Origin of the sequence: Enterobacter cloacae complex sp. SHL022 (genome assembly GCF_049237785.1) — a bacterium.
Lineage (GTDB): Bacteria > Pseudomonadota > Gammaproteobacteria > Enterobacterales > Enterobacteriaceae > Enterobacter > Enterobacter hormaechei_C.
In genome coordinates this window covers 1-104,047 of record NZ_JBMKJH010000013.1, presented here as the reverse complement: position 1 = coordinate 104,047, position 104,047 = coordinate 1, and the positions used below count along the sequence as shown (strand labels likewise).

92 protein-coding genes, 1 rRNA gene and 2 pseudogenes are annotated in these 104,047 nt (G+C 56.4%); 46 read left to right on the top strand and 49 right to left on the bottom strand.

The genetic code is table 11. The annotated features are described in order from the left end of the window. Nucleotides 1–248: 248 nt before the first annotated feature. Entirely contained in the window at nt 249–1,202 is a 954-nt protein-coding gene (locus ACOTZD_RS21185; RefSeq protein ID WP_023315242.1) for a nickel/cobalt transporter, read from the top strand. A gap of 33 nt (nt 1,203–1,235) precedes the next feature. On the opposite strand, the gene proP is transcribed toward ACOTZD_RS21185, so the two are convergent. Next, nucleotides 1,236–2,738, bottom strand: coding sequence for a glycine betaine/L-proline transporter ProP (gene proP / locus ACOTZD_RS21180; RefSeq protein ID WP_003860199.1), 1,503 nt, complete (start codon nt 2,736–2,738; stop codon nt 1,236–1,238). Nucleotides 2,739–3,384: 646 nt separating this feature from the next. Between proP and kdgT the strand changes: the two genes are divergently transcribed. Continuing rightward, nucleotides 3,385–4,377, top strand: coding sequence for a 2-keto-3-deoxygluconate transporter (gene kdgT, locus ACOTZD_RS21175; protein ID WP_003860201.1), 993 nt, complete (start codon nt 3,385–3,387; stop codon nt 4,375–4,377). Between the two features lie 35 nt (nt 4,378–4,412). On the opposite strand, the gene ACOTZD_RS21170 is transcribed toward kdgT, so the two are convergent. Together ACOTZD_RS21170 and crfC are read right to left on the bottom strand one after the other, a co-directional pair. Continuing rightward, nucleotides 4,413–5,291 (bottom strand): diguanylate cyclase regulator RdcB family protein, encoded by an 879-nt coding sequence (locus ACOTZD_RS21170; RefSeq protein ID WP_003860203.1) that lies wholly within the window; start codon nt 5,289–5,291, stop codon nt 4,413–4,415. Then, the gene (gene crfC / locus ACOTZD_RS21165; RefSeq protein WP_045337009.1) at nt 5,288–7,642 is read right to left on the bottom strand and encodes a clamp-binding protein CrfC; all 2,355 of its coding nucleotides are present in this window, start codon (nt 7,640–7,642) and stop codon (nt 5,288–5,290) included. The genes ACOTZD_RS21170 and crfC overlap by 4 nt, the downstream gene beginning before the upstream one ends. Nucleotides 7,643–8,233: 591 nt before the next feature. On the opposite strand from crfC, the gene ACOTZD_RS21160 reads away from it, so the two are divergent. The 16 genes and pseudogenes from ACOTZD_RS21160 (at nt 8,234) to phnP (ending at nt 19,914) form a co-directional block, all read left to right on the top strand. Continuing rightward, nucleotides 8,234–8,569, top strand: a complete 336-nt coding sequence (locus tag ACOTZD_RS21160; protein WP_003860206.1) for a zinc ribbon domain-containing protein YjdM — start codon at nt 8,234–8,236, stop codon at nt 8,567–8,569. An 80-nt stretch (nt 8,570–8,649) separates the two neighbouring features. Next, nucleotides 8,650–9,080 (top strand): annotated as a pseudogene (gene yjdN / locus ACOTZD_RS21155) (VOC family metalloprotein YjdN). A 173-nt stretch (nt 9,081–9,253) separates the two neighbouring features. Continuing rightward, nucleotides 9,254–10,042: pseudogene (gene phnC / locus ACOTZD_RS21150) on the top strand (phosphonate ABC transporter ATP-binding protein). Nucleotides 10,043–10,064: 22 nt separating this feature from the next. After that, nucleotides 10,065–11,081, top strand: coding sequence for a phosphonate ABC transporter substrate-binding protein (phnD, locus tag ACOTZD_RS21145; RefSeq protein ID WP_023324026.1), 1,017 nt, complete (start codon nt 10,065–10,067; stop codon nt 11,079–11,081). Nucleotides 11,082–11,134: 53 nt separating this feature from the next. Continuing rightward, on the top strand, nt 11,135–11,914 hold the full coding sequence (gene phnE / locus ACOTZD_RS21140) for a phosphonate ABC transporter, permease protein PhnE (RefSeq protein WP_023302942.1): 780 nt from the start codon (nt 11,135–11,137) through the stop codon (nt 11,912–11,914). 20 nt (nt 11,915–11,934) lie between these two features. Next, complete coding sequence (gene phnF, locus ACOTZD_RS21135; RefSeq protein WP_003860215.1) at nt 11,935–12,660, top strand: phosphonate metabolism transcriptional regulator PhnF; 726 nt, start codon at nt 11,935–11,937, stop codon at nt 12,658–12,660. After that, nucleotides 12,661–13,113, top strand: a complete 453-nt coding sequence (gene phnG / locus ACOTZD_RS21130) for a phosphonate C-P lyase system protein PhnG (RefSeq protein WP_003860217.1) — start codon at nt 12,661–12,663, stop codon at nt 13,111–13,113. It abuts the gene before it with no gap. Beyond that, a complete protein-coding gene (phnH, locus tag ACOTZD_RS21125; protein WP_421636365.1) occupies nt 13,110–13,694 on the top strand; it encodes a phosphonate C-P lyase system protein PhnH in 585 nt (194 codons plus the stop codon). The genes phnG and phnH overlap by 4 nt, the downstream gene beginning before the upstream one ends. Continuing rightward, the gene (locus ACOTZD_RS21120; protein ID WP_045894777.1) at nt 13,694–14,758 is read left to right on the top strand and encodes a carbon-phosphorus lyase complex subunit PhnI; all 1,065 of its coding nucleotides are present in this window, start codon (nt 13,694–13,696) and stop codon (nt 14,756–14,758) included. Before phnH ends, ACOTZD_RS21120 begins: the two co-directional genes overlap by 1 nt. After that, entirely contained in the window at nt 14,751–15,596 is an 846-nt protein-coding gene (gene phnJ / locus ACOTZD_RS21115) for an alpha-D-ribose 1-methylphosphonate 5-phosphate C-P-lyase PhnJ (protein WP_006810438.1), read from the top strand. The genes ACOTZD_RS21120 and phnJ overlap by 8 nt, the downstream gene beginning before the upstream one ends. Further along, the gene (gene phnK, locus ACOTZD_RS21110) at nt 15,593–16,348 is read left to right on the top strand and encodes a phosphonate C-P lyase system protein PhnK (protein ID WP_003860225.1); all 756 of its coding nucleotides are present in this window, start codon (nt 15,593–15,595) and stop codon (nt 16,346–16,348) included. Before phnJ ends, phnK begins: the two co-directional genes overlap by 4 nt. A 9-nt stretch (nt 16,349–16,357) precedes the next feature. Then, a complete protein-coding gene (phnL, locus tag ACOTZD_RS21105) occupies nt 16,358–17,038 on the top strand; it encodes a phosphonate C-P lyase system protein PhnL (protein WP_003860227.1) in 681 nt (226 codons plus the stop codon). Next, nucleotides 17,035–18,171, top strand: a complete 1,137-nt coding sequence (gene phnM, locus ACOTZD_RS21100; RefSeq protein ID WP_003860229.1) for an alpha-D-ribose 1-methylphosphonate 5-triphosphate diphosphatase — start codon at nt 17,035–17,037, stop codon at nt 18,169–18,171. Before phnL ends, phnM begins: the two co-directional genes overlap by 4 nt. Continuing rightward, the gene (gene phnN / locus ACOTZD_RS21095) at nt 18,168–18,719 is read left to right on the top strand and encodes a ribose 1,5-bisphosphokinase (RefSeq protein ID WP_086527943.1); all 552 of its coding nucleotides are present in this window, start codon (nt 18,168–18,170) and stop codon (nt 18,717–18,719) included. The genes phnM and phnN overlap by 4 nt, the downstream gene beginning before the upstream one ends. Continuing rightward, complete coding sequence (phnO, locus tag ACOTZD_RS21090; RefSeq protein ID WP_015570217.1) at nt 18,712–19,146, top strand: aminoalkylphosphonate N-acetyltransferase; 435 nt, start codon at nt 18,712–18,714, stop codon at nt 19,144–19,146. The genes phnN and phnO overlap by 8 nt, the downstream gene beginning before the upstream one ends. 9 nt (nt 19,147–19,155) lie before the next feature. Further along, the gene (phnP, locus tag ACOTZD_RS21085; protein WP_023324021.1) at nt 19,156–19,914 is read left to right on the top strand and encodes a phosphonate metabolism protein PhnP; all 759 of its coding nucleotides are present in this window, start codon (nt 19,156–19,158) and stop codon (nt 19,912–19,914) included. A gap of 52 nt (nt 19,915–19,966) precedes the next feature. Here the strand turns inward: phnP and yjdP are convergent, their stop codons facing one another. After that, entirely contained in the window at nt 19,967–20,290 is a 324-nt protein-coding gene (gene yjdP, locus ACOTZD_RS21080) for a DDRRRQL repeat protein YjdP (RefSeq protein WP_023315236.1), read from the bottom strand. A 69-nt stretch (nt 20,291–20,359) separates the two neighbouring features. Then, entirely contained in the window at nt 20,360–22,639 is a 2,280-nt protein-coding gene (locus tag ACOTZD_RS21075; RefSeq protein WP_003860237.1) for a hybrid sensor histidine kinase/response regulator, read from the bottom strand. A gap of 182 nt (nt 22,640–22,821) precedes the next feature. On the opposite strand from ACOTZD_RS21075, the gene ACOTZD_RS21070 reads away from it, so the two are divergent. Genes ACOTZD_RS21070 through ACOTZD_RS21045 form a run of 6 tightly spaced genes read left to right on the top strand, consistent with a single transcriptional unit; the run spans nt 22,822 to nt 28,930 of the window. Continuing rightward, the gene (locus ACOTZD_RS21070; protein WP_003860238.1) at nt 22,822–24,336 is read left to right on the top strand and encodes a sugar ABC transporter ATP-binding protein; all 1,515 of its coding nucleotides are present in this window, start codon (nt 22,822–22,824) and stop codon (nt 24,334–24,336) included. Nucleotides 24,337–24,338: 2 nt separating this feature from the next. Then, nucleotides 24,339–25,334, top strand: coding sequence for an ABC transporter permease subunit (locus ACOTZD_RS21065; protein ID WP_003860239.1), 996 nt, complete (start codon nt 24,339–24,341; stop codon nt 25,332–25,334). A 28-nt stretch (nt 25,335–25,362) separates the two neighbouring features. After that, entirely contained in the window at nt 25,363–26,304 is a 942-nt protein-coding gene (locus ACOTZD_RS21060) for an ABC transporter substrate-binding protein (RefSeq protein WP_003860240.1), read from the top strand. A 49-nt stretch (nt 26,305–26,353) separates the two neighbouring features. Continuing rightward, entirely contained in the window at nt 26,354–27,040 is a 687-nt protein-coding gene (locus ACOTZD_RS21055) for a D-lyxose/D-mannose family sugar isomerase (protein ID WP_023315234.1), read from the top strand. Nucleotides 27,041–27,050: 10 nt separating this feature from the next. Continuing rightward, entirely contained in the window at nt 27,051–27,911 is an 861-nt protein-coding gene (locus ACOTZD_RS21050; protein ID WP_045343503.1) for a ketose 1,6-bisphosphate aldolase, read from the top strand. Then, nucleotides 27,911–28,930, top strand: coding sequence for a carbohydrate kinase family protein (locus tag ACOTZD_RS21045; RefSeq protein ID WP_174402300.1), 1,020 nt, complete (start codon nt 27,911–27,913; stop codon nt 28,928–28,930). Before ACOTZD_RS21050 ends, ACOTZD_RS21045 begins: the two co-directional genes overlap by 1 nt. Here ACOTZD_RS21045 and ACOTZD_RS21040 read toward each other — a convergent pair. Continuing rightward, on the bottom strand, nt 28,912–29,643 hold the full coding sequence (locus ACOTZD_RS21040; protein WP_003860246.1) for a response regulator: 732 nt from the start codon (nt 29,641–29,643) through the stop codon (nt 28,912–28,914). The two genes, ACOTZD_RS21045 and ACOTZD_RS21040, sit on opposite strands and share 19 nt — an antisense overlap. A 256-nt stretch (nt 29,644–29,899) precedes the next feature. On the opposite strand from ACOTZD_RS21040, the gene fdhF reads away from it, so the two are divergent. From fdhF to ACOTZD_RS21025, 3 genes are all read left to right on the top strand, one after another. Next, nucleotides 29,900–32,047 (top strand): formate dehydrogenase subunit alpha, encoded by a 2,148-nt coding sequence (gene fdhF / locus ACOTZD_RS21035; protein WP_080336071.1) that lies wholly within the window; start codon nt 29,900–29,902, stop codon nt 32,045–32,047. A 321-nt stretch (nt 32,048–32,368) separates the two neighbouring features. Continuing rightward, nucleotides 32,369–32,521 carry a Hok/Gef family protein gene (locus ACOTZD_RS21030; RefSeq protein WP_045337020.1) on the top strand — a complete coding sequence of 51 codons (153 nt, stop codon included), beginning with the start codon at nt 32,369–32,371 and terminating at the stop codon, nt 32,519–32,521. Nucleotides 32,522–32,642: 121 nt separating this feature from the next. Continuing rightward, a complete protein-coding gene (locus tag ACOTZD_RS21025) occupies nt 32,643–33,317 on the top strand; it encodes a tetratricopeptide repeat protein (RefSeq protein WP_045337022.1) in 675 nt (224 codons plus the stop codon). Between the two features lie 83 nt (nt 33,318–33,400). On the opposite strand, the gene gltP is transcribed toward ACOTZD_RS21025, so the two are convergent. Further along, complete coding sequence (gene gltP, locus ACOTZD_RS21020; protein ID WP_003860256.1) at nt 33,401–34,714, bottom strand: glutamate/aspartate:proton symporter GltP; 1,314 nt, start codon at nt 34,712–34,714, stop codon at nt 33,401–33,403. Between the two features lie 423 nt (nt 34,715–35,137). On the opposite strand from gltP, the gene acs reads away from it, so the two are divergent. The 3 genes from acs (at nt 35,138) to actP (ending at nt 39,146) form a co-directional block, all read left to right on the top strand. Next, nucleotides 35,138–37,096 (top strand): acetate--CoA ligase, encoded by a 1,959-nt coding sequence (acs, locus tag ACOTZD_RS21015; RefSeq protein ID WP_022650235.1) that lies wholly within the window; start codon nt 35,138–35,140, stop codon nt 37,094–37,096. A gap of 89 nt (nt 37,097–37,185) precedes the next feature. After that, nucleotides 37,186–37,500, top strand: coding sequence for a DUF485 domain-containing protein (locus ACOTZD_RS21010; RefSeq protein WP_032608251.1), 315 nt, complete (start codon nt 37,186–37,188; stop codon nt 37,498–37,500). Further along, nucleotides 37,497–39,146, top strand: coding sequence for a cation/acetate symporter ActP (actP, locus tag ACOTZD_RS21005; RefSeq protein ID WP_023324016.1), 1,650 nt, complete (start codon nt 37,497–37,499; stop codon nt 39,144–39,146). Before ACOTZD_RS21010 ends, actP begins: the two co-directional genes overlap by 4 nt. A gap of 32 nt (nt 39,147–39,178) precedes the next feature. Here the strand turns inward: actP and ACOTZD_RS21000 are convergent, their stop codons facing one another. Together ACOTZD_RS21000 and ACOTZD_RS20995 are read right to left on the bottom strand one after the other, a co-directional pair. Beyond that, the gene (locus ACOTZD_RS21000) at nt 39,179–39,868 is read right to left on the bottom strand and encodes an LrgB family protein (protein WP_063979026.1); all 690 of its coding nucleotides are present in this window, start codon (nt 39,866–39,868) and stop codon (nt 39,179–39,181) included. Beyond that, nucleotides 39,861–40,271, bottom strand: a complete 411-nt coding sequence (locus ACOTZD_RS20995) for a CidA/LrgA family protein (RefSeq protein ID WP_174402299.1) — start codon at nt 40,269–40,271, stop codon at nt 39,861–39,863. The genes ACOTZD_RS21000 and ACOTZD_RS20995 overlap by 8 nt, the downstream gene beginning before the upstream one ends. A gap of 102 nt (nt 40,272–40,373) precedes the next feature. Between ACOTZD_RS20995 and ACOTZD_RS20990 the strand changes: the two genes are divergently transcribed. Then, nucleotides 40,374–41,255, top strand: a complete 882-nt coding sequence (locus tag ACOTZD_RS20990; protein WP_174402298.1) for a LysR family transcriptional regulator — start codon at nt 40,374–40,376, stop codon at nt 41,253–41,255. Nucleotides 41,256–41,302: 47 nt separating this feature from the next. On the opposite strand, the gene ACOTZD_RS20985 is transcribed toward ACOTZD_RS20990, so the two are convergent. The 4 genes from ACOTZD_RS20985 to soxR form a co-directional block, all read right to left on the bottom strand. Continuing rightward, nucleotides 41,303–42,949 (bottom strand): Na+/H+ antiporter, encoded by a 1,647-nt coding sequence (locus ACOTZD_RS20985; protein WP_003860270.1) that lies wholly within the window; start codon nt 42,947–42,949, stop codon nt 41,303–41,305. A gap of 152 nt (nt 42,950–43,101) precedes the next feature. Next, entirely contained in the window at nt 43,102–44,451 is a 1,350-nt protein-coding gene (gene ghxP, locus ACOTZD_RS20980; protein ID WP_023315228.1) for a guanine/hypoxanthine transporter GhxP, read from the bottom strand. A 294-nt stretch (nt 44,452–44,745) separates the two neighbouring features. Continuing rightward, a complete protein-coding gene (locus tag ACOTZD_RS20975) occupies nt 44,746–45,417 on the bottom strand; it encodes a glutathione S-transferase family protein (RefSeq protein WP_003860274.1) in 672 nt (223 codons plus the stop codon). Nucleotides 45,418–45,770: 353 nt separating this feature from the next. Next, complete coding sequence (soxR, locus tag ACOTZD_RS20970; protein ID WP_003860275.1) at nt 45,771–46,229, bottom strand: redox-sensitive transcriptional activator SoxR; 459 nt, start codon at nt 46,227–46,229, stop codon at nt 45,771–45,773. Nucleotides 46,230–46,327: 98 nt separating this feature from the next. Between soxR and soxS the strand changes: the two genes are divergently transcribed. Further along, on the top strand, nt 46,328–46,654 hold the full coding sequence (gene soxS, locus ACOTZD_RS20965) for a superoxide response transcriptional regulator SoxS (protein WP_003860277.1): 327 nt from the start codon (nt 46,328–46,330) through the stop codon (nt 46,652–46,654). A 6-nt stretch (nt 46,655–46,660) separates the two neighbouring features. Here the strand turns inward: soxS and ACOTZD_RS20960 are convergent, their stop codons facing one another. Further along, on the bottom strand, nt 46,661–48,226 hold the full coding sequence (locus ACOTZD_RS20960) for an EAL domain-containing protein (RefSeq protein WP_003860279.1): 1,566 nt from the start codon (nt 48,224–48,226) through the stop codon (nt 46,661–46,663). 265 nt (nt 48,227–48,491) lie between these two features. Then, nucleotides 48,492–49,892, bottom strand: a complete 1,401-nt coding sequence (locus ACOTZD_RS20955) for a sensor domain-containing diguanylate cyclase (RefSeq protein WP_003860281.1) — start codon at nt 49,890–49,892, stop codon at nt 48,492–48,494. Between the two features lie 443 nt (nt 49,893–50,335). Here ACOTZD_RS20955 and ACOTZD_RS20950 point away from each other — a divergent pair, with 443 nt between their 5' ends. Then, nucleotides 50,336–50,617, top strand: a complete 282-nt coding sequence (locus ACOTZD_RS20950; protein ID WP_003860282.1) for a YjcB family protein — start codon at nt 50,336–50,338, stop codon at nt 50,615–50,617. 61 nt (nt 50,618–50,678) lie between these two features. Here ACOTZD_RS20950 and ssb1 read toward each other — a convergent pair whose 3' ends face one another. Beyond that, nucleotides 50,679–51,203, bottom strand: a complete 525-nt coding sequence (gene ssb1 / locus ACOTZD_RS20945) for a single-stranded DNA-binding protein SSB1 (protein WP_003860284.1) — start codon at nt 51,201–51,203, stop codon at nt 50,679–50,681. Nucleotides 51,204–51,454: 251 nt separating this feature from the next. Between ssb1 and uvrA the strand changes: the two genes are divergently transcribed. Beyond that, on the top strand, nt 51,455–54,277 hold the full coding sequence (uvrA, locus tag ACOTZD_RS20940) for an excinuclease ABC subunit UvrA (protein WP_003860287.1): 2,823 nt from the start codon (nt 51,455–51,457) through the stop codon (nt 54,275–54,277). Between the two features lie 3 nt (nt 54,278–54,280). Here the strand turns inward: uvrA and ACOTZD_RS20935 are convergent, their stop codons facing one another. From ACOTZD_RS20935 to dnaB, 6 genes are all read right to left on the bottom strand, one after another. Further along, complete coding sequence (locus tag ACOTZD_RS20935; RefSeq protein WP_017382628.1) at nt 54,281–54,634, bottom strand: MmcQ/YjbR family DNA-binding protein; 354 nt, start codon at nt 54,632–54,634, stop codon at nt 54,281–54,283. A gap of 2 nt (nt 54,635–54,636) precedes the next feature. After that, entirely contained in the window at nt 54,637–55,053 is a 417-nt protein-coding gene (locus ACOTZD_RS20930; protein WP_017382627.1) for a secondary thiamine-phosphate synthase enzyme YjbQ, read from the bottom strand. 112 nt (nt 55,054–55,165) lie between these two features. Continuing rightward, nucleotides 55,166–55,879, bottom strand: coding sequence for an acid phosphatase AphA (aphA, locus tag ACOTZD_RS20925; RefSeq protein ID WP_003860292.1), 714 nt, complete (start codon nt 55,877–55,879; stop codon nt 55,166–55,168). A gap of 259 nt (nt 55,880–56,138) precedes the next feature. Then, complete coding sequence (tyrB, locus tag ACOTZD_RS20920; protein WP_022650225.1) at nt 56,139–57,332, bottom strand: aromatic amino acid transaminase; 1,194 nt, start codon at nt 57,330–57,332, stop codon at nt 56,139–56,141. Nucleotides 57,333–57,441: 109 nt separating this feature from the next. Further along, entirely contained in the window at nt 57,442–58,521 is a 1,080-nt protein-coding gene (alr, locus tag ACOTZD_RS20915) for an alanine racemase (protein ID WP_023324011.1), read from the bottom strand. Between the two features lie 16 nt (nt 58,522–58,537). Next, the gene (gene dnaB, locus ACOTZD_RS20910; protein WP_003860298.1) at nt 58,538–59,950 is read right to left on the bottom strand and encodes a replicative DNA helicase; all 1,413 of its coding nucleotides are present in this window, start codon (nt 59,948–59,950) and stop codon (nt 58,538–58,540) included. Between the two features lie 60 nt (nt 59,951–60,010). On the opposite strand from dnaB, the gene ACOTZD_RS20905 reads away from it, so the two are divergent. Then, complete coding sequence (locus ACOTZD_RS20905; protein ID WP_003860300.1) at nt 60,011–60,994, top strand: quinone oxidoreductase; 984 nt, start codon at nt 60,011–60,013, stop codon at nt 60,992–60,994. Between the two features lie 184 nt (nt 60,995–61,178). Here the strand turns inward: ACOTZD_RS20905 and pspG are convergent, their stop codons facing one another. From pspG to ACOTZD_RS20885, 4 genes are all read right to left on the bottom strand, one after another. Further along, complete coding sequence (gene pspG / locus ACOTZD_RS20900; protein WP_003860302.1) at nt 61,179–61,421, bottom strand: envelope stress response protein PspG; 243 nt, start codon at nt 61,419–61,421, stop codon at nt 61,179–61,181. A 136-nt stretch (nt 61,422–61,557) separates the two neighbouring features. Then, nucleotides 61,558–62,553 (bottom strand): tRNA dihydrouridine(20/20a) synthase DusA, encoded by a 996-nt coding sequence (gene dusA / locus ACOTZD_RS20895; RefSeq protein WP_003860304.1) that lies wholly within the window; start codon nt 62,551–62,553, stop codon nt 61,558–61,560. A gap of 82 nt (nt 62,554–62,635) precedes the next feature. Continuing rightward, nucleotides 62,636–63,922, bottom strand: coding sequence for a conjugal transfer protein TraF (gene traF, locus ACOTZD_RS20890; RefSeq protein ID WP_226861353.1), 1,287 nt, complete (start codon nt 63,920–63,922; stop codon nt 62,636–62,638). Nucleotides 63,923–64,114: 192 nt separating this feature from the next. Further along, the gene (locus ACOTZD_RS20885; RefSeq protein ID WP_003860307.1) at nt 64,115–64,603 is read right to left on the bottom strand and encodes a cupin domain-containing protein; all 489 of its coding nucleotides are present in this window, start codon (nt 64,601–64,603) and stop codon (nt 64,115–64,117) included. Nucleotides 64,604–64,720: 117 nt separating this feature from the next. On the opposite strand from ACOTZD_RS20885, the gene zur reads away from it, so the two are divergent. Further along, entirely contained in the window at nt 64,721–65,233 is a 513-nt protein-coding gene (gene zur / locus ACOTZD_RS20880; protein WP_003860309.1) for a zinc uptake transcriptional repressor Zur, read from the top strand. 47 nt (nt 65,234–65,280) lie between these two features. On the opposite strand, the gene ACOTZD_RS20875 is transcribed toward zur, so the two are convergent. From ACOTZD_RS20875 to ACOTZD_RS20860, 4 genes are all read right to left on the bottom strand, one after another. Further along, nucleotides 65,281–65,490, bottom strand: a complete 210-nt coding sequence (locus ACOTZD_RS20875; RefSeq protein WP_003860314.1) for a CsbD family protein — start codon at nt 65,488–65,490, stop codon at nt 65,281–65,283. 119 nt (nt 65,491–65,609) lie between these two features. Next, nucleotides 65,610–66,947 carry an MATE family efflux transporter DinF gene (gene dinF / locus ACOTZD_RS20870; protein WP_032661154.1) on the bottom strand — a complete coding sequence of 446 codons (1,338 nt, stop codon included), beginning with the start codon at nt 66,945–66,947 and terminating at the stop codon, nt 65,610–65,612. A 63-nt stretch (nt 66,948–67,010) separates the two neighbouring features. Then, nucleotides 67,011–67,619, bottom strand: a complete 609-nt coding sequence (gene lexA / locus ACOTZD_RS20865; protein ID WP_003860318.1) for a transcriptional repressor LexA — start codon at nt 67,617–67,619, stop codon at nt 67,011–67,013. Between the two features lie 108 nt (nt 67,620–67,727). Further along, a complete protein-coding gene (locus tag ACOTZD_RS20860) occupies nt 67,728–68,096 on the bottom strand; it encodes a diacylglycerol kinase (protein ID WP_003860321.1) in 369 nt (122 codons plus the stop codon). 154 nt (nt 68,097–68,250) lie between these two features. On the opposite strand from ACOTZD_RS20860, the gene plsB reads away from it, so the two are divergent. Next, nucleotides 68,251–70,671, top strand: coding sequence for a glycerol-3-phosphate 1-O-acyltransferase PlsB (gene plsB / locus ACOTZD_RS20855; protein WP_003860322.1), 2,421 nt, complete (start codon nt 68,251–68,253; stop codon nt 70,669–70,671). A gap of 89 nt (nt 70,672–70,760) precedes the next feature. Here plsB and ubiA read toward each other — a convergent pair whose 3' ends face one another. The 5 genes from ubiA to malK form a co-directional block, all read right to left on the bottom strand. After that, nucleotides 70,761–71,630, bottom strand: a complete 870-nt coding sequence (ubiA, locus tag ACOTZD_RS20850) for a 4-hydroxybenzoate octaprenyltransferase (RefSeq protein ID WP_421636364.1) — start codon at nt 71,628–71,630, stop codon at nt 70,761–70,763. Nucleotides 71,631–71,642: 12 nt separating this feature from the next. Then, a complete protein-coding gene (gene ubiC, locus ACOTZD_RS20845) occupies nt 71,643–72,140 on the bottom strand; it encodes a chorismate lyase (protein ID WP_022646736.1) in 498 nt (165 codons plus the stop codon). Between the two features lie 172 nt (nt 72,141–72,312). Next, entirely contained in the window at nt 72,313–73,251 is a 939-nt protein-coding gene (malM, locus tag ACOTZD_RS20840; RefSeq protein WP_045894761.1) for a maltose operon protein MalM, read from the bottom strand. A 111-nt stretch (nt 73,252–73,362) separates the two neighbouring features. Continuing rightward, entirely contained in the window at nt 73,363–74,688 is a 1,326-nt protein-coding gene (locus ACOTZD_RS20835) for a maltoporin (protein WP_045894836.1), read from the bottom strand. Nucleotides 74,689–74,730: 42 nt separating this feature from the next. Beyond that, nucleotides 74,731–75,840, bottom strand: a complete 1,110-nt coding sequence (gene malK / locus ACOTZD_RS20830; protein ID WP_003860329.1) for a maltose/maltodextrin ABC transporter ATP-binding protein MalK — start codon at nt 75,838–75,840, stop codon at nt 74,731–74,733. 371 nt (nt 75,841–76,211) lie between these two features. Here malK and malE point away from each other — a divergent pair, with 371 nt between their 5' ends. The 3 genes from malE (at nt 76,212) to malG (ending at nt 79,973) form a co-directional block, all read left to right on the top strand. Then, nucleotides 76,212–77,402 (top strand): maltose/maltodextrin ABC transporter substrate-binding protein MalE, encoded by a 1,191-nt coding sequence (gene malE / locus ACOTZD_RS20825; protein WP_003860330.1) that lies wholly within the window; start codon nt 76,212–76,214, stop codon nt 77,400–77,402. Between the two features lie 121 nt (nt 77,403–77,523). Then, complete coding sequence (gene malF, locus ACOTZD_RS20820) at nt 77,524–79,068, top strand: maltose ABC transporter permease MalF (protein WP_003860331.1); 1,545 nt, start codon at nt 77,524–77,526, stop codon at nt 79,066–79,068. A 14-nt stretch (nt 79,069–79,082) separates the two neighbouring features. Continuing rightward, nucleotides 79,083–79,973: a maltose ABC transporter permease MalG gene (malG, locus tag ACOTZD_RS20815; RefSeq protein WP_003860332.1), complete on the top strand. Its 891-nt coding sequence runs from the start codon at nt 79,083–79,085 to the stop codon at nt 79,971–79,973. Between the two features lie 96 nt (nt 79,974–80,069). On the opposite strand, the gene psiE is transcribed toward malG, so the two are convergent. From psiE to pgi, 6 genes are all read right to left on the bottom strand, one after another. Then, a complete protein-coding gene (gene psiE / locus ACOTZD_RS20810; protein WP_000202963.1) occupies nt 80,070–80,480 on the bottom strand; it encodes a phosphate-starvation-inducible protein PsiE in 411 nt (136 codons plus the stop codon). Between the two features lie 162 nt (nt 80,481–80,642). After that, on the bottom strand, nt 80,643–82,739 hold the full coding sequence (locus tag ACOTZD_RS20805; protein ID WP_032608242.1) for a YjbH domain-containing protein: 2,097 nt from the start codon (nt 82,737–82,739) through the stop codon (nt 80,643–80,645). Continuing rightward, nucleotides 82,739–83,476, bottom strand: coding sequence for a capsule biosynthesis GfcC D2 domain-containing protein (locus ACOTZD_RS20800; RefSeq protein ID WP_023315215.1), 738 nt, complete (start codon nt 83,474–83,476; stop codon nt 82,739–82,741). Before ACOTZD_RS20800 ends, ACOTZD_RS20805 begins: the two co-directional genes overlap by 1 nt. Beyond that, nucleotides 83,473–84,111, bottom strand: a complete 639-nt coding sequence (locus ACOTZD_RS20795; RefSeq protein ID WP_003860339.1) for a YjbF family lipoprotein — start codon at nt 84,109–84,111, stop codon at nt 83,473–83,475. Before ACOTZD_RS20795 ends, ACOTZD_RS20800 begins: the two co-directional genes overlap by 4 nt. Nucleotides 84,112–84,174: 63 nt before the next feature. Beyond that, the gene (yjbE, locus tag ACOTZD_RS20790) at nt 84,175–84,417 is read right to left on the bottom strand and encodes an exopolysaccharide production protein YjbE (protein ID WP_003860341.1); all 243 of its coding nucleotides are present in this window, start codon (nt 84,415–84,417) and stop codon (nt 84,175–84,177) included. A gap of 366 nt (nt 84,418–84,783) precedes the next feature. After that, complete coding sequence (pgi, locus tag ACOTZD_RS20785; RefSeq protein WP_003860343.1) at nt 84,784–86,433, bottom strand: glucose-6-phosphate isomerase; 1,650 nt, start codon at nt 86,431–86,433, stop codon at nt 84,784–84,786. A gap of 374 nt (nt 86,434–86,807) precedes the next feature. Here pgi and lysC point away from each other — a divergent pair, with 374 nt between their 5' ends. From lysC to ACOTZD_RS20770, 3 genes are all read left to right on the top strand, one after another. Beyond that, nucleotides 86,808–88,157: a lysine-sensitive aspartokinase 3 gene (gene lysC / locus ACOTZD_RS20780; RefSeq protein ID WP_008503421.1), complete on the top strand. Its 1,350-nt coding sequence runs from the start codon at nt 86,808–86,810 to the stop codon at nt 88,155–88,157. 93 nt (nt 88,158–88,250) lie between these two features. After that, a complete protein-coding gene (gene panS, locus ACOTZD_RS20775) occupies nt 88,251–89,195 on the top strand; it encodes a ketopantoate/pantoate/pantothenate transporter PanS (RefSeq protein ID WP_022650218.1) in 945 nt (314 codons plus the stop codon). Between the two features lie 50 nt (nt 89,196–89,245). Next, a complete protein-coding gene (locus ACOTZD_RS20770; protein WP_003860346.1) occupies nt 89,246–89,518 on the top strand; it encodes a DUF3811 domain-containing protein in 273 nt (90 codons plus the stop codon). Here ACOTZD_RS20770 and rluF read toward each other — a convergent pair whose 3' ends face one another. Further along, complete coding sequence (rluF, locus tag ACOTZD_RS20765) at nt 89,519–90,391, bottom strand: 23S rRNA pseudouridine(2604) synthase RluF (protein WP_003860347.1); 873 nt, start codon at nt 90,389–90,391, stop codon at nt 89,519–89,521. It lies immediately after the preceding gene. Nucleotides 90,392–90,588: 197 nt separating this feature from the next. Between rluF and ACOTZD_RS20760 the strand changes: the two genes are divergently transcribed. Together ACOTZD_RS20760 and ACOTZD_RS20755 are read left to right on the top strand one after the other, a co-directional pair. Continuing rightward, nucleotides 90,589–90,891: a type II toxin-antitoxin system RelE/ParE family toxin gene (locus ACOTZD_RS20760; protein WP_023315213.1), complete on the top strand. Its 303-nt coding sequence runs from the start codon at nt 90,589–90,591 to the stop codon at nt 90,889–90,891. 6 nt (nt 90,892–90,897) lie between these two features. Then, a complete protein-coding gene (locus ACOTZD_RS20755) occupies nt 90,898–91,185 on the top strand; it encodes an addiction module antidote protein (protein WP_023315212.1) in 288 nt (95 codons plus the stop codon). Here the strand turns inward: ACOTZD_RS20755 and ACOTZD_RS20750 are convergent. Continuing rightward, nucleotides 91,182–92,813: a Na/Pi cotransporter family protein gene (locus tag ACOTZD_RS20750; RefSeq protein WP_003860350.1), complete on the bottom strand. Its 1,632-nt coding sequence runs from the start codon at nt 92,811–92,813 to the stop codon at nt 91,182–91,184. The two genes, ACOTZD_RS20755 and ACOTZD_RS20750, sit on opposite strands and share 4 nt — an antisense overlap. Nucleotides 92,814–92,929: 116 nt before the next feature. Further along, on the bottom strand, nt 92,930–96,613 hold the full coding sequence (gene metH, locus ACOTZD_RS20745; protein ID WP_058658259.1) for a methionine synthase: 3,684 nt from the start codon (nt 96,611–96,613) through the stop codon (nt 92,930–92,932). Between the two features lie 193 nt (nt 96,614–96,806). Between metH and iclR the strand changes: the two genes are divergently transcribed. Beyond that, nucleotides 96,807–97,637: a glyoxylate bypass operon transcriptional repressor IclR gene (iclR, locus tag ACOTZD_RS20740; RefSeq protein WP_174402295.1), complete on the top strand. Its 831-nt coding sequence runs from the start codon at nt 96,807–96,809 to the stop codon at nt 97,635–97,637. Between the two features lie 23 nt (nt 97,638–97,660). On the opposite strand, the gene aceK is transcribed toward iclR, so the two are convergent. The 5 genes from aceK to rrf all read right to left on the bottom strand — a co-directional run bounded on the left by aceK (nt 97,661) and on the right by rrf (nt 103,940). Then, on the bottom strand, nt 97,661–99,412 hold the full coding sequence (aceK, locus tag ACOTZD_RS20735; RefSeq protein ID WP_045350769.1) for a bifunctional isocitrate dehydrogenase kinase/phosphatase: 1,752 nt from the start codon (nt 99,410–99,412) through the stop codon (nt 97,661–97,663). Nucleotides 99,413–99,463: 51 nt separating this feature from the next. Next, a complete protein-coding gene (gene aceA, locus ACOTZD_RS20730; protein ID WP_003860356.1) occupies nt 99,464–100,768 on the bottom strand; it encodes an isocitrate lyase in 1,305 nt (434 codons plus the stop codon). A gap of 31 nt (nt 100,769–100,799) precedes the next feature. Then, on the bottom strand, nt 100,800–102,401 hold the full coding sequence (gene aceB, locus ACOTZD_RS20725) for a malate synthase A (RefSeq protein WP_174402294.1): 1,602 nt from the start codon (nt 102,399–102,401) through the stop codon (nt 100,800–100,802). 269 nt (nt 102,402–102,670) lie between these two features. Continuing rightward, complete coding sequence (gene metA / locus ACOTZD_RS20720) at nt 102,671–103,600, bottom strand: homoserine O-acetyltransferase MetA (RefSeq protein WP_003860360.1); 930 nt, start codon at nt 103,598–103,600, stop codon at nt 102,671–102,673. 224 nt (nt 103,601–103,824) lie between these two features. Beyond that, nucleotides 103,825–103,940: ribosomal RNA gene (gene rrf / locus ACOTZD_RS20715) — 5S ribosomal RNA — on the bottom strand. Nucleotides 103,941–104,047: the final 107 nt, after the last annotated feature.

Here is a 104,047-nt window from a genome sequence, read left to right as displayed (position 1 = left end):
TTCAACCGACCGGGTTGTTTGTGAAGTGATTCACATCCGCCGTGTCGATGGAGGCGCATTATAGGGAGTTCCCGAGCGACCGCAACAGAAAAGTTGCAAAAAAATGACTGATTGCTGTATTCCCCAGCAAAACCCCGCCTTATACCTTTTTACGCACAGACTTATCCACAATCCATTGACGATCCCGGTGTGATCCAGCGATTTGAACACTATACTAGCGGCAAATATTTCTCTCGCGGGTCAACCTCATGACGACACAACGACTTCAACGTGACTGGCGTCTCCCAACCGCCGGGCTCGCCGTGCTGGTGTTACTTATGGCAGGTTTTGCACTGCATGGGCACTGGAATGCTTTTATTCAGTGGTGCCTCGCCACCCAGATCACCCTGCACCGTTATCTGGTGATGTATTTGCTGCAACTTAATAATCATCAGTACAGCGGTGGGCTGTGGTTGTTAACCGGTGCGTTTCTTTATGGTGTACTCCATGCCGTTGGACCGGGACACGGCAAATTCATCGTCACCACGTATCTCACCACCAATAAAGAGAGCCAGCTCGCGGCGCGCGTCGTACCGTTTATCGGTAGCCTGATGCAGGGCGTCAGCGCAATCGCCTTTGTCTTTATCCTGGCGGTTGGATTGAACTTCGCGTCAGGGGATATCAGCACCAGCCGTTGGTACGTCGAGAAAATCAGCGCCCTAGTGATTGCCGCCTTCGGTGCATTTATCATTTATCAGGCGCTCAGCAGCCTGCGTCCGCGCAAAATGGCGATTAGCGCCATCAAGCCGCTTCACCAGCATAATGAACATTGTGGCTGCGGCCATCACGGCGTAGGGGTGGATCTGGCTAAAAGCGACTGGAAAACCCGTCTGGGCGTGGTGCTGGCCATAGGCGCACGCCCGTGCAGCGGGGCAATTATGATCCTGATGTTCTCGAATGCGCTCGGCATTATTAGCTGGGGGATTGCTGCTGTGATGACAATGTCGCTGGGCACGGCGCTGTCGATTATGGGGCTGTCGCTGGCAGTACGTTACGCACGTGAACGCACAGTAGCCTGGTTTGGTGGCGGCACGTCCCTGAACTGGATAATGCCGATGGTCAAAATTGCCGGAGGGGTTGTTCTGATACTGTTCGCGACGGTCCTGTTTCTGACGGTGATCCCCGTCAGCGCTGGCGGCGACTACATCGCCGCAGGATGCTAATAAAAGAAAACCCGCCAGCGGCGGGTTTTTTTATCACTCGTTAATTCTTGGATGCTGGTCAACCAGGCGAGAACGTTTTTTCTGGAGCGCCTCGATCTCTGCGTCAATATCTTCAATCTTCTGCTCTACATTATCGTAGTGCTCACGCAGGATCTCTTTCGCTTCCTGAATATCAGACGCCGCAGGCGTTGCCCCTTTCAGGGGACGATTCGCCGTCTCCTTCATGGTAATACCGGTAATCAGGCCGACCACCGCAATGACCATCAGATAGTAAGCAGGCATCATCAGGTTCTGCGTGCTCTCCACCAGTGAAGCAGCAAGTGTCGGCGTCAGGCCCGCAATCAGAACGGAGATATTAAAGGCTGCCGCCAGCGCACTGTAGCGAATATGCGTCGGGAACATTGCCGGCAGCGTAGAAGCCATCACCCCGATGAAGCAGTTAAGGATCACTGCCAGCATCAGCAGACCGGCGAAAATCAGCCCCAGCACATTGCTGTTAATCAGAATAAAGGCCGGAATTGCCAGTGCGAACAAGGCGACGCTGCCGAGAATAATGAATGGCTTACGGCCAAAGCGGTCGCTCAACAGACCCATAATCGGCTGCACAAACAGCATACCTACCATGATGGCGATAATAATCAGCACACCGTGGTCTTCCGAGTAGTGCAGGTTATGCGACAGGTAGCTCGGCATGTAGGTCAGCAGCATGTAATAGGTGACGTTGGTGGAAATCACCAGACCAATACAGGTCAGCAGGCTGCGCCAGTGTTTGGTCGCAATCTCCTTGAACGACACTTTCGGGCCATCCTGTAACCCTTCACGGTCACCCTGCTCCAGCTTTTCAACGTGCTGCTGGAACGCAGGCGTCTCTTCCAGGGCGTGACGCAGGTAAAGCCCAATGATGCCCAGCGGCAGCGCCAGGAAGAACGGAATACGCCAGCCCCAGTCAAGGAAGTTCTCTTCACCCACTACGGTTGAGATCAGAACGACAACCCCCGCGCCCATGACGAATCCGGCAATCGAACCAAAGTCCAGCCAGCTGCCCATAAAGCCGCGTTTACGGTCCGGAGAATATTCGGCGACAAAAATCGATGCACCGGTATATTCGCCGCCAACGGAGAAGCCCTGCGCCATCTTACAGATCAACAGCAGAATCGGCGCCCATATACCAATAGTCGCATACGACGGAATAAGGCCGATACAGAATGTACTTATCGACATGATGACAATGGTAATAGCCAGGATTTTCTGGCGACCATATTTATCACCCAGCATGCCGAAGAAAAGACCACCAAGAGGGCGAATCAGGAAGGGAACGGAGAACGTACCCAGCGCGGCAATCATCTGCAAGCTGGGATCGGCACCGGGGAAGAACACTTTACCAAGTGCATAGGCCACAAAGCCGTAAACACCAAAATCGAACCACTCCATCGCATTACCGAGCGAGGCCGCTGTAATCGCTTTGCGCAGTTTCGCGTCATCAATAATGGTGACATCGCGCAGCGTGATGGGTTTTACTTTTTTCCTTCTAAGCATAGCTTTCCTCGTAGACTCAGCCCCGTCCGTTTCACAGCGCATTTTGCAAGCTGTGAACCAGAGATCCGCTCCATGCGAATCTCCTTATTCAAGCGTAGCAGGTTTACTTACATTGACGTTTTACCTCAATACAACCGAACCTGTTGACGCCTGTCTGGGCAGTTAAAGACCTTTTTACCCTACCAGCGTTTATATATGTGATCAACTTCACATATATTTTTCCTGTTCGTAAGATGCCTTCAGCTTTTGTCAATTCACGATAAGTAAGGTCATTCTCAACCCCCTTATCAAACAGATCTTAACGCCCGTTATTATTCATTCCCAAACAAAATACAGACACATTTCTTCACAGCGAATTTACACAAAATTTAATTATTAACCATGGGCAATCCTGTTTCCATTCAATATGTGACAGAGATAACTAAAACAACGTTTCGTTTTGATTGAATCGCAATTCCAAAGATCGCATGATAAATCCGAACACGATATCTCAGCGGCTTTCAAATGAAGGAATACTGAACGCCTTAATTTCACTTTACAGCATAAGTAACGAATCGATTGGCCTCCAAAAAGGCAATCATTTGAATTTGTTGATCTATTTTTTGAGATTTCCGCCAGCCACGCGGGCGAGATGTGAGGGTTAATGATGAAGATTAAAGCAACTATAGAACGCATCCCGGGCGGGATGATGCTGGTCCCGCTGGTACTTGGCGCGATATTAAATACGCTGGCCCCGAATACCGGTGCTTATTTTGGCGGTTTTACAAAAGGTATGATCACCGGAACGGTACCGATTCTGGCAGTCTGGTTCTTTTGCATCGGCGCATCTATTAACTTGCGTGCAACAGGTACGGTATTACGTAAATCAGGGACGTTGGTCATTACTAAAATTGCGGTCGCCTGGGTTGTTGCCATGATCTGTGCGATGTTCATTCCGGAGAATGGAATTCAGACTGGCTTCTTCGCCGGATTATCCGTTCTGGCCATTGTCTCAGCAATGGATATGACCAACGGCGGTCTCTATGCCAGCCTGATGAATCAATATGGCACCAAAGAAGAATCGGGCGCGTTCGTGCTGATGTCCCTGGAGTCGGGTCCACTGATGACGATGTTGATTCTGGGTTCTGCTGGCCTTGCCTCCTTTGAACTACACCATTTTGTCGGGGCGATCCTGCCGTTCCTGATTGGTTTTGCGCTGGGTAACCTCGATCACGATCTGCGCGATTTCTTCAGCAAAGCCACCCCGGTACTGATCCCGTTCTTCGGCTTCGCGTTGGGCAATACCATCAACCTGAACGTAATTCTGGAAACCGGCCTGCTGGGTATTGTGCTGGGTGTTGCCGTCATCGTCATCACGGGTATTCCGCTGATTATTGCAGACCGCGTCATCGGGGGCGGCAACGGAACCGCGGGTGTGGCCGCCTCTTCGGCCGCAGGCGCTGCGGTAGCCAACCCGGTGATTATCGCCCAGATTAACCCGGCCTTTGAACCCGTAGCCGCTTCCGCCACGGCTCTGGTTGCCGCCAGCGTGATTGTGACGGCAATTCTGGTCCCTATCATCACGGCACTGTACGCCAGACGCTTTGGGCATGTGCCTGAGTCCCGGACAGAACATGAAGCGGTAGAAATGCACCACTAACCCTTTCGCCCCCCTCTTTAAAAAGAGGGGGGCAATCACGTACCAAATATCTCTTCCACCATGCCATCCACAAGCCGTTTTGCCGAACAGAGTCTTGGCATCCCCAGCGCGACCGTTTGCCAGCTCTGCGTCACTGACCAGCTCACCGGATGTTTTTCCGCCTGACACCAGTCCCCCAGCCAGCCCAGCATATCTTTATAATCAATCAGACCGGGAGAAGCGGGCGTCGTCAGCCACTGATGGTAAAAATGCCGGGTGGTGGGAGAAGCATTAATCTCCTGTGCCAGATAATTTGCGGCCATGCTGCGCAGGTTATCTTTCAGCATGGCCGCCACATCACTATTCGCCAGACGACAGGCATCGCCAAACGCCCCCCAGCGCAACTCTTCCAGCACGATAAAGCAGCGGCCAGCCAGCGACCAGCCGTCATACTGCCCGGCTCGCCAGCGGGTAAAAATTTGCTCGCTGTGCTCACCCGCCTGAACCGTAAGGCCTCGCTGCGCGAGCGCTTTCTCTTTATAGGCGGCACGCTGGTTGAAATGTGCGGAGAGCTCCTCGTACTGTTGCAACAATCCGGGAGGTTGAGGGAGGCGTGGATTCACCTGCTGGCGCAGGGCTACCAGCCTGTCGGACATACGGGTCAGCGCAAGGTGTCCGGGGTCGAGCATACCGGCAAGTTTCTCCGCCAGACCCAGCCGCAGTGCTGCATTTTCGTTGAGCATTCCCGCCATTGCCCACGGCCGCAGCCGGGTCTGCGTAATGATCTCCTGCGTCAAACGCTCACGAAATTGTAGTTGCTGTGGCCCCAGGAGGGCGTGACGTGCAGCATCCGCCCCCTGGACCAAATCGACCATAAATTTTGGATGAATACACTCCAGCGTCCGCCCGGGACCGTCCAGTAGCTGTGTTGTCATGGTTGCTCTGCCGCGAATAAGGTTTGAATATCATCGCGTAACAGTCGGGTATCTTCCTGAATCCACGCCGCAGTGGTCATACTTTGCTTCAACAACTGGCTAAGCGCCCGGGTTGAATGCTCATTCTGCTGCCGAACGGCAAGGCTATCACGCAAGCTTTCCTGTAACCCGGTCAGGCACAACGAAAACTCTGCAAAGAACGTTGCCATACCTGCCGTAACAGAGACATCGACCTGCGCGGCCAAAGCTTTACGAATTTGATCGCAAAACTGATCGGTATGTTGCGTAAATTTGCCATGAAGCTGAGCGATGTCGATGACATAGCGTGTGCGCGTCACGACATACTCCTCCCAGCCCCAGCCGGGATTATTGAGCCAGCGCGAGACGGTATTACGTACGCTGCCTGCCCCTGCTGGCTGACTGGCGGGAGGGGTGTCCTGCACAATGGCATCATTAAATAACCCGCGCGTATTGAAATTAAGCTGGTTTGCCTGAAACGCCGGGAAGCTAATCCGCGCCCGAAATCCGGCATGACTGAGCTGTTCCTTAATTCGCGTCTCGATGGGTCGCATCGCCTCATTCAACGATCGGGCGAGCGTAGACTCCAGCTGATCGAAGCGTAACGCCAGCTCCCGGCCAATTCTGCTCTGCGCATTCAGCATAATCTGCTCGCATGACGATCGGATCTTGCTCAGGACAATCTGCGCATGCCCTTCATCGTCAAGCACCAGCTGCTGGATCGCATCCGCGTCGTCTTCACGCAAACTGGATGGCTCGCGGCCTGCTAAGTCAAGAATAGACGGGCGGCTAAAAATGTCGCCCAGCGCCTGGTGAAGTTCATCTTTCTGGCGAAGCAGAAAAGCATCCGTTGCGTTGAGCGCCTCTTCAACTTCATGCTGGACCTCATCGCTCACCACGCTCTGCCGCTGACGCAGCATCGTCATATCCTCTTCCAGGCGCGCAATATTCAGCTCCAGCTCATCAAAAGCGACCGTCAGTCCCTGATGGCGAAAGTCCAGGTATTCTCTGGCATTTTGCGCATAGTTCAGCAGCTTATGCGATGCCGACCGTAAAGCGAACAGTGAGGCGTTGGCGTAAGCCGCGTAAATCAGTTTGCGGATGGGCTGTTCGAACAGCGAATCCTCCCACAGCAGATCCGCCGCATGGCGAATATGGTCAATATCGTCCAGGTCGGCCGTTCGCCAGCGGCGGCCCAGCGCGGCCTCGGCAAAATCCTGTACCCAACGCTGATCCTGATGATCGGGAAGGCGCCCATGGACGTTCATCTCATAGCGGGCGCGGTTTGCCAGATAGGCCCACATGGAAGAGACCGGATAAATTTGCCCCGGAGAAATATTCCCTTTCATCAGCGTGCCGGAAATCATCGCCCGCACCTGCTCTTCATCGTCGCTATTACGATCTTTCTGATCGAATTTGTTGACCAGGGCGTAAAGCGGCACGGATTTCCCGGCAGCCGAAATTGCCTGACGAACCTCAGCATCAGAAATGGATTTAAGCTGGGTGTAGTCCATCACCGCCAGAACGGCGGAGGCGCGCGCCAACTGCTCATTGAGCATTTTTTGCAGGTGCGGCTGACCGGCCTCGTTCGGCCCCGGCGTGTCGAGCAGCGTCAGTTGCCCCAGGTGCGCATCCAGACCGGCGAGATGCACAAACTCCACCTCAATCACCGGAATATGTTCAATCGCGGCATACTCAGAGAACGGAAACTCCACGCCTAGCGCCTGAGAAAGCCGCACCAGATCGTTCAGGCTTTTCAGACAATGAAAGATGGGCTCCGCGCCCAGGTGATGTTTTTCAAACGCCTCACCTCTTTCTATGCGCTCCAGCAGCGTATTCATGTCCTTGTCGATTTCCAGACGCCGCGCCAGCTTGCCGCGATCTTTATCGCACAGTTTTTTCTGCAACTGGGTAATCAGGGTATCGATGGGCGAAACGTGCAAAAAATGCAGCACCGGCTCCTTCTGGCCCGGCGTATGGCGGATCAGCGTGGGAAGCGCCGTCATCGGACGATTGCGGTTCGGCAGCACTTCCGTGCCCACAATCGCATTAATGGTGGTCGATTTTCCCGCTTTCATGGTACCCACAATCGCCAGTACCATTTCGAGGCGGGTTATTTTGCGTAATTCATTATTCAGCATCGCCTGCTGAGCGTCGACACCTCGTGCGCTAAAATGCAATGGCAAAACGTTGTTATTAACGCCGCTCATGGCAGCGGTTGTGCTATCCAGTTTTGCAATCGGCATAGATTTTAATGAATCAAGATTGTTCAGAGCGAGCTGTAACAAACGTTCAGCTTCCTGGCTTAATTCAAATATGGTCTGTGTGTGCATGATAAAAGCCTTCCCTTAACGCAAATTTATTACTTTTATTAAGCCACGATGTTTTAATTATACTTTTCAGGCTTATATGATCACGTATGGAAAACATGTTCATTTAATACAACTAACTGAAGATAATGAGAATTTAAAACCCACCCTCGTAATACGTGTAAAACATCCCCTGGCCAGAAAGCCAAAAGTGAATAGACAAAACGCATTTTCAGGAAACATCAGGATATATCATCGTTATTTACCCACCAAAAAAGAGAGGTATTCCCTGACGCCAAAAGATGTATGTCGTCAGAGGAGGGTAGATAAATAACGGCTTGTTCCTTCACCTTATCCGAAATGGCACAGCGTAGCAATTTGCTGTAATAAAATATTCGATACATTTAGCATGATTACGATCTCTGCCGTTCAGGGCATACGCTTCTCTTAATTCACTGACAGTTCGTGTCATCGCTTGCGCATTTATGCGCTATTTTTATAAAACAATATCACCGACAAAAGTGGGGATTTGCGTTATACTCGCTGCCTTTTTCGGCACACTGCCGTCATTTAGCTGGCGTTTTCCAGCGTGTTAACACTTTTGAGGATACCCACATGCAACTTCCACACTGCCCGAAATGCAATTCTGAATACACCTATGAAGACAATGGCATGTTCGTTTGCCCGGAATGCGCCCATGAATGGAACGATGCGGAGCCTGCGCAGGACAGCGATGCGCTGATCGTGAAAGACGCGAATGGCAACCTGCTGGCAGACGGCGACAGCGTTACCGTTGTGAAAGATCTTAAGGTAAAAGGCAGCTCCTCCATGCTGAAGATCGGCACTAAAGTTAAAAATATCCGTCTGGTTGAAGGCGATCATAATATTGACTGCAAAATTGACGGCTTCGGTCCGATGAAACTGAAATCTGAGTTCGTGAAAAAGAACTGATTGTCCCGCCCGGTGACGCTTCGCTTACCGGGCGTTCGGGAACTACACTTAACGGGCTTTTCTTACGTGAGGTAAAGATTATGCCGTTAAGTCCCTACATCTCTTTCGCCGGCAACTGTGCGGAGGCGACGGCCTTCTATCAGCAGGCCGTCGGCGCAGAACTCCTCTACAAAATCACCTTCGGCGAAATGCCCAAAGACGAAACAGCGAAGAAGGCTGTCCGTCAGGCATGAACTTCCCGGATACCGCCATCGCCCACTCTAATGTCCGCATTGCCGGCAGCGATATCATGATGAGCGATGGTCTGCCACCCGGTAGCAGCACGCAGTACGCCGGATTTACGCTGGTGCTCGACACGCAGGACGTGGATGAAGGCAAACGCTGGTTCGACAACCTCTCTGATGGCGGCAATGTCGAAATGGCCTGGCAGGAGACTTTCTGGGCGCACGGATTCGGGAAAGTCACCGATAAATACGGCGTGCCGTGGATGATTAATGTCGTTAAATCATAGGCCGCATAAGCGCAGCGCATCCGGCAACAGCGCCCGGTCGCGCTGCGCTGGCCGGGCCTAGGGTGATTGTCATCAAACTCCCCTCAACTCTTCAAACTCCCGCAACCAACACTTAACCTGAATGTCATATTGATGCGCCAGCATGAGGCCACATTTATCGTGAGGCCGGGCACATGCAAACTGTCATTCGCGTCGAGAAACTGAGCAAAACCTTCCATCACAACAAGGCGCTGCATGCCGTTGATCTGACCGTCCAGCAGGGCGAAATGGTGGCGCTGTTGGGGCCGTCTGGTTCAGGTAAATCCACCCTTCTTCGTCACTTGAGCGGCCTGATTACCTGTGACAAAACGCCGGAAAGCCGCGTCGAACTGCTGGGGAACACCGTGCAACATGCGGGGCGTCTGGCGAGCGATATTCGCAAAAGCCGCGCTCAGACGGGCTATATCTTTCAGCAGTTCAACCTGGTGAACCGCCTGACCGTGCTCGAGAACGTGCTGATTGGCGCGCTCGGCAGCACCCCGTTCTGGCGCACCTGCCTGCGCTGGTTCTCCCCATCCCAGAAGCAAGAAGCCTTACAGGCGCTGACCCGCGTCGGCATGGCGCATTTCGCCCACTAGCGCGTCTCCACGCTCTCCGGCGGACAGCAGCAGCGCGTCGCCATTGCCCGCGCCCTGATGCAGAAAGCCAAAATTATCCTGGCCGATGAACCTATCGCCTCGCTGGATCCGGAATCGGCCCGCATCGTGATGGAAACCCTGCGCGACATCAATCAGAACGACGGCATCACCGTGGTGGTGACGCTGCATCAGGTGGATTACGCCCTGCGCTACTGCGAGCGCATCGTCGCCCTGCGTCAGGGACATGTGTTCTTTGATGGCGCAAGCCACCAGTTTGATAACGAACGTTTTGACCATCTCTACCGCAGCGTAAACCGCGTCGAAGAGCGCGCGCAGGCTGCATAACGACCCATAACGAGGAATGGAAATGAGCTATAAAACGGTTGCCGCGCTGGCCTTCACCAGCATGTTCAGCATCAGCACCCTGTTAAGCCCGGCCCACGCCGAGGAGCAGGAAAAAGCACTGAACTTTGGCATCATTTCGACAGAATCACAGCAGAACCTGAAACCCCAGTGGGAACCGTTCCTGAAAGATATGGAAACCAAACTGGGGATCAAAGTGAACGCGTTCTTCGCCCCGGATTACGCGGGCATCATTCAGGGAATGCGCTTCAACAAAGTCGACATCGCCTGGTATGGCAACCTCTCTGCTATGGAAGCGGTAGATCGCGCGAACGGCCAGGTGTTCGCCCAGACCGTTGCGGCAGACGGCTCTCCGGGCTACTGGAGCGTGCTGATCGTTAACAAAGACAGCCCGATCAACAACCTCAACGACATGCTCGCCAAACGCAAAGAGCTGACCTTTGGTAACGGCGACCCGAACTCTACCTCCGGCTTCCTCGTCCCTGGCTACTACGTCTTCGCGAAAAACAACGTCTCCGCCAGCGACTTTAAGCGCACGGTTAACGCCAGCCACGAAACCAATGCCCTGGCCGTGGCGAATAAGCAGGTTGACGTTGCTACCAACAACACTGAAAACCTCGACAAGCTGAAGACCTCCGCGCCGGAAAAGCTGAAGGAAATCAAGGTTATCTGGAAATCACCGCTGATCCCGGGCGACCCGATCGTGTGGCGCAAAAACCTCTCCGAGAACACCAAGGACAAGGTCTACGACTTCTTTATGAACTACGGCAAAACGCCGGAAGAGAAAGCGGTTCTGGCACGTCTGGGCTGGGCACCGTTCCGCGCGTCCAGCGATTTGCAACTGGTGCCGATTCGCCAGCTGGCGCTGTTCAAGCAGATGCAGGGCGTGAAGGACAACAAAGGCCTGAAGGACGAAGAGAAGAACAGCAAAGTGTCGGAAATTCAGGCGCAGCTGGACGATCTTGACCGCCTGACCGCCGCGCTCGGCGCCATGACCAGCGTGAATAAAGCGGTGCAGTAACGCCTTTCTCCCTCTCCCTCAAGGGAGAGGGGACTAAACCCAAAGGAGCCAACATGCAAACCATCACCCTCCCGCCGCCAAAACGCAGCTGGTTCTCGCTCATAAGCTGGGCTGTTCTGCTGGCGGTGCTCGTTATCTCCTGGAAGGGCGCGGAGATGGATCCGCTGCTGCTCTTCAGGGACTCAGGCAACATGGCGACCTTCGCCGCCGACTTCTTCCCACCGGACTTCAGCCAGTGGCAGGACTACCTCGGTGAAATGGCGATCACCCTGCAAATTGCCGTCTGGGGCACCGCCCTCGCCGTGATCCTCTCCATTCCGTTTGGCCTGATGAGCGCCGAAAACATCGTGCCATGGTGGGTTTACCAGCCGATGCGCCGCCTGATGGACGCCTGTCGCGCCATCAACGAAATGGTCTTTGCGATGCTATTCGTGGTCGCCGTCGGCCTGGGTCCGTTCGCGGGCGTGATGGCGCTGTTCATCCACACCACCGGCGTGCTCTCCAAGCTGCTCTCCGAAGCGGTTGAAGCCATCGAGCCCGGCCCGGTGGAAGGCATCCGGGCAACCGGAGCGAACAAAATCGAAGAGATCCTGTACGGCGTCCTGCCGCAGGTGATGCCGTTGCTCATCTCCTATTCCCTGTACCGCTTCGAGTCCAACGTTCGCTCCGCCACCGTGGTCGGCATGGTGGGCGCAGGCGGCATTGGCGTCACCCTGTGGGAAGCGATTCGTGGTTTCCAGTTCCAGCAAACCTGCGCCCTGATGGTGCTCATCATCGTCACCGTCAGCCTGCTGGATTTCCTCTCTCAACGTTTGCGTAAGCACTTCATCTGAGAAGCGAGGCTTTGATTGGTATGCACTTATCCAGACATCCGACCAGTTACCCCACCCGCTGGCAAGAGATTGCGGCAAAGCTCGAAGTGGAGCTGCGCACGCACTATCGCTGCGGAGACTACCTGCCTGCCGAGCAGCAGCTTGCCGACCGCTACGAAGTGAATCGTCACACCCTGCGTCGTGCCATCGATCAACTGGTGGAGCGCGGCTGGGTCCAGCGTCGTCAGGGCGTCGGCGTGCTGGTGCTGATGCGTCCGTTTGACTACCCGCTTAATGCCCAGGCGCGTTTTAGCCAGAACCTTCTCGATCAGGGCAGCCACCCCACCAGCGAAAAGCTGCTGTCTGTCCTGCGCCCGGCCTCCCGCCACGTGGCGGACGCGCTGGGGATTCAGGAGGGCGACAACGTCGTTCACCTGCGCACGTTGCGCCGGGTGAACGGCGTGGCGGTCTGTCAGATCGACCACTACTTCGCGGACCTCACCCTCTGGCCCGTTCTGCAACATTTCGCCAGCGGTTCCCTGCATGATTTTCTTCAGGACGCGACGGGTATCGTGCTCAAACGCACCCAGACGCGCATCAGCGCCCGCCGCGCGCAGGCGAAAGAGAGCAAGGTGCTGGAGATCCCCAACATGGCCCCGCTGCTCTGCGTGCGCACCCTCAACCACCGTGACGGCGACGTCAACGCAACGGAATACTCCGTCAGCCTGACCCGCGCCGACATGATTGAATTTACCATGGAGCACTGAATGCACTTCGACACCTCCACTCGTCAGCGCTGGATGCGCGTGCTGGCCCACAGCCAGCCTGCTGCGCTGGCTGCCCGCATGAACGCGCTCGGCCTGACGCCGGATTACGACACGATCCGCGCGCCGGAGATCGGCCTGGTGCAGATCCAGGCACGCATGGGCGGCACCGGCGAGCGCTTCTTCGCCGGCGATGCCACCCTCACCCGCGCGGTGATCCGCCTGAAAAGCGGCACGCTGGGCTACGGCTACGTACTTGGCCGCGACAAAACGCACGCCGAGCGCTGCGCAGCGATCGACGCGCTTTTACAGGAACAGCCGCATTTTCAGACGTTAATGGAAACCCTTATTGCCCCGCTGGAAGCTGACCGCGCCGCACGCCTTGCCGCGCGTCAGGCCGAAGTAAATACCAGCCGGGTCGACTTCTTTACGCTCGTTCGCGGAGACAACGCATGACGCTTCAACCTGCTTTTACCCTGGCCGTCCAGGATGCCCAACAGAGTTTCCGTCGACTGCTGAAAGCCATGAGCGAGCCGGGCGTCATTGTCTCGCTGCACCAGCTCTCCCAGGGCTGGCTGCCGCTGAACCTCGCCTCTACCAGCGTGCTGCTGACGCTGGCGGACAACGACACCCCGGTATGGCTATCAGGGGCATTGCTGAACGATATCGCCAGCCAGAACCTGCGCTTTCACACCAACGCGCCGCTGGTCGAGCAGCCCCAGCAGGCGGTCTTCACCGTGGCCGACGAGCAAATCAGCCATGAACAACTTAATGCCCTGAGCGAAGGCAGCGCCGTCGCACCGGAAACCAGCGCTACGCTGATTTTGCAGGTCTCCAGCCTGAGCGGTGGCCGCATGCTACGCCTGACGGGGGCAGGGATCGCCGACGAGCGGATGGTCGCCCCCCAGCTGCCGGAGTGCATCATTCATGAGCTGACCGAGCGCCCGCATCCGTTCCCGCTCGGTATCGACCTGATCCTGACCTGCGGCGAGCGCCTGCTGGCGATCCCGAGAACCACTCACGTGGAGGTGTGCTGATGTACGTTGCCGTCAAAGGGGGCGAGAAGGCGATTGCCGCCGCCCATGCCTTGCAGGAGCACAGACGCCGGGGGGATGACGCCTTACCCGAGCTGAGCGTCGCCCAGATTGAACAGCAGTTAAACCTGGCCGTCGACCGCGTGATGACCGAAGGCGGCATCGCAGACCGCGAGCTGGCGGCGCTGGCGCTGAAACAGGCCAGCGGCGATAACGTGGAAGCCATTTTCCTGCTGCGCGCTTACCGCACTACGCTTGCGAAGCTGGTGGTAAGCGAGCCGGTGAAAACGGCGGAAATGCGTTTAGAGCGCCGTATTTCTGCGGTGTACAAAGATATTCCTGGCGGCCAGCTGCTTGGTCCGACCTACGACTACACCCATCGCCTGCTGGACTTCACTCTACTGGCGAACGGTGAAACACCGCAGCTCAGCGTCTCTGACGCTGAACAAGACGCCTCCCCGCACGTCTTTAGCCTGCTGGCAAACCAGGGGCTGGCGAAGGCGGAAGAAGACACCGGCAGCACACCGGATGACATCACTCGCACGCCGCCGGTCTATCCCTGTTCGCGCTCGTCCCGCCTGCAACAGCTGATGCGCGGCGATGAAGGGTATCTGCTGGCGCTGGCCTACTCCACGCAGCGCGGCTACGGGCGCAACCACCCGTTCGCGGCAGAGATCCGCAGCGGTTATCTCGATGTCGAAATTGTGCCGGAAGAGCTGGGTTTTGCGGTGAACATCGGCGAACTGCTGATGACCGAGTGCGAAATGGTCAACGGTTTTGTCGCGCCAGAGAATGAAGATCCGCATTTTACCCGCGGCTACGGGCTGGTGTATGGCCTGAGCGAGCGCAAGGCGATGGCGATGGCGCTGGTTGACCGTGCGCTCCAGGCGCCGGACTACGGCGAGCATATTGCAGGCCCGGCACAGGACGAAGAGTTCGTGCTGGCCCACGCGGATAACGTTGAGGCCGCCGGCTTTGTCTCGCACCTCAAGCTGCCGCACTACGTCGATTTCCAGGCCGAACTGGAACTGCTGAAACGCCTGCAACGGGAGCGCGCCAATGGCTAACTTAAGCGGCTACAACTTTGCCTATCTGGACGAGCAAACTAAACGCATGATCCGCCGCGCCATCCTTAAGGCTGTGGCGATCCCCGGCTACCAGGTGCCGTTCGGCGGCCGCGAAATGCCGATGCCCTACGGCTGGGGCACCGGCGGTATTCAGATCACCGCCAGCGTGATCGGCGAAGCGGACGTGCTGAAGGTCATCGACCAGGGGGCAGACGACACCACCAACGCCGTGTCGATCCGCAACTTCTTTAAGCGCGTAACGGGCGTCAACACCACTGAAAAAACCGAAGACGCGACGCTGATCCAGACCCGTCACCGCATTCCGGAGACCCCGCTGACTGAAGATCAGATTTTGATTTTCCAGGTGCCGATCCCGGAGCCACTGCGTTTTATCGAGCCGCGGGAAACCGAAACCCGAACCATGCACGCCCTGGAAGAGTACGGGATCATGCAGGTCAAACTGTATGAGGACATCGCCCGCTTCGGCCATATCGCCACCACCTACGCCTATCCGGTGAAGGTGAACGGCCGCTACGTGATGGACCCGTCGCCGATCCCGAAATTCGATAACCCGAAGATGGACATGATGCCCGCCCTGCAACTTTTTGGTGCCGGACGGGAAAAACGCATCTACGCCGTACCGCCGTACACCCGTGTGGAGAGCCTGGATTTTGACGATCACCCGTTTACGGTGCAGGAGTGGGACGAGCCGTGCGCCATCTGCGGCTCGAAGCATAGCTATCTGGATGAAGTGGTGCTGGACGACACGGGCAAACGGATGTTTGTCTGCTCCGACACCGATTACTGCCGCCAACAGAGCGAGGCGAACAGCCAATGAAACCGCTGCTTTCGGTTAATAACCTGACTCACCTTTATGCACCGGGCAAAGGCTTTAGCGACGTGTCGTTTGAGCTGTGGCCGGGCGAAGTGCTGGGCATTGTCGGCGAGTCCGGCTCCGGTAAAACCACCCTGCTGAAGTCCATCTCCGCGCGCCTGACGCCGCAGAATGGCGACATTTTGTATGAGGGCGTGTCGCTGTATGGCATGAGCGAAGCCGAGCGCCGCCGCCTGCTGCGCACCGAGTGGGGCGTGGTGCACCAGCACCCGATGGATGGCCTGCGCCGCCAGGTCTCGGCGGGGGGCAACATCGGCGAACGGCTGATGGCCACCGGCGCGCGCCACTACGGCAACATCCGCGCCACGGCGCAGCACTGGCTGGAAGAGGTTGAAATTCCCGCCTCGCGCATCGACGACCTGCCGACCACCTTCTCCGGCGGCATGCAGCAGCGTTTACAGATTGCCCGCAATCTCGTCACCCATCCGAAGCTGGTGTTTATGGATGAACCGACCGGTGGGCTGGACGTCTCCGTGCAGGCGCGCCTGCTGGATCTGCTGCGCGGCCTGGTGGTGGAGCTGAACCTGGCGGTAGTGATTGTCACCCACGATTTAGGCGTTGCGCGCCTGCTGGCGGACCGCCTGCTGGTGATGAAGCAGGGTCAGGTGGTGGAAAGTGGGCTGACCGATCGGGTGCTCGACGATCCCCATCATCCGTACACCCAACTGCTGGTGTCCTCGGTATTACAGAATTAAGAGGCCAACATGATCCACGTTGAAAATGTCAGTAAAACCTTTGTGCTCCACCAGCAAAACGGTGTCCGCCTGCCGGTACTGCAAAATGCCTCATTAGAGGTCAGCAACGGCGAATGCGTGGTGCTGCATGGCCATTCCGGCAGCGGAAAATCCACCCTGCTGCGCTCCCTGTACGCCAATTATCTGCCGGACGAAGGCCATATCCATATCCGCCATAACAATGAATGGGTTGATCTGGTCCAGGCTCCCGCGCGCAAAGTGCTGGAAGTACGCCGCTCGACGATCGGCTGGGTCAGCCAGTTCCTGCGGGTGATCCCGCGGATCTCCGCCCTGGACGTGGTCATGCAGCCTCTGCTGGATCTCGGCGTGCCGCGCGAAACCTGCGCCGCTAAAGCCGCCAGCCTGCTGACGCGTCTCAACGTACCGGAGCGTCTGTGGCACCTCGCCCCGTCGACCTTTTCCGGCGGCGAGCAGCAGCGCGTCAACATCGCCCGCGGCTTTATCGTCGATTACCCGATTTTACTCCTGGATGAACCCACCGCCTCGCTCGACAGTAAAAACAGCGCAGCGGTGATAGAACTGATCGAACAGGCCAAAGCGCGCGGCGCGGCGATCGTCGGGATCTTCCACGACGACGCCGTACGCCATCGCGTGGCGGACAGACTGCACCCGATGGGGACAAACGTATGATTATCAATAATGTCAGGCTGGTGCTGGAAAATGAGGTCGTGAACGGCTCGGTTGAGGTGCGGGACGGTGTCATCCGCGCCTTTGCCGAAACCCAGAGCCGCTCACCGGACGCGATGGACGGCGAAGGCGGCTGGCTGCTACCGGGGCTGATTGAGCTGCATACCGATAATCTCGATAAATTCTTCACCCCGCGCCCGAAGGTGGACTGGCCTGCGCATTCAGCGATGAGCAGCCACGACGCGCTGATGGTCGCCAGCGGCATCACCACGGTGCTGGACGCGGTGGCGATCGGCGACGTGCGCGACGGCGGCGATCGCCTGGAGAACCTGGAGAAGATGATCAACGCCGTGGAGGAGACGCAAAAGCGCGGCCTCAACCGCGCCGAGCACCGCCTGCACCTGCGCTGCGAGCTGCCGCACCACACCACCCTGCCGCTGTTTGAGAAGCTGGTGGGCCGCGAGCCGGTCTCGCTGGTTTCCCTGATGGATCACTCGCCGGGACAGCGCCAGTTCGCCAACATTGAAAAGTATCGCGAATACTATCAGGGCAAATATTCTCTCAGCGACGCGGAGATGGCCCGTTACGAAGAAGAGCAGCTGGCGCTGGCGGCCCAGTGGTCGCAGCCGAATCGCCTCTCCATTGCCGCTATGTGCCGGGACCGTAATATTGCCCTGGCCAGCCATGATGACGCCACGCACGATCACGTGCGCGAATCCCACCAGCTTGGGAGCGTGATCGCCGAATTTCCCACCACGTTCGAGGCGGCAGAAGCATCACGTAAGCATGGCATGAACGTCCTGATGGGCGCGCCGAACATCGTACGCGGCGGGTCGCACTCCGGCAACGTGGCGGCAAGCAAGCTCGCCTCGCTCGGCCTGCTGGATATCCTCTCCTCTGACTATTACCCCGCCAGCCTGCTGGACGCGGCGTTCCGGGTGGCGGACGATGAGGGCAACAGCTTCACGCTGCCACAGGCGATTCGCCTGGTGACAAAAAACCCGGCCAGCGCGCTCAACCTTCACGATCGCGGTGAGATTGCCGAAGGCAAACGGGCAGACCTGGTGCTGGCGCACCGCAAGGGCGAGCACGTTCATATCGACCACGTCTGGCGTCAGGGAAAAAGGGTGTTCTGATGGGAAGACTCATCTGGTTAATGGGCCCGTCCGGCTCCGGGAAGGACAGCCTGCTGTCGGCGTTACGGCAGCGGGAACATTCACAGCTGCTGGTAGCGCACCGCTACATTACCCGCGCGGCAAACGCCGGGAGTGAAAACCATATCGCCCTGAGCGAGCAGGAGTTTTTTACCCGCGCCGGGCAAAACCTGCTGGCGCTGAGCTGGCATGCCAACGGTTACTACTATGGCGTCGGCATCGAGATCGACCTCTGGCTGCACGCGGGCTTTGACGTGCTGGTCAACGGCTCGCGGGCGCATCTCCCGCAGGCTCGCGCCCGGTACGAAGCGGCGTTGCTCCCGGTCTGTTTGCAGGTTTCCCCGGACGTTCTGCGTAGCCGGCTGCAAAAGCGGGGGCGCGAAAACGCGCGCGAGATCGACCAGCGGCTGGAACGGGCGGCGCGTTACACCCCGTCGGGTTGCCATCTCCTCAATAACGACGGAAGTTTGCTACAGTCAGTCGAGACCTTTCTATCGCTCATTCGCCAGAAGGTGAAACAACATGCCTGACTGCCAGCTTCGCCCCGCCACCGCCGACGATGCGCCGATCGTTTACGCGCTGATCTGCGAACTTAAGCAGGCCGAGTTCGATCATCAGGCGTTTCACGCCGGGTATCTGGCCAACTTGCAGGATCACAATATGCGCTACCAGCTGGCCGAGCTGGACGGGCAGATCATCGGGATGATCGGCCTGCATATGCAGTTTCACCTGCATCACGCCCGCTGGATCGGCGAGATCCAGGAACTGGTGGTGATGCCGCAGGCGCGTGGATTAAAAGTGGGCAGCCAGCTGCTGGCCTGGGCAGAGGACGTCGCACGGCAGGCAGGCGCCGAGCTGACCGAGCTTTCCACCAGCGTGAAGCGCGTGGACGCGCACCGTTTTTATGTTCGTGAAGGGTATACGCAAAGCCATTTCCGCTTCACCAAACCGCTGTAGAGGGGCGTTATGAGTCTGACGATCACGCTGACAGGAACCGGAGGGGCGCAGCTGGTGCCGGTGTTTGGCTGCGACTGCGCGGCGTGCCGACGGGCGCGTTTACAGGAAAATTATCGCCGTCGCCCCTGTAGCGCGGCGGTGAAATTCAACGATGCGGTCACCTTGCTGGACGCGGGTATTCCACACCTGATGGACGACTGGCCTGCGGGCAGCTTCCAGCAGTTTTTGCTTACCCATTATCATATGGATCACGTTCAGGGGCTTTTCCCTCTGCGCTGGGGCGTAGGCGCCACCATTCCCGTCTACGGTCCGCCAGACGAGGCAGGCTGTGACGATCTGTTCAAACATCCGGGCATCCTGGATTTCAGCCACACGGTGGAGCCATTTGTGACGTTTGAACTTCAGGGCTTGCGGGTCACGCCGCTGCCGCTCAACCATTCAAAACTCACGTTTGGCTATCTGCTGGAGTCCGCCCACAGCCGCGTGGCGTGGCTTTCTGATACCGCCGGACTGCCGGATAAAACGGTGACGTTTCTGCTAAACAATCAGCCGCAGGCGATGATTATCGACTGTAGCCATCAACCGCGCCCGGAGACGCCGCGCAACCATTGTGATTTGAATACGGTGATTGCGCTGAACGAGGTGATTGGCTGTCCGCAGGTGATCCTGACGCATATCAGCCATCAGTTTGACGTGTGGATGATGGATAACCCGCTGCCGTCCGGCATTGAAGCGGGGTATGACGGGATGGTGCTGGTGCTGGATTAGGTTTTCTCCCTCTCCCGTGGGAGAGGGTTGGGGTGAGGGCAACAGGCCGCACTTAGCCGCGATCGTAATCGTCTTCCAACCTGCGCTCGTCCTCTTCTAACCGACGCCTGTCGTCGTCCAACTGACGCTGACGCTCGTCTAAACGGCGGCGTCGATCTTCTAACTGTCGACGACGATCGTCGTACTGTCGGCTGTCGATTTGACGGCTGCGGTCGTAACGATCGTCGTCATCGTCATTACGGCTGCTGCCGGGGTTATAGGCGTCGTTGATCGCCTGCTGAATATTGCCAATAGCATCATCAATCACATCGGCATGCGCCAGTTGGCTGGTTAAAGTCAGCAGACCCAATAACAGAGCGGTAGAGTAACGTTTCATAAGGCCAGACTCGCAGGTGAACTGGCCTTAAAGTAATGACTGGCTGTTAACGGGAGTAGCGGAGGAATCTCAAATTACCATCACCTTCCGCAGTGCCTGCGCCAGCTGCTGGCGGGTAAACGGCTTACGCAGTAACGGAACGTCCGGCAGCTGCGGGTTATGCGCCGGGCGCAAATCCTGCCCGCTGATCAGCAGCACCGGCAACTGCGGATAGTGGCTGCGTACATGGCCGATCACCTCCGCACCGCTCAGGCCGCCCGGCAGCATCAGGTCGCTGATAAACATGCCGATATCCGGTGATGCGTCCAGCATGTTCAGCGCCTGCTCGCCGTTTTCGGCTTCGAGCGTCAGGTAGCCAAGCTGGTGCAGTTGCTCACACAGGGTCTGCCGCACGCCCGCCTCATCTTCCAGGACCAGCACAAGCAGCTCACTTTCTGTCGGGGCCGTGGTCGCCAGCGCGGCATCATTGGAGAACGCGGGCAGCGTCGAGCGCGGCAGCTGGAGCCGCACGGTGGTTCCCTGCCCCGGCGCGCTTTCGATCTCAACGCGCCCCCCGGACTGACGCACAAAGCCGTACACCATCGACAGCCCTAATCCGCTGCCGCTGCCGGTCTGTTTGGTGGTAAAGAACGGTTCAAAGACCTGAGATTTCACCTCCTGCGACATCCCACAGCCGTGGTCAATCACCTCCAGCGCGACCATATCCTGCCTGCGCCCGTCGCTGCGGGTCACACGCTGGTTCCAGGTGCGGATTTTAATCACACCGTTTTGCCCCTCCATTGCATCACGGGCGTTCATCACCAGGTTGATAATGGCGTTTTCCAGCTGGCTGACGTCAATCCATGCGGGCCAGGCCGGGGTTTGCGCTTCAATATCCAGCGTCAGCGTGGCGGGAAGGGAGTGCCGCATCAGCTCGCTCAGGTTCTCCAGCAGCGGCTTCATCTCTACCGCATGGGGTTGCAGGGATTGCTTGCGCGAGAAGGCCAGCAGACGCTGGGTGAGCATGGCCCCGCGTTCCGCGGCTTTGAGCGCACGAGTGATGCGCGGCGCGTCCGGTGACGCTGAATCGGTCAGCTCCAGACTGCCGATAATCACCGCCAGCAGGTTATTAAAATCATGCGCCAGACCGCCCGTCAGTTGCCCGACCGCCTTCATTTTCTGGCTGTGCAGCAGCGCCTCCTCCAGCCCCTGACGTTCGATGCGGTCGACCTCCATCTGCGAGGTCTTCTCCTTAAGCAGCCGCGTGGTGTGCTCCAGCGAAGCGGTATTGCGTGCAAAAACGTTAAACGCGCGCGCCAGTTCCCCCAGCTCATCACGCCGCTGTAGTGCGGGCACCGACACATTCTGCTCTCCGTGAGCGAGACGCGACATTGCCCTTGAGATAGCCGTCAGGTTGGAGCCCAGATTGCGATAAATATACCAGCAGGCGCAGCCGGTGATGATCAGCGCCAGCACCGCGAAAACGCTGATAAACACGCTGATGGAGCGCAGCTCCTGGTGACTTTGGGCGGTACGCAGCCGGGAGGCCTGTGCCACCTGTTCAACGTACTGATTGATGTCGCGGTTTAATATCGCTACCAGCGCCTTGATGTGGAACATGTACCAGCTGATGGACAGATCGCTCTCTTCCAGCTGCTTCGACAGTGGCGCGAGCTTGCGCAGCTCATCATTAAAATCCGGGAGCACCAGGTTGACCACCGGTTGCAGGGCGCTCGCGGGTAACATCGCGGTTACTGCATCCAGCTGCTGCACCGTGGCGCGCGGTGAAGGGGTATCAATGGCGGCAACGATCAGCCTGTCCATCTCTGCAAGCTGCCGGGCGTCTGGCACATTGCTCGCGTAACGACGGTTGATATCCTGCAAATGACGCAGGTAGCTTTGGCTTTGATACAGCGCGCTGAGCAGCGCGTTACGCTCCAGATGCCGTTTTTGCCCGCGCTCCAGCATTCCCGTCACGCTCTGCTGTAACTCATTGCTCCTGCGAATAATACGCGTCACCAGCGCCGGCTCCTGCTGCGCCAGCGGCGCATCGGCAAGCTGCTCCAGCGAGTGGCGCAGCGCCATCTGCGTCTGTTTAAGCCGCTCAGCTTCGCCTTTGTACTCCAGCGCACCGACCACCTGCGACAGCCGCACCGCCGCCGTTGCCACATTGGCCGTGTCGCGCGCGAGGTTCATGCTGCCGGTCATGTCATCCAGCGTTTGCTGCTGCACCTGCTCCTGGATCTGGCTGGCATGACGAAAGCCGAGCACCGCCACGCCGCTGACCATCAGCGTTACCGCCACCACCAGCAGGTTAAATATCAGCAGGCGACCGCGGGCGCTGGTGAAGAACGGGGGGCGTGATGGCATGGGTTTGGGCTCCTCTGCGGTTTGGTGCCCTCACCCTGGCCCTCTTCCCACAGGGAGAGGGAAAAGGAAAATGTGATGGCGATTAGCTATTCATAACTATGACAAATATGAACAGCTTCTGACATTTTGCATTTACGCGCCTGTGATGAAGTGCAGATATCGACATTCACAGGAGATCCGCCATGAGCAGAACCCCGGTTTTAGAGATGCGCCACATTGCCAAAACCTTTGGCAATTTCCACGCGCTCAAGGGCGTGGATTTGACGGTTTTCCCCGGTGAGATCCACGCGCTGATGGGGGAAAACGGCGCCGGAAAGAGCACGCTGATGAAGATCCTCGCAGGCGCCTATACCGCCAGCAGCGGCGACATCCTCATCGACGGTCAGCCGTTTCACATCAAAGGGCCGAAGGATGCGCTGGCCGCAGGAATTACCCTGATTTATCAGGAGATGCAGCTTGCTCCTAACCTGACCGTGGCGGAAAACATTTTTCTCGGTAGCGAGCTGTCGCGCGGCGGGCTGGTCCAGCGCAAAGAGATGGCTGCCCAGGCCCAGGCGGTCATTGACCGTCTGGGCGCGCAGTTCAGCGCCACCGACCTGGTCATGAAACTGACCATCGCCGAGCAACAGCAGGTGGAGATCGCCCGCGCGCTGCACCGCAACAGCCGCATTCTGGTGATGGACGAACCTACCGCCGCCCTCTCCTCACGCGAAACCCACCGTCTGTTCGAACTGATTTTGCGCCTGCGCGATGAAGGGATGGCGATTATCTACATCAGCCACCGCATGGCGGAAGTGTATGAACTCTCTGACCGCGTCAGCGTGCTACGCGACGGGCAATACGTCGGCAGCCTGACGCGCGACAAGCTCAACGCCTCCGAGCTGGTGCGCATGATGGTGGGTCGTCCGTTAAGCGACCTGTTCAACAAAGAGCGCGATATTCCGCTCGGCAGCCCGCGTCTGAACGTGCATCACCTCACGGATGGCAAAAAAGTGCAGCCGTGCAGTTTGCAGGTTCGCTCCGGTGAAATCGTCGGGCTGGCAGGGCTGGTCGGCGCCGGGCGTTCTGAGCTGGCGCAGCTGATCTTCGGCGTGCGCAAAGCCACCGGCGGCATGATTGAGGTGGACGGCGAACCGGTGGTGATCCACTCCCCGCGCGCGGCCATTGAGAACGGCATCGGTTTTCTCACCGAGAACCGCAAGGAGCAGGGGCTATTTCTGGAGCTGGCGGCGCAGGAGAACATCACCATGGCGACGCTGGAGCGCGACGCCACCTTCGGCTGGCTGAACCGCAAAAAAGCGCAGTCGATTTCCGATGACGCCATCGCCCTGCTCAATATCCGCGTGCCGCATTCTCAGGTGCGCGCAGGCGGGCTCTCCGGCGGCAACCAGCAAAAACTGCTGATCTCCCGCTGGGTGGCGATAGGCCCGCGCATTCTGATTCTGGACGAACCCACGCGCGGCGTGGACGTCGGGGCAAAAAGCGAGATCTACCGCATCATGAACCAGATGGCGCGCAAAGGGGTGGCGATCCTGATGATCTCCAGCGAGCTGCCGGAAGTAGTAGGAATGAGCGACCGGGTGTACGTGATGCGGGAAGGCAGCATTGCGGGTGAACTGCACGGGCGCGACATCTCTCAGGAAAACATCATGACGCTGGCAACCGGCGTGAACGACACACATCATCAGGCGGTGTAATTATGACAACTCCAACCCATCCGCAGCAGGTGGCGAAATCCGCCTCTGCCAAAAAAATGCTGATGAGCGATCTGATGCAAACGATCGGCATTTTGCCGATTTTAATCCTGATTGTGGCTGTATTTGGCTTTATCGCTCCGAACTTTTTCACAGAAAGTAACCTGCTCAATATTACCCGGCAGGCGTCGATCAACATTGTTCTGGCGGCCGGGATGACCTTCATCATCCTGACCGGCGGTATTGACCTCTCCGTGGGCTCGATTCTGGGCACCACGGCGGTGGCGGCGATGGTGGTCTCGCTTATCCCTGAATTTGCGATGCTCTCCATTCCGGCGGCGCTAATGCTCGGTATGGTACTGGGGCTGTTCAACGGCGCGCTGGTGGCCTTCGCCGGACTTCCGCCATTTATCGTCACGCTCGGCACCTACACGGCGCTGCGCGGCGCGGCCTACCTGCTGGCGGACGGCACGACGGTCATTAACTCCAACATCAACTTCGAGTGGATCGGCAATAACTACCTCGGCCCGATCCCCTGGCTGGTTGTGATCGCCCTGGCGGTGATTGTGGTGTGCTGGTTTATTCTGCGTCGCACAACCCTCGGCGTTCACATCTATGCGGTCGGCGGCAATATGCAGGCGGCGCGCTTAACGGGCATTAAGGTCTGGCTGGTGCTGCTGTTTGTCTACGGCATGAGCGGCCTGCTCTCCGGTCTCGGCGGCGTCATGAGCGCTTCACGTCTCTACAGCGCCAATGGCAACCTCGGCACGGGGTATGAGCTGGATGCAATTGCGGCGGTGATCCTCGGCGGCACCAGCTTCGTCGGCGGGATCGGCACGATCACCGGCACGCTGGTCGGTGCCTTGATCATCGCCACCCTCAACAACGGCATGACGCTGATGGGCGTCTCCTACTTCTGGCAGCTGGTGATCAAAGGGGCGGTGATCATCATTGCGGTGCTGATCGACAAATACCGTACCCGACACCATCAAAGTGCATAACAACAATACCCTACGTGAGGAATACAGCATGAGATTGAAGCCCTTAGTGACCGCGCTCTGTGCTGGCGCGCTGCTGGCCGCAACCCCGTTTGCGCAGGCAAAAGATCTGAAATCCATCGGCGTGACGGTGGGCGACCTGGCTAACCCGTTCTTCGTGCAGATCACCAAAGGTGCCGAGCTGGAAGCGCGCAAGCTGGCGGGGGACAACGTCAAGGTGACGCTGGTCTCCAGCGGGTACGATCTGGGCCAGCAGGTGTCGCAGATTGATAACTTCATTGCGGCGAAAGTGGACATGATCATCCTCAACGCCGCGGATTCCAAAGGGATCGGCCCGGCGGTAAAACGCGCCAAAGAGGCGGGGATCGTGGTCGTGGCGGTTGACGTGGCGGCGGAAGGGGCCGATGCGACCATCACCTCCGATAACACCCAGGCGGGTGAGATGGCCTGTAAGTACATTACCGACCGCCTGAAAGGTAAAGGCAACGTGGTGATCATCAACGGGCCGCCGGTTTCTGCGGTACAAAACCGCGTGGAGGGCTGCCAGACCGAGTTCAGGCGCCACCCGGATATCAAAGTGCTCTCGGATAACCAGAACGCCAAAGGCAGCCGTGAAGGCGGGCTGGAGGTCATGACCTCCCTGCTGGCGGCTAATCCGAAGATCGACGGCGTATTCGCGATTAACGATCCTACCGCGATCGGCGCCGATCTGGCCGCGAAGCAGGCGCAGCGCAACGAGTTCTTTATCGTTGGTGTGGATGGCAGCCCGGACGGTGAAGAAGCCCTGAAGCGCGAAAACTCCCTGTTTGTGGCGACGCCAGCGCAGGATCCGCAGGTGATGGCGGCGAAGGCGGTGGAGATCGGCTATGACATTCTTCAGGGCAAACCTGCGCCGAAAGAGCCTGTGCTGATCCCGGTGACGATGATCGATAAAAAGAACGTCGGCACGTATAAGGGGTGGACGGTTAAATGATCCTTTTCCCTCTCCCACCGGGAGAGGGAACTGTTTTCAAGGAGTCCCCATGAAACGCTCCGACATCAATGAAATCCTCGGCCATACGCGGCAGTTCTTCTCCATGCACGACGTGCATCTCCCGCCTTTTGCCAGCTTTCCGCCGACAAAATGGCAGCAGCTTGACCAGGCCGCATGGCAGGAGGTGTTTGACCTCAGGCTCGGCTGGGACGTGACGGCATTTGGTGGCAACAACTTCGCTGCACAGGGGTTAACGCTGTTCACCCTGCGCAACGGCTCCCCCAACGGCGTGCCCTATGAAAAGTGCTATGCCGAAAAAATCATGCACGTCCGCGACGGCCAGGTGACGCCGATGCATTTTCACTGGCGCAAGCGGGAGGACATCATTAACCGCGGCGGCGGGAATCTGATTATTGAGTTATGGAATGCGGGCGCGCATGAAGAGACCGAAAACACCGACGTGACCGTTACCGTCGACGGCTGTCGGCAGACGCACACGCCCGGCAGCCAGCTGCGCCTCACACCAGGGGAGAGCATCTGCCTGACGCCCGGCCTGTACCACAGTTTCTGGGGTGAACGCGGCTTTGGCGACGTGCTGGTGGGCGAAGTGTCGTCGGTCAATGACGATGAACACGACAACCACTTTTTACAGCCCATTGACCGCTACAACACCATTGAAGAAGACGAACCGGCGGTGCTGGTGCTGTGCAACGAGTACAACCTGTTTCGGATATAAGGAGTGAATGATGCCATTGATTTCTCTTGCCGATGGTCTGGCCCACGCCAGGGAACACCGCTACGCCCTGGGCGCGTTCAACGTGCTCGACTCCCACTTCCTGCGTGCGCTGTTTGCCGCCGCGAAACAGGAACGCTCGCCGTTCATCATCAACATCGCCGAAGTGCATTTTAAGTACGTGTCTCTGGAGTCGCTTGTCGAAGCAGTGAAGTTCGAAGCCGCCCGTCACGATATTCCCGTGGTGCTTAACCTCGACCACGGGCTGCATTTTGAGGCCGTCGTGCGCTCCCTGCGCTTAGGGTTCAGCTCGGTGATGTTCGACGGCTCGACGCTGAGCTATGAGGAAAATATCCGCCAGACGCGGGAAGTGGTGAAGATGTGCCATGCGGTGGGCGTCTCGGTAGAGGCGGAGCTGGGCGCGGTCGGGGGTGATGAAGGGGGTGCGCTTTACGGGCATGCGGATGAAGCCTTCTTCACCGATCCGCAGCTGGCGCGCGAGTTTGTCGATTTAACCGGTATCGACGCGCTGGCGGTCGCCATTGGCAACGCGCACGGCAAATACAAGGGCGAGCCGAAGCTTGATTTCCCGCGTCTGGACGCCATTCGACAGCAGACGGGCCTGCCGCTGGTTTTACACGGCGGCTCTGGCATAAGCGATACTGATTTCCGCCGCGCCATCGAGCTGGGCATTCATAAAATCAACTTTTATACCGGCATGTCGCAGGCCGCGCTCGCCGCCGTTGAGCAGCGCATGGCAAACCGCCAGCCGCTGTACGATGAATTTGCAGAGCTGCTGCTGGGCATTGAAGAGGCCATTACCGATACGGTTGCGGAACAGATGCGCATCTTCGGCAGCGCGGGGCAGGCATAATGGAACGCAAAGGGATTATCGCCGCAGGCAACATGCTGGTGGATCACGTCCACCAGATCGTACAGTGGCCGGAGCGCGGCTGGCTGGCGGAAATCACCCACAGTGAGCGCTCAACCGGCGGTGCGCCGCTCAACGTTCTGCTGACGCTGGCGAAAATGCACGTCGGCCTGCCGTTACAGGCGGTGGGGCTGATTGGGGAAGACAGCGACGGAGACTATATTCTGGCGATGCTCGACCAGTATCACGTCAATCGCCAGCGCGTGGAGCGTACAACGTTCGCCCCAACGTCGATGTCGCAGGTGATGACCGACCCCAGCGGACAGCGCACTTTTTTCCACTCGCCGGGCGCCAACCGCCTGCTGGATCTTCCCGCCTTCGATCGTTTAGACGGATCGCTGAAGATCTTCCATCTCGGCTACCTGCTGCTGCTCGACAGCCTGGACATGCCGGACGAGGAATTTGGCACCCGCAGCGCGCGGTTACTGGCACAGATGCGCGATCAGGGGTATGAAACCTCGCTCGATCTGGTGTCCCGCAAGGGCGATCCGCGCTATCAGCCGCTGGTGCTCCCTGCCCTGCGCCATCTTGATTATCTGGTGATTAACGAGCTGGAAGCCGGTGAGTTTAGCGGGCTTGAGATCCGTGACGGCCATGATGCGCTGAACATGGCCCATATCGCCGACGCTGCCACACAACTGCTGGCGGCAGGCGTGCGACAGCGGGTGGTGATCCACTGTCCGGAAGGGGCATGGGGTGAAGCGCCGGGTGAAAAAGGGCAATGGGTTCCGTCGTGGAAGCTGACGCAGGACGAGATTATCGGCAGCGTCGGCGCGGGCGACGCGTTTTGCGCGGGCTTTTTATACGGCTGCCATGAATCCCTGCCGCTGACGGAGAGTATTTATCTGGCGCACGCCTGCGCGCGGGCCAGCCTGCTGGCGGCTAATGCGATTGACGGCGCGAAAACGCTGGCCGAGCTTCAGGCGTTTATTCAGGAGAACGGTCAGGCGGCTTTCTCATGATGGGAAACGTCCGTGGCAAAAACATAGCCCAGACCGCGAATGGTTTTGATCAGCAGAGGCTGGTGCGGATTGACCTCAATTTTTCGCCGTAGCCGCATGATCAACACGTCGATAGTGCGGTCAAAGACCTCGGCGCTTTCGCTGTGGGTCAGCTTCAGCAGCTGTTCACGACTCAGTACCCGGCGGGCGTTTTGCGTTAATGCCAGCAGCAGGCCATATTCGCCCTGGGTTAACGGCACGGTATTACGCTGCGGATCGCTCAGCTCGCAGCGGGTGGTGTCCAGCGTCCAGCCGTTAAAGGCAATACCTTCAACGCGCGGCGCGGCAGGCTCCGCGTCCAGCGCGCCGGTACGACGCAGCACCGCCTTAACGCGGGCGACCACCACGCGCGGATTGAACGGTTTTCCGATGTAATCATCAGCGCCCATTTCCAGCCCGACGACCACATCTGATTCACTTCCCAGCCCCGTCAGCATTACCACCGGTAGCGATGGTCGCTGCTTTTGCAGTTGCAGTAAAACCTGTAATCCGTTGATATCCGGCAGCATCATGTCCAGCAGAACCAGCGCAATGCCGGAGTCCTGCTGGACACGGTTCACCGCGTCCTGCCCAGAGTGACACGTCAGTACGGTAAAGACGTGCTCGCTGAGCACATCCTGTAGCAGTTCGCAGACTGCGACATCATCGTCAACCACCAGAATCGCCGGTTTCATCGCATGCTTCCGTCAGGGAATTATGTTAAGTCTGAACCATTCTGCCGCCGGCTCCAGCCGAATTGTTTTTTACGTGACGGAAATTCAATCCATGTCACATCCCCTGCCCTTTCGACACGTCAATTTTGACGATTGGCTGTTTTTCGTCAGGGTTTTGCCACGCAAAGGGTCGTAAAGTCAGGAAATACCCATAATAAAAACATGGCATAGAAGCTGCATATTGGGCAGGTAAGAACTGTTTAACTGGAGCAAAGTGATGAAAAAAGTCGTCACGGTTTGCCCTTATTGTGCCTCAGGTTGCAAGATCCACCTGGTGGTCAATAACGGCAAAATCGTCCGGGCGGAAGCGGCGCAGGGTAAAACCAATCAGGGCACGCTGTGCCTGAAAGGATATTACGGCTGGGATTTTATTAACGATACCCAAATCCTCACCCCGCGCCTGAAAACCCCTATGATCCGCCGCGAGCGCGGCGGCAAGCTGGAAGCCGTCTCCTGGAATGAAGCGCTGGATTACGTCGCCACGCGCCTCAGCGCCATCAAGGCCAAGTATGGCCCGGATGCGATTCAGACCACCGGCTCCTCACGCGGAACCGGGAATGAAACCAACTATGTGATGCAAAAATTCGCGCGCGCCGTTATTGGTACCAATAACGTCGACTGCTGCGCTCGCGTCTGACACGGCCCATCGGTTGCAGGTCTGCACCAGTCGGTCGGTAACGGCGCAATGAGTAATGCCATCAACGAGATAGATAATACCGATCTCGTCTTCATCTTTGGTTATAACCCGGCGGATTCTCACCCTATCGTCGCGAACCACGTTATTCGCGCTAAACAGAATGGGGCGAAAATCATCGTCTGCGATCCGCGCAAAATTGAAACCGCGCGCATTGCGGATATGCACATTGCATTGAAAAACGGTTCAAACATCGCGCTGTTGAACGCAATGGGGCACGTCATTATTGAGGAGAACCTGTACGACCAGGCGTTTGTCGCGACCCGTACAGAAGGCTTTGAAGAGTATAAGAAAATAGTCGAGGGCTATACGCCTGAATCCGTCGAAGCGATAACCGGCGTCAGCGCGCAGGAGATTCGTCAGGCGGCCAGAATGTATGCCGGGGCAAAAACCGCCGCCATTCTCTGGGGCATGGGCGTGACCCAGTTCTACCAGGGCGTGGAAACCGTGCGCTCGCTCACCAGCCTCGCCATGCTGACCGGCAATCTGGGTAAAGCGCATGTGGGCGTGAACCCGGTGCGTGGTCAGAATAACGTGCAGGGTGCGTGTGATATGGGCGCGCTGCCGGACACCTATCCGGGCTACCAGTACGTCAAATTCCCGGAAAACCGCGAGAAGTTTGCGAAGGCCTGGGGCGTGGAGAGCCTGCCGGCACACACCGGGTATCGCATCAGCGAGCTGCCGCACCGCGCGGCGCACGGTGAAGTGCGTGCGGCCTACATCATGGGTGAAGATCCGCTCCAGACCGACGCCGAACTGTCCGCAGTGCGCAAAGGCTTTGAGGATCTGGAGCTGGTGATTGTTCAGGATATCTTTATGACCAAAACCGCGGCAGCGGCGGATGTGATTTTGCCGTCGACCTCCTGGGGCGAGCATGAAGGTGTCTATACGGCGGCAGACCGCGGCTTCCAGCGCTTCTTCAAGGCCGTCGAGCCGAAATGGGATCTGAAAACGGACTGGCAGATCATCAGCGAAATCGCCACCCGCATGGGCTACCCGATGCACTACAACAACACCCAGGAGATCTGGGACGAGTTGCGGCATCTGTGCCCGGACTTTTATGGGGCAACCTATGAAAAAATGGGTGAGCTGGGCTACATCCAGTGGCCGTGCCGGGATGAGTCAGAATCCGATCAGGGGACGTCATTCCTCTTTAAAGAGAAGTTCGACACCCCGAACGGGCTGGCGCAGTTCTTCACCTGCGACTGGGTCGCGCCGATCGATAAGCTCACCGACGAGTATCCGATGGTGCTCTCCACCGTGCGTGAAGTGGGCCACTACTCCTGCCGTTCCATGACCGGCAACTGCGCCGCGCTGGCGGCGCTGGCGGATGAACCGGGTTACGCGCAGATCAACACCGCCGATGCCGAACGGCTCGGTATTGAAGATGAAGCGCTGGTGTGGGTGAATTCGCGTAAAGGCCGCATCATTACCCGCGCGCAGGTCAGCGACCGTCCGAACAAAGGGGCAGTCTATATGACCTACCAGTGGTGGATTGGCGCCTGCAACGAGCTGGTGACCGAGAACTTAAGCCCGATAACCAAAACGCCGGAGTATAAATACTGCGCCGTAAACGTGGAGCCCATTGCGGATCAACACGCTGCGGAACAGTATGTGATCGACGAATATAACAAGCTGAAAGCCCGACTGCGCGAAAGCGCAATGGGTTGAAGCCGTTAATTTATCGTTGAATAAAGGGAGTGATATATTCACTCCCTTTTTATTTCCGATTAATTCATAAGAAATAGAAATTATTATTCTGGAAAGCGGCTCGCAGAAATAATGTAATTTACGCAGAATAGAATTACATCTTTGCATTTTAATTCAGAGGGATAAGATGTGCGGCGGGTGCTTAAGACTTTCTGTCTTGAGCATTGTTGAGGGACAGAAAGTAGAAAGCCCCGGGAAATTTTCATTTACCCGAGGCTACTCCCTCAACTCCAACAAGTTGAGAGTAGCCTCTTATTCTTTTTTTGACAAGGAGTAAAAGGCATGACGCCATTAAAAACTGCGTTAGGCATCGTCTTTATTGTTTGCCTGACGATAGTGATCTTTACCTTTATTACTCGCGGCAGGCTCTGCGAGTTTTCAATAAAGAGTGAACATCAGGAGGTGGCGGCGAAATTAGCCTGTAACGCAGCCTAACCTCTTCGGGCGGAACGCGTGTTCTGCCCGGCTTGTGGGATGCTGAGGTCTTAACGCACCCGTTTTTTTCTTCTGTCGCCGCGATTATACTGCGCGGCGTGTACACAGATGATAAGAATCCATGAAAATCCTTTTTCTGATGTTGTTATTTTTCACCGCGTTTGCCCATGCCGATGAGATAGGCAGCCAGTATAAAAAGCAGGCTGAAGCGGGCGATGCGCGCGCGCAGTATTATCTCGCCGATACCTGGTTCAGTTCCGGCGACAGCGCGCAGGCGGCGCTGTGGGCGGAAAAAGCGGCAAAAGGCGGTGATGTCGACGCCATGGCGCTGCTGTCGCAAATCCACTTTTCGCAGGGTGACTATGCGCAGGCTAAAGCCCTGGCCCAACAGGCAAACATTGCGGGCAGCAAACGCGGCGCGATCATGCTGGCGCGTGTGCTGGTGAACACGCAGGCGGGCAAAACCGACTACCCGCAGGCCATCGCACTGCTGCAATCGGCGACCGAAGACATCGATAGCGACTCGGCGGTAGACGCGCAACAGCTGCTGGGGCTGATCTATGCCAACGGCGTTGAAGTTCCTCAGGATGACGTGCAGGCCGCATCGTGGTTCAAGCGGAGTTCGGCTCTGTCCCGGACGGGCTATGCGGAGTACTGGGCAGGAATGCTGTTCAGGCAGGGTGAGAAAGGCTTTATCACACCGAATAAGCAGAAAGCGCTTTACTGGTTAAACCTGAGCTGTACCGAAGGGTTTGATACCGGGTGTGAAGAGTTTGATGCATTGAGCGGGGAGTAAATTGTTGCCCGGTGGCGCTGCGCTTACCGGGCCTACGGCTTATGCAGGCCGGGTAAGGCGAAGCCGCCACCCGGCTTTTTACATCACTGGTCAGCCGTTTTATCAAAACGACCCAGTACCTCGCGTTCATACGCCAGCGCTTTTTTACGGTCGAACTTGTGTTCCCACTTAGCGATTACCAGTACCGCCAGGGCATTACCCACCACGTTCAGCGCGGTACGCGCCATGTCGAGGATACGGTCCACACCGGCAATAAACGCCAGGCCTTCCAGCGGAATACCGACGCTGCCCAGCGTCGCCAGCAGCACCACGAAGGAGACGCCCGGCACGCCTGCGATCCCTTTTGAAGTCACCATCAGCGTCAGAACCAGCACGATTTCCTGCCACAGCGACAGGTCAATGCCGTACAGCTGCGCGATAAAGATCGCTGCAATACTCTGATACAGCGTTGAACCATCCAGATTGAAGGAGTAACCGGTCGGTACAACGAAGCTGGTAATGGACGCCGGCGCACCGTAGGCCTCCATCTTCTCAATGATACGCGGCAGTACGCTCTCGGAGCTTGCCGTGGAGTACGCCAGAATCAGCTCATCCTTCAGGATGCGGATCAGGATCCAGATGCTGAGCCCGCACAGGCGCGCCACAATGCCCAGCACCACCAGCGCGAAGAACAGAATCGCGAAGTGCACCAGAATCACCAGCTTCGCCAGCGGCCACAGGGAGGCAAAGCCGAAGTTCGCTACGGTCACCGCAATCAGCGCGAACACCCCGACCGGCGCATAACGCATCACCATGTGGGTGACTTTGAACATGGTTTCGGAGATAGAGCGGAACACGGTCACCAGCGGTTCACGGTGCGTCGCGGGCAGGGAAGAAAGCCCCAGGCCAAAGAGTACCGAGAAGAAGATGATCGGCAGCATCTCGCCCTTCGCCATGGACGCGATAATGTTGGTCGGTACCAGCGAGAGAATAGTCCCCATCAACCCATGCGAATGGCTCTGCACATCGGCGGTTGTGCTTTGGTATTTCGAAATATCCACCGTCGCCAGCTGCGACATATCGATCCCGGCACCAGGCTGGAACACGTTCGCCAGGGTGATGCCAAGTACGATGGCAACCGTGGTGATCACTTCGAAATAGAGAATGGTTTTAACGCCGATGCGGCCTAACTGTTTCGCATCACCAACACCCGCGATACCGACCACCAGCGTCGAGATCACAATCGGCACAACAATCATCTTGATCAGATGAATAAAGATATCGCCCGCAGGGGAGAGAAGGTTCGCAATCAGCCACTCGCGACTGTCGCTATGATAATGGAGGTAACTGCCCAGCAAGATGCCCAGCACAAGGGCCAGCAGGATCTGCCAGGCCAGGCTGACTTTCAAATTTTTCATAGAAAATGACTTCCTCAATGAAATCTCCGCACCATCAAAACTGCATGAATATGGAGACATACTGAAAGGGTATGAATTGTGTTGCGTTGGTTTATGGGATTTTTTAACGCGCCGTATGAGTATCATTTGCACGGCATGCTGCGCAAGCCTTAAAGAACAAGGCATTTCACTGCAAAAAGTGTCATTGTCGGTAATTTATAGCAATTCGCATAAATAACCGTTTGTTATACAAAATATTTTCACTTCAAAAAAGTGAATAATTCTTCAGATGAATTATTTCCCTTCAAAGTTTCATTCGCTCAATTTTCATACTCTTCAGACATTGCGTGATCTGTCGCCCAAATACTAAACAAAGCTTGTAAAGCCCCTACTATTAACGTTTTTGCGACATATTATTAACATCTTACAAGGAGAAAAAAAGCCATGAGCCAAATACACAAACACGACATTCCCGCAAACATTGCGGACCGTTGCCTGATAAGTCCGGAGCAGTACCAGGAGAAATACCAGCAGTCCGTTTCCAGCCCTGACGCGTTCTGGGGTGAGCAGGGTCACATCCTCGACTGGATCAAACCTTATCAGAAGGTAAAGAACACCTCTTTCGCGCCGGGCAACGTCTCCATTAAATGGTATGAAGACGGCACGCTGAACCTGGCGGCGAACTGCCTGGACCGCCATCTTGCCGAACGCGGCAACGAAACGGCCATCATCTGGGAAGGCGACGATGCCTCTCAGAGTAAACACATCTCGTATAAAGAACTGCATCGCGACGTGTGCCGCTTTGCCAACGTGCTGCTGGCCCAGGGCATTAAAAAAGGCGATGTAGTGGCGATCTATATGCCAATGGTGCCGGAAGCGGCGGTGGCGATGCTGGCCTGCGCGCGCATCGGCGCGATCCACTCCGTTATCTTCGGCGGCTTCTCGCCGGAGGCGGTTGCCGGGCGTATTGTCGACTCGAATTCGAAGCTGGTGATCACCGCTGACGAGGGCGTGCGCGCCGGGCGCGGTATTCCGCTGAAGAAAAACGTTGATGAAGCGCTGAAAAACCCGAACGTGAAATCCATCAGTAACGTCATTGTCTTCAAACGCACGGGCGGCAAAATCGACTGGCACGAGGGGCGTGACCTGTGGTGGAGCGATCTGATTGAAAAAGCGAGCGACCAGCATCAGCCGGAAGAGATGAACGCGGAAGATCCGCTGTTTATTCTTTATACCTCCGGCTCCACCGGCAAGCCGAAAGGCGTGCTGCATACTACCGGCGGCTATCTGGTTTACGCGGCCACCACCTTTAAATACGTTTTCGACTACCATCCGGGCGACATCTACTGGTGTACCGCCGACGTGGGCTGGGTCACCGGCCACAGCTACCTGCTGTACGGCCCGCTGGCCTGCGGCGCAACGACGCTGATGTTTGAAGGCGTACCGAACTGGCCAACGCCGGCGCGTATGTGCCAGGTGGTTGATAAGCATCAGGTCAACATTCTCTACACCGCGCCAACGGCGATCCGCGCATTAATGGCGGAAGGCGATAAAGCCATCGAAGGCACGGACCGCTCTTCCCTGCGCATCCTCGGCTCCGTGGGCGAGCCGATCAACCCGGAAGCCTGGGAGTGGTACTGGAAGAAGATCGGCAACGAGAAGTGCCCGGTGATGGACACCTGGTGGCAGACCGAAACCGGCGGCTTTATGATCACCCCGATGCCGGGCGCCACGCAGCTGAAAGCCGGTTCGGCCACCCGTCCGTTCTTCGGGGTACAGCCTGCACTAGTGGATAACGAAGGCAATCCGCAGGAAGGCGCCACCGAGGGCAATCTGGTGATCGTCGATTCCTGGCCTGGCCAGGCGCGTACCCTGTTCGGCGACCACGAGCGGTTCGAGCAGACCTACTTCTCGACCTTCAAAAACATGTACTTCAGCGGCGACGGCGCGCGCCGGGATGAAGACGGTTATTACTGGATCACCGGACGCGTGGACGACGTGCTGAACGTCTCTGGCCACCGTCTGGGCACGGCGGAGATTGAGTCTGCGCTGGTGTCGCATCCGAAGATTGCCGAAGCGGCGGTTGTCGGCATTCCGCACAACATCAAAGGCCAGGCGATCTACGCCTACGTCACCCTGAACCACGGCGAAGAGCCGTCGCCAGAGCTGTATACCGAGGTGCGCAACTGGGTGCGTAAAGAGATCGGCCCGCTTGCCACGCCGGACGTGCTGCACTGGACCGACTCGCTGCCGAAAACCCGTTCCGGCAAGATTATGCGCCGTATCCTGCGCAAAATCGCGGCAGGCGACACCAGCAACCTCGGTGATACCTCAACGCTCGCGGATCCTGGCGTGGTGGACAAACTGCTCGAAGAGAAGCAGGCCATCGCAATGCCTTCATAATTTTTTTCTCCCTCTCCCCTCACCCTAACCCTCTCCCCATAGGGGAGAGGGGATAAAACAAACCAACCTTACTTCTGGAGATTTCTGTGATGAATAACGATATTTGTCAGCAGATAGAGAATAGTGCGCACTACAGGGAGCTGGTCGAAAAACGGCAACGGTTTGCCTTCTTGCTTTCCATCATCATGCTAATTATCTACGTCGGCTTTATTCTGCTGATCGCCTTTGCGCCGCACTGGCTGGGCACCCCGCTGCATGAGGGTACCAGCGTCACGCGCGGTATTCCGATTGGGATTGGCGTTATCATCATTTCGTTTGTGCTCACGGGTGTGTACGTCTGGCGTGCGAACGGTGAATTCGATCGTCTTAACAGAGAAGTTCTGCGCGAGGTAAAAGCATCATGAAGAGAATTCTGACGGCGCTCGCCGCCACACTTCCCTTTGCTGCCCATGCAGCAGATGCCATTACCGGCGAGGTCCAGCGCCAGCCAACCAACTGGCAGGCGATTATCATGTTCCTGATTTTCGTGGTGCTGACGCTGTATATCACCTACTGGGCGTCGAAACGCGTGCGCTCCCGTAACGATTACTACACCGCGGGCGGCAACATCACCGGCTTCCAGAACGGTCTGGCGATTGCGGGAGACTTTATGTCTGCCGCCTCGTTCCTTGGGATCTCCGCGCTGGTGTATACCTCAGGGTATGACGGCCTGATCTACTCCCTCGGCTTCCTTGTCGGCTGGCCGATCATTCTGTTCCTGATTGCCGAGCGCCTGCGTAACCTGGGGCGCTATACCTTTGCTGACGTCGCCTCCTATCGCCTGAAGCAGGGGCCGATTCGTACCCTCTCCGCCTGCGGTTCGCTGGTGGTGGTGGCGCTGTACCTGATTGCGCAGATGGTGGGTGCGGGTAAGCTGATCGAGCTGCTGTTCGGCCTGAACTACCACATCGCGGTGGTGCTGGTGGGCGTGCTGATGGTGATGTATGTCCTGTTCGGCGGCATGCTGGCCACCACCTGGGTACAGATCATCAAAGCGGTACTGCTGCTGTTCGGCGCCAGCTTTATGGCCTTTATGGTGATGAAGCACGTTGGGTTCAGCTTCAATAATCTGTTTACCGAAGCCATGTCAGTGCATCCGAAAGGGGAAGCGATCATGAGCCCGGGTGGGCTGGTGAAAGATCCGATATCCGCGCTCTCGCTCGGTCTCGGCCTGATGTTCGGTACCGCAGGTCTGCCGCATATCCTGATGCGCTTCTTCACGGTGTCAGATGCGCGTGAAGCGCGTAAGAGCGTGTTCTACGCCACCGGGTTTATGGGTTACTTCTATATCCTGACCTTTATTATCGGCTTTGGCGCGATCATGCTTGTGGGGGCGAACCCGGCGTTTAAAGACGCGGCGGGCGCGCTTATCGGCGGTAACAACATGGCGGCGGTGCATCTGGCCGACGCGGTGGGCGGCAACCTGTTCCTTGGCTTTATCTCTGCCGTGGCCTTCGCCACCATCCTCGCGGTGGTTGCAGGGCTGACGCTGGCCGGCGCGTCGGCGGTCTCGCATGACCTCTACGCCAACGTTTTCCGTAAAGGCGCGAGCGAGCGCGATGAGCTAAAAGTCTCCAAAATCACCGTGCTGGTGCTGGGCGTCGTCGCCATCCTGCTGGGGATTTTGTTCGAGAAGCAGAACATCGCCTTTATGGTCGGGCTGGCCTTCTCGATTGCGGCAAGCTGTAACTTCCCGATCATTCTGCTCTCAATGTACTGGTCAAAACTGACCACCCGTGGGGCGATGATTGGCGGCTGGCTGGGGCTGCTGACGGCGGTGATCCTGATGATTCTGGGCCCAACGATTTGGGTGCAGATCCTCGGTCACGAAAGCGCTATCTTCCCGTATGAATACCCGGCGCTGTTCTCCATTGCCGTGGCGTTTGTCGGTATCTGGGTCTTCTCGGCTACCGACAATTCGCCGGAAGGTAACCTGGAGCGCGAGAAATTCCGCGCCCAGTTTATTCGTTCACAAACCGGTCTTGGCGTTGAGCAGGGCCGCGCGCACTAAACCTTTCTCCCCGGCCATTCTGGCCGGGGAGCTTAAAACATCACCCACGCCACCAGCGGTGCGATCAGCACCATCGTGACGCCCGAAAGCATCATCACCAGGCTCGCGACAACGCCCTCCCGCTGTCCCAGCTCATAGGAACGTGCCGTGCCCGCGCCGTGCGACGCCGCGCCAAATCCCGCGCCTTTGGCCATTCCTTCCCGAATAGAAAGCCGCAGAAACAGCATATCGCCCACCGCCATCCCAAAGACGCCCGTCACCACCACAAACAGCGCCACCAGATCCGGCTGGCCACCGAGCGGTTTGGCGGCTGCCAGCGCAAACGGCGTGGTCACCGAACGCACCGCCAGGCTGCGCTGGATTTCATCCGACAGGGTAAACAGGCGCGCCAGCCAGACCGAGCTGCACACCGCCACCACCGTCGCGGTGACGACGCCCGCGCTGAGCGACATCCAGTGGCGTCTGATAATAGCGAGGTTGTCATAAACGGGTACGGCGAAGGCGATGGTCGCCGGGCCGAGCAGCCACAGCAGCCAGTGGGATTCGCCAATGTAGTTCTGCCAGGAGATATGGCCGAAGACCAGCATCAGCACCAGCAGGATCGGCGTAAAGACCAACGGCATCAGCGGCAGCGCGCGAAAGCGGCGATACAGGCGCTTGTTGGCAAAGTAGATGACAACTGTCGCAATCAGGCACAGCAGGCTTATCTGAAAGTTAGTCATGCTTCTGCCTGCTGATTTCAAAGCGATACACCTTATCCACCACCCAGGCGGTGGCGCCCAGCACCATCAGCGTGCTCAGGGCGATAACCGCAAAGATGCGCCAGCCGTCGACCATCAGCAGTTGTGCATAATTCACCACCGCCACCACGGCCGGCACAAAGAACAATAGCATCTCCGCCAGCAGCCAGCGCGCCCCGGCGCGCACCCAGTTAAGGGGCAACGCGCGACAAAGGATCAGCGTCAGCATCAGCACCATCCCCACCAGGTTGGCGGGTAAAGGCAGATGCAGCCAGTCGACAAGATATTCCGCGAAAACAAACAGTCCCGCGTAGAGCAGTACCTGAACCGGTAACTGAAGTCGTTGCACAACGGCAGGCGTAACACGGCTTAACGCCACGGCCATGGGGGTTTTCCTCAGAAATGAGACGAGGCGCCAGTATAGTGAGCGTACGGTATCGACTGAAATGAATTAAAATCATCGAAGGTATAGTTTCGAGGAATAATCATGGACATAAGAACGCTGCGCTATTTTGTCGAGGTGGTTCGCCAGCAAAGTTTTACTCGCGCAGCGGAGAAGTTATTCGTAACCCAGCCGACCATCAGCAAGATGCTGAAAAACCTCGAAGATGAGCTGAACTGTACGCTGCTGATCCGCGACGGGCGCAAGCTACTGCTGACCGATACCGGTCGCGTAGTGTTCGAGCGCGGGCTGGCCATTCTGGCAGAGTTCCGCCAGCTGGAGGCCGAGCTTGGGGACATCAACCACCTGACAAAAGGGCTGCTGCGGCTCGGTATTCCGCCGATGGTCGGCATGATGATGGCCGGGCCGATAAGCTTGTTTCGCCAGCGCTACCCCGTCGTTGAGCTAAAAATTTCTGAATTTGGCGGCCTGACCGTGCAGCAGGCGGTGATGAACGGTGAACTGGACGTGGCCATGACGGCCCTTCCCGTAGAGGAGGAAAGCGGCCTGGCGACGCTGCCGCTGTTCAGCCACCCGCTGTGCGTGCTGGTGCCGCGCTCCGGCGACTGGCTGAAGATAGACTCAGTAAAACCCGAGCTGCTCGGCGAACACCCGCTGCTGATTTACAACGAAGATTTTGCCTTAAGCCGCCAGCTGATGGCGCTGTTTAACCAGCACAACGTAAAGCCGCGCATTGCGGTGCGCAGCGGCCAGTGGGATTTTCTGGCGGCGATGGTACAGGCGGGCGTGGGGATTGCCATTCTGCCGCAGCCGATCTGCGAGCGGCTGGATAAAAACACGCTGCGCTGGATCCCGCTGGAGAGCGACCTGCACTGGCAGCTGGGGATGATCTGGCGTGAAGGGGTCTATCTGTCGCACAGCGCGCAGGCGTGGTTGCAATGCTGTGAGGGGTTTTGGGTGCCCTGACCCCTCACCCCAACCCCTCTCCCCATAGGGTGAGGGGGCAAAGCGCGCTACTGATTCTCTATCAACAACGCTTCCAGCAGGTCCAGATCGTGCAGCAGCTTTTGCAACGTCTCGTTGCTGATCTGCCGCGTGGCGCGCAGGTGATACAGCTCGGCACGCTCGGAGCGCAGCGCCGCCAGGCGGAAACGGCGTTCGAGGTTCTCTTCCTGCAACGAACTTTCCACGTCGTTACGTCCGTCAGCACGGCGACGCAAATTACCGATCACGCGTGAACTGACTTCCTTCAGCAGCTGGTTATCAATGTTCTCTTCGGCATCGGCGGCCAGACGCTCCTCCATCTTCTCGATGGCGACAATCGCCACTTCCGCCGTCGCCGCACGGGCAATCCGCTCTTCTTTGTGCTGTTGCGAGGAGTCACCCGCGTCAATATGTTGCAGCAGAATCGGCAGCATAATCACGCCGACAAACAGGGAGAAGAGGATCACGCCCGCCGCCAGGAACACCAGCTCGTAGCGCGCCGGGAAGACGTCACCCGTCGGCAGCAGCAGAGGAATGGAGAGGACACCAGCAAGGGTGATCGCCCCGCGAACGCCCGCGAATGAGGCAATCAGCAGCTCGCGCGTAGTCCACGAGCCAAACTCCATCGGCTTTTTGGTCAGGAAGCGAACGCTGAATTTCTTCATCGTCCACAGCCAGCCGAAACGCACCAGCATCAGTGCAAGGTAGATGAGCACGATATCGGTAAACAGCATCCAGACTTCAACGTTTGGATCCGCTTCGGCCGCAATCAGCGAGGATTCCATAATGCCCGGCAGTTGCAGGCCCAACAGCAGGAACACCATGCCGTTAAAGACAAACTCGAGCATCGCCCAGGTACTGTTTGCACGCAGGCGCATCGCCAGCGGTGCGCGGCGCATCACGCCGGAGCGGGTGATGGTCATCCCCGCAGCTACCGCCGCCAGAATGCCCGACACGCCGATATGTTCGGCAATCAGGTAAGAGGCGAACGGCAGCAGGAACAGCAGGACGATCTGCGTCGCCGGTTCATCACCACCCCAGCGGCTAAGGAAGCGCAGCGAGCGTCCGTACAGCCAGCTCACTACGAAGCCCGCGAGGATACCGCCAATCGCCACCTTGAAGAATTCCAGGGTCGCGCCGCCTACGGTAAAGACCATGGTGCCCATGGCAACCGCCACGGCAAACTTCAGGGCGACCAGGCCAGAGGCGTCGTTCATCAGCGCCTCGCCCTGCAAAATGCCCATGATTTTCTTTGGAATGCGCCCTTCACCCACAATGCCGGACAGCGCCACGGCGTCGGTAGGCGACAGCACGGCAGCCAGCGCAAAGGCGGGGATGAGCGGGATCCCTGGTACGGCCCAGTAGATCAGGAAACCAATCCCGACCACGGTGACGACCACCAGCGCCAGCGCCAGGCCGAAGATCTCTCGCCCGTGCTCCAGAAATTCGCGCGTCGGCGTTTTCCAGCCATCGGCAAACAGCAGCGGCGGGATAAACAGCACGAGAAACAGTTCCGGATCGAACTCCACGTGCAGACCGAACGTCGGCCACGCCAGCAGCGCGCCGATAGCTATTTGCATTAAGGGCAGGGGGACCTGGAAGGGCAGTACGCGTGTAACCACCCCGGATAATGAGACCACAAGGGTCATGATGAGTATTGTGAAGAAAATTTCCATGCGTTCCCTGTTTGCTGTGTTTCTTATAAGCCAAACCTGAGGCGTCGTGCCTCTTATTCTATCCTCTCCAGAGTAACGTAAAAGGCAACAGGATGAGTCCTGAAAATAAAAACGGGCGGCCTTAGCCACCCGTTTTCGCATAAAAAGTCAATTCAGATGGCCCAGCCGCCCGCGTAGAACGCCACCAGCGCAACGGCGATGACCACGGTCCCAATGTTCAGCTTGCGCCACTCACCGGAGACCAGACGCCCAATCACCAGCGAGGCGAAGCCGATCATAATGCCGGTCACGATGTTACAGGTCAGCACGATGAATACCGCAGTGATCAGGCCGGACATGGCATCAACAAAATCCGCGAAGTCGATTTTCGCCACGTTGCTCAGCATCAGCAGGCCAACGTACATCAGCGCAGGTGCGGTCGCGTAAGCTGGCACCAGATAAGAGAGCGGAGAGAGGAACAGGATCAGCAGAAACAGTACGCCAACGGTGATGGCCGTCAGGCCGGTTTTACCGCCCGCCGCCGTACCCGCTGCGGACTCAATGTACACCGCCGCAGGCGCCGCACCCACCAGACCTGAGAAAACGCTGCTCAGGGAGTCGGTGGTCAGCGCTTTGCCGCCGTCAATAATCTGTCCGTCTTTATCCAGCAGGTTCGCCTGACCGGCCACCGCGCGGATGGTGCCGGTGGCGTCAAACACCGCGGTCATTACCAGCGCCAGCACGCTTGGCAGGATCACCGGGTTCAGCGCGCCCACAATATCCAGGCTGCCAATCAGGGAGTTGCCTTTGTCATCGCTCAGCGACGGCATGGCGAAAATCCCGGAGAAATGAACGGTCGGGTCGAAGATCAGGCCGACGATGGACACGCCGATAATGGTCAGCAGAATGCCGCCCGGCACTTTCAGTTTTTCCAGGCCAATGATCACCGCCAGACCCACCAGCGACATGATCACCGGGAAGCTCGCGAAGTTACCCAGCGCAACCGGCAGGCCGTCCAGCGGGTTCTTGATGACCAGGCCGACGCCGTTGGCAGCGATCAGCAGCAGGAACAGACCAATACCGATGCCGGTGCCGTGCGCCACGCCCTGCGGCAGGTTGCGCAAAATCCAGCTACGAATGCCGGTTGCTGAAATTACGGTGAACAGCACGCCCATCAGGAACACGGCGCCGAGCGCTACCGGGACGCTGATCTGCTGGCCCAGCACCAGGCTGAAGGCGGTAAACGCGGTCAGGGAGATGGCGCACCCGATCGCCAGAGGCAGGTTCGCCCACAGGCCCATCACAATCGAACCCACACCCGCAACCAGGCAGGTGGCAACGAAGACCGCCGCTGGCGGGAAGCCCGCTTTGCCGAGCATGCCCGGCACCACGATGACGGAGTACACCATCGCCAGAAACGTGGTCAGACCGGCAACAACTTCCTGGCGCACGGTGCTGCCGCGAGCAGAAATTTTAAACATGGCGTCAAGTGAACCGCCGGTACGCGCAGATGGCGTAGACATAGAAAACATCCCCTGAGAGTTTTTTAGGAAGTCCGTAAGCGAGGTGGAGACGCCACTGCCAGCTAAACGTCAAATCCTTGTGTTGCGTTTGCGACGAAAGGGCGTCACAGAAAAAGCAAACGTTTAGCTCCGCGCTTACAAACGGGTGGTCAAATTAAGGCAAACGATTATCTAGCCTAATACCCGCCCTTTTCAACTGAACTTTCTCGTTTTTCGCTAAAATTGCCTCATGACGATGAAGAATTAAGCAGAGGATGCGCAAACGTTATCGTCCATGCGCAATTTCGTTAAATTTCATCCCTCGCCGGGGATCGTCAGCGGGCCGCCTTTCGCAAGCGTTGTCTGCCAGCCCGGACGTGCCTCCACTCTCTGTTTCCACGCCGCTATGTGGTCGAGATTGTCGATGCCGCCTCTCGCCAGCAGGGCGAAGAGGGGAAAACTCATCTGGATATCAGCCATGGTCAGCGTGTCGCCGGCAAACCAACTGTTTTCGGCAAGATGATCGTTAATAAAGCGCGCATGCGTTTCCAGCTGGCGGTTGAGATACGCTTTTTGCACCCCCTGCCCCAGCGCCTTACCCAGCGTGCGCAGGCCAAACGGGACGGGTGGTTTGCCGAGGCTGTTAAACACCAGCTTCATTAACAGTAGCGGCATCAAAGACCCTTCGGCGTAATGCAGCCAGAAGCGATACTGCACTTTATGGGCGGGATCTAACGGTTTGAATCGTGACGCCGAATCGTACGTTTCCTGAAGATATTCCAGAATCGCACCTGATTCGGCCAGAACCAGTCCGTTATCTTCGAGTACCGGGGATTTTCCCAGCGGATGCACTTTTTTGAGCGAGTCTGGCGCGAGCATGGTTTTTTCGCGCTGGTAGCGCACGATGTCGTACGTCAGACCCAGCTCTTCCAGCGCCCAGAGGACACGATGTGAACGAGACTGATTAAGGTGGTGGACCGTTAGCATGATGTTCTCCGATGATTCATACTTTTTAACTATAGAAAACTGAACAACTTCACGAAAAAAATTCGGCTAAAATCTCACCGTCTCCGGTGGCAAAAACGGCGGCCGGGCATAAAATTAAAGTGTCAGTACAAACCGGAACCTCCTTCACAAGCTCGACACGAGGGGTACTGATGTCGGGGGAAACCCTCCCGTGAGCCAGCGGGATAGAGAGAAAGACAAAGACCGGAAAAAACTAAAGCGCCCTTAGTGGCGCTTTAGTTCTTTATGTTTGTTGCCGGGTGGCGGCTGCGCCTTACCCGGCCTACAAAACCGAGAGCGTAGGCCGGGTAAGCGAAGCACCCGGCAAACACCTCTCAATCCTCCTCCAGCAACCGTGCCCCTGTTCCCTGCTCGCCCAGCCTGTCACCCGGGTTACGCAGCGGGCAATCGCTACGTGATAAACACCCGCAACCAATGCAGCCATCCAGTTCATCGCGCAGGGCCACCAGCGTGTGAATACGACGATCCAGTTCTTCTCGCCACTGGGACGACAGCTGCTTCCACTCTTTCGCGCTCAGTGAGTGCCCTTCCGGCAATACGCCGAACGCGTCACCAATGGTGGCCAGAGGAATGCCGATACGTTGCGCAATTTTGATAATCGCCACGTAGCGGAGCACATCGCGCGTGTAGCGCCGCTGGTTTCCGGCGTTACGGATACTTTTTATTAACCCTTTGCTTTCATAGAAGTGGAGCGCCGACACCGCCACACCGCTTCGCTTAGCCACTTCACCGGGGGTTAACAGTGCTTTGATGCGCGGTAATCTCTTTTCCATAAAACCTCTTTACCTCAAGTTAACTTGAGGAATTATACTCCCCCGCAGAGAAAATGACGAATCAACCAGGACAGATGTCTCCACAGAGGGGTAACCTTATGTCGCATCAGCAAATTATTCAGACGCTTATTGAATGGATTGATGAACATATCGACCAGCCGTTGAACATTGATGTGGTCGCTAAAAAGTCGGGCTATTCGAAATGGTATTTACAGAGAATGTTCCGCACCGTAATGCATCAAACGCTGGGTGATTACATTCGCCAGCGCAGGCTCCTGCTGGCGGCGCAGGCGTTACGCTCAACGCAGCGGCCCATTTTTGATATCGCAATGGATCTGGGCTATGTGTCGCAGCAGACCTTTTCCCGCGTCTTCCGCCGCGAGTTTGACCGTACGCCGAGCGACTACCGCCATCAGCTCAATTAATGCGTGTTAACGCAAGGGTTGCTGCTGCCAGGCCATAAATGCCTGGGGCGGCATCGCTTTCGCGAAGTGCCATCCCTGGCAATACTGTACGCCACGCTTCAGCAGCCAGCTCACCTGCTCCCCCGTCTCGACCCCTTCCGCAATGGTTTTCAGCCGCAGGCTTTGCGCCATCTCAATGATGTGCTCGGCAATCAGGTGGCTGGTGCTGTTGGTGGTTAAGGTATCGATAAAGGATTTGTCGATTTTCAGGATATCGACGTTCAGCGAATAGAGGTTATGCAGGTTAGAGTAGCCGGTTCCGAAATCATCAATCGCCACTTCATACCCCGCCTGACGAAACGCCTGAATGACCGGCGTGGTTTTCGGCACGTCAATAAACCCCCGCTCCGTCACCTCAATTTTGATCTGCTGCGCGCGAACCGAGTAAAAGCGGGCTTTGTCGGAGATCAGGGCGATAAGACGTGAAGAGTGGAAATCTGACGCCGACAGGTTAATCGAGACATACAGATCGGGATGAGCGGCAAGAAAATGGCCCAGATCGCTGAACACCTCCTCCACGACGTAATCCGTAATGCGCTCAATCATCCCCTCTTTTTCTGCCAGGGGAATAAATTCCGCCGGGCTCATAACCTGACCGTTGAATCCAGGCCAGCGCAACAACGCCTCTGCCCCCACGCACTGGTTATTTTTAATATCAATAATGGGCTGATAATGGACGCACAGCTGGCGTTTATTCAGCGCCCGGTGCAGAAGTCGGCCAGGCGAATTGAATTCACGGTGTGTACGCGACCACACCAGCAGAATAATAATGCTGCAAATTATCCCTAGCGGTAGCGTCAGGGTAGCCTGATGATAAAGCGTTTTATAAAAACGGGCACTGGAGGTTGAAACGATGGCCGCAATGGGCCGCTGCTCTGATTTTACGATCGTATAAAAACGGTCATCTTTCTGAAAAGTCGTTTCCTGATGTCGAAGCATCGAATGCAATAAAGAAATATTGGCTTTCTGGCTCACAGAAAAGAATGCATTGCTGACGGTGTCATACACTCCCCACGACAGGGAACGATCGTCTGACATCACCTCACTATATGAAAGCGGGTTGACCACTGCGACATAATTTCCGCGCTGCATATATATCATTTTATAACCATTAAAAAATGGTGTGTCGCGAAAATAATAGATAGCAACGTCGGGTTTACGTGTGTAATTGGCAGCGGGGATGATGTAAGGATGCTCCGGCGTAAAAAGGGTCGAGCAGAGAAAGTCCTGGCCATCAGCATAAATTAAATCGGCAACAAAAAGGCGACCGCGGGAAACGTTCAACATATATTGACGATGCTCCGGCGTACACACTTTGCCCTGATATTTTTCCGCGTCTTTCCGGGCCAGGTCAACCTGTTGAATAACCCGTTCAGTTTTATTTAAAGCAAGTTCAGCAAACGTGCGCAGCTGGGCGCTGATTTCCGACACTGCACTAAGCTGGGCAAACCATAGCGCAAGCATCACCGGCAGCATAACTACCATGATAATCCCGACCACTTTGAGCATTTTGCGCCGCGCGCTACGATTCATTTCCCGCTCTGTATCCCTGCATGTTGTACGCCTGTAGCAATGAAGACCGGCTGCTTTGATAAACAGGTGATTACGTTGCATGAATCATAGGAAGTTAGCAACTGACTTTTGGTATTAAAAATCCTAAAATTCGTGATGCCGATAATATTTTCCCGTAAGCCAAACTAAAAGTATTCATTTCGTTTCTGATAAGGAAAATAATTACCCGCGACAGGTGTGGAAAATTCGCTGGCTGAAATAGCCTGCTCTTTGTTCTTATGCTGATTTATAAATAATCAGACGCCAGGACCGTTTTTCCTCTTCCCGTACGCTTGGCGTCATATAATGCCTTATCGGCACGCATCAGTATGGCAGAAGTATCTCGTTGCCCCTGACAGACTTCAACCACCCCGGCGCTGAAGGAGAGTACCAGCGTTTTATCGCCCACACGCAGCGGTTTTGAGATCAGCGCGGCACGCAGGCGAGAAGAGAGCAACGTAGCGGCCATACCATCCGTACGCGCCAGCAGAAGAACAAACTCTTCGCCCCCCACCCGTCCCAGCGCTGACCCGGCCGGGCTCACCTCGCGAATACGGTCGCAAAAGTGAATCAATGCCGCATCGCCAACCTGATGTCCCCACCGATCGTTAATCTGCTTGAAATAATCGAGATCGAACATCAGGAGACAGAAGTGGCTACTGACATCCTGCGGCGAACTGGCTGCCAGCGCCATTTTGAGCTGCTGTAAGATTGTCGAGCGATTCAGACAGCCCGTCAGATCGTCCGTGGTGGCTTTGACGGTCAGCTGCTGTTCTGCTTTTTTACGTTCGGTGATATCCAGGCCAATATTGAGAATGGAGTTATCCGGCAAAAGGATGTTTGACCAGAGAATCGTTAACTGCGTCCCGTCTTTACGCACCGGGTGCCATTCGTACATATCCTTAAGTGGTGCGAAACGAACCGACTCCTGCACGCGCTGTCGCTCCTCGGGATCCGGATAAAACAGGGCCAGCGGATCGGGGTGCTCGTCGATTTCAGTCATACTCCAGCCAAAGACTTTTTCGCATTCGGCATTCCACAATACACACCGGTTATGCCTGTCAAAGGCGTTCATTAATACCGGCGCACGCTCAAATAAGGTTTTATATTGCGTGACGACGCGCTGCATTTCTTGCGCCGTTTTTTCCCGCACGATGATGTCATCAAAATAATCTTTTAGCTTCTCAACCAATACCACCACGATATTTTTCAGTATCGGCAACGAGGTAAGTTTTCCATTAAAAGCCAAAAAGAAATAACCACTGCACTGTCTGCCATGCGCTGAGAGTTTACACAGGACGCCGCTTTGCAGCCGCGCATAGCCCGGGTGCTGAGGGGAAAATACCGCCCGGCCAATATGCGCTTTCCAATAGATAACCCGCCAGGCGCGGTGATGCCGCTGCAACAGGGTGCTGGCAAGAAAATCCGCCACGTTGAAGGCGTGACACGTCACGTCGCCGGCACAAACCACGCGCGGCCCGTCTGCGGATTCGACACTGACCCACGAGAGATTTGCCCCCAGAGCGCTGTTGATGGTTTCCAGCATTTCCACCGGCGAACACTGCGCGTTGAGTTGCGGCATCAGCTTCGCCAGGGCGTGCAGCGCCTGCATGCTGTCGTTAATAATCTCGCGTCTTTGTTCTTTCATTATCTTTTCGCAGGTCATTAATCGAGAGAGCAACCGCAATAACTCATATCTGAATAAAAGAATAAGACCACGAAATCAAAGAGCATGCTGAGTGTAAAACAAAGAATATAAAATCCAAAAAAGGCAATTAATTCAATGCGATGAATTATTTCTGCGGGTACATTTATTGTTCCACACAAGCATAATCCATAGACATACTGCTGTAAACGCTATACAGCCGAAGGTGTTTTGCAAAGGTTTTGCTATCTGAATGAATTAAAAATAAAAATTCCGACCAGACGCGGATACGAGCGACGACGATATATTTTCCCTGGTAATAAACCCACTTTTACCTCACGCGGATACTGGCTAATAAAACAGCAAATGTGATATAGTTCACACATCTTATGTAACGAGAAACATTGTTTCATTCCAGTTCGTCTGTTTTGTCGAGGATGAGTTTTATGGCAACCATTACCACCAGCATGGTGCTCCTGCGCTGGCCGTTGTTGAGCGCGGTTTTGATGTTCCTGGCCAGCACGTTAAACATTCAGTTCCGAAAGTCCGACTACGCAGGTCTTGCTGTGATTAGCACCCTGTTAGGGTTAGGCGCCGCATGCTGGTTCGCAACAGGTTTGCTCGGTATTACGCTGGTGGATATAGCCGCCGTCTGGGAAAACATTAAAGTGGTAATGGTTGAAGCCATGAGCCACACCCCACCAGACTGGCCGATGGTGATTACCTGATAGCCTGTTATAAAAAAACCCAGACATTATCTGGGTTTTTTGTGTTTCACGCGTCTGGATATCAGAACGGGATATCGTCGTCGAAATCCATTGGCGGTTCGTTAGACGGTGCCGGAGCAGACTGCTGCTGCGGACGGGACTGCGCGCCGCCGCTAAACTGATTGCCGCCCTGCGGCTGCTGAGGCTGGCCCCAACCGCCCTGCTGCTGGCCGCCACCTGCCGGTGCGCCGCCGCCCTGACGGCCACCCAGCATCTGCATGGTGCCGCCAACATTCACCACCACTTCCGTGGTGTATTTTTCCTGACCGGATTGATCGGTCCATTTGCGGGTACGCAGTTGGCCTTCAATGTAAACCTGAGAGCCTTTACGCAGATACTCACCGGCCACTTCAGCCAGTTTGCCAAACAGCACAACGCGGTGCCATTCGGTCTGCTCTTTCATTTCACCGGTCGCTTTATCACGCCAGGATTCGGATGTAGCCAGCGTAATGTTGGCAACTGCGCCACCACTCGGCATGTAGCGTACTTCCGGGTCCTGGCCCAGATTACCGACGAGAATCACCTTGTTTACGCCTCTGCTGGCCATGTTCGTGTCTCCTGAATACGTTTCTTAATAGTGTAAACGCGCGAGTGTACCATTTCCATGCGACACTTTGATAGTTGCGTAGCATGTTCCAGAGTTCTCTCGCGGACTCGACATTGTTACACAGTGAATCAGAAAATGCATTCCAATACTGTATATTCAAACAGGTCATTTTGTGTCATAATTAGCCGTTTCTGACAGCCGTTTGTCCTTCAAACAAATCAGGCAATCCGTGTTCCAACCGGGAAAGGTGAATGGATAAGATCGAAGTTCGGGGCGCCCGCACCCACAATCTCAAGAATATCAACCTCATAATCCCTCGCGACAAACTCATCGTCGTGACCGGGCTTTCGGGGTCTGGCAAATCCTCACTGGCTTTCGACACTTTGTATGCCGAAGGACAGCGTCGTTACGTTGAATCGCTCTCGGCGTACGCGCGTCAGTTCCTGTCGCTGATGGAAAAACCGGATGTCGACCACATTGAAGGGTTGTCTCCTGCTATCTCCATTGAGCAGAAATCCACGTCGCATAACCCGCGATCCACGGTCGGTACCATTACCGAAATCCATGACTACCTGCGTCTGCTGTATGCGCGCGTGGGCGAGCCGCGCTGCCCGGATCACGACGTTCCGCTGGCGGCCCAGACCGTCAGCCAGATGGTGGATAACGTGCTGTCGCAGCCGGAAGGCAAACGCCTGATGCTGCTGGCGCCAATCATTAAAGAGCGTAAGGGCGAACATACTAAAACGCTGGAAAATCTGGCAAGCCAGGGCTATATCCGCGCCCGTATCGACGGCGAAGTGTGTGACCTGTCCGATCCGCCAAAGCTGGAGCTGCAAAAGAAACACACCATCGAAGTGGTGATTGACCGGTTTAAGGTACGTGAAGATCTGGCGACGCGTCTGGCGGAATCCTTTGAAACGGCGCTGGAACTGTCGGGCGGCACGGCGGTGGTGTCAGACATGGACGATGCAAAAGCGGAAGAGCTGCTCTTCTCCGCCAACTTTGCCTGCCCGATTTGCGGCTACAGCATGCGCGAGCTGGAACCGCGCCTGTTCTCGTTCAACAACCCGGCGGGCGCGTGCCCGACCTGTGACGGCTTGGGCGTTCAGCAGTATTTCGACCCTGATCGCGTGATCCAGAATCCGGAGCTGTCGCTGGCGGGTGGCGCCATTCGCGGCTGGGACAAGCGTAACTTCTATTACTTCCAGATGCTGAAGTCGCTGGCGGAGCACTACAAGTTCGACGTTGAAGCCCCGTGGGCCAGCCTGAGCGCGAACGTACATAAAGTGATCCTGTTCGGTTCCGGCAAAGAGAACATTGAGTTCAAGTACATGAACGATCGCGGTGACACTTCCGTGCGTCGCCACCCGTTCGAAGGGGTGCTGCACAACATGGAGCGCCGCTACAAAGAGACCGAATCCAGCGCGGTGCGTGAGGAGCTGGCGAAGTTCATCAGCAACCGCTCCTGCGCCACCTGCGAGGGCACGCGCCTGCGCCGCGAAGCGCGTCACGTGTTTGTCGAAAACACGGCGCTGCCGACCATCTCAGACATGAGCATCGGCCACGCGATGGACTTCTTCAACAACCTGAAGCTCTCCGGCCAGCGCGCGAAAATCGCTGAAAAAGTGCTGAAAGAGATCGGCGATCGCCTCAAGTTCCTCGTGAACGTTGGCCTGAACTACCTGACGCTTTCCCGCTCGGCTGAAACGCTCTCCGGCGGTGAAGCCCAGCGTATCCGTCTGGCGAGCCAGATTGGCGCAGGCTTAGTCGGCGTGATGTACGTGCTGGATGAGCCGTCTATCGGCCTACACCAGCGCGACAACGAACGCCTGCTCGGCACGCTGGTTCACCTGCGTAACCTTGGCAACACTGTGATTGTGGTTGAGCACGACGAAGACGCCATTCGCGCCGCTGACCACGTGATCGACATCGGCCCGGGCGCTGGCGTGCACGGCGGACAGGTGGTGGCAGAAGGGACGCTGAAAGACATTATGGCGGTGCCCGAGTCGCTGACCGGCCAGTACATGAGCGGCAAGCGCAAAATTGAAGTACCAAAACAGCGCGTGGCGGCGAACCCGGAAAAAGTGCTGAAGCTAACCGGGGCGCGCGGCAACAACCTGAAGGACGTGACCCTGACGCTGCCTGTCGGGCTGTTCACCTGCATCACCGGCGTGTCCGGTTCCGGTAAATCGACGCTGATCAACGATACGCTGTTCCCGATTGCGCAGACGGCGCTGAACGGCGCGACGCTGGCTGAACCTGCACCGTACCGCGACATTCAGGGGCTGGAGCATTTCGACAAGGTTATCGACATCGACCAGAGCCCGATTGGCCGTACGCCGCGTTCCAACCCGGCGACCTATACCGGCGTCTTTACGCCCGTACGTGAACTCTTTGCCGGCGTGCCGGAAGCGCGTTCGCGCGGCTACACGCCAGGCCGTTTCAGCTTTAACGTGCGCGGCGGCCGTTGTGAAGCGTGCCAGGGCGACGGCGTAATCAAGGTTGAGATGCACTTCCTGCCGGATATCTACGTGCCGTGCGACCAGTGCAAAGGCAAGCGCTATAACCGTGAAACGCTGGAGATTAAGTACAAAGGCAAGACCATCCACGAAGTGCTGGATATGACCATCGAAGAGGCGCGCGAGTTCTTTGACGCCGTCCCTGCGCTGGCGCGTAAGCTGCAAACCCTGATGGATGTGGGTCTGACCTATATCCGTCTGGGGCAGTCAGCGACAACGCTGTCCGGTGGTGAAGCGCAGCGCGTGAAGCTGGCGCGTGAGCTGTCTAAACGCGGTACCGGTCAGACGCTGTACATTCTGGATGAGCCGACCACCGGCCTGCATTTTGCGGATATCCAGCAGCTGCTGGACGTGCTGCACCAGCTGCGCGATCAGGGCAACACCATCGTGGTGATTGAGCACAACCTGGACGTGATTAAAACCGCGGACTGGATTGTCGATCTCGGCCCGGAAGGCGGCAGCGGCGGCGGTGAAATCCTCGTCTCCGGTACGCCAGAGACCGTTGCAGAGTGCGAAGCCTCGCACACCGCGCGCTTCCTCAAACCGTTGCTGTAATCGTCACACGGAGAGCTGCTGTCGGATCGTTTCCGGCAGCAGTTCAACCGCCTGTAGATACGACGCATCCACCAGGTAGTAAATTTGCGAATCTGGCAGCGAGCCGTCGAGAAACACCGTACTCCAGTGCGCTTTATTCAGATGCTTACTTGGCCTGACATCATCGTGCTGCTGGCGCAGTAAGTCGGCCAGTTCCGGACTGGTTTTCAGTGATGCCGCAGGCCGCGCATCCACCTCTTTCACCATCGCGAACAGCACATCACCCACTTTGATCTGCGTGGCTTTCCAGTCGCTGTGAACGCTTTGTTCCGCACCCGGCTTGCTCATGCAGTACTGAAGTATCTCCGAAATTGTCATCTTTATTCCCCTTGTAGCGTTGCGATAATTTTACGCGAACCACCGTGAATGCGATGTTCTCCCAGCCAGATCCCCTGCCACGTTCCCAGCTGTAGCCGTCCGTTGTGGACCGGCAGCATCAGCGAGACGCCCAGCAGGGAGGATTTAATATGCGAAGGCATATCGTCCGCCCCCTCATAGTCATGCTCATAAGGCGCGTTGTCCGGGACGCTCTTCAGAAAATGGTGCTCCATGTCGGACCGGACGGTGGGATCGCAATTTTCATTAAGCGTGAGAGAAGCAGACGTGTGCTGAAGCAGCAGATGCAGCAAACCCGTTTTGACGCGCGACAGGTCGCGGATTTGCCCGATGACTTCGTCCGTCACAAGGTGAAATCCGCGTGGTTTTGCGCTTAAGGTCAGGGTCTGTTGATACCACATGTGCTGCTCCATTATGAAAGGTGAATCTTTCTAAGTGTGCAGCAAGAAAGCGAAAGGTAAAACCCGCGCAGCGAGATTTGCTTAAAAAAGCATTCACCCCGCCGTTAATGCATCAGTATTCAGAGTTAACGATCACCTCTTCACCAAATTTTCCGGCCATCGGCAGCGGTCGGTAGGTGGAGTTCGAGGCGCGTAACACCCTGATGCCTCTGGCTCCCACGTCGTGCGCCGCGGTGATGTCGTTATCTGAATCCCCGTAGAACACTTTGATATTTTTCTTTTCCAGCCACTGGGTTTTGGTGTTTTGCCCTTCCTGGTCCCCGGCAAAAATGACCGGATTCATGCTGGCCGCCGGGATCAGAAAATCATCCTGTAGCGTTTTCGAGACGGTTTCGGTTTTGGTCTGGCTACGTCCGGTCACGAAGTAAATGCTGTCGCCGCGCTTTACGTGCATGGCGATCAGCGCGCGGGCAACCTCTTTCGGGATACTGAACTCATCCCAGCCGTTGTTCATCTTTTCCCAGAATTCCGGGTTTTTCAGATAGGCTTCGCTGTCCGGGGAGTACGTTTTTTTGCCGCGCCAGAAACCGGGGCTGGAGAAGAGAACGGTATCGTCAATATCGAAGCCCACGGCCATCGGCGGGCGACCCGTCAGGCTGTTTTCAATTTGTGCCACTGAAACCCAGTGAATGGGGGCCTGTTCGGCAAGAATGGCGGCGGTGGTGCCGGTGTAAAGCGGCGTGGGTGCAGAAGCCCGCGCAACAACGGTACTATTAAGCGAGAACAATAAGCAGGCGGCGCTGAGCGCCAGTGTGATCTTGCGCATATTTTCCCCTGAATATTCAGTTTGTTATCTTTTTATTTTGAGCGGATGGTCAAAAAACTATCCGACCATAACCCCAGCGGGAGGGGAAGGAAAGGAGTTTTTACTTATGAAGCGGAATAAAAAGAAGACGATCACAAAGTGTGGATGAGTGATGTAGGCCCGGTAAGGCGCAGCCGCCACCGGGCAAGATTTTCTGCGGCCTGATGCCCTCACCCCAGCCCTCTCCCACAGGGAGAGGGAGATAATAAGTAGTGAGTACTTACATCACAGCTGCAAACGCCTGCGCCACGCGCTGGACGTTGCTGGCATTCAGACCCGCCACGCACATACGGCCGCTGGCGATCAGGTAGACACCGAACTCTTCACGCAGGCGATCGACCTGCGCTGCGCTCAGTCCGGTGTAGCTGAACATCCCGCGCTGCTTGAGAAGATAATCAAAGTTATGCCCAGGCACGGCCTCTTTCAGGACGTTAACCAGCTCCTGACGCATCGACAGGATGCGCTTACGCATCGCTTCCACTTCCGCAAGCCAGGTGGCTTTCAGTGTTTCGTCACCGAGAACTGTCGCCACCACCTGCGCACCAAAGTTCGGCGGGCTGGAGTAGATCCGGCGGACCGTCGCTTTCAGCTGGCCGAGTACGCGTCCCGCGGCTTCGGCGTCTTCACACACCACGGACAGACCGCCAACGCGCTCGCCGTACAGGGAGAAGATTTTTGAGAAGGAGTTGCTGACCAGAGCGGGAAGCCCCGCGCTGGCAATCGCGCGAATGGCGTAGGCGTCTTCTTCCATGCCCGCGCCAAAGCCCTGATAGGCGATGTCGAGGAACGGGATCAGGTTACGCGCCTTCAGTATCTCGATCACCGCATCCCACTGGGCATTGGTGAGGTCCGCACCCGTCGGGTTATGGCAGCACGGATGCAGCAATACGATGCTGCGCTCCGGCAGGGTGTTCAGTTTTTCCAGCAGCGCATCAACGCGCACGCCGTTCGTTTCGCTGTCGAACCACGGATAGGTTTCAACCTTAAAGCCCGCGCCCTCGAAGATCGCAACGTGGTTTTCCCACGTCGGGTCGCTGACCCACACGCCGGAATCCGGGAAGTACTTTTTCAGGAAATCTGCGCCTACCTTCAGCGCACCCGAGCCACCCAGCGTCTGGATAGTCGCTACGCGCTTTTGCGCGAGCACCGCGTGGTCCGCACCAAACAGCAGCGGCGCGATAGTGTTGCGGTAGGTGTTTAATCCTTCCATCGGCAGATAAAGCGAAGCACCGTGCGGGGTTGCGTTAAGACGCGCTTCAGCTTCAGCAACGGCTTTCAACTGAGGAATGATGCCGTCTTCGTTGTAGTAAAGACCAATGCTGAGGTTCACTTTGTCGCTGCGAGGATCTTCTTTGAAACGCTCCATCAAGGAGAGGATAGGGTCGCCGGCGTAGGCGTCTACTTTCTGAAACACGCGATGTTCTCCGGATTATTATGAGGCAGGGAATTCAACAATAAACCGGAAGCGGAAGAAGATCGAGGGGATGTTAACAGAAGCGGGATGCACCGCATCCCGCTCATGCTTAGTCGACGTATTTCATCGCGACCCTTGAGGTAAGACGCGTGATAAGTTCGTAAGCACTCACTTTTGTTATTTCAGCAATACGTTCTACCGGCAGGCCTTCGCCCCACATCACCGCATCGTCCCCCGCTTTATCCTGCGCGTCGGGCCCCAGATCAACACAAATCATGTCCATCGCCACGCGGCCGACAATCTTCACTTCACGACCGTTGACCAGCACCGGCGTGCCCGTTGGTGCGGCGCGGGGATAGCCGTCACCGTAGCCCATCGCCACCACGCCAAGACGGGTATCGCGCTCGCTGATCCAGGTGCCGCCGTAACCTACCGGCTCTCCCGCTTTGTGCTCACGCACGGCAATCAGCTTTGAAACCAGCGACATCACCGGCTTAAAGCCAAAGTCCGGCCCCCAGGGTTTGTGCTCCAGTGGCGATACGCCGTAAAGAATGATGCCCGGACGCGCCCAGTCGAAGTGCGACTGCGGCCACAGCAGAATACCGCCGGATGCCGCGATCGAGCGCATCCCCGGTTTGCCTTCGCAGAAGGTGTTGAAGATATCAAGCTGCTGTTCCGTTGCGCCGCATTCAGGCTCATCGGCGCGGGCAAAGTGGCTGACGATGTTTACCGGCTGACGCACATTTTTGCACTGACACAGACGCTGATAAAACGCCTCCGCGCTTTCCGGCCGCACGCCCAGACGGTGCATGCCCGTGTCGAGCTTCATCCAGACGGTGACCGGTTCGCTCAGTTCGGCCGTTTCCAGCGCGGCCAGCTGTTCTTCGTTATGCACCGCCGTGTGCAGGTGCTGATCGGCAATGGTCGGCAGGTCCGAGGCTTCAAAAAAGCCTTCGAGGAGCAGAATCGGTTGCGTAATTCCACCTGCGCGCAGGCGGAGAGCTTCTTCGAGACGGGCGACGCCAAAAGCGTCGGCATCGGGGAGCGTTCGCGCGGTCTCAAGAAGACCGTGTCCGTAAGCGTTCGCTTTCACGACTGCAACGAGCTTACTGGCGGGCGCCAGTTCTCGCAGACGTTGCAGGTTGTGTCGCAGAGCGCGGCGGTTAATAACAACAGTTGCCGCTTGCATTTGAATTCCTTAGAAATTACTCATCATCATATTGAGGACCGGCATAGTTGTCGAAACGCGACCACTGGCCGTTAAAGGTCAGACGTACCGTACCGATGGGGCCGTTACGTTGCTTACCAATAATAATTTCGGCGATCCCTTTCAGGTCGCTGTTCTCGTGATAAACCTCATCACGATAGATGAACATGATTAAGTCGGCATCCTGCTCGATGGAGCCGGATTCACGCAGGTCGGAGTTGACCGGGCGCTTGTCTGCACGTTGTTCCAGAGAGCGGTTAAGCTGCGACAGCGCCACCACCGGCACGTGCAGCTCTTTGGCTAACGCCTTGAGCGAGCGCGAAATCTCGGCAATCTCCAGCGTACGGTTGTCGGAAAGCGACGGAACGCGCATCAGCTGAAGGTAGTCGATCATGATGAGACCGATGCCACCGTGTTCACGGGCGATACGGCGCGCGCGGGAGCGCACTTCCGTCGGCGTCAGGCCGGAGGAGTCATCAATATAGATGTTCCGTTTTTCCAGCAAAATCCCCATGGTGCCGGAGATCCGCGCCCAGTCCTCATCGTCCAGCTGACCGGTACGGATGCGGGTCTGATCCACGCGCGACAGGGACGCCAGAGAACGCATCATGATCTGTTCAGAGGGCATCTCCAGACTGAAGATAAGCACCGGCTTATCCTGCAACATCGCCGCGTTTTCGACGAGGTTCATTGCAAATGTCGTTTTACCCATCGACGGACGTGCGGCCACGATAATCAAATCCGACGGCTGAAGACCTGCCGTTTTCTTGTTGAGATCGTCATAACCGGTGTTCACCCCCGTCACGCCATCGTGCGGCTGCTGGAAAAGCTGCTCAATACGTGCAACGGTGGCGTCGAGCACATCGGCGATGTTTTTCGGGCCTTCGTCTTTATTCGCACGGCTTTCGGCGATTTTAAAGACGCGGGATTCCGCCAGGTCGAGCAGATCTTCGCTGGTGCGCCCCTGGGGATCGAAACCGGCCTCGGCGATCTCATTCGCCACCGAGATCATCTCGCGGACAACGGCACGTTCACGAACGATATCAGCGTAAGCGCTGATGTTCGCGGCACTTGGCGTGTTTTTTGACAGTTCTGCCAGATAGGCAAATCCGCCGACGCTGTCGAGCTGTCCCAGACGCTCCAGCGATTCTGCGAGCGTAATCAGGTCGATCGGGCTGCCCGACTCCTGCAAACGCGCCATTTCCGTAAAGATGTGGCGGTGCGGGCGGGTATAGAAGTCTTCCGCGACAACGCGCTCGGCGACGTCGTCCCAGCGTTCGTTATCCAGCATTAAACCGCCCAACACCGACTGTTCCGCTTCAATCGAGTGCGGCGGGACTTTTAACCCGGCGACCTGATAATCACGCTCACGAGGTTCAGTCTGTTTGTTGAAGGGTTTGTTTCCTGCCATAGTGAATGGAGTTACCGAGATAAAGAGTGGGTCGAAAGATTACCACATTCTGGAGGAAGCATGGCAACACGTATTGAATTTCACAAGCATGGTGGCCCTGACGTACTCAAAGCGGTGGAATTTACCCCCGCTGCGCCTGGCGAGAACGAAATCCAGGTGGAAAACAAAGCTATCGGCATTAACTACATCGATACCTATATTCGCGGCGGCCTCTATCCGCCTCCGTCGATGCCGAGCGGGCTGGGCACAGAGGCGGCCGGCATCGTCAGCAAAGTGGGCAGCGCGGTTAAGCACATTAAGGAAGGCGATCGCGTGGTGTACGCGCAGTCGGCGCTGGGCGCTTACAGCTCCATCCATAACGTTCCGGCCGAGAAAGCGGCGCTTCTGCCAAATGCGATCGGCTTCGAGCAGGCTGCCGCCTCATTCCTGAAAGGGCTGACGGTCTATTATCTGCTGCGAAAAACCTACGAAATTAAGCCTGACGAGCAATTCCTGTTTCACGCAGCCGCAGGTGGCGTGGGGCTGATTGCCTGCCAGTGGGCGAAAGCCCTGGGCGCGAAGCTGATCGGCACCACAGGCAGCGCGCAAAAAGCGCAGCGTGCGCTGGACGCGGGCGCATGGCAGGTGATCAACTACCGGGAAGAGAGCATCGTTGAGCGGCTAAAAGAAATCACTGGCGGCAAAAAGGTCCGCGTGGTGTATGACTCGGTGGGGAAAGACACCTGGGAATCTTCGCTGGACTGCCTGCAACGTCGCGGGCTGATGGTGAGCTTCGGTAACGCCTCCGGGGCTGTCACCGGGGTGAACCTGGGCATTCTGAATCAGAAAGGATCACTGTACGTCACTCGCCCTTCCCTGCAAGGTTACATCACCAACCGGGAAGAACTCGAGGAAGCCAGCAACGAGCTGTTCTCGCTGATCGCCAGCGGGGTGATTAAAGTGGATGTGGCAGAGGCGCAAAAATATCCGCTGACCGATGCGCAACGTGCGCATGAGGTGCTGGAGAGCCGGGCAACGCAGGGGTCGAGTCTGTTAATTCCCTGAGCCATAAAAAGAAATTGGGCTTCCCGTGGGAAGCCCTTTCTTTTTTTAGTTCGGCTGTATGTAGGGTACAGCTCGATGAATTCTTTAGCGGCAGCCATAGTGACAGATTCGATAAGTAAATCCTATTCTGTTCTAAGGATTGCTGCCGGAAAAGTTGCAGGTATGTGACGTACCCCTCAATACCTTAGTAACGGAAGCGGTTATTACGCTGATAACTGGGCAGTTTTGGCGATTTAATCGCCCGTATCGCCCATACCACCGCAATCGCCAGAAGTAACCACGGCAAGAGTTTAATCGTCAGGGCAAATAAACCGCCGACAAACATCACCACCGTGGCCACAACGAGCGCGGCCAGGATACCGAGCAGCGACACGCCCGTGACCATCAGCATGATAAAGAAACCAATCACAAAAAGTAGTTCAAGCATGGTGCTCTCCCACGAGTTCCCGAATGATGCTGCGATCGTTACAAGAATCATGCCAAAAATAAGTTGTTGTTCTGAAAGCAAAACGCCCCGCAATGTGTTGCAGGGCGTGGCGTATTTGACCATCTTTTAGCGAAATTTAACGTTTATCCGCAACCAGACGCAGCGCGTGTTCCAGTACCTCAATATCCGCACCGGCTTTATGCGCGTTCTCGCTGAGATAACGACGCCACTGGCGCGCACCAGGAATGCCCTGGAACAGGCCAAGCATATGGCGGGTAATGTGGCCCAGATACGTACCATGACTCAGCTCGCGCTCAATGTACGGATACATGGCGCGCACTACGGCCACGGGATCGGTGTCAGCACCCTCAACGCCAAAGATTTCCCGGTCAACCGTCGCCAGAATGCCCGGATTCTGATACGCCTCGCGTCCGACCATCACGCCATCCATATGTTCGAGGTGCGCTTTGGCCTCGTCCAGCGACTTAATACCGCCATTGATCGACATGGTCAGGTGTGGGAAGTCGCGTTTCAGCTGGTACACGCGCGGGTAGTCCAGCGGCGGGATCTCGCGGTTTTCTTTCGGGCTGAGGCCAGAGAGCCAGGCTTTACGGGCGTGGATGATAAACATCTCGCATTCACCCTTCCCTGATACGGTGTTGATGAAATCACACAGAAACTCATAGCTGTCCTGGTCGTCTATGCCGATACGGGTTTTGACCGTGACCGGGATAGAGACGACGTCGCGCATCGCTTTGATGCAGTCCGCCACCAGGTGTGCATTACCCATCAGACACGCGCCGAACATACCGTTTTGCACACGGTCGGACGGGCAACCGACGTTGAGGTTAATCTCGTCATAGCCGCGTTCTTCAGCCAGCTTCGCGCACTGCGCCAGCGCAGCCGGATCGCTGCCACCCAGTTGCAGCGCAACCGGATGCTCCTCTTCGCTGTACGCCAGATAATCGCCCTTGCCATGAATAATTGCGCCGGTAGTGACCATTTCGGTGTACAGCAGCGTATGGCGGGAGAGCTGGCGCAGGAAATAGCGGCAGTGTCTGTCCGTCCAGTCGAGCATTGGCGCAATGGAGAAACGGTGTGCAGGGAAAGCGGTCTGGAATTCTGACGACATGGCGAAGTTTTAAGCATCTGGTGGAAAAGGGGCGCTACTATAGCATAAAGAAAAGCCGGAGGCGCAGCGCCTCCGGTGGACTTTAGAACGTCATGCTCAACTGTGCCCCTGCGCCCCAGGTCTCGTCTTCGCCATAAAGCCCCATCAGGTCAACGTGGACGGCGTTGAACGGCGCGAAACCGACACCGCCGGTAAAGACGTTGCTGTCGTTCCCTTTCATATCCGCACGATAACCGGCGCGTACTGCCAGCCAGCTCAGCGGCGTGACTTCGGCACCGACGCCAACGTACTGGGAGGTGTCTTCGCTTTTAAAGCCCTTGGTTTCGGTCAGATCGCCGTCTGCGGTAAGCGTGACCAGATCGTTATGCCAGGCGGCCCCGGCAGTGACCAGCGGACGGATCTGATAGGTGTCTTTATAACTCACTACCTCTCCCGTGCGTCCGTTGCGAATGCGGATATCTTTGGTATCGATATCGCGCGACATCAGGTTTTGTCCGCTCACACCGACCGTCCAGTTTTCACCGAAATCAGCCGCAATACCGGCATCGACGTTGAAGCCAGTGTCGTCGGTACGGTAGCGGCTGTCGTTCCACTTATTACTGTCGTAATCGTAGATTGAGGTGGTGTAGTTATAGAGCCAGGTTTTTTGCAACTTCGGCGTGACGCCAACGGAAACCGGAACGCCGCCAAGATCGAACTGACGGGCCACCGCAATACCGTAGTCGGACACAATCGCCGCCCGACCAGACGCCGTAGAGTTAAGGTTTTTGGTGATCTGATCGGTACCGTTTAGCGCGGCATCCAGCGCCACACCGGCAGCCACCGCATCGCTTCGTTGTATACCGCGCAGATAATCAATGTCCTGCTGATCGATTGAAGAGCTGACCCGGCCATGGGCATAGCCTTTTGCCATAAAGGCCACGGAAAGAACATCGTTAGGGATACTGACGGCAATCCCCGCCCCTGCGGTGGCGTGTGCGGTCTTGCCTTTCAGGTAGTCCAGTTCATCAGCGAGATCTTTCGCTGCGCCCTGGAACTGATTGATCGAACCTAATGGATTGGTGATAACTTCAATGGGGGTCAGACTATCAACCACATCCTTGTAATGATTGATTTTGTCGTTAATGGTATCAATCTCGTCCTGAAGATTGTCTTCATCGGTCACCTGCACGCCAACGGACGGCAAAATAACCGTCACATCATCCTCGGGCTTAGATTTTGTCAGCAACGCGGGGTTGATTAACGCCCCGCTGCCATAGCTCCCTGCCGCGACACCCGTTCCGCCCATTGCGTCGCTACGCGCTTCCGTCCAGGTATTGGCTGCTCCCGCCTGATTTGCCATAAAAAAGGAGACAGCGATGCTAACCATCGAAAATTTAAAATGTTTTTTCACAGTGTGCTCGTAAATAGTTTGTTATTAGTTAACCCTGTCTGTTATCACCCAAACAGGAACGAACTATTGCTGTGAATAAGTGCAAAAAGACCCGCTATTTCCTTAAGTTAAATTCCATCCCGGCCTGTTGTAATATGTGACGACCATCAATATTTATAGAAGAGGAAATTATTTTCGCCCAGGTTTTCCATCGTGCGGCCCAAAAAACTGAGGCGGATGGTCGACCCAGCGGTCTTCGCGCGTCGCGGCATACACCGGATTGAGCGGATAGTAGATACGGTTATGTTTTTTATTGGCCTCACCCACCACCAGTAAGCGCACCTCTTCATCGGTATTGTTGATAAAGGTGTGACACACGCCCGTCCCGGCTGGAAATCCCACGCTGTCTCCGGGTTCGAGCTTCCATAAATAGCCATTGATCCAGGCCTCAGGGTAACCCTCCAGAACGTAAACAAACTCCTCTTCGTCGCTTTCCGCATGCGGATAAGATGTGCGGCGTCCGGGCGGCAGCCGTTCATGGTGAATACCAATGCGGCCGAGACCCAGTTTGCGGGCCAGCGGCGCGCCAATAGAAAAACGTTCGTTGCTGTCAGGATACGTTGCGTCATCAGCGCCTTCCACGTCCCGCCAGTGCCGAATACAGTCAGGTCTTTTCATTTTGCGATCTCCTGATTTGCGATGCGTCAGGTATAGCACAGCCTGGCGGATCTCGGTGTTTTTAGCAGAACATGATAAAGTGAGAGTTTTCACCCCTTACCACATCCGAGGTGCCCGATGGACAAGTCCACAAAAGAGCTGTTAGCGCAAGCTGAAAAGCTGTGCGCGCAACGCAATGTGCGCCTGACCCCGCAGCGCCTTGAGGTACTGCGTCTGATGAGCCTGCAACAGGGCGCCATCAGCGCCTACGATCTGCTCGATCTGCTGCGTGAAAGCGAGCCGCAGGCAAAACCGCCGACCGTTTATCGGGCGCTGGATTTTCTGCTGGAGCAAGGATTTGTGCATAAAGTGGAATCAACAAACAGCTATGTGCTGTGCCATCTTTTTGACCAGCCAACTCACACGTCCGCCATGTTTATCTGCGATCGCTGTGGTGTGGTGAAGGAAGAGTGTGCGGAAGGTGTGGAAGATATTATGCATACGCTGGCAGCCAGAATGGGCTTTGCGCTGCGACATAACGTGATTGAAGCCCACGGCTTATGTTCTGCCTGCGTGGAGGTGGAGTCATGCCGTCATCAGGATGACTGTCAGCACGATCACTCTATCCTGGTGAAGAAAAAGCCGCGTTAAAGCCAAAGAAAAAGGCGGCTCAGGGCCGCCCTTGGGGATAGTACCGGTTACCAGCGGTAGTCGTTACGGGTTTCCCAGTCTTTGACTTCGTTTTCCGCCTGATCTTTTTCGTAACCGTAGCGCTCCTGGATTTTACCTACCAGCTGATCGCGCTTACCTTCAATGACGGTCATATCGTCATCTGTCAGCTTACCCCACTGTTCTTTCGCTTTACCTTTGAATTGCTTCCAGTTGCCGCCGATTTCGTCTTTATTCATCATCGTGTCCTCGTGTTAAGCGTCTATGAGTATCGCCCGCTACGTTCTTTTCTGCTGGACGTGATTATTATTGTAGTTAAGGATTCGGTAGTTGTTTTTATATTCGGAATCTTTAACCGTTACGATATATCGTGCGGGGCTGGAAACCAGGTATTGTTTCGCCAGTGACGATGCCAGATAACGGCCAGCGAAAGGCCACGCAGTGAGAGAAACACCGCCAGCGCCAGCCACAGACCATGATTGCCGAGATACGGCAGGGTCAGCAGCGTCAGGCCAAACCCCGCCGCCGCGACGGCCATGCTGTTGCGCATCTCCGCCCCTCGCGTCGCACCAATAAACATGCCGTCCAGCAAATAGCACCACACACCCACCACCGGTAATACTACCTGCCAGAGGATGTAGCGATCGGCCAGCTCACGTAGCGCGGGCAACGAGGTGAGTAGCGCGACAATATGCTCACCAAAACAGGCGTATACCAGAGCAAAGGCCAGCGCCACCAGGCCCGCCTGACGACAGGCAGCACGCCAGACCTCACGTAACTGGCCGCTTTCACGCGCGCCATAGGCCTGCCCTGAATGCGCCTCGACGGCGTAAGCAAAACCATCCAGCGCGTAAGCGGTAAAGGTCAGTAACGTCATGAGCACTGCGTTGACTGCGACGATTTCAGGCCCAAGACGCGCACCAAAAACGGTTAAGGCGCCAAAGCAGAGTTGCAGCAGGAGCGAACGGAGCATGATGTCGCGATTAAGCGCCAGCAGCTTACGAATGTTGCCGCGCCAGGCCGATTTCAGCAGATCCAGGGTGATACCGCGCATCGCCAGTACGCGCCAGACCATTCCCAAACCAATTAGCAGCGTACCGTACTCGGCAATCGCCGTGGCCAGCGCCGCGCCCCGGACGTTCATGTGCAGCCCCATCACCAGCCACAGATCGAGCATAATGTTAAGCAGGTTGCCTACCACCAGCAGGATCACCGGCGCGCGGGCGTACTGCACGCCCAACAGCCAGCCCAGCAGGACCAGGTTTGCCAGTGAAGCGGGCGCGCTGAGCCAGCGAATTTCGAGGAACCGCCGGGCCTGTTCCAGTACGGCATCGCTGCCGCCCACAATATGGAGCGCAAAATCAATCAGCGGCGTACGCAACAGAACGATTAACGCGCCAGCACCGAACGCCAGAATGAGCGGCTGAACCAGCGCACGCGCCAGACGCAGGGGATCTTTTGCACCATACGCCTGGGCCGTCAGGCCCGTCGTACTCATGCGCAGAAAAAGCAGCAGCATAAAGAGAAAGCTGGTCGCCGTTGCGCCGATCGCGACGCCGCCGAGATAAATCGGCGAATCGAGATGCCCGATAACCGCCGTATCCACCAGCCCAAGCAGAGGAACGGTAATATTGGAAAAAATCATCGGTAGCGCAAGACGCCACAACGCCTTATCGGCAGAAGTTAGCAATGCCATGGAAATTACCGGAATCAGAAAACAGGCCAGGCTGTAGAGGAACTACAGCCTGTCAGGAAGAGATTACAGCCATTCACCGTTGCGGATAACGCCGACCGCCAGTCCTTCAATAGAGAAGCTCTGCTCGCGGAGATCCACCACAATCGGGGAGAATTCATTGTTTTCAGGCAGAAGCTGCACGGTATTGCCTTGTTTCTTCAGGCGCTTAACCGTCACTTCATCATCAATGCGCGCCACCACGACTTGCCCGTTACGCACGTCCTGCGTTTTGTGTACCGCCAGCAGATCGCCATCCAGAATACCGATATCTTTCATGGACATTCCGCTAACGCGCAGCAGGAAATCGGCGCTCGGCTTGAACATGCCTGGATCAACCTGATAGTGCCCTTCGATGTGCTGCTGCGCCAGCAGAGGTTCACCTGCCGCTACGCGACCCACCAGCGGAATACCGCTCTCTTCTTCCACCAGCAGACGAATACCGCGTGAGGCGCCGGAAACAATCTCAATCACGCCCTTACGCGCCAGCGCTTTAAGGTGCTCTTCGGCAGCATTAGGAGAACGGAAGCCCAGACGCTGCGCAATTTCTGCACGCGTGGGTGGCATACCCGTCTGGCCGATATGATCCCGAATGAGATCAAACACCTCTTGCTGCCTGGTCGTTAACGCTTTCATACCGCCCCCTGGGTGTATATACAGTTATGCTGTGAGTATATACAGTCAAAGGCGATTTTGGAACCAAAAACTGCACAAAAAACCAGGGACTTAATTATTCCTCGAGGCTCATCGGAAATGCGACCAAAGCAGCGTGACCCAGGTGATCGCCGCAGTGATAATCGCCAGCAGTACGGCAGCGGAACCCATGTCTTTCGCCCGGCCAGACAATTCATGGAATTCCGACCCGATTCGGTCAACAACGGCCTCAATAGCGCTATTAAGAATTTCCACTATCATCACCAGAAAGACAGATCCGATGAGCAGTACGCGGGTGATAGCATCAACATCAAGGAAGCAGGCGATGACAACGGCAACGATTGCAGCAACCGCCTCCTGGCGGAAAGCGGCTTCATTAACCCATGCAGCGCGGAAACCTTTCCATGAATAACCGGCAGCTTTAATGATTCGAGTTAACCCAGTGGTATTATTGGCCATTAAAAGAACCTTTTATGATAAATAGCGTCTGTAACTAAAGCCGCAGCGCGTTTTGCTGCAACCTGAAGTATGACGGGTAACAACAGAAATTTTGCGCGCTTTCTGTTATCCTTGCGCCGCAATTGCATTATTAACCAGAGGCTTTACATCGTTTATGTCCGGCTGGCCACGAATTTACTACAAATTACTTAATTTACCATTAAGCGTCCTGGTAAAAAGTAAGTCTATCCCAGCAGAACCTGCGCTGGAATTAGGGCTCGATACGTCGCGCCCTATTATGTACGTTTTGCCTTATAACTCGAAGGCAGACCTGCTGACGCTTCGCGCTCAATGTCTGGCGCACGATTTACCTGACCCACTTGAACCGCTGGAAGTCGACGGTACGCTGCTGCCACGCTACGTGTTCATCCATGGCGGGCCGCGCGTGTTCACCTATTACACGCCGAAAGAAGAGTCCATTAAGCTGTTCCATGATTACCTCGATCTGCACCGCAGCAACCCCGATCTGGACGTGCAGATGGTGCCGGTGTCGGTGATGTTTGGCCGTCGTCCGGGGCGCGAAAAAGGGGAAGAGAACCCGCCGCTGCGTATGCTCAACGGCATTCAGAAGTTTTTCGCCGTCTCCTGGCTGGGACGCGACAGTTTTGTCCGCTTCTCACCTTCCGTTTCACTGCGCCGCATGGCGGATGAACACGGCACTGACAAAATCATTGCGCAAAAGCTGGCGCGCGTTGCGCGTATGCACTTTGCACGTCAGCGTCTGGCGGCCGTTGGACCACGTCTCCCGGCACGTCAGGATCTGTTCAACAAGCTGCTGGCTTCCAAAGCGATTGCCCGTGCCGTAGAAGACGAAGCGCGCAGCAAGAAAATTTCGCACGAGAAAGCGCAGCAGAACGCAATCGCGCTGATGGAAGAGATCGCCGCGAACTTCTCCTACGAGATGATTCGCCTCTCTGACCGTATCCTCGGCTTCACGTGGAACCGCCTCTATCAGGGGATTAACGTCCACAACGCCGAACGCGTGCGTCAGTTAGCGCACGACGGCCACGAGATTGTCTATGTGCCCTGCCACCGCAGCCACATGGACTACTTGTTGCTCTCTTACGTGCTCTATCACCAGGGGTTGGTGCCACCGCATATTGCTGCCGGTATCAACCTGAACTTCTGGCCAGCAGGCCCGATTTTCCGCCGTCTGGGTGCGTTCTTCATTCGTCGTACCTTTAAAGGTAACAAGCTTTACTCCACCGTCTTCAGGGAGTATCTGGGCGAGCTGTTCAGCCGCGGTTATTCTGTGGAGTACTTTGTTGAAGGCGGTCGCTCGCGTACCGGTCGTCTGCTCGATCCAAAGACCGGCACGCTGTCGATGACCATTCAGGCCATGCTGCGTGGCGGTACCCGTCCTATCACGCTGGTGCCGATTTACATCGGTTATGAACACGTGATGGAAGTGGGCACCTACGCGAAAGAGCTGCGCGGTGCAACCAAAGAGAAAGAGAGTCTGCCGCAGATGCTGCGTGGGCTGAGTAAATTGCGCAACCTCGGCCAGGGATACGTGAACTTTGGCGAGCCCCTGCCGCTGATGACATATCTGAACCATCATGTTCCGGAGTGGCGCGAGTCTATCGATCCTATCGAAGCGGTACGTCCGGCCTGGCTGACGCCAACGGTCAACGGCATTGCATCCGAGCTGATGGTACGCATCAACAATGCTGGTGCGGCAAACGCCATGAACCTGTGTTGTACTGCGCTTCTGGCCTCTCGCCAGCGTTCACTGACCCGCGAACAGCTGACCGAGCAGATTGACTGCTACCTGGATATCATGCGCAACGTGCCGTATTCCGTGGATTCGACCGTGCCGTCTGCCACCGCCAGCGAGCTGATCGATCACGCGTTGCAGATGAACAAGTTCGAAGTCGAGAAAGATACGATTGGTGACATCATCATTCTGCCGCGCGAGCAGGCCGTGCTGATGACCTACTACCGTAATAACATCACGCACATGCTGATGCTGCCGTCGCTGATGGCGGCCATTATTACCCAGCACCGCCGTATTTCGCGTCAGGAGCTGCTGCGCCATATTCAGGCCATCTACCCGATGCTGAAAGCGGAGCTGTTCCTGCGCTGGAGTAAGGATGAACTGGCGGCAGAGCTCGATAAAATGACGGCAGAGATGCATCGTCAGGGGCTGATTACCATCAGTGATGATGAACTGCATATCAATCCGTCACGTTCCCGTACCTTGCAGCTCCTGGCTTCCGGTGCGCGTGAGACGTTGCAGCGCTACGCCATTACCTTCTGGTTGCTGAGTGCAAATCCGTCCATCAACCGCGGTACGCTGGAAAAAGAGAGCCGGACGCTGGCCCAGCGCCTCTCCGTTCTGCATGGCATTAACGCCCCGGAATTCTTCGACAAAGCGGTATTCAGCTCCCTGGTGCTGACGCTGCGCGACGAAGGGTACATTAGCGATACGGGCGATGCCGAGCCGGAAGAGACAATGAAGGTTTACCAGATGCTGGCAGAGCTGATTACCGCGGATGTGCGTTTAACGATTGAGAGTTCGACGCAGGGCGAATGATGCTAAAGCCGGGTGACGCTAACGCTTACCCGGCCTACATGTTCCGCTAAATCGTAGGCCGGGTAAGGCGAAGCCGCCACCCGGCTTTTTTATGACCAGTAACTCATCGCCAGGCCCAGAAACAGCACCAGCCCGACGTAGTTATTATTCAGAAACGCTTTAAAGCAGGCTTCACGCTCGTGCTTCGCGATCAGCTTCTGCTGATACGCAAACAGCAGCCCCGCCACCAGTACGGACCAGTAAAACTCCCAGTTCAGCCCGTTCAGGCGACCAATCGCCACCATCAGCGCCAGCACCGACACCTGCAATATGCCGATGATCAGTTTGTCGTGACGGCCAAACAGGATCGCCGTCGATTTGATGCCAATCTTGAGATCGTCATCGCGATCGACCATCGCGTATTGGGTATCGTACGCAACGGCCCAGAGAATATTCGCCAGGAACATCAGCCAGCAGCTGAGCGGAACGGACTCGCTGACCGCGGCAAACGCCATGGGAATCGACCAGCCAAATGCCGCACCCAATACCACCTGCGGCAGATGGGTGTATCGCTTCATGAACGGGTAAACCCAGGCCAGCGCCAGAGCCGCAACGGACAGTAGAATGGTCATGGTGTTAAGGGTTAACACCAGCATGAAAGAGAGAAGCACCAGCACCACAAACAGAATGCGCGCCTCTTTCCCGGTCACCTGACCGCTCGGCAGAGGACGATTCGCGGTGCGCTTAACATGTCCATCAAATTTCCGGTCAGCATAGTCGTTGACCACACAGCCCGCAGCGCGCATCAGCCAGACGCCCGCCACAAATACCGCCAGGATCCACAGCGGCGGCACGCCCGGCGTGGCAACCCACAGCGCCCATAAGGTCGGCCACAGCAGCAGCAGCGCGCCAATGGGTTTATCAGTACGCATCAGGCGGTGATAGGCCAGCAGCTTATTCTGCGTCAGACTCCACTCCATTTTCTCTCCCTCTTAGTACAACGGCGATGCAGGCAAAAAGAGTTCCGTCAGTATTAACGGCTTGCCACTCAAACGAAGGCGGGAACGGCGCCCCCACAAATCGGCATCGCAACCAATTTCAATAAAATCACGGGTCAGTTCAGACGAGGTGAACAGATAGCGCCCCAGGGGCGTTTTGCCGAGGCGTTGCAATGCCAGCTCCGGCCCGGAAAGTGTAGACTCAGGAACCACCGTCCGCCCGGCAAGCCACGGCTCGCCATCCGCACAGAGTAAAATTTCACGCAGCCAGTAGCGTTCTTCCTGCGGCAGCAGCGGCAGCTCGCTGGCAATCTCCGCAGGCGAGACAAACCCTTCCTGAATCATCGTCACCGTGACCGTTTTACCCTGTTGCTCAAAACGTTTTGTCATGGAATCTTCCAGCAGCAGCCAGTCCAGCTGTTCCGGGTCAAGCGCAGGGATGTGGTCGAAATAGCGTAGCGCACGCAGCTGCGTGAGCGCGGGGTGTGACATGCCAGACTCTCCGATACATAACGTAAAAGCATTGTATCGCAGATTGGCAAAATGAGGACGGACAAACAGAATTTAACGATCACTATCGCAACAATGGTGCAACTTAGCCAAAAAAAGTGCGCCCGTGAAGGCGCACCAAACGACTAACAAAATCAGCACTGTGGGGAGACGGTTACCCCTTGCCTTTTACACTGCTGATAAAGGTGGAACGGGCAGTGGTTGAACCTAAACGCTCGGCTTCATCAAGCAGTTTCAGCGCTTTATCGACATCGCCGTTTTTAACTGCCTGCTTGATGGCGTTGTTAAAGTACGTTTCAGTATCGTTAAGCACCGGCTCGGCTTTTTTCGCCGGGGCCGGAGCCGCGGCCGGTGTTGCGGCTGGCGCGGCATACACAGGCGCGGCAGTATTACCCACCGTTACCGGCCCCGGGCCAGATGAGCCAAACAGCGGGCCTACGAGTACGCTGGAACTGCTGTTGGTTTTCACCTTAAGCTTTAGCAGGCCGTCGGTGGTATGGCGCGCAATCGGATCGGGAATATCGGGAATGGCGTTACCGACCCCTTTGGCATAGGCTTTTGCCGGATCGAGCAGAGTGGTGGTTTGCTGCAAATCTTTTTCAGTGGTGAAGACCAGTACGTAGAGCTTTTGCTGCCCGAGCGCGGGGGTCAGACGCATTACCCCTTCCAGGCGGTCCGCGCTCATTACACCCGGCTCCTGATAGGTGAAATAGCTGCTGGGAAAATAGGCGGATGGCGTCATGTTCTGATCGAGGATCAGAACGTTCGGCGCAAAAACGCTGGTCTGTTTGTTAACTTCACTGGATAAAGTCAACGTTAGCTCACCGATATTAGCCGGTACGCTATAGGCGGCTACCGGCCCGGTAATGCCAGCCACATTGAGCTGTTGGCCACCCGTCGCAAGCTGTGTGCTCTGCGTTTTGGATTGATCCACCGGCGTCCAGGTTAATTGCTGTAGAGCAGCTGTCGGAATGGCAGGCGCTGCGCTGGTATTCTGCGGGACATAATTGACGTCAGCGAGCGTAACGCCAGGCACACAGGCCAGCAGACCCGCTGACAGGCACAGCGCGACGAGATTTTTCTTCATTTTCATTGTTATCACCTCAGAAAGCGTAAGCACTGCGGTGGCCAGGCAATAGCGCGCAGTACCTCAGGAATTGAGGGGCTTTCGCCCCCCAGGTTACATCGTCAGATCAGGATGCGATTACCACCAGATTTCCATCTGGGCACCGAAGGAGAACTCGTCGTCATCGCCGCGGCTGTTAGAGAACTGGCCGTTGCCGGTGGAGTCAGAGATTGCGTAGCGGGTGACATCACCGTTACCGTTTTTCGCGTAACCCCATTTTTCATCCCACTTCGCGTAAGTAGCGAAGAGACGGATAGCCGGACGAGACCAGATGCTGTCGCCAGCCTGCCACTGTTGCGCCAGGGTAATTTTGTACTGACTGTTGCGATCGCCGGTTTGCTGAGATTTGACGTTGTCGTAGCCCACTTCCAGCAGGGTGCTCATGATCGGCGTCCATTTGTACATCGGGCGCACGCCCACGGTGTACCATTCAGTACCCAGGTTGTTATCCAGATCGACGTTCTGGTACATACCCACATACATCAGGTCCCACTTCTCGGCCAGAGAGATTGCACCGTGATCCAGCACGCGCCACAGGCTGCCGTTGTTGTTGATATTATTGTCGAAGGCATCGCTGAAGGACCCCTGAGGAATACCTTTACCTTGCGTGGTCATCGCATCTGTGCCGTATTGCAGCACAAACTTGTTGTAGCCTTTCAGCATGCTCTGAGTATGCTCAGCGGTGAACATCCAGCCATCTTTAGATGCGCCGTTCGCTAACTGATAGTCATCAGTGGTGTTCGCACGACCGTAATCAACACCCAGTTCCAGCACGCCGTCCGGGTTAGTTTCCAGACCGGCCAGACGCACGTCAAACACGTCGTTTGCAGTATCTTTGGTTTGATCGTAAATATGGTTGCTGCTGAAGGAGGTTGAACCGCCAGCTTCCTGGGAACGGGTCGCAGCCAGAGACAGTTTACCGAAGCCCAGATCAATGTTTTCAATACCAGCACCAGGACCAGAGATATCCCAGTAGTAGAAGTCGATCATGTGTACGTCATGACGCTGATAAAAGCGCTTACCGGCCCAGATGGTGGAGCCTGGCAGCCATTCAATCAGGTTTTTACCCTGCACGTTAGCTTCACGGAACGCCGGATCGGTACCTTCCCAGTCATTCTGCTGTGCCACGGAGTACGCTACGTTGGTGTCGAAATAGAAGCTCTTGTCGCCTTCTTTCCACACTTCCTGGCCCAGTTTCAGTTCAGCGTAGGTTTCACATTCGTTACCGAGACGGTATTTACTTTGTGCGCCTGTTGCCTGGAAACATTGTTGTTCACCGCCACTACCCGTCCAGCCGATACCAGAACGAGCATAACCATGGAAATCCACTGCCAGTGCCTGAGCAGACATTACGCCCGCTGCGACGGCAACTGCCAAAGGAAGTTTGCGCAGAGTAATCATTATTCTATCTCCTGAGATCATTGCTTTTCTTTGTAATTGGAATGCTTAAACGCCTGGCTCTTTGTGCAACCGACGACATGCAGTGCCATCCTCACGGAACAGATGGCAACGCTCTGGCGGCAAACCGATAGCGAATGTGGCACCCTCTTCTACCAACACCACGTCATTCTGGCGGTAGACCAGGTTCTGACGGATGGCGGGGATCTGGATATGAATCTGTGTTTCGTGACCAAGCTGTTCGACGACCTGAACTTCACCTTCCAGCGTCACATCAGCGATGTGGCTCGGCAGTAAATGCTCAGGGCGGATACCGAGGGACATATTGGCCCCCACCTGTACGTTGGCGCTGTCGACCGGCAGCCAGACTTGCTGACGGTTTGGCAGCTCCACCTGTACCTGTTCGATTGCCGTCGCGGTCACTTTTACGGGCAGGAAGTTCATCTTTGGCGAGCCAATAAAGCCCGCAACAAAGCGGTCTGCCGGGTAGTGATACAGCTCCAGCGGTTTGCCCACCTGCGCCACGCGACCGGCATCCAGCACCACGATTTTGTCGGCCAGCGTCATCGCTTCGACCTGATCGTGGGTGACGTAAATCATCGTGCGTCCAAGGCGTTTGTGGAGACGGGAGATTTCGATACGCATCTGGACGCGCAGGGCGGCATCCAGGTTAGAGAGAGGTTCATCGAGCAGGAACACGCGCGGCTCGGCCACCAGCGTACGGCCGATCGCCACACGCTGACGCTGACCGCCGGAGAGCGCCTTCGGTTTACGCTCCAGCAGATGTGCCAGCTGAAGCACTTCCGCCACCTGGGTGACGCGCTGGTTAATGGTCTCTTTTTTCGCGCCGGCCAGCTTCAGGCCAAAGGACATGTTCTCGGCAACGGAAAGATGCGGATAAAGCGCATAAGACTGGAACACCATGCCCACGCCGCGTTCTGCTGGTGGGATGTCGTTCATTCGGGTATCACCAATAAATAAATCGCCACTGGTGATGGTTTCAAGACCGGCAATCATACGCAGCAGAGTCGATTTACCACAGCCTGATGGACCCACGAACACCACAAATTCACCTTCGTGGATGTCCAGATTGATGTCTTTTGACACCACTACGTCGCCCCAGGCTTTCGTTACATTACGCAGCTGTACGCTCGCCATGCCCTTCTCCCTTCGTTACAACCTGTCACCGACAGAAACATTCAAGATAAGTTCACTATGCGTGTTCCATTACTTTCGTGAATCCTCCACCCCCCGGCTTTTTTATGGGGGAGGAGGCGGGAGGATGAGAGAGCAGGCTCTGCGACCGCAGCTGAGGGGCCGAGGCGAAAATCGTGAAGCGGCCTGCAAAATTCAGTGGGTTTTTATGTGCGCCAGCACTCATAACTTAAATTTATGTTACAGGGATCACACAAACAGGGGGTGGGGCGTAGGGACTGGGAGGATGGAAAGAGGATGTCAAATAAGGAGACTGAGTCACGTTGAACCACCTTATGTATCCACGAGCACATCACCAATAAAGGATGGCAGATATGAAGATCAAGACTGGCGCACGCGTTTTCGCATTGTCCGCCCTCGCAGCAATGATGATTTCCGCACCGGCTCTCGCCAAAATTGAAGAAGGTAAGCTGGTTATCTGGATTAACGGCGACAAGGGCTATAACGGTCTGGCCGAAGTGGGCAAAAAATTTGAGAAAGACACCGGTATCAAAGTCACCGTAGAGCACCCGGACAAACTGGAAGAGAAGTTCCCGCAGGTTGCGGCAACGGGCGATGGTCCGGACATTATCTTCTGGGCGCATGACCGTTTCGGGGGCTACGCGCAGTCTGGCCTGCTGGCAGAAGTTACGCCAGACAAAGCCTTCCAGGACAAACTGTTCCCGTTCACCTGGGACGCCGTTCGCTATAACGGCAAGCTGATCGCTTACCCAATCGCGGTTGAAGCCCTGTCACTGATTTACAACAAAGACCTGGTGCCAAACCCACCGAAAACCTGGGAAGAGATCCCTGCTCTGGATAAAGAGCTGAAGGCGAAGGGTAAATCCGCTCTGATGTTCAACCTGCAAGAACCGTATTTCACCTGGCCGCTGATTGCTGCCGACGGCGGCTACGCGTTCAAGTTTGAAAACGGCAAATATGACGTGAAAGACGTGGGCGTGGACAGTGCGGGCGCGAAAAAAGGTCTGACCTTCCTGGTTGACCTGATTAAGAACAAACACATGAACGCGGATACTGACTACTCCATCGCGGAAGCGGCTTTCAACAAAGGCGAAACCGCGATGACCATCAACGGTCCGTGGGCCTGGACCAACATCGACAAGAGCAAAATCAACTACGGCGTGACCCTGCTGCCAACCTTCAACGGCAAACCGTCTAAACCGTTCGTGGGCGTGCTGAGCGCAGGCATCAACGCCGCCAGCCCGAACAAAGAGCTGGCGAAAGAGTTCCTCGAAAACTACCTGCTGACCGATCAGGGTCTGGATGAAGTGAACAAGGACAAACCGCTGGGCGCCGTTGCGCTGAAATCCTTCCAGGATCAGCTGGCGAAAGATCCACGTATTGCGGCCACCATGGATAACGCCCAGAAAGGCGAAATCATGCCGAACATCCCTCAGATGGCTGCATTCTGGTACGCCACCCGTACCGCCGTCATCAACGCTGCAAGCGGTCGCCAGACTGTCGATGCCGCGCTGAAAGATGCTCAGGGTCGTATTACTAAGTAAGTCTGAAAAACGGCGGGTGGCGCATGCGCTTACCCGCCCTACGACTACGGCACGATCCGTAGGTCAGGTAAGCGCAGCGCCACCTGACGATAAGTTTCCACCGTTGTAGAGGAAGAACCCCATGGATGTCATTAAAAAGAAACACTGGTGGCAAAGCGACGCACTGAAGTGGTCAGTGATAGGTCTGCTGTGTCTGCTGGTGGGTTACCTTGTTGTTTTAATGTACGTGCAAGGGGAATACCTATTCGCCATCATGACGCTGATTTTAAGCTCGGTTGGCCTGTATATTTTCGCCAACCGTAAAGCGTATGCCTGGCGCTATGTTTACCCGGGCGTTGCCGGGATGGGGCTGTTTGTCCTCTTTCCGCTGATCTGCACCATCGCGATTGCCTTTACCAACTACAGCAGCACCAACCAGCTCGCGCAGGAGCGTGCCACCCAGGTGCTTCTGGACCGTTCTTATCAGGCGGGTAAAACCTTTAACTTCGGCCTGTATCCTGCGGGTGATGAGTGGAAGTTAGCGCTCACTGACGGTGAGAGCGGCAAAACCTATCTTTCCGACGCGTTCAAATTTGGCGGTGAGCAGAAGCTGACCTTAAAAGAGGCTGCGGCCCTGCCGGAAGGTGAACGTGCCAACCTGCGTATCATCACCCAGAATCGCCAGGCACTGACCCAGCTCACCGCCGTACTGCCAGACGAAAGCAAAGTGATCATGAGCTCGCTGCGCCAGTTCTCCGGCACCCAACCGCTCTATACCCTGGCGGATGACGGCACGCTGACCAACAACCAGAGCGGCGTGAAGTACCGCCCGAACAACGATATCGGTTTCTATCAGTCGGTGAATGCCGACGGCAGCTGGGGGGATGACAAACTCAGCCCGGGCTATACCGTCACCATCGGCTGGGACAACTTTACCCGCGTGTTTACCGACGAAGGCATCCAGAAACCGTTCTTCGCCATCTTCGTCTGGACGGTGGTCTTCTCGGTGCTGACCGTGATCCTGACCGTGGCCGTGGGCATGGTGCTGGCCTGCCTCGTGCAGTGGGAGTCCCTGAAGGGCAAAGCGATTTACCGCGTGCTGCTGATTCTGCCGTACGCCGTGCCGTCGTTCATCTCGATTCTGATTTTCAAAGGGCTGTTTAACCAGAGCTTCGGTGAAATCAACATGATGCTGAGCGCGCTGTTCGGCATTAAACCGGCCTGGTTCAGCGACCCGACCACCGCTCGCTCGATGATTATCATCGTGAACACCTGGCTGGGCTATCCGTACATGATGATCCTGTGCATGGGGCTGCTGAAGGCCATCCCGGACGACCTTTACGAAGCCTCGGCGATGGACGGCGCGGGTCCGTTCCAGAACTTCTTCAAAATTACCCTGCCGCTGCTCATTAAGCCGCTGACGCCGCTGATGATCGCCAGCTTCGCCTTTAACTTTAACAACTTCGTGCTGATTCAGCTGTTGACTAACGGTGGCCCGGACCGTCTCGGCACCACCACACCGGCAGGCTATACCGACCTGCTCGTGAGCTACACCTACCGCATCGCCTTCGAGGGCGGCGGCGGTCAGGACTTCGGCCTGGCGGCGGCGATTGCCACCCTGATCTTCCTGCTGGTTGGCGCCCTGGCGATTGTTAACCTGAAAGCCACACGTATGAAATTTGACTAAGGAGGGCACTGAACATGGCAATGGTACAACCCAAATCTCAGAAACTGCGCCTCCTCGCGACGCACTTAGGCCTGCTGATTTTCATCGCGGCGATCATGTTCCCGCTGCTGATGGTTATCGCCATATCCCTGCGTTCGGGGAACTTCGCCACCGGGAGCCTGATCCCGGACGAAATCTCCTGGGAGCACTGGAAGCTCGCGCTGGGCTTCAGCGTGGAACACGCGGATGGCCGCGTCACGCCGCCGCCGTTCCCGGTGCTGCTGTGGCTGTGGAACTCGGTGAAGGTGGCAACCATCACAGCCATCGGCATCGTGACGCTCTCCACCACCTGTGCTTACGCCTTCGCCCGTATGCGTTTTCCGGGCAAAGCGACCCTGCTGAAAGGGATGCTGATTTTCCAGATGTTCCCGGCCGTACTGTCGCTGGTGGCGTTATATGCCTTGTTTGACCGTCTGGGCCAGTACGTGCCGTTCATCGGCCTGAACACTCACGGCGGCGTGATCTTCGCCTATCTCGGCGGTATCGCCCTGCACGTGTGGACCATTAAAGGCTATTTCGAAACCATCGACGGCTCGCTGGAAGAAGCGGCGGCACTGGATGGCGCGACACCGTGGCAGGCGTTCCGCCTGGTGCTGCTGCCGTTGTCGGTGCCGATTCTGGCGGTGGTGTTTATTCTGTCGTTTATCGCGGCGATCACCGAAGTACCGGTCGCCTCTCTGTTACTGCGCGATGTAAACAGCTACACCCTGGCCGTCGGTATGCAGCAGTATCTCAACCCGCAAAACTACCTGTGGGGCGACTTTGCCGCGGCGGCCGTCCTCTCTGCCATCCCGATTACCGTGGTGTTCCTGCTGGCCCAGCGCTGGCTGGTCAACGGCCTGACGGCGGGCGGTGTGAAAGGTTAAGTTTCATTTGTTATGCCACTGCAACCCTCAACTTTAGACGTATTGTATTGAACCAACTTGTGACTGTTGTTAGGCGCTCTTCGGAGCGCCCTTTTTTTATTCGCGTTTTAGCCGCTTTGAGTTGCACAGCCAGAGGGTGATCACCAGCAGCAGGATCGCCGCCGAGTAGATCAGCACGTCGAGCGGGGATTTATGATCGACGATGATCAGCCGCACAATGGCGGTGATGCCAATGTAGACAAAATAGCGCAGCGGGAAGTGAAAGCCGGACTGAAAGTACTTCACAATCAGGGCGATAAATTCAAAGTAGAGAAAGTAGACCACCAGGCCTTCCACCAGTGCGTATTTGCTGGTTTGCTCAGGAGCAAAGAGCACATCCGCCAGATGCACCGTCTCTTTACCCAGAAAAACGACCAGGATCAGGCCAAGGCTCAGCAGACCGAGGTTCAGTACGGTCTGGAGTATCGTTGAGATAAACTCAACGCGCGGACGAGTCAGGGATGTCATACAGCACCTCATTCTCCAGGGCGAGGTTCCTGTATAACGCAAAAATGTGACGGGGATCTATATTTTTTGTTTATGTTTGGCGCATTCGCCCGGTGGCGCTGCGCTTACCGGGCCTACAAAAACCGTAGGCCGGGCAAACGCAGTGCCGCCCGGCGTGAAGCATCAGCGGAAGTTAATGTTCTTATCGCTGGTCATATCATACAGCTGGAATTTACGTCCAAGCTGCTGACCGCCGTCGCGCGTCAGCGGCGTCCAGCCCACTGCCGCACGGCTGCGGGTTGGGCCTGATGAGAACAGATCCAGCGGAATCGACACGTACACCCCTTTGGTGAAGTCCCCTTCCCCGTACTCGTCTGGCGAAACGTTGGTGATGGTGGCATAGCCGCCCACCACAACGCCGCTGTCAAAGTGTTTGGAGATATCCAGCGTGCCGCCCTTATCGCCCGCCAGATACTGGCCGACGCTGGCTTTTACCAGCACGTCCTGCGCGAACGACGGCGTCCAGTAGGCGGTCAGGTGGCCGGTTTTGACGCTGTAGTCGGTGAACTTCATCATGTCCTGCGCGCTGCGCCAGTCACGCTGTTTCACGTAGTTGGCATCAACCCCAAACGCCCAGTTGCTGTCGACAGGACGATAAAGCACTTCTGCCCCGGCGCCGCCGAACATGGTTTCCAGATAGCCACCGTAAACCTGGCCGTAGAAACCGTTGCCGAAGTACTGGAAGTAGTTGGCCTGGAGGTTATTCACGTAGATATCGTTCTGCACGTATTCACGCACACGGGTACGCACGCGCGGCAGTTTTGAATCGTTCGGCGGGTTGGTGTAGTTAAATTTGTCGTAGTTGTTGGCAAGGTTGCCGAACAGGCTACCGGTGGTCAACAGGTGGTCGGTCACCCACAGATCCGCCGTCGCCATCGCGCCCAGCTGATACATGTAGAAGTTTTCCGGCCCACCCACGGACTGGTTCAGCACCGGATCGATATGGAAATCGAAGCGCGATTTATCGATATACCAGCCCTGCTCGGTGGTTTCCGGCACCACCGGCTCAACGCGTTTTTGCACCAGCTCGGTTTCATGCCCGAGCGGTTCGCCTTCAAGATGACGCTTAAGGCTGGCAACATCGGTTTCGGTGGTGACCTGCGGCAGATTCAGGCGGTTCTCCGTCACGCGGATCGTGCGGATCCCCTCCGGCAGATCGTTCATGACGATCCGGTTGGCGCGCTCGATCCCTTCGCGGGAGTCGCGGTATTTCACCTGCTCGCCGGTAACATACAGCGTATCGCCTTTGGTCTGGATCTTCGGATCCGCCAGGCCCGCGTTATATTTCAGCAGCGTCAGCTGGTTCGCTACCACGGAGTGCTGAATGATCGCATCCTGCGGCTCCGGCTGATATTTTGGCCGCGGGTTGTCATTATAGTGCGGCCGCATGTCGTTAAAGTTAGTGCGCAGGGTAAAGCCAAACATCAGGGTATTACCGCGCTCATAGCTGAGGTTAACGTCGGCCCAGTCGGTGACGCGGTAAATAGCGCCGACGTTAAACTTGCTCTTCTGCTCAATTTTGCCGGCAAAATCTTCGCTGTAGTTATTACCTTCGTACTCCAGCTTCAGGCGCAGCGGCTGCCATGGCGTTTGATACTCTACACCACCAAACAGCGAGGCCGGGCCGTGGAACATCTGGTCGCCGTTGATGGAGCCCGCTTTCTGGTAGCTGTTATCACGGTAGCAGTATTTATCACTGTAGGAGCAGAACGGATTTTTGACGTTGCCGCTGGTACCCAGATAGCCCCATCCCAGACCGAGTGAGAAATCAAACGGTCCCCAGGCTTTGCTGGCCACGATGTATTCCGCGTCAAACAGGCCGGTCCCGCCAATGTCTTTCGCACCAACGGAAACCTGCGGCATCCAGTAGCTCTCTTCCCACAGGCGCAGCTTCACGTCGAAGGCTTTGTCTTTATAGGTCTGATCGCCGGAGAAAGCGTCTACGCTGCTGTACTGTTTTGTACGCACGTCGGTGTAGCGCAGCGTGGTCTCCAGCCAGGGGAACAGCTGCACGGACGCAGAGTAGTAACGGTACTGATCGTTATCGCGATAGTTAAGGCTGATTTCCCCCTCGCGGGCCATACGCGCGGTTGGGGTTTGCAGTAAGCCCACGCCGCCAAAATCGGACTGCGACGGGCCGATGGGTGCCGGATACGTTTCTGCATGACAGGCGGCACTCACGCACAGTGCAAGCATGCTGTAGAGATAGGTTTTTTTCATTATTCCGGTATCCGCTGTATCAGGGAGCGAAGGATATCGGCATTAAGCCCGTCATACGCTTTCGTCCAGAAATGGTCGGCAAAACCGACAAAAATGATGCTGCCCGGCATAGGTTCGATATGGCGTTTATTCCAGTAAGCCACCGGCGCTTTCTGCGTATGCCCGTCCGGATAGACCACCCAGGCATAGCTTTTATCCGCTCCGCTGAGCAGACTTTGCTCGTCGAGATAGCTCGCCACGTCCCGGCCCGGCGTAAACGGCTTTTTGCCAGGGCTGCTGAGAAGCCCCATCACGGTGACGGTGGAAGGCTGAGCCGGAAGCCACAGGGTATAGTCCCCTTCCAGCGACGGATTGCCGTTTTCCGCGACACGCACTTCGTCGGGATCGAGATTCACCTTCTGGCGCCCCGTCACCTTAACCGCCTGAAGCTGCTGACGCAGGCTAGTAATAGCCGCGGCATCGTCGGCATCTTCCTGTTGTGCCAGCCCGCTCAGTCGGGCGAGCAGCGCCTGATGTTTTTGTTCCGCTACAATCGTCGCCTGACGCTCGCTGATAACCGCCCCGGTCCACCAGCTTTTCGCCAGCCTCGGCTGCCCCACCAGATCGAGCAGATGCCCGGCATTGGTTAAGGTTTTAGGTTTTTCGCTGTCCGGGGTGTAGACCTGTACCGTTCCCGCAGACCACGCCAGCGGCGAGGCCAGGCTGGCGAGAAGCGCAATGTGGATGAACATTTTCATGATTTCGCCGCCTTGATCAGGGTGGTCTTCACCGGGAAGAAACCGGCACCGAGATACTGCAAGGACTGGCGGATTTGCCCCTCTTCGTCCACCCAGAAGCGGTTATGCCAGGTGGCCTGATCGGTTGTCACCTCTTCATCCAGCACGCGCACCTGCGTTTCGTCGCTGCCCACTTTGACACTGTCCGTACCGTCCCAGCGGAAGGTGGAGCGGGCCGTGGCGTAGCGCACCTGTTTGTGCTCGGTCCAGCCCATCGTGCGCGTCCAGCTTGCGCCATCGACAATCTGATTCGGCTTGATGAGCGGATCTTCAGCCAGGTTGTTCACCTCAAGCAGGTTGTCGCCGCCGAGCAACGTTTTCACGATGCGGGAATGCTGCGTCACGATGGTGGCCTGATCCTGCGTCACCCATTTCTGCTGCCCGTTTTCATCGAAAGCGAGCACCACAAACAGTTGCGGACCATCGTTTAGCTGCATGTACTGGCTGGCATACGGCATGTTCTGAAGTTCGTCATCGGTCAGATGCACGCCCGGCGTGCCGAACATGCTGTCCCACAGTGAGTGGCCCAGCCCTTTGGTGGTAGCTGAGCACGCCTGCAACAGCAGGCAAATCAGGATGATTGCAGGTCGCTTCACGACTCTTCTCCGAAGGGGCGAAATAACCACACCGAAGTGTGGTTATGATTAAAACACCCGGTATTACTGGGTGCTGGTCGTCGTAGTGGTCGTGGTTCCGGTATTGGAGCCATCACCGCCACCGGTTGCCGCCAGCGCGACACCCACGGCTGAACTTACGGCGCTGGTGCTGGCTGCGGTAGAACTCCCCGCAGACGCAGACGTCGCTGCCGACCCTGCTGCTTCCCCGACCTGGACCGGAGCTGCATAGACAGACGTCGCCGCAAGCGCAGATATGGCAAAAATGCCATACAGTACTTTCTTCATAACAATTTCCCTTCAATGAATGAATGGAGATTTGCCCGAAAAGAAATTCAGGCGGATTCGAGTATACACAACTAAAGCAGTGGGTTTACCGTGGGGGTAAATAGGGATGAGGTTTTCAGACTAATGGTTAAAAATGGAAGGAGAAAAGAATCAAGTAAATATATAATCAATATAAATCAATAATTTATAATATAAGAACATTAAAGCATCACTCCGTATTTTCTTAAAATAAACCTCAGCAATTAACGGGGTTACTGTCTTTTTCGGATTAAACTCAGATTCAGAATTTGAGATAACTAACAGACATCAGGAATTATCCGATAAAAAAATGCCGGCATATCGCCGGCATTGTTCATGACATATTTATTACGCACGCCAGGCTTTATAACGGTTAATCAGACCATTGGTGGAGCTGTCGTGGCTGTCGATCGCTTTATCGTCACCCAGCTCTGGCAGAATGCGGTTTGCCAGCTGTTTGCCCAGCTCTACGCCCCACTGGTCAAAGGTGAAGATGTTCAGAATAGCGCCCTGAGTGAAGATTTTGTGCTCGTAGAGGGCAATCAGCGCCCCCAGGCTGAACGGCGTGATTTCGCGCAGCAGGATAGAGTTAGTTGGACGGTTGCCTTCGAACACTTTAAACGGCACCACGTGCTCCAGCGTTGCCGGATCTTTACCCTGATCACGGTACTCCTGCTCAACCACCTCGCGGGATTTACCGAACGCCAGCGCTTCGGTCTGGGCGAAGAAGTTAGACAGCAGCTTCGGATGGTGGTCGGACAGTGGGTTGTGCGTAATCGCCGGGGCAATGAAATCGCACGGTACCATTTTGGTGCCCTGGTGGATCAGCTGGTAGAACGCGTGCTGACCGTTGGTGCCCGGCTCGCCCCAGATGATTGGGCCAGTCTGGTAATCCACCGCGTTGCCGTTACGGTCAACGTACTTGCCGTTGGATTCCATGTTGCCCTGCTGGAAGTAGGCCGCAAAGCGGTGCATGTACTGGTCGTACGGCAGAATCGCTTCGGTTTCAGCGCCGAAGAAGTTGTTGTACCAGATCCCGATCAGCGCCAGCAGCACCGGCAGGTTTTTCTCAGGCGCGGTGGTGGAGAAGTGTTTGTCCATCGCGTGCGCACCGGAGAGCAGCTCAACGAAATTGTCGAAGCCGACGGACAGAATGATGGACAGGCCGATTGCAGACCACAGAGAGTAGCGGCCGCCAACCCAGTCCCAGAACTCGAACATGTTCGCCGTATCAATGCCGAACTCGCCTACCGCTTTACCGTTGGTGGACAGCGCCGCAAAGTGTTTCGCCACGTGCTTTTCGTCGCCCGCGGTTTTCAGGAACCAGTCGCGCGCGCTGTGGGCGTTGGTCATGGTTTCCTGAGTGGTGAAGGTTTTAGACGCCACCAGGAACAGCGTGGTTTCCGGGTTCACCTTTTTCAGCACTTCAGCGATGTGGGTCCCATCGACGTTGGACACGAAGTGCATGTTGAGGTGGTTTTTGTACGGGCGCAGCGCCTCGGTCACCATGAACGGGCCGAGGTCAGAGCCGCCGATACCGATGTTTACGACGTCGGTGATCGCTTTGCCGGTGTAGCCTTTCCAGCTACCTGAGATGATCGCTTCGGAGAAGGTTTTCATCTTTTCCAGCACCGCGTTCACTTCCGGCATCACATCTTTGCCGTCAACGATGATTGGGGTATTGCTACGGTTGCGCAGCGCCACGTGCAGCACGGCACGGTCTTCGGTGCGGTTGATCTTCTCACCGGAGAACATGGATTTGATGGCATCTGCCAGTTCAGTCTCTTTCGCCAGATCTTGCAGCTTCGCCAGCGTCTCTTCGGTGATACGGTTCTTGGAGAAATCCACCAGCATCAGGTCATCGAAGGTGGCGGAAAACTTGCTGAAACGATCGGCATCTTTCGCGAACAGATCCGCGATGGTGACGTCTTTCATTTCATCAAAATGTTTCTGTAGTGCCTGCCATGCAGCGGTCTGCGTTGGGTTGATGTTTTTCATAGCAATACTCTTCTGATTTGAGAATTGTGACTGCGGTCGATTGTAGCGCCTGCAAATAAAAATTGTGATGGTTTTTATGCCATTGCCCTGGTCTGCATCAAACGCAGGTGAAAAGACCCGAAAAGTATAGCTGCTGTCGCGCCCTTCCGGCGTGGCGAAATGTTGGTCAAAAAGGGGTAAAAAGGAGCATAAAATATGGGCCTGTTATAAGTCCTGTTTCTGAGGGGTACCCCCCCATGAAAAATCCGCATAATCCCAGCATTGACAGGACCTCCCCCGCATTTTATTTATAGGGCCGTATTTTGCGCCTGCACCTGTTCTCGCTTCATTCTTGTGCCAAGGTCGCTCTATTCATTCCCTGACACGAGGTTGTTATGACGAGTTTTGTGGTCGCCAAGTTTGGCGGCACCAGTGTGGCAGACTACGATGCCATGAACCGCAGCGCCGATGTGGTGCTGGCCGATCCGAATACCCGCCTGGTGGTACTGTCTGCATCCGCCGGCGTGACGAACCTGCTGGTTTCTCTGTCTGAAGGACTGGAAGCGACAGAACGTTTCGTGAAGCTGGATGCACTGCGCAAAATTCAGTTCGACATCCTTGAGCGTCTGCAGAACCCGAACGTCATCCGCGAGGAAGTGGAACGCCTGCTGGAAAACATCACCACGCTGGCAGAAGCGGCCTCTCTGGCCACCTCCACCGCCCTGACCGATGAGCTGGTCAGCCACGGTGAGCTGATGTCCACCCTACTGTTTGTGGAAATCATGCGCGAGCGTAACGTTCAGGCGCAGTGGTTTGACGTACGCAAAATCATGCGTACCAGCGACCGCTTTGGCCGCGCCGAGCCGGACGTTGAAGCGCTGGCCGAGCTGACCAATCAGCAGCTGGCCCCGCGCCTGGCAGACGGCATCGTGATCACTCAGGGCTTTATCGGCAGTGAAGCGAAAGGCCGCACGACCACGCTTGGCCGTGGCGGCAGCGACTATACCGCCGCGCTGCTGGGCGAGGCCCTGCATGCTACGCGCGTCGATATCTGGACTGACGTTCCGGGCATTTACACCACCGACCCGCGCGTTGTTTCCGCGGCGAAACGTATTGATGTGATCGCGTTTGAAGAAGCGGCGGAAATGGCCACCTTCGGCGCGAAAGTGCTGCATCCGGCCACGCTGCTGCCTGCCGTACGCAGCGATATCCCGGTCTTCGTCGGCTCGAGTAAAGATCCAAAAGCGGGCGGCACGCTGGTCTGCAAGAAAACGGAAAACCCGCCGCTGTTCCGCGCCCTGGCCCTGCGCCGTCGCCAGACGCTGGTGACGCTCCACAGCCACAATATGCTGCACTCTCGCGGTTTCCTGGCGGAAGTGTTTGGCATTCTGGCGCGCCACAACATCTCCGTGGATCTGATCACCACCTCTGAAGTGAGCATTGCGCTGACGCTGGACACCACCGGCTCCACATCAACCGGCGATACCCTGCTGACGCAGTCGCTGCTGATTGAGCTGTCCGAGCTGTGCCGCGTGGAAGTCGAAGAAGACCTGGCGCTGGTGGCCATCATCGGCAACAAGCTGTCGCGCGCCTGTGGCGTGGGTAAAGAGGTGTTCGGGGTGCTCGACCCGTTCAATATCCGCATGATCTGCTACGGTGCATCCAGCTACAACCTCTGCTTCCTGGTCCCTGCCGATCAGGCCGAGCAGGTCGTGCAGAAACTTCATCAGAATTTGTTTGAATAAAATTCGTTAGCACGTTAAACAATATCGATAAGCCGGGCACAGACCCGGCTTTTTTATAACAAAACAACACGACAATACTGCAAGGAATTCACTATGCTCTCCGCTATCACCCGGCTGTTCCCGTTATGGGCGCTGCTGCTCTCTGTACTCGCGTATTACACTCCTGCCACGTTCACGGGCATTGGTCCGTGGGTCACCACGCTGCTGATGCTGATTATGTTCGGCATGGGCGTGCATCTGAAAATTGACGATTTCAAACGCGTGCTGTCTCGCCCGGCGCCGGTTGCCGCAGGGATTTTCCTGCACTACCTGGTGATGCCGCTCGCGGCCTGGCTGCTGGCGATGGCCTTTAAGATGCCGCCCGACCTTTCCGCCGGGATGGTGCTCGTGGGGAGCGTCGCCAGCGGCACGGCATCTAACGTCATGATCTATCTGGCGAAAGGCGACGTGGCGCTTTCCGTCACCATCTCGTCCGTTTCCACGCTGGTGGGCGTGATTGCCACGCCTCTGTTAACCCGCCTGTACGTGGACGCACATATCCAGGTGGACGTGATGGGCATGCTGCTCAGCATCCTGCAAATCGTGGTGATCCCGATTGCGCTGGGGCTGGTGATCCACCATCTCTTCCCGCGGGTGGTAAAAGCGGTTGAGCCGTATCTGCCCGCGTTTTCGATGATCTGCATACTGGCCATTATCAGCGCCGTGGTAGCCGGTTCCGCATCGCACATTGCTTCGGTGGGCTTTGTGGTGATCGTCGCGGTTGTGCTGCATAACACTATTGGTCTGCTGGGCGGTTACTGGGGCGGGAAGCTGTTTGGCTTTGACGAATCCACCTGCCGCACGCTGGCGATCGAAGTGGGGATGCAGAACTCCGGCCTGGCGGCGGCGCTGGGTAAAATTTACTTCTCACCGCTGGCAGCGCTGCCGGGGGCGCTGTTCTCCGTCTGGCACAACCTGTCCGGTTCGCTGTTAGCAGGGTACTGGTCCGGTAAGCCGATTGATGACCAACCGAAAAAAGATGCGGTGAAACAGGGTTAATTGTCCCGGCTTGCTTTACACTGAAGCCTCCCCATCAGGAGGCTTCAGCAATGGCTACACCACGTTTGACCCAGAAAGACATGACCGAAGCCGAGCAGCGCGAACTTAAAACGCTTCTCGACCGCGCCCGCATCGCGCATGGCCGCACGCTGACGAACGCCGAAACCAATCAGGTTAAAAAAGAGTACATCGACAAGCTGATGGCGCAACGTGAGGCTGCGGCGAAAAAAGCCCGCAAGCTGAAAAAAGAGCAGGCTTATAAGCCGGATGCAGAGGCGACCTTTTCCTGGTCCGCCAATACATCAACCCGTGGAAGGCGCTAATCAGCGCCCTTTCTTTTTGCGCCCCGGCTGGGTAAAGCGTTTTCCGTTGCCCGGCTTGCCTCGCCCTTTCTCTTCCGCCTGCGGTGCCTTCACCACCGGACGCTTAATCGCCTGCGTTTTCGGTTTGGCTTTAGCTTTCGGCTTCGCTTCGGACGAGGAGTTCTCGATAAGTTTGAACAGCTCGATCAGCTCGTCGTCCGTTAAGTCACGCCACTCGCCCAGCGGGATCCCGGACAGGCTGACGTTCATGATGCGCGTGCGTTCCAGCTTCGTCACTTCATAACCAAAATACTCGCACATGCGGCGGATCTGGCGGTTTAAGCCCTGCACCAGGGTAATGCGGAAGGCAAACGGCGCCTCTTTTCTGACTTTACACTTCTTCGTTACGGTGCCCAGAATCGGCACGCCTGCGCCCATCCCGCGAATGAACTCGTCCGTCACCGGCTTGTTCACCGTCACGATGTACTCTTTCTCGTGGTCGTTACCGGCACGCAGAATTTTGTTCACCAGATCGCCGTGGTTGGTGAGGAAAATCAGCCCCTGAGAGTCTTTATCCAGACGGCCAATCGGGAAAATGCGGCTGCTGTGGTTCACGAAATCAACAATGTTGTCCCGCTCGCCATCTTCCGTGGTGCTGACAATCCCAACCGGTTTGTTCAACGCGATAAACACCAGGTCTTCGGCATCACGCGGTTCGATGACCTGACCATTCACTTTCACCACATCGCCAGGTACCACCTGATCACCAATGGTGGCGCGTTTGCCGTTAAGAAACACGTTACCCTGTTCAATGTAACGGTCAGCCTCGCGACGTGAGCAGATCCCGCTCTCGCTAATGTATTTGTTTAATCGGGTTGATTGAGTTGGCAGCATAGTTTCTCCTGTGAAGGGCGAAATATACCTTAGGTTTGGGCTGGAAAAAAAGATTAGCCGACGGTTACTGAGACGGGTTTTTTAGTTTGCGAGACGCTTTCAGGATTTAGCGTCAGGCTATTTATCCTTGAGCTAACTCCTTTTAGCTTTACTCTCCAGAGACAATTGCTTGTAGTTTATAAATCACAGGGAGTAATATGAAGGAGATCGTTCAGACAGAATCCTTCCGACGCTGGGAGCAAAATTTAAAGGACAGGCGGGCAAAGACGATTATCGCTTCCCGCCTCTTTAGGCTGGCAAATGGCTTAGCGGGCGACATTAGACCCGTGGGGGAAGGTATCAGTGAACTGAGGATCCACTTTGGCCCGGGCTACAGAGTCTATTTTAAGGACCAGGGCAATTGCATCATCGTGCTGTTATGTGGTGGTGACAAAAGCAGCCAGGCCAGAGACATACTTATGGCAAAAATGCTGAGCAATGTATCCCAATGGCAGGAGTGAATGAGCATGCATAAATTAACACCCTACGATCCAGCCAACGCACTGGTGGATGACGAGGAAATCGCTGTGTTTATGGCTGATGCATTAGAGACGGGTGACTCAGCGTACATTGCTAAAGCGCTGGGCGTCATCGCCCGAGCGAAAGGGATGTCGACCATTTCCCTGCAAACGGGCCTGTCACGAGAACAACTGTATCGATCATTCAGTGATAAGGGGAACCCAACGCTCAAAACCACGCTGGCGGTCATGAAAGCATTGGGCCTTAGGTTAACAATCAAACCCTCTGGGGATTAATACTCATCCCGCTCGTCATCTTCATCCGGTTGCTCCATCACGCTGTACGCCACCGCGCAGAACAACGAGTTGAGACGTTTCATATCGCCCAGCAGCCCCAGATGGAGCGAGCTGGTTTCGATACTCTGCACGTTCTGCTGATGCAGACGCTCAACGTGGGCGTGCGAGTAGCGGCGATTAAGGATGCGGAAACGATGCTTGTTGCGGCGCAGGCGGCGCGCGCTCGGCACGTCGCTGGAGAAGAAGACCGACATCGCCAGCTTCAGGTTGCTGACCAGCTGTTCGTGCAACGCTTCCAGCTCTTTCAGCCCTTCCACAGAAAACGCCCGACGTGCGGCCAGGGATTTATCCGCGATTTCACTGCCCATACGCTCGACAATATCCGAAGCCTGCTCCAGGTTAAGCGACATCTCAATGATTTCCGCCCAGCGGCGGGATTCCTCTTCCGCCAGCTCGTCCTGGGGGATCCGCGCCAGATAGAGCTTGATGGCGGTATACAGCACGTTGATATCGTCCGCCAGCCTGCGCAACTCTTTTTCTTCGCGCGGCTCGCCGTGCATCACCTTTTGCAACCCTTCCAGCATGGTTTCCATCGCGTCACCCATGCGCAGCGTTTCGCGGGCGGCATTGGCGATGGCCAGCGCGGGCGTGTCCAGCACAGAGGTGTCCAGATGCTTCGGTTTAAGGCGCGCGTCCAGCTCCGGTTCATCACGAATTAGCCGCTCGCAGAAGCGGGCCATCGGCGCGGCAAACGGCACCATCGCCAGGCAGCGCACCAGGTTGTAGAAGACGTGGAAGTAGATCACCAGCTCCGCTTTCGGCAGAGAGAGATTGTCCATCAGGTTCGCCAGCGGGTGCACAAACGGAAGAATGATCAGGCTACCCACCAGCTTGAAGAGCAAACTCCCCAGCGCCACGCGGCGGGCGGCAGCGTTGGCGGCGCTGTTGTTGAGCATCGCCAGCAGGCCAGAGCCGAGGTTGGCACCGATCACCAGGCACAGCGCCACCGGGAAGGAAATGACCCCTGCGGCGGTTAAGGTCGCCGTCAGCAGGACCGCTGCCAGGCTGGAGTAGCTGACGATGGCAAACACCGCGCCAATCAGCGCGTCGAGCATGATGTCACCGGTCAGGGAGGCGAAGATGACCTGCACACCGTTGGCCTGGGTGATCGGCGTGACAGCCTGCACAATCAACTCCAGCGCCAGCAGGATCAGCCCGAGGCCAATACCGACGCGGCCAAGCTGCCCGGCACGGCTTTGCTTACGGCCGAGGAAGAAAATGACGCCGATAAAAATCAGCAGCGGCGACAGCCAGGAGAGATCGAACGTCAGGATACGCGCCATCAGCGCGGTACCGACGTCGGCGCCCAGGACAATCACCAGCGCCGGGGCGAGCGCCACCAGATCCTGCGCCACGAACGAGGTGACGAGCATGGTGGTGGCGTTGCTGCTTTGCACCAGCGCCGTGACGCCAATACCCGCGCAGAAGGCGAGCGGCTTCTTCTCAACGCTGCCGCTGAGAACGGTACGTAAACGTGCGCCAAACACACGCATCACGCCGGTACGAACGATATGGGTGCCCCATACCAGCAATGCGACTGCGGAGAGCAGGTGTAACAACGTCAACACGGTAGGCATTCCTCCTTATCGTTATTCGTTTTCCTGAGGTTCAGTATAAGGGTTTAAACGTAAGAAAGAGACAAGGCACCATAGCGGTGCCCTGTTTGTTGTAAGGAAAAGTGACGTTAGTCTGCGTCGTAGCCTAAATTCGGCGCCAGCCAGCGTTCCACCTCTGACACGCTCATGCCTTTACGCAGAGCGTAATCCTCAATCTGATCGCGCTGAAGCTGTGCCACGGCGAAGTACTTGCTGTCCGGATGGCTGAAGTACCAGCCGGAAACGGACGCGCCCGGCCACATGGCAAATGACTCGGTGAGCTTCATGCCCGTATGCGCTTCTACGTCCAGCAGTTTCCAGATAGTGCCCTTCTCGGTATGTTCCGGACACGCCGGATACCCCGGTGCCGGACGAATGCCCTGGTAGTTTTCGCGGATCAGCTCCTCGTTGCTGAGGTTCTCATTCGCCGCGTAGCCCCAGTGCACCTTACGTACGCGCTCGTGCAGATACTCGGCAAAGGCTTCCGCCAGGCGATCGGCAATCGCTTTCACCATGATTTTGTTGTAATCATCGTGCTGCGCGTCGTACGCATCCGCCAGCGCGTCTTCTTCCAGACCGCCGGTTACGGCAAAGGCGCCGATATAGTCGGCTTTACCGGAGAGTTTCGGTGCGACGAAATCCGCCAGGCAGTAGTTGGCAAAGCCCACTTTCTCGGTTTGCTGGCGCAGATGGTGGCTCACGGCCAGCACATGGGTGCGGGTTTCATCGCGGTAGATTTCCACGTCGTCGCCCACGCGGTTCGCCGGGAACAGCCCCACCACGCCGCGCGGGTTGAGGGCTTTCTCTGCGCTCAGCCTGTCGAGCATGTCGTTAGCATCTTTAAACAGGCGCTTCGCCTCTTCGCCCACCACCTCATCTTCAAGAATGCGCGGATATTTGCCCGCCAGCGACCAGGTCATGAAGAACGGCGTCCAGTCGATGTAGTTACGCAGCGTTTCGATGCTGGCCGTCACGTCCTGCACGCCCAGACGGTGTGCGACCGGCGGCGTATAGCTGGACCAGTCGAACGCCAGATCGTTTTCGCGCGCCGCCTGAAGCGAAACCGGCGGCGTGCGCGGTTTCTTACGTCCATGCTGAATGCGGACGGTTTCATACTCTTTGCGGGTGCGGGCGACAAAGTCATCGCGCTGGGTGTCAGACAGCAGCGCGGAGACCACGCCCACGGTGCGCGAGGCGTTTTGGACATACACCGTCGGCCCGCTGTAGTTCTGCTCGATTTTCACCGCCGTGTGGGCTTTCGAGGTGGTTGCCCCGCCAATCAGCAGTGGAATGGTGAAGCCCTGGCGCTCCATCTCTTTTGCCACGTTGACCATTTCGTCCAGCGACGGCGTAATCAGCCCGGAAAGACCAATCAAATCCGCATTCACTTCGCGCGCGGTCCTGAGGATTTTATCCGCCGGGACCATCACGCCAAGATCGATAATTTCGTAGTTATTACACTGCAACACCACGCCAACGATGTTTTTGCCGATGTCGTGTACGTCGCCCTTCACGGTGGCGATGACCATTTTACCGTTACTGGAGCCCTTCTCTTTGCTGGCTTCGATAAAGGGTTCCAGATACGCCACCGCCTGTTTCATGACGCGGGCGGATTTCACCACCTGCGGCAGGAACATTTTGCCCTCGCCAAACAGATCGCCGACCACGTTCATGCCGTCCATCAGCGGCCCTTCGATCACTTCAATCGGACGGGCGGCCTGCTGACGCGCTTCCTCAGTATCCTGCTCGATAAACTCGGTAATGCCTTTTACCAGCGAGTATTCCAGACGCTTATTCACATCCCAGGAGCGCCATTCGGCCTGTTGAACGTTGGCTGATTCGTCAGATTTACTGCCGCGGTATTTTTCCGCCAGATCCAGCATGCGTTCGGTGGCGTCGTCACGACGATTGAGGATCACGTCTTCTACGGCGTCGCGCAGCTCGGCTGGCAGATCGTCGTAAATTGCCAGCTGGCCGGCGTTGACGATCCCCATGTCCATCCCGTTGCGGATGGCGTAGTAGAGGAATACGGCGTGGATCGCCTCACGCACCGGGTCGTTGCCGCGGAACGAGAACGACACGTTTGACACGCCGCCGGAGATCAGCGCATGCGGTAGCTCGCGTTTAATGTCTTCACACGCGCCGATAAAGTCCTGGGCGTAGTTGTTGTGCTCTTCGATGCCGGTCGCGACGGCGAAGATGTTCGGGTCGAAGATGATGTCTTCCGGCGGGAAGCCCACTTCTTCGGTCAAAATTTTGTACGCGCGGCGGCAAATCTCAATCTTGCGCTCGCGGGTATCGGCCTGGCCCACTTCATCGAAGGCCATCACCACCACGGCGGCCCCGTAGCGACGCACCAGCTTCGCGTGGTGGATAAAGGTATCGACCCCCTCTTTCATCGAGATGGAGTTAACGATGCCTTTGCCCTGAATGCACTTCAGCCCTTTTTCGATGACGTCCCATTTGGAGGAGTCAATCATGATCGGCACGCGGGCGATATCCGGCTCACCGGCAATCAGGTTGAGGAAACGCACCATCGCCGCTTCGGCGTCAAGCATCCCCTCGTCCATGTTGATATCGATAATTTGCGCGCCGCTTTCCACCTGCTGGCGGGCAACGTCCAGCGCTTCGCTGTACTTCTCTTCTTTGATCAGGCGCTTGAACTTCGCGGAGCCGGTAACGTTAGTACGTTCACCCACGTTCACAAACAGGCTGTCGTCGCCGATGGTCAACGGCTCCAGGCCGGACAGACGACAGGCTACCGGAAGTTCGGGTAGCTTGCGCGGTGGAAGCCCGGCGACGGCGCGGCTCATGGCGGCGATATGCTCCGGCGTGGTGCCGCAGCAGCCGCCGACGATGTTGAGGAAGCCAGATTCGGCCCACTCGCGGATTTGCGCCGCCATGGTGTCGGCATCCAGATCATACTCACCGAACGCATTCGGCAGACCGGCGTTCGGGTGGGCGGTGACGTAGCACTCTGCGATGCGTGAAAGCTCCTGCACGTACTGGCGCAGCTCGTCCGGCCCCAGCGCGCAGTTCAGGCCGAAGGAGAGCGCTTCGGCATGGCGCAGAGAGTTATAAAACGCTTCGGTTGTCTGGCCGGAAAGCGTGCGCCCCGAGGCATCGGTGATGGTGCCGGAAATCATGATCGGCAGGTCGACGCCCAGCGACTCGAACTCCTCTTTTACCGCGTAAATTGCCGCTTTGGCGTTGAGGGTGTCGAATACGGTTTCAATCAGGATCAGGTCGGAGCCGCCTTCCACCAGCGCTTTAGTGGACTCCCGATACGCGGCCACCAGCTGGTCAAAGGTGATGTTACGATACGCCGGGTCGTTCACGTCCGGAGAAATCGACGCGGTGCGGTTGGTTGGGCCCAGCACCCCGGCTACGTAGCGCGGCTTGTCCGGCGTACGGGCCGTCCATTCGTCGGCGCAGGCGCGCGCCAGCTTCGCCGCTTCAAAGTTGATCTCCGCCGACAGGGATTCCATCTGGTAATCCGCCATGGCGATGGTTGTCGAGTTGAAGGTGTTGGTTTCTACAATATCCGCACCCGCTTCGAAGTAAGCGTTGTGGATATCTATGATGACTGACGGTTTGCTCAACACCAGCAGGTCATTGTTCCCTTTCAGGTCACAAGGCCAGTCGGCAAAGCGCTCGCCGCGGAAATCGTCTTCACTCAGACGATAGCCCTGGATCATGGTGCCCATGCCGCCGTCCAGCACCAGAATTCGTTCATTTAACTGCGCACGCAGTTGCTCTACTTTGCTGCTCACACTTGCTCCCGACAACGCTCAACAAGGCCAAAAGGCTGCGTTCCATACTGGCACAATCTCGCAGGGTGGAAAAGTCGCTCAGCGGTAACATGAGACATGTTCACTATCACTCCTCCGATCAGTCAGGAAAGCGGTTGCAAAACCACCAAATAAAACGAAAATGATTTCCACGATACAGAAAAAGGAGTTCGTCATGGTTACGACCGTTCCCGCTAAACGCGGCAGAAAACCTGCTGCAACCACCGCTGCCGCACAACAGGGTGGACAGGTTCAATCGCTCACGCGCGGTCTGAAGCTGCTGGAGTGGATAGCCGAGTCGCACAGCAGCGTGGCCCTGACGGAGCTGGCGCAGCAGGCTGGCCTGCCGAACTCCACCACGCACCGTCTGCTGACCACCATGCAGCAGCTGGGATTCGTGCGTCAAGTGGGCGAGCTGGGACACTGGGCGGTGGGGGCGCATGCGTTTATTGTCGGCAGCAGCTTCCTGCAAAGCCGCAACCTGCTGGCGATTGTCCACCCGATTCTGCGCAAGCTGATGGAGGAGTCCGGCGAGACGGTAAACCTGGCCGTACTGGATCAGAGCGATCACCAGGCGATTATTATCGACCAGGTGCAGTGTACGCAGCTGATGCGCATGTCCGCACCGATTGGCGGCAAGCTGCCGATGCACGCCTCTGGCGCAGGGAAAGCGTTTCTCTCGCAGCTGAGCGAAGAGCAGGTAACGGGGCTGCTGCACCGTAAAGGGCTGCACGCCTATACCCACGCCACGCTGGTGTCGCCCGTACATCTGAAAGAAGATCTGGCTCTAACCCGCAAGCGCGGCTATTCGTTTGATGACGAAGAACATGCCCTCGGGCTGCGCTGCCTCGCGTCCTGCATTTTTGACGAGCACCGCGAGCCGTTTGCCGCCATCTCCATCTCCGGGCCGATTTCACGCATGACCGACGACCGCGTCACCGAGCTGGGCGCGATGGTGATTAAGGCCGCGAAAGAGGTGACGCTGGCGTATGGTGGGATTCGTTAAACGTGCATTGCCGCCTGATGCCCTCACCCCGGCCCTCTCCCACAGGGAGAGGGAGAAAAGCGGATGCAAAACCGCTGCTTGCGGCGGTAAGCGTAGACATCTTCCACGTGTCCGTTTTTGATCCGCGTTTGCAGCCCGCGCCAGTAGCTGGCGCGGAACAGATCGGCATGCATCTCTTCGAATAGCGGCCCGATGCGCGGGTCGGCACACAGCCAGTGGCGAAACTCCTCCGGAAACACATCGCCCGGCGATACGCTGTACCACGGCTCGCTGGACAGTTCATCTTCCGGATAGCGCGGCGGCGGGATATCGCGGAAGTTCACCTCGGTCATGTAGCAAATTTCATCGTAATCGTAGAACACCACCCGCCCGTGACGGGTGACGCCGAAGTTTTTAAACAGCATGTCGCCGGGGAAAATATTGGCGGCGGCGAGCTGGCGAATCGCATTGCCGTACTCTTCAATGGCGTCTCGTAAAGCCTGGCCTTCGGACTGCTCCAGCCAGATATTTAACGGCACCATCCGGCGTTCGATATAGAGATGGCTAATCGCAATCTTATCGCCAAGATCGGTAATTTTCGTCGGCGCTTCCTGCATTAGCAGCGACATCAGCGACGGATCGATCTGCTGCTTATCCAGCACAAAGTTTTCAAACTCCTGGGTATCGGCCATTCGCCCGACACGATCGTGCTCTTTAACCAGCTGATAGCAGGCGCGAACGTGCGCGGCGCTCATCTCCTTCTGCGGGGCGAATTTATCCTTAATCACCTTAAACACGCGGTCGAAGCCCGGCAGTGTGAAAACCAGCATCACCATGCCGCGGATCCCCGGCGCTTCGATAAACTGCTCATCAGCCGTGGTGACATAACGCAGGTATTCCCGATAACTTTCCGTTTTGGCATGCTTCTGACAGCCAATCGCCATGTACAGCTCGGCGGTGGTTTTGCCCGGCAGGATCTCGCGCAGCCACTCCACCAGGGCGGCAGGCAGTGGGGCATAGACCATGAAATAGGAACGGGCGAAGCCAAATACGATACTGGCCTCAGCGCTGGTAGTCAGGCAGGTATCGACAAACAGTTGGCCGTCGTCGGTACGGTGAATGGGCAGCAGAAACGGCACGATGGCTGTCGGCGTAACCAGTTTGCCCACCAGCCAGGCGGCCTTATTCCGGTAGAAAAGCTCGTTGGCAACCTGCAAATGGCTGCGGCTGAGCACCTCCTCGCCGAAGGTTTCATTGAGATACGCATGGATATAGCCGATATCCCGGGGTTTATTCTCCCACGGCAGGCGCAGCGGCAAATCCGTTAAGACGCGGTGCAGGAGCTTTTCCCAGCCGCGATCGGGAAAGAAATCTTTCGCCAGCGGACGCGGAATGGTACGGAAGCGGCGCTCCGGCTGGGAGCTGAAGATAAATAACCGCTCAGGAGATAATGAGCGGTGGTCAAATAACCGGCAATAGACGGAGTTGAAAAAGCTCTCCGCAATCTCGAAGCGCGGGTAGTCGGGTAACAGATGGGTGTAATGCTCTTTCACGCGCAGTAAAAAATCCGCATCCGGGCTTTTACCGTCGGTGATACAGCGCAGTTGCTCCACCACCAGACCTACATGGTGATCATAAAGATGGATACGCTGCTTCATGGCCTGCTGAACCGCATGCCAGTCGGCGTGCTCAAAACGCTGTTGCGCGCCGGAGGTGACTTCCAGAAAGCGGCCATATTGGGCATCGAAGCCCTGCAAAATAGTTTGGGCAATCAGTAATTCCAGACCACGCGACATATATTCCCCCTCACCCCAACCCTCTCCCCGAGGGGGGAGAGGGGGAAAAGATTAGAACTGTGCTTCTTCCGTTGAGCCCGTTAATGCCGTGACGGAGGAGGCCCCGCCCTGAATAATCGTGGTCACATTATCGAAGTAGCCGGTTCCCACTTCCTGCTGGTGCGAAACGAAGGTATATCCCTCTTTGCCTGCCGCAAATTCTGGCTGCTGCACCTTCTCAACATAGTGCTTCATGCCTTCGCCCTGCGCGTAGGCGTGCGCCAGGTCGAACATGTTGAACCACATGCTGTGGATACCCGCCAGGGTGATGAACTGGTACTTGTAGCCCATATCCGACAGCTGCTGCTGGAAGCTGGCGATGGTGGTATCGTCCAGATTCTTTTGCCAGTTGAAGGACGGCGAACAGTTATAGGCCAGCAGCTTGCCCGGATACTTCGCATGAATCGCATCGGCAAAACGCTTCGCCAGCGCCAGATCCGGCGTGGAGGTTTCACACCAGACCAGGTCAGCGTAAGGGGCATAGGCCAGACCGCGGCTGATGGCCTGTTCGATACCGGCATGCGTGCGATAGAACCCCTCGCTGGTGCGCTCGCCGGTAATAAATTCGCTGTCGTACGGATCGCAGTCAGAGGTGATCAGGTCCGCCGCATCAGCATCGGTACGGGCAATCACCAGCGTCGGCACGCCGAGCACGTCAGCAGCCAGACGCGCGGCAACCAGCTTTTGGATCGCTTCCTGGGTTGGTACCAGCACTTTCCCGCCCATATGCCCGCACTTCTTGACCGACGCCAGTTGATCTTCAAAGTGAACGGCCGCTGCACCGGCCTCAATCATGGATTTCATCAGCTCAAAGGCGTTCAGCACGCCGCCGAAACCGGCTTCCGCATCGGCGACGATCGGCAGGAAATAGTCTATAAAACGCGGATCGTGGGGTTCGATACCCGCGGCCCACTGGATCTGATCCGCACGGCGGAAGGTATTGTTGATCCGATCCACCACTGACGGCACCGAGTTCGCCGGATAAAGAGATTGATCCGGATACATGCTGGAGGCAAGGTTAGCATCCGCCGCGACCTGCCAGCCGGAAAGATAGATAGCTTCAATGCCGGCCTTCGCCTGCTGCAATGCCTGACCGCCAGTCAGTGCGCCGAGGCTGTTGATATAGCCTTTTTTAGCTCCCCCGTGCAGCAGATCCCACATTTTTGCCGCGCCGTTCTGCGCCAGCGTACATTCCGGGTTAACCGAGCCACGTAACTTCACCACTTCCTCTGCGCTGTACGGGCGGCGAATGCCTTCCCAGCGCGGTTGGGTCCACTCTTTTTGTAACTCTTCGATCTGTTGGGTACGGGTTTTCATGTGCAGATGCTCCATATTGTTATGTGGTGAATTACGCCAGGAAGCGGTAGCCCGGCAGGGTCAGGAAGTCGATTAAGTCATCAGAGGTGGTGATTTGCTCCATCAGACGTGCAGCATCGTCAAAACGCCCACTGCTGAAGCGGTGCTCGCCCAGTTCGTCCTGGATGACCCGCATCTCTTCGGCCAGCATCTGACGGAACAGGGCTTTGGTTACCGGTTTGCCGTTGCTGAGCGTTTTTTGATGGTGGATCCACTGCCAGATGGAGGTACGTGAAATTTCCGCCGTGGCGGCATCTTCCATCAGGCCGTAAATCGGCACGCAGCCGTTGCCGGAGATCCATGCCTCGATGTACTGCACGGCGACGCGAATATTGGCGCGCATGCCCTCTTCCGTACGCTCGCCCGCACACGGCGCGAGCAACTGTTCTTCTGCGATGGGCGCATCATCTTCACGGGTGACAAACAGCTGGTTTTTGTTGTCGCCGAGTACGCGGTTAAAGACTTCCATCGCCGTATCGGCCAGACCGGGATGGGCAATCCACGTCCCGTCGTGGCCATTACGGGCTTCCAGCTCTTTATCGGCTTTCACCTTGTTGAGCACATTGTTGTTACGCTCAGCATCTTTGCTCGGGATAAAGGCCGCCATGCCGCCCATCGCAAAGGCGCCGCGTTTGTGACAGGTCTTAATCAGCAGGCGCGAGTAGGCGCTGAGGAACGGTTTATCCATAGTCACAACCTGACGATCCGGCAATACCCGGTCGGCATGGTTTTTCAGCGTTTTGATGTAGCTGAAGATGTAATCCCAGCGGCCGCAGTTCAGGCCCACAATATGGTCACGCAGCGCATGGAGGATCTCATGCATCTGGAATACGGCAGGCAGGGTTTCAATCAGCAGCGTGGATTTAATGGTGCCGCGCGGCAGGCTGAAGCGGTCTTCTGCGTAGCTGAAAACTTCACTCCACCACGCCGCTTCCTGCCAGGACTGGGTTTTCGGCAGATAGAAATAGGGGCCGCTGCCTTTCGCCAGCAGGTTTTTATGGTTGTGGAAGAAGTACAGCGCAAAGTCGAACAGGCTGCCCGGAATCGCTTCTCCGCGCCAGGTGACGTGCTTTTCTGGCAAATGCAGACCGCGTACGCGACAGATCAGCACCGCCGGATTCGGTTTGAGCTGGTAAATTTTACCGGCTTCGTTGGTATAGCTGATGGTGCCATTGACGGCGTCGCGCAGGTTGATCTGCCCGTCGATAACTTTCTGCCAGTCCGGTGCCAGCGAGTCTTCAAAATCGGCCATAAAGACTTTGACGTTGGCATTCATGGCGTTGATCACCATTTTGCGCTCTACCGGGCCGGTGATCTCCACACGACGATCCTGTAAATCTTCAGGGATTCCGCGGATTTTCCAATCACCATGACGAATGGAAGCAGTTTCCGAAATAAATCCTGGCAACTTGCCGTTATCGATCCCCTGCTGTTGGTGAATGCGCGCCGCCAGCAGTTTATTACGCTGTGGCGTAAAGCGAGTCACCAGTTCAGTCAGAAACTCTACCGCTTCTGCCGTCAAAACTTGCTGTTCTTGCTCACCATTCGGCTGGGTAAAGGTCAGTTCATCGACCGTTGTTGCCTGTTGAGTCATCGTTCTGCTCCTCATCAAAGATCCAAATCACGCCCCCGACGCGAGCGAAAGATCGTTGTGTAGTTTTCGCTCAGCAGAATTAAGACTATCTATAATTTTTCCAAAATCAAAAACAATTTCCATTTTAATTTTAATTGCAACGCAACTTCATGATTACTATAGAGTTAAAGTTTCCTGGTATGTTGAACAGGATTTCGGAAATAAAAAAGGCACCCGAAGGTGCCTGATCTGAATAGCTGAAACGCTTTAGGATCGTTTAATGCAGACGATTACTCCAGCGTCGGATTCATGTGGCGAAGATCGTACGGCGTAATCTGGTAGACGTAATAGTTGAGCCAGTTGGTAAACAGCAAATTTCCATGACTACGCCAGGTTGCCCGAGGCGTGTTTTGTGGATCGTTTTTCGGGAAATAGTTGTACGGGACATCCGGATTCAGACCCGCTTCAACGTCACGAAAATACTCTGCCGCGAGGGTATGCGGATCGTACTCAGGATGGCCGGTAACGAACGCGATGCGTTTGTCTTTACTGGCGAACAGGTAGGCATCGCCGTCTTCCGTTTCGGCCAGGATTTCCAGGTCGGTGTAATCTCGGATCAGCTGTGCCGGAAAATCGGCGTAGCGAGAATGCGGGGCCAGGAAAGTGTCATCGAAACCACGCGTCAGCAGCGCATGCGGGTGAAGGATGTGGTGTTCGTATACGCCAGAAAGTTTGTCGCTGCGGGTTTGCTTGGGAATACCATACAGGATATTCAATGCGGCCTGTACCGCCCAACAGACAAACAAGGTGGACGTGACGTGATCTTTTGCCCACTCCAGCACCTGCCTGATCTGTGGCCAGTAGGCAACGTCATTAAATTCCACCAGACCCAGCGGTGCGCCGGTGACGATCAATCCATCGAAGTTCTCATCGCGAATATCTTCAAAATTACAGTAGAAGTTATTCAGATGCTCAGCAGGCGTGTTGCGTGACTCACGCGCGTCAATGCGCAGCAACTGGATATCAACCTGAAGCGGAGAGTTGGAGAGCAAACGCAAGAACTGGTTCTCTGTTTCGATCTTCTTTGGCATCAAATTAAGGATCAGCACCTTCAGCGGGCGAATTTCCTGACCAGAAGCACGCGAAGTTGTCATTACGAAGACATTCTCTTCACGCAAGAAATTGACGGCTGGTAGCTCGTCCTGCACCCGAATCGGCATAACCTTAAATCCTCACAGCATACGTATAAACGTTTAGACATCCAGACAGCTAACGATACCCAGAAACGGGGTTAATGTCGAGCCTGCAAGCGTAAGGTGAGAAAGTTTCAAGGAGGGGATGGTGCGGTTTGGTGCCCTCACCCCGGCCCTCTCCCACAGGGAGAGGGAGAAAAACAAAAGCAAAAAACCCCGCACCTTACGGTACGGGGTTCTTCTTGTTTGATGCCTGGCAGTTCCCTACTCTCACATGGGGAGACCCCACACTACCATCGGCGCTACGGCGTTTCACTTCTGAGTTCGGCATGGGGTCAGGTGGGACCACCGCGCTAAAGCCGCCAGGCAAATTCTGTTAATCTGTATCAGGCTGAAAATCGTGTCTGTCTCTTCGCCAAAACACCTTCGGCGTTGTAAGGTTAAGCCTCACGGTTCATTAGTATCGGTTAGCTC

Excerpts from the sequence above, each read along its gene's own strand:
- ACOTZD_RS21185 (WP_023315242.1), top strand. The coding sequence starts at position 249 with ATGACGACACAACGACTTCAACGTGACTGGCGTCTCCCAACCGCCGGG.
- proP (WP_003860199.1), bottom strand. The coding sequence starts at position 2,738 with ATGCTTAGAAGGAAAAAAGTAAAACCCATCACGCTGCGCGATGTCACC.
- kdgT (WP_003860201.1), top strand. The coding sequence starts at position 3,385 with ATGAAGATTAAAGCAACTATAGAACGCATCCCGGGCGGGATGATGCTG.
- ACOTZD_RS21170 (WP_003860203.1), bottom strand. The coding sequence starts at position 5,291 with ATGACAACACAGCTACTGGACGGTCCCGGGCGGACGCTGGAGTGTATT.
- crfC (WP_045337009.1), bottom strand. The coding sequence starts at position 7,642 with ATGCACACACAGACCATATTTGAATTAAGCCAGGAAGCTGAACGTTTG.
- ACOTZD_RS21160 (WP_003860206.1), top strand. The coding sequence starts at position 8,234 with ATGCAACTTCCACACTGCCCGAAATGCAATTCTGAATACACCTATGAA.
- phnD (WP_023324026.1), top strand. The coding sequence starts at position 10,065 with ATGAGCTATAAAACGGTTGCCGCGCTGGCCTTCACCAGCATGTTCAGC.
- phnE (WP_023302942.1), top strand. The coding sequence starts at position 11,135 with ATGCAAACCATCACCCTCCCGCCGCCAAAACGCAGCTGGTTCTCGCTC.
- phnF (WP_003860215.1), top strand. The coding sequence starts at position 11,935 with ATGCACTTATCCAGACATCCGACCAGTTACCCCACCCGCTGGCAAGAG.
- phnG (WP_003860217.1), top strand. The coding sequence starts at position 12,661 with ATGCACTTCGACACCTCCACTCGTCAGCGCTGGATGCGCGTGCTGGCC.
- phnH (WP_421636365.1), top strand. The coding sequence starts at position 13,110 with ATGACGCTTCAACCTGCTTTTACCCTGGCCGTCCAGGATGCCCAACAG.
- ACOTZD_RS21120 (WP_045894777.1), top strand. The coding sequence starts at position 13,694 with ATGTACGTTGCCGTCAAAGGGGGCGAGAAGGCGATTGCCGCCGCCCAT.
- phnJ (WP_006810438.1), top strand. The coding sequence starts at position 14,751 with ATGGCTAACTTAAGCGGCTACAACTTTGCCTATCTGGACGAGCAAACT.
- phnK (WP_003860225.1), top strand. The coding sequence starts at position 15,593 with ATGAAACCGCTGCTTTCGGTTAATAACCTGACTCACCTTTATGCACCG.
- phnL (WP_003860227.1), top strand. The coding sequence starts at position 16,358 with ATGATCCACGTTGAAAATGTCAGTAAAACCTTTGTGCTCCACCAGCAA.
- phnM (WP_003860229.1), top strand. The coding sequence starts at position 17,035 with ATGATTATCAATAATGTCAGGCTGGTGCTGGAAAATGAGGTCGTGAAC.
- phnO (WP_015570217.1), top strand. The coding sequence starts at position 18,712 with ATGCCTGACTGCCAGCTTCGCCCCGCCACCGCCGACGATGCGCCGATC.
- phnP (WP_023324021.1), top strand. The coding sequence starts at position 19,156 with ATGAGTCTGACGATCACGCTGACAGGAACCGGAGGGGCGCAGCTGGTG.
- yjdP (WP_023315236.1), bottom strand. The coding sequence starts at position 20,290 with ATGAAACGTTACTCTACCGCTCTGTTATTGGGTCTGCTGACTTTAACC.
- ACOTZD_RS21075 (WP_003860237.1), bottom strand. The coding sequence starts at position 22,639 with ATGCCATCACGCCCCCCGTTCTTCACCAGCGCCCGCGGTCGCCTGCTG.
- ACOTZD_RS21070 (WP_003860238.1), top strand. The coding sequence starts at position 22,822 with ATGAGCAGAACCCCGGTTTTAGAGATGCGCCACATTGCCAAAACCTTT.
- ACOTZD_RS21065 (WP_003860239.1), top strand. The coding sequence starts at position 24,339 with ATGACAACTCCAACCCATCCGCAGCAGGTGGCGAAATCCGCCTCTGCC.
- ACOTZD_RS21060 (WP_003860240.1), top strand. The coding sequence starts at position 25,363 with ATGAGATTGAAGCCCTTAGTGACCGCGCTCTGTGCTGGCGCGCTGCTG.
- ACOTZD_RS21055 (WP_023315234.1), top strand. The coding sequence starts at position 26,354 with ATGAAACGCTCCGACATCAATGAAATCCTCGGCCATACGCGGCAGTTC.
- ACOTZD_RS21050 (WP_045343503.1), top strand. The coding sequence starts at position 27,051 with ATGCCATTGATTTCTCTTGCCGATGGTCTGGCCCACGCCAGGGAACAC.
- ACOTZD_RS21045 (WP_174402300.1), top strand. The coding sequence starts at position 27,911 with ATGGAACGCAAAGGGATTATCGCCGCAGGCAACATGCTGGTGGATCAC.
- ACOTZD_RS21040 (WP_003860246.1), bottom strand. The coding sequence starts at position 29,643 with ATGAAACCGGCGATTCTGGTGGTTGACGATGATGTCGCAGTCTGCGAA.
- ACOTZD_RS21030 (WP_045337020.1), top strand. The coding sequence starts at position 32,369 with ATGACGCCATTAAAAACTGCGTTAGGCATCGTCTTTATTGTTTGCCTG.
- ACOTZD_RS21025 (WP_045337022.1), top strand. The coding sequence starts at position 32,643 with ATGAAAATCCTTTTTCTGATGTTGTTATTTTTCACCGCGTTTGCCCAT.
- gltP (WP_003860256.1), bottom strand. The coding sequence starts at position 34,714 with ATGAAAAATTTGAAAGTCAGCCTGGCCTGGCAGATCCTGCTGGCCCTT.
- acs (WP_022650235.1), top strand. The coding sequence starts at position 35,138 with ATGAGCCAAATACACAAACACGACATTCCCGCAAACATTGCGGACCGT.
- ACOTZD_RS21010 (WP_032608251.1), top strand. The coding sequence starts at position 37,186 with ATGAATAACGATATTTGTCAGCAGATAGAGAATAGTGCGCACTACAGG.
- actP (WP_023324016.1), top strand. The coding sequence starts at position 37,497 with ATGAAGAGAATTCTGACGGCGCTCGCCGCCACACTTCCCTTTGCTGCC.
- ACOTZD_RS21000 (WP_063979026.1), bottom strand. The coding sequence starts at position 39,868 with ATGACTAACTTTCAGATAAGCCTGCTGTGCCTGATTGCGACAGTTGTC.
- ACOTZD_RS20995 (WP_174402299.1), bottom strand. The coding sequence starts at position 40,271 with ATGGCCGTGGCGTTAAGCCGTGTTACGCCTGCCGTTGTGCAACGACTT.
- ACOTZD_RS20990 (WP_174402298.1), top strand. The coding sequence starts at position 40,374 with ATGGACATAAGAACGCTGCGCTATTTTGTCGAGGTGGTTCGCCAGCAA.
- ACOTZD_RS20985 (WP_003860270.1), bottom strand. The coding sequence starts at position 42,949 with ATGGAAATTTTCTTCACAATACTCATCATGACCCTTGTGGTCTCATTA.
- ghxP (WP_023315228.1), bottom strand. The coding sequence starts at position 44,451 with ATGTCTACGCCATCTGCGCGTACCGGCGGTTCACTTGACGCCATGTTT.
- ACOTZD_RS20975 (WP_003860274.1), bottom strand. The coding sequence starts at position 45,417 with ATGCTAACGGTCCACCACCTTAATCAGTCTCGTTCACATCGTGTCCTC.
- soxR (WP_003860275.1), bottom strand. The coding sequence starts at position 46,229 with ATGGAAAAGAGATTACCGCGCATCAAAGCACTGTTAACCCCCGGTGAA.
- soxS (WP_003860277.1), top strand. The coding sequence starts at position 46,328 with ATGTCGCATCAGCAAATTATTCAGACGCTTATTGAATGGATTGATGAA.
- ACOTZD_RS20960 (WP_003860279.1), bottom strand. The coding sequence starts at position 48,226 with ATGAATCGTAGCGCGCGGCGCAAAATGCTCAAAGTGGTCGGGATTATC.
- ACOTZD_RS20955 (WP_003860281.1), bottom strand. The coding sequence starts at position 49,892 with ATGAAAGAACAAAGACGCGAGATTATTAACGACAGCATGCAGGCGCTG.
- ACOTZD_RS20950 (WP_003860282.1), top strand. The coding sequence starts at position 50,336 with ATGGCAACCATTACCACCAGCATGGTGCTCCTGCGCTGGCCGTTGTTG.
- ssb1 (WP_003860284.1), bottom strand. The coding sequence starts at position 51,203 with ATGGCCAGCAGAGGCGTAAACAAGGTGATTCTCGTCGGTAATCTGGGC.
- uvrA (WP_003860287.1), top strand. The coding sequence starts at position 51,455 with ATGGATAAGATCGAAGTTCGGGGCGCCCGCACCCACAATCTCAAGAAT.
- ACOTZD_RS20935 (WP_017382628.1), bottom strand. The coding sequence starts at position 54,634 with ATGACAATTTCGGAGATACTTCAGTACTGCATGAGCAAGCCGGGTGCG.
- ACOTZD_RS20930 (WP_017382627.1), bottom strand. The coding sequence starts at position 55,053 with ATGTGGTATCAACAGACCCTGACCTTAAGCGCAAAACCACGCGGATTT.
- aphA (WP_003860292.1), bottom strand. The coding sequence starts at position 55,879 with ATGCGCAAGATCACACTGGCGCTCAGCGCCGCCTGCTTATTGTTCTCG.
- alr (WP_023324011.1), bottom strand. The coding sequence starts at position 58,521 with ATGCAAGCGGCAACTGTTGTTATTAACCGCCGCGCTCTGCGACACAAC.
- dnaB (WP_003860298.1), bottom strand. The coding sequence starts at position 59,950 with ATGGCAGGAAACAAACCCTTCAACAAACAGACTGAACCTCGTGAGCGT.
- ACOTZD_RS20905 (WP_003860300.1), top strand. The coding sequence starts at position 60,011 with ATGGCAACACGTATTGAATTTCACAAGCATGGTGGCCCTGACGTACTC.
- pspG (WP_003860302.1), bottom strand. The coding sequence starts at position 61,421 with ATGCTTGAACTACTTTTTGTGATTGGTTTCTTTATCATGCTGATGGTC.
- dusA (WP_003860304.1), bottom strand. The coding sequence starts at position 62,553 with ATGTCGTCAGAATTCCAGACCGCTTTCCCTGCACACCGTTTCTCCATT.
- traF (WP_226861353.1), bottom strand. The coding sequence starts at position 63,922 with ATGGTTAGCATCGCTGTCTCCTTTTTTATGGCAAATCAGGCGGGAGCA.
- ACOTZD_RS20885 (WP_003860307.1), bottom strand. The coding sequence starts at position 64,603 with ATGAAAAGACCTGACTGTATTCGGCACTGGCGGGACGTGGAAGGCGCT.
- zur (WP_003860309.1), top strand. The coding sequence starts at position 64,721 with ATGGACAAGTCCACAAAAGAGCTGTTAGCGCAAGCTGAAAAGCTGTGC.
- ACOTZD_RS20875 (WP_003860314.1), bottom strand. The coding sequence starts at position 65,490 with ATGAATAAAGACGAAATCGGCGGCAACTGGAAGCAATTCAAAGGTAAA.
- dinF (WP_032661154.1), bottom strand. The coding sequence starts at position 66,947 with ATGGCATTGCTAACTTCTGCCGATAAGGCGTTGTGGCGTCTTGCGCTA.
- lexA (WP_003860318.1), bottom strand. The coding sequence starts at position 67,619 with ATGAAAGCGTTAACGACCAGGCAGCAAGAGGTGTTTGATCTCATTCGG.
- ACOTZD_RS20860 (WP_003860321.1), bottom strand. The coding sequence starts at position 68,096 with ATGGCCAATAATACCACTGGGTTAACTCGAATCATTAAAGCTGCCGGT.
- plsB (WP_003860322.1), top strand. The coding sequence starts at position 68,251 with ATGTCCGGCTGGCCACGAATTTACTACAAATTACTTAATTTACCATTA.
- ubiA (WP_421636364.1), bottom strand. The coding sequence starts at position 71,630 with ATGGAGTGGAGTCTGACGCAGAATAAGCTGCTGGCCTATCACCGCCTG.
- ubiC (WP_022646736.1), bottom strand. The coding sequence starts at position 72,140 with ATGTCACACCCCGCGCTCACGCAGCTGCGTGCGCTACGCTATTTCGAC.
- malM (WP_045894761.1), bottom strand. The coding sequence starts at position 73,251 with ATGAAAATGAAGAAAAATCTCGTCGCGCTGTGCCTGTCAGCGGGTCTG.
- malK (WP_003860329.1), bottom strand. The coding sequence starts at position 75,840 with ATGGCGAGCGTACAGCTGCGTAATGTAACGAAAGCCTGGGGCGACGTA.
- malE (WP_003860330.1), top strand. The coding sequence starts at position 76,212 with ATGAAGATCAAGACTGGCGCACGCGTTTTCGCATTGTCCGCCCTCGCA.
- malF (WP_003860331.1), top strand. The coding sequence starts at position 77,524 with ATGGATGTCATTAAAAAGAAACACTGGTGGCAAAGCGACGCACTGAAG.
- malG (WP_003860332.1), top strand. The coding sequence starts at position 79,083 with ATGGCAATGGTACAACCCAAATCTCAGAAACTGCGCCTCCTCGCGACG.
- psiE (WP_000202963.1), bottom strand. The coding sequence starts at position 80,480 with ATGACATCCCTGACTCGTCCGCGCGTTGAGTTTATCTCAACGATACTC.
- ACOTZD_RS20805 (WP_032608242.1), bottom strand. The coding sequence starts at position 82,739 with ATGAAAAAAACCTATCTCTACAGCATGCTTGCACTGTGCGTGAGTGCC.
- ACOTZD_RS20800 (WP_023315215.1), bottom strand. The coding sequence starts at position 83,476 with ATGAAAATGTTCATCCACATTGCGCTTCTCGCCAGCCTGGCCTCGCCG.
- yjbE (WP_003860341.1), bottom strand. The coding sequence starts at position 84,417 with ATGAAGAAAGTACTGTATGGCATTTTTGCCATATCTGCGCTTGCGGCG.
- pgi (WP_003860343.1), bottom strand. The coding sequence starts at position 86,433 with ATGAAAAACATCAACCCAACGCAGACCGCTGCATGGCAGGCACTACAG.
- lysC (WP_008503421.1), top strand. The coding sequence starts at position 86,808 with ATGACGAGTTTTGTGGTCGCCAAGTTTGGCGGCACCAGTGTGGCAGAC.
- panS (WP_022650218.1), top strand. The coding sequence starts at position 88,251 with ATGCTCTCCGCTATCACCCGGCTGTTCCCGTTATGGGCGCTGCTGCTC.
- ACOTZD_RS20770 (WP_003860346.1), top strand. The coding sequence starts at position 89,246 with ATGGCTACACCACGTTTGACCCAGAAAGACATGACCGAAGCCGAGCAG.
- rluF (WP_003860347.1), bottom strand. The coding sequence starts at position 90,391 with ATGCTGCCAACTCAATCAACCCGATTAAACAAATACATTAGCGAGAGC.
- ACOTZD_RS20760 (WP_023315213.1), top strand. The coding sequence starts at position 90,589 with ATGAAGGAGATCGTTCAGACAGAATCCTTCCGACGCTGGGAGCAAAAT.
- ACOTZD_RS20755 (WP_023315212.1), top strand. The coding sequence starts at position 90,898 with ATGCATAAATTAACACCCTACGATCCAGCCAACGCACTGGTGGATGAC.
- iclR (WP_174402295.1), top strand. The coding sequence starts at position 96,807 with ATGGTTACGACCGTTCCCGCTAAACGCGGCAGAAAACCTGCTGCAACC.
- aceK (WP_045350769.1), bottom strand. The coding sequence starts at position 99,412 with ATGTCGCGTGGTCTGGAATTACTGATTGCCCAAACTATTTTGCAGGGC.
- aceA (WP_003860356.1), bottom strand. The coding sequence starts at position 100,768 with ATGAAAACCCGTACCCAACAGATCGAAGAGTTACAAAAAGAGTGGACC.
- aceB (WP_174402294.1), bottom strand. The coding sequence starts at position 102,401 with ATGACTCAACAGGCAACAACGGTCGATGAACTGACCTTTACCCAGCCG.
- metA (WP_003860360.1), bottom strand. The coding sequence starts at position 103,600 with ATGCCGATTCGGGTGCAGGACGAGCTACCAGCCGTCAATTTCTTGCGT.